Consider the following 82,920-nt stretch of genomic DNA (forward strand, 5'->3'; position numbering starts at 1 on the left):
TATCAAGGAAGAACGCCGCGGATTTTTTCGCCCCATTCGCGTAATCACAGAACCATGAGTTATCGGCTTTGCCTTCGCTACAGTATTGAGGGTTTGAAGCAATGCGCAATAAGAAATCACCCGGCTTATCCGTTGACGAAGTGTAACCCAGATTGGTGTACAGGTTATCGATGCGCTCAAGATCTTCCATCTTGTCACGGATAGCGCTCATTTCCATATAACGACGCACTAAGTAACCAGGATAATCGGACGAGAATAATCCCGTCGTCCCATATAACTCCAAGTTGCGTCGATCATAGCTATCGAGATAGTTCTGCCACTCGTAAGAAACAATTTCTTCTAGGTTTGTACCTTCGTCAAAACGGTTACAGTCGCTGTTTAGAGAAACGTTCCCATCGGTACAGAAATCGTAAGACTTACGCTCAATTTCATTCACTTTATCTAGGTAGTAAAGTGCGCCATAACGAGTTTTCGCATTCAGTTCTGGATCATCAGACAACGCGGCGGTATCGAATCGGCTGAAGTCACAGTTGTAGAGTGATTTGCCTTTCTCGTTCCCCGTTAGTGCCTTCACTTCAGAACACACCATCAGCGATGTGTTGTCTGGATTGTTGCCAAACTTGTATGCAAAGCTTTGTTGGTAGGCTTGCTGATCAGCGAGGTAACGAGCGTATGCCGCTTTGTCTTCATCGCTCGCACTGTCTGCCGGTTTCGCAATAGGCGCAGGAGCTGAACCTGAAGAACCTTGAATCGTCTCGACTTTACGACCGTAACCAAACTTAAACGCCGCAATATCGTACAGACCCCAAGTTGGCGTTTCATCCAACATGCTTGGTGCGTAGTCCATTGTCGAACTGTAAGCAGGAATGTTGTTCAAACCAAGTTGATGCGCTTGCTCGAGCGTGTAGTAGTTCGCTTTGTCATTTGAGCCTTTAAAGTTATGGCGCAGACCCATGTTATGACCAAGCTCGTGAACAAGCGTATTGCTGTAAGTCGCAACCGTAATCGCATCTGCTGCTTTCACTTGCAACTCTTTTGGCAGGTATTTCCAACGCTTAAGCTGACGCGATACTTCGTGACCGGCGTCATCGAGTTTGATCTCAAAGTAACGCTCGTCATCCAACTTCAAGTTGTCCAACATGGCCTTGTTGGTTGAAGAAACCCACGACGCTTCGATTGGATAGACGTTGTTCTCTGCCCAGAAAGACAAACGGTTCTCTTCAGCTTCAACCACCTTTTCAAACTCCATGTCATCATTGAAGTTTTTCATTAGCTGAGTTGGGCTCTTCGTCGCTGCTTTTCCAGAAACGATGTCTTCTTTTGAAACGAGCGGCGCATGAATGTTTTCATCCGATTTCAGGCTCGCCATCGCCGCCATTGTAGAAAGCGCTTCAATTCTATCCGCGACTTCTGTTTTCACAGATTCGCTGCTGGTTGGCAATGGTTCTAAGCCATCTAAGTCCAGTTGATTACGATTATAGAAACGTGCCAAGTTATCCCAATAGAAAGGCACACCCGTTCTTGCAACACCTGCGTATTGGTTCACGTGGCCTTTGATGATTTCCCCCGTCATCGGGTTAGAAACCGACGGGCCATAGCCAAGCAGACCATTCGCTAAAGGCTCGTCAATCAGGTTAATCACGTTGTAACGCAGATCACCTGGGTGAATACCAGCCGCTTTGGTTTTGTTCACAATCTCGATTTCAGGCTTGCCTGCATCCGCCCCAAATACATTCAGAGCTTGGTTCATCTTTTCGATCGATTGCAGCGTTGCATCCAAGAACAACTTGTTCTTCTCTTCAAAAAAGTTATCGCTCAAGTAGTATTTGATAGAGCCTTGATCTGGGTTGAAACGATTGAGGTAAACCACATCACGGTCGTATTTATTCGTGACTGGGTTAAGCTTTTTCGTCGACGTGGTGAAGAAACCAATGTCGTTCTCATCACCCACTGGGTACAAGATCGGTTGGTAACCTTCGGTTGCCACTTCACTTTCGTGCACTAACGAATAGTAGAACCGAGATTTAAACGCGCCATCCACAAGCGCTTCATCCAAGCTCGCTTTCGTTGCAAAGTTGATGTAGTCGGAAATATTATCTAAATCGATACGGAACGTGCGCTCTAGTTCGAAATTGAGAAGACCGTTTTTAGGGTCAAAGTCCCACGAGATCAATCGTGGTGCGCCAATTTCATCAATGCCCTCAGTAATGCCATACAGATCTTCCATATTGAATTCTGCAATTTCGAGATCTTCAGGACGAGGAGTGAAGTGGGTTTTCTTCTTGTAGTTTAGGCTTGCGTCTTCGTTGGTTTCTTCTTTGTTGGTGCAATCACCATGCGCGTCTTCTTGACAGCGATACGCCGCAAAGTCACCCGGAATCGTCAGCACTTGCGCGAAGTTAACGCCGTCGTCGTCTGCGACAAATTTCTCTTCACCGCAGTAGTTATTAGCATCTTTGCTTAGATGCGCGTCTGGGTAGTTTTTATCGTAACTGCGAACTTCCAGACCTTCTTTGGTAAAACAAAGCTCAACGTAACGAGGTGAACCTTGCAAGAATGGGAATTGGTTCAGAGCAAAGCGTGGCGCGGCACCAGTCGTCGGAACGTAAAACCAACGACCGTCTTTAAGATCTTTTACTGCGACTTCTTTTGCATCTCTTTCGACATAGTCATACGCCTGATCATCTGCGCCACAGCCTGCAAGTGCGGCCGTTATTGCTGACACCAGAGTCAATTTTTTAAACATTATTTGGATATCCTTAATTGTTGTTATTTTCCTAGAAGGAGTAAGTCACTGTCGCGATGTAAGACGCTTTCTCTTGATCCAACAAATCGATGTTGCCCAAGGTGCCTCGCTCTGCATCTTGATAGAAACCCGTTGATGACGCCGCGAGTACCAATGACCAGCTTTCATCAAACTCGTATGTGCCGTACAACGCCCCTTCATACTGCCAACTGCTTCTGCGCGTACCTTGATAACTGATGCTGTTACCACCTAACGCCGTGATCCCCACTGCGAACGATTCCCACGACTTTTCCGCAACAGCAAACAATGAGTAAGTCCACTCAGTCAGCGAGCGTCCCCCCATGGTTTTATATTCGTGGAAATTTTTTCTCAGTCTTGGCGAAACCGAAAAATCGACGCTCCAAGCTGAAAAAGAGATCGGCACATCTAAACGAACCGCGGTGTGCAGTTCATCTTTACGAGATGTTTCTGAAGTTGGAATGGTGAGCTGACCCGCAACGCCGATTTTCCCTGTATCTCCAAAGCGATATAGGTTCGTGTATTGCAAGCCCAACACCGAATCTGTCGCGTAGGTGCCGACTTCATCTTCTAGGGCACGATAGCCCCCCGTAGAAAAATAGGCTTTTGTGCCGCTCGAAAAGGAATAAACGAGATCGCCTCCCCACGAGAAATTGCGGACAGAACGGTAGTCGTCTTTATCGTAAATGTTTGTATCGTAAGATAGGTAAACGGCCCCACTAAACTTACAAACAATACAGGACGTGTCTCCTTCATTTTGTGTAGATTCAGGCGTGCTGGTGCTATCAATTACACTCGTTTCCAACGCGAATGATGGCGCTGAAAACAGCGTACCCAACAACATTGCAAGCGGCGTCATCATCCACTTTGTTGTGTGCTGCATGTTTTGAAACTTCCATGAGAATTAAGTTCATTAGAATAAACTTAAAGACAAACAGATTATTGGGATGAAATTCCATAAAAATTCAGATAATCAACCCCAATAAACCTATCAACCATAAAATTACTCTTATGGTTAAATCCTTATTTAATTTTTTAATACTATTTATCTGAGTATTGTCGCGTTCTACTTTGCTTAAAAACGCACTTTAAAATGAATTTTTATAAACAAAGCCACTCACCACAACATTAAAGAAGCAGCAAAGAAACGCCATTAAAAAAAGTTAAAAGACAATTATTATCAACAATTTAAAATCAACAAAAACAGTTAAAATGAATGAATCAAAATGTATAAGTTAAAATACAATAAAAATATAAGAACATCATTCCGTTTAATTTTAGTCGTTATTGTATTGAGAAAGTTTAATTTTCAATTTCTAAAATTGGTGGGATACACATAAGAGAAATCATCAAAACCATCCGTTGTTAATAATGAATTTCGCATTTAAAACAAAAGATAGAAACAAGATCAAATTCATGTTTTCTAATATATCGATTCAACCTTTCACAAGTTTGAATAGAAAACCAAACTTTCAGTCAATCTAAAAACAACAAAACATTCACCAAGTGAATATTCAAAAGATAAGTCAAAACTAAATAGCACATACGGTCAGCATATTTGTGAATTACTATTCATTAATTATTTTTTCATAAATTAAACATTAATGTGACCAGCTTCACACAATTGCACTGCGTACAACATAAAGTAAACGAAATTTAAGTGTTTACTGACTCAAAACGTGTCGATAGAACAGAGGTTAAACACCGAGCTGAAACACGTATTTCCCACCAAAATTTATTATACATAGCAGTGAGTTACCTGCATCCAAGCGGTTAAAATGCGTACTGATGTGACTCACTTTTGAGAGAGGAACATAAGAAGAGCAAAAGCACTAAAAGAGGATAATGCGATTTGAATAACCAGTGCTTCAAACCGCACTTATGAACTTATGCAGAGAAAGAAAGACTATCAGTTACTGTTGAATGGTTTTATGACCACAGTTTTCGCAGATCAAGTGACGTTCAAATTCATCCATAGAAGCAAGGAAGGCGCCGAACACTACACTTTTGAGAAAGCCAGCGATGAACTCTTTCTTGTTGCGATTTTTATCGCCTTCATAGCCACTTTTCTTTCTAACTAACACCACGACATGATGCGTTTCTACCCCACATGTAGGGCACATGAGGACTTCTGTCTTGTTCGACATCTTGGACTCCTTGACGAATTATCCCTTTCTGATGGCATGATTCTCTTACGCCCGTAAAGCGAGTCATCATGCCATCACTATCGATTCTTACTCTTCTTCGTTGAGACGACGAATCAACTTCGCTGGTGTGCCTCCGTATAGACAATCTGGCGGCACATCATGGTTAACGACTGAATTCGCCGCAATTACTGAGCGAGCACCTATCGTCACACCTTGGTTAATGACCGAATTTCCGCCAATCCACACATCATCTTCAATCGTGATGGGTTTACAAAACGTTTCCCAACGTCGGCGACTGCGGTAATCAACAGAATGAGAAGCGGTATAAAATTGCACGCTCGGTCCAATGAGCACGTGGTTCCCGATGGTAATTTTGGCACCATCGAGCATGACCACGTTCATGTTGATAAAGGTTTCTTCACCTATTTCGATGGTCTTACCAAATTCACAATGAAAAGGGGACTGGACAATACAACGGCCTACCTTGCCAAATAGCTGCTTTTGCAATTCGTCGCGCTGACTTTCGTCGGTGTTATTATTGAGCGCTCTAAGTGCTTGAAGAGCATGGCTTCTAATGGCGTCAATTTCTTTGTCCATGCCATCAAAGACCTGGCCAGACATCATTTTTTCTAGTTCTGTCACTGGAAGACTCCTACAACCTGCAATTACTGCTTTCAGATTCTTCACAAGGTACGTGAATTGCGAAATAAAAAAAGAGAAAAGCCCGGACTTTTCTCTTTCCTGTTTTTGTGCCGTCCTAAATAAGGTTGACACTTTCCCCCCAAAAAAATTGGAGAGTGTTATGAAATCAACAACTAAAAGAACTCAGCGCGATTACTCCCTCGCTTTTAAACTCACTGTAGTTGATGAGGTTGAAAAAGGAAGCCTCACTTACAAACAAGCCCAAGAGAAGTATGGCATCCAAGGTTGCTCTACGGTTTTGGTTTGGCTTCGTAAGCATGGTCGACTAGATTGGTCTAAAGGGACACCTAACTTTATGTCCAAAGGAGACTCTATGGCCGAGTTCAATTTACCTCCTACACCAGAGCAACGTATTAAAGAGCTTGAGAAGCAGCTCGAAGATGCTCAACTCAAAGCCGACTTCTTTGAAGCTGTCGTGAACGTTATGGAACGTGACTATGGTGTTAGAGTGACAAAAAAGCACAAAGAAGCGTTGTCCAAGAGAAAACCATAGTAGGTTTGAGCGTTACGAAGTTTTGTCAGTTAGTACAAATCTCTCGCCAAGCTTATTATAAGCAATGCCAAACTCAATCTCGTTGTGAACATCATGAGCATGCTGTCATTGGCTTTGTCCGTGAAGTCAGGCTGAAGCAGCCACGCATTGGCACGCGTAAACTGAAGTTCTTAGCAGCAACAAAGGGCATTCAAATAGGTCGCGATAAGCTCTTTGAACTTCTCAGAAAGCATCGGCTGTTAGTGAGAGCAAGACGAGCCTATCACCGAACGACTGACAGCCGTCATCGATTTTTCTGTCACCCAAACAAAGTGAAAGATGGGCTGACACCAACGAAGCCAGAACAACTGTGGGTTGCTGATATTACTTACTTGCCAACTCAAAATGGAGAGAGTTATCTCAGCTTGGTTACAGACGCTTATTCAAGGAAGATTGTTGGTTTTTATGTGGATGACAACATGAAAACTCAATCAGTTAAGCGGGCATTTATCTCAGCTCTCAGGCAACGGCAGAGTGAAGAAAAGCTAATACACCACTCAGATAGAGGCTCACAATACTGTTCGAGGGAATATCAAGATATCCATAAGAAACATAGAGTGACTTGCTCAATGACTGACGGGTATGACTGTTATCAGAATGCTTTAGCTGAGCGTGTAAATGGGATACTCAAAATGGAGCTCTTGCTGAAGAAACCGAAAGATCTGAAAGAAGCAAGGACGATGGTAGCAGAGTCCGTAGATATCTATAATCAAATGAGGCCTCATACGGCTTTAAAATACAAAACGCCCGATGAAGTACATCGAGCGTTTTAGTTAAAAAGTGTCAACCCATATCAGGACGGGTCATTTTATATTTTGTGGAGTCTGTCAACTTACACAATTTCCCAGCTGTGGGTCATCTCAACACCTTCACCTAGCATTAAGCAAACCGAGCAGTATTTTTCTAGCGAGTCAGCCGCCACTTTTGCTACGACTTCTGGGTCAAGCTCGTCACCTGACACTTCAAAGTGGATATTCACTTGCGTAAAGATACGCGGTGCGGTTTCACGACGCTCTGTGGTTAGCTTGGCATTAACTGACGAGACCTTTTGGCCTGCCGTTTTCAAACCATCAACAACATCGACAGAGCTACAGCCACCAGCAGCCATTAGTACCATTTCCATTGGGCTTGGTGCGGTTGCACCACCATTGCCATCCATCACTACGGAGTGGCCCGACTGAGATTGCCCAAGGAATTTAAAATCTTCTATCCATTTAACTTCAGCTTGCATGATTTACCTCATTTAGCATCGCTCATTCAAGGCATCGTTGCCCTTACTAGCGGTGTGTTTCTTGTCGATACTTTAGCTCTATCGCATAAAAGGGCAACGGAATTTTCAACATTACTGTAATTTTTTCGCTCGGTTACCTTTCTCTATACGTAACACTTTTTATTTAAGTAACACTTTCTACAAAAATAACGATGAGGTAGCTATGAAGAATATGTCTAAGTTATTGGCCGGTTTCTCCTTCGCACTTCCAGTCTTGTTTCTACTATTGAGTAAAACAGGTACCGCCGATACGATGGATAAGCTGAAGGCTTCAGAGAATACAAGAATCGCAACGCTAGCTGGCGGTTGTTTCTGGTGTACAGAATCGGATTTAGAGCAACTGCCCGGCGTAATCGATGTTGTATCAGGTTATTCAGGTGGTCATATTGAAAACCCGAATTACCGCCAAGTCTCTTCTGGTAAATCTGGTCATATTGAAGTGATTGAGGTGAAGTACGATCCTGCTGTCGTGAACTACGAGCAAGTGCTGGACTACTTCTTCCGTCATATCGACCCTACCGACGATAAAGGTTCATTTGTTGACCGTGGCCCTCAATACCGTCCAGCGATCTTCTACCATAATGCGGAGCAAAAACAGATTGCTAAGCAGTTTATGATGGAAATCGACAAGGCGATGATCTATCCAAAACCGTTGAAAACAGAGCTGATCGAGTTTGAAAAGTTTTACCCTGCGGAGTCGTACCATCAGGATTACTACAAGAAGAGTAGTCTGAAATACAAATACTACCGCTACGCATCAGGTCGCGATAAATACCTCGACGAAGTGTTTGGTGAAGATCGAAAAGAAAGTCCTAAAACACTTCGACAGTTGATTGAAGAAAAAAAGCTGCTTTCGAAAGTGAAAGCGTACAGTAAGCCTGCTCAGTCTGAAATCAAATCAAACTTAACAGAGCTACAGTATTACGTGACGCAAGAAGAAGGCACGGAGCGTCCATTTGATAATGAATACTGGGACAACAAAGAAGCGGGAATTTATGTTGATATTGTGACCGGTGAACCGCTATTTTCTTCTACTGATAAATACAAATCTGGCACAGGTTGGCCAAGCTTTACTCGACCAATTAACCCGGGTTACATCGTGGAGAAAACCGATTATAAACTACTCTACCCTAGAACGGAGATCCGCAGTAAGTTTGGTGATTCACACCTAGGTCATGTGTTTAAAGATGGCCCGAAGCCGACGGGATTACGCTATTGCATGAACTCTGCTGCGATGAAATTTGTACCTGTGAACAAGATGGCGAGTTTAGGCTACGGCGACTACCTGTACCTATTTGATAAGTAGTTTTAACCAAATTAGGAGTGAACATTCAGAGCGATGAAAGGTTTTAAATCCAACCTTCCCATGAAAGTCTGTCCGATCTGTCAGCGCCCATTTTCTTGGAGAAAGAAGTGGGCGCGAAATTGGGAGGAAATCGTTTATTGTTCTGAGCGTTGCCGAAGAAATAAATCAACGAAAACGTAGGTCACTCCGACCCTCTCTGGAGTATGTTATTCCCTTTGTATTAACGTTTGTACGCGTTCTCTTACCAAGGTAATAACGTCCCATCATAAGCCCAAAACGCCCCGCTATCTTGCGGAGTTGCTTTTTCTAACAAGCCTAATAAATCCTTTGCGACTCGCTCTGGTGTGAACAGCTTTCCCTCTAGCACATTGGTTTGAAAAGGTGCCGACAAAGCGGTGTCTGTAGTACCTGGGTGAAGTGACAGCACCGTGCCATGTTTGACCATTCTTTGCCATTCGATCGACATGGTTTTTAGGAACATGTTTAATGCGGCTTTCGATGCTCGATAGCTGTACCAACCACCTAACTGATTATCGCTAATGCTGCCAACTTTGGCCGAAATGGTCGCAAACTTGGGTGCAGTACTGCGCTTTAGCTTGGGCGTGAAGTATTTCGCCAACAGCAAACTTGGCAAAGTATTAACCGTGATGGTTTGCTGAAAGAAGTCTGCGTCGAGCGAGCTAAGATTCTTCTCAGGACCTTTCTCTTGGGTGTGCAACATACCAACACAGTTCACCAACCAATCGACGTGTTCAATCTGCTCACTGAACGCTTTTACCTGCTCGTCTTGCGATACATCCACTTGATGCCAAACGACATTTGGGTGTTGCCAATCTGGTTGCTGCTTACGATAAGTGGCATGCACGCGAGCTTGAGGAAACCGAGCTGCGGCTTCTCTCACCATCGCCAAACCAATTCCACCATTGCCACCGACGATGAGTATTTCCATCACAAGTTCTCCACGTTTTCTATGTAGTGCTCTGCGGTATCAAGAATCGCTTGGCGTTGTTGTTCTTCCATGTTGTCCCAAGAGCGGAAAATCATCCCGATTCGTGGATTGGCTGCGAGGCGCTTGTCGTGTTTGTTCATAAAGCGCCAATAAAGGCTGTTAAACGGACACGATCCTTCCCCACTCCTCGCCTTATTGTCGTAATGGCAACCCTTACAGTAGTCGCTCATTTTGTTGATGTAAGAACCACTCGCCGCGTAAGGTTTGGTGCCAACAATGCCGCCATCCGCAAACAATGCCATGCCACGTGTGTTCGGCATTTCGACCCATTCAATCGCATCAACATAGATACCGAGATACCACTCATCCACTTGATCTGGGTCGATCTCGGTTAGCAAGCAAAAGTTACCAGTGACCATCAATCGTTGGATGTGGTGTGCGTAGGCGTAATCGAGGGACTGCCCAATCGCATTGCGCATACAAGCCATTTTAGTTTCACCATTCCAGAAGAAATCTGGCAGCTTTCTTTCTGCGCCCAATTCGTTGTTTTTCGGGTAATGAGGCATGTTCGCCCAATAGACCCCTCGAATGTACTCTCGCCATCCTAAGATTTGGCGAATAAACCCTTCAACTTGAGAAATGTCGATGTCCGCGTTGGAATGAAATGCCTTGAGTGAAGCATCAATGACTTCTCTCGGGTGCAGTAATTTGCTGTTAAGCGAGAATGAAATTCGGCTGTGATACAAGCTCCACTTAGCGTCGTGCTGGCCTGTCATGGCATCTTGAAAACGTCCGAATAACGGCAGACAGACTTGGCAGAAATGCGCGAGTAAAGAGAGGCTTTGCGCGCGATTAATCGGCCACAACAAGTCTCCTTCAAGATTTCCGATGGTTTTGATGTCATGTTTTGCCAACCGCTCAACAATGCTGCGGACGTCGGTACTGAACATCAAAGGTTGTGGCAGTTGTTCAATGTCTTTGGCTTTGAGCTTATTACGGTTATTGGCATCGTAATTCCATTTTCCGCCGACGGGTTTTCCGTCTTGCATCAATATGTCGAAGCGCTTGCGCATCCGGCGGTAAAAGTGCTCCATCATGATGTGTTTGCCTTGAGGAAACTGCGATTCTATTTCCTCAAACGGCAACAAAAAGTGTTCCGAATCGACACAACGCGTAACGACCCCATCAAGCTTTAGTTTGGCTAACTGCTCTAGTAAACGGTATTCATCCGGGCGTTGATATTCAAACTTACTTGCACCAACTTCGCTCAAGTAATGTTGCAAGACTTGCTCAAGATCGTCGAAGGATTGTGTGTCATCCAACGTGAGGTGCAGAACTTGGTGACCTTCACTCTGACGCTCTTTCGCAAACTGTTCCATTGCAGAAAAGAACGCACACACTTTCTGAATATGATGCGTGACGTAAGTATTCTCTTGCTTGAGCTCCGCAATCAGGTAAAGCACTTGCTCATCCGGTTGCTGAAACCAAGAGTGCTCACTGTTAAGTTGATCGCCCAAGATCAATCGTACGGTTTCAAATTGCATTACGGTTTCTCCGATGACGAAGCTTTGTCACTGCTGCCCATCACAATCGGCCAATCGACCATGTCTACACTATCTAAATGCGCGCCAGCACAACGACCTTGCCACCTATCGATGAACTCCATGTGCGGATCGTACATTTCGGTTTGCTTTTCGAGGTTGAATTGTCGTGAACCACGCGGATCAGCACCAACGCCCGCTAGGTATTGCCAATTTCCCCAGTTTGATGCCACATCGTAATCAACCAGTTGTGACTCAAAGTACGCCGCACCATAACGCCAATCGAGGCCAAGCTCATGCACTAAACAACTGGCGACTAACTGCCTGCCACGATTCGACATATAACCGGTTTCATTAAGCTGATGCATACACGCATTGACGATAGGAAATGGCGTTTCACCTTTCTTCCATTGTTGAAAACGGTGCGCGTAAAAGCTGGTGAGTGGTGCTCGATTTTGGATGCCACCGAATCGGAAGAGCTGTCGCTTGTGTCGACGGGCATACCAATAAAAGTATTCACGCCAAAGCAGTTCGAAGTAAATCCAGTAGGTTGAATCATTTGCACCATTCTCCGCTTCATAACGTTTCAACATGGCATAAATAGTTTTCGGAGAAACGCACCCATGAGCTAACCAAGGAGAGAACTTGGTGGAGTAATCCATGCCATCTAAACCGTTGCGTGTTTGTTTGTATTCACTGGCTAGTGTGGAAGCAAAATACTGACGACAATGTTCAAGCCCGCGGCTTTCTCCACCATGAAACGTAGCTTTTGTGTCAAAGTAATATGCAGTAACGGAAGGCAGATTCACACCTAAAGGAATTGGAGGTAACGAACGGATACTCTCGCGGGGCCGAGAGATGTCTAAACCTTCAACTTGCTTTCTAAACTGCGTGAAAGTCGTAGGCAGTTTGCTCAAGTCAAATGGCAGTTGTTCTTCCCTTAACAGGGTCCGGATTGTTTGCTGTTTTATTTTTACATGAGAAGCGCCTTCAACTGCTCGATCTAACGCTTGTTGCTCATCCGAACCGGGAAAGGCTTCAGCATATATATGTGTGACGCCGAAGCGATTAACAGCATACTTGATTGCTTGATCGGGCGTCAGTTCAACTGCCCACAATCGCTGACCAAGGTGATTCAAAGATTGATTGAGTTCACTAAGCGATGCGTCGAGAAACTGCAATTTCGCACGCCCGAAAGAGGCTTCCTGCGCAAAGTGATGCAAGTAAGGCGTCATTGAAGGGTAGCAATACAAGCAAATTAACTCGTCCATTTCTACACTGGCGCTTTTCAACAGTGGGTTGTCGTGCAATCGCAAGTCGTTCGTGAACCAATAAAGTCCTATTTTCTTTTTCAATTCGCACCCTCAGATGTTAATTCTTCGTCTACGAGTTCTTTTCACGGAGACCCTGACGTTAAGCCTTTTGATTTACTTGCTTTTATACGAAAACGAGAGTTTGACGATCATTAGGTTACTAACGTTCACACGGAATCCATTTGCTGGATATCTCAAAACACGCAATACCACCAAATGCCTGTACATTTTTCATACTGATATTTTATAAAATTTGAATCCAACGGTATTGATCACGATCTTAATCACTCATTTTCTATATAAACCATGCAAAAGTGATAAAAATTAAAGCGACATTAGTTAATATCCGTTAATCTAAGCCCAATCCCATTTTGCTAGTACCATCGCAGAAATGACCGACGAGTTTAAGAAATCAACCGCTAATTTAAAAAAAGCGGTCCCACTGATGATCAAAAACCATGTTGCTGCCACGCCAGCCAACTACGCGCTTTGGTATACCTACGTTGACAAGACCATTCCAGAACTCAACTTTGAGTTAGACACGGTGTTAGAAAACTACGGTATTTGCCCGCCAGCAACCAATAAACAGCTTTACAACAACTATGTGGCCAGCAAAGCAGAAACCAGCCTTGAAGATCTTAGAACCAATGTAGAAGTTCTGCTACATGAAGTATCCAGTTCAATGAGCGATACGATTTTAGATACTTCCTCCTTTTCTGAGATGGTAGACAAAAGCTTTAATAAACTGGAAAAAGTTGAGGACAATAGCCTAAGCATTGAAGAAGTGATGGTGGTGATTCGTCAACTTGTCGCAGAGTCACACGAAATTCGTCACTCAACAAAGTTTTTGAATAGCCAATTGACTAACGCGAGTGAAGAAATTTCTCGCCTCAAAAATCAACTGGCTGAAGTACAGCAAGATGCGTTGTTCGATGGTTTGTCAAACCTATACAACCGCCGAGCATTTGACAAAGATCTCTCTTCACTTATCGCATCAAATCAGGCAATGACCTTGATCATGCTTGATATCGATCATTTCAAATCATTTAACGACAATTACGGGCACCTTTTTGGCGATACAGTGTTAAAAGCCATTGCCCGCCGGCTACAACAAAGCTGTCGAGATGGAATATGTGCGTACCGTTTTGGTGGTGAAGAATTCGCGCTAATTGTACCTAACAAATCTCTGCGAATTGCTCGCCAATATGCAGACACACTACGCCGGATGATAGAAAAACTGCGTATCAGAGATAAGCGCTCAGGCACACAAGTTCACAGCATTACCGCTTCTTTTGGGGTAGCAGAATTTGAGCCGGGTGATACGCCTGAAGCCTTAATCAATAAAGCCGATAAACAGCTTTATGAAGCAAAACAACTCGGTCGTAACCGCGTGATGCCAATTTAAATAAACTGACTAAGCGAAAACGACTTTTACGATGAAAAAGAAAACCCCGCGACGTAAAGTGCGGGGTTTTTATATCCAATCATGAGTATCTTAATCGACGCTGTAGCAGTAACTTAGAATGTAGTCGTCACCATTTTTTGCGGTATATTCTTTATCTTCACTGCATGCCATCGGCTTACCTTTTTTGTCGCCTTTGATTAGACTTATCCAATGGCGCATCGCGGTTGGTGCATTGCCAGTTAGTTCAGGATGAAACGTCGTGCGAGTTTCCAATTGAATATCGTCAATGTCCACTAATTCCACGCAACCAGTGCCTTTGTGACAGCCAAACAGCACTTCTACATGATTACCCGAATCATCTTTAAACAAAATCGATTTTGGATCTTCCTTTTCACCAGTGTACGCCACGAAGTGTTTTGGGCTTTTCAGGCCGCTGTGTGTACCGTCTTTGAAATAAGCCAAAACATGGCGGTAATCAATCACGTAACTTGATACATCTTGGTGCGACCCGTTCTCCAATGGGAACATGCGGTCAAGCAGTTGCTTCGCTTTTACTTGTTTCTCACTCTGCTGCTCAGCACTTACCGCTTCGACGGCAAATACGGCTTCAGCGATAAATGGGCGTTGTTGTTGTTGCATCTCTTTTTTATCGAAGTTCAGCATATTCATCGTCATATCCTCGCACTTAAAAACTCGTCCTAGAGTAAAAACTTAAATCCTTTATTTAAGTTTCAGGCAATTCTGTGAAGTGGATGGTTAATTTCCTTGCCTGCTCATTATGTAGACTAGCGAAATATTGACTACAATTTCACAACAAAAATTTTACAATGTGAATTTTACAAAATGTCTGTGTCAAAAAGCCTTATTCGTCAGTCTCATTTTCTTGGTACGAAAATTCGTAACCTAAGAAAAAACAACCATTTAACGATGGAAGATTTGTCTGCCCGTTGTGTAAGAATTAATCCAGAGTACGCTCCTTCGGTTTCTTACCTTTCGATGATTGAGCGCGGAAAACGCGTACCGAGTATCGATATGCTCGAAGTGATCGCGGAAGTTTTTCAAAAAGATCCGGCGTGGTTTTTAGATGATGAACCCGAATTAGAAGCCATCACACCCAACAAAGGAAATCGTGGCGGGATTAGTGGCATGGCGTTGGAGCCGAGCTTCCTGTTTTCCAATGATATTCTTCAAATCGCGATACCAGAAATGCTCTCCCAAACAGGTATCACGGGGCGTCAATTCGCCCACTTACTGATCCGCGCACACCAAGAAAACCATCAAAACCATTTTCCTGATTTAGAGCGCGCCGCCGAAGAGGTCGGCTTGAAGCGGCTGAATCTATCTGTAGAAGATCTCGTAGACATTGCAAAAAGTATGGGATTGGATATCCGCTGGGTAGATCGAGCGCCACAAGATGTGATTGATGAACTGGGCGTCAGCGCCAAACAGTTGATTACGTCTTTCATGGAGCCACCTGGGACTATTTATCTCAATAAACGAATGCGTGACTATCCAACCCGATTGAAGTATGACTTGGCGGTATATATCGGCCATCGAGTGCTCCATAGCAGCGATGCAATGAATAACGTTTTATCTATCGGGCATCAAAACAATTGGGAGCAAATGGACAGCCCTGTGTCGAACTCTGAACTCAATTCGCAAGATATCCTGCAAGCTTGGCGTGATTTTGAGTCCAGCTTTTTTGCTGGTGCCTTGCTTTGCCCCAAAGTACCATTTCGTCAGTTGCTTGACCGCTCCGGTTACGAAATTGATGTTCACAAAAAGGCCGGCGTTTCTCCTTCCGTTGCAATGCGTCGCATGACGGTGGTCTCGCCTTACCCTCATTGGCACTATTTTGATGCCTATGGCCCCGGCAAGTTAAAAGCAGTGTATCGAGGAAATGGTATTCCATTGCCTTGGGGCAACATGCGCAAAGTAAACGACCCTTGCCAGCACTGGGCGGTATTCCGACGCCTTTCCCAGCCTTTGGATACCAGTTCAGCGCAAATTTCGATTTTAAATGTTGGCGACGAGCCACGTATCTACTGCTGCGAATCGGTCAACGTATTTGACCCTGCGGGAAATAATCGCGTGCTATGTGCCGGTATTGATCTTAACCCTGCTATTTCTGCACAAGGTGGCGATGCCGTTTCCATAGCGGAAGAACTTAAGTCCCTTTGTGTCGCTTCCGGCGGAAGTAGTGTTATTCCTCCCCACATCAAAAAAGACTTAACGACTATCGCTAAGATATTAAACATCAACTGGATAGAGCGCGGGATTCAAACCCAAGCAAGGTTGATCTGCTCCAGAGGGGCGGTTTGTCCAAGACAACCTAGTTGTTACAGCAAGTGCGGAGAAGCTGATGAGACGGGCAGCGACGTGAATATCATCGGGCTTTAGAAAGAAAAAACGCCAATCACAATAAACGTGATTGGCGGTATATACTTGTGAACAATTTGTATTCACTAACAACGTCAGTTGGCTAGGTGACCCTCGGCTTAATAAGGGTCACTCTAAGTAAAGCACGATGCGTGCCAACTTTAAAAAAGCCGTTTTTTAGTAGATCCAGATGCATATCGTTGCTTTATTAACCATTAATTTCGCAAACTGCATTTGCAAAATGCAACATTATGCAAATATGCCACTGAATGCACTGCTAATAACGACTCTCTCAGCAAAGTGTCTGTGAACATATGAAGTCACATATTCTTGCACCTCAATGATGATGAGATTTCGGGCTCCCAACTTTACCATTCCTCTAACCCCTTATTGAAACTGGGTTCAGGCTCATCCGCCATGCTTTTGTTGATACATTCTCTCATCGGCTATTTTCATCATTTGCTCAGGAGATGACATTTGCGGGTCAAATATCGCGTACCCAATACTGGCTTTCAAATAGATAAGCGTTTCATCGTAAATGACGGGCGTAGAGCATAGCGCTAATCGAAGTTTTTGTAGAAGAGACTGAACATTTTCTTCCGTTCCTGGGTGATGAACTACAACTAAGAACTCATCACCGCCCATTCTGGCCACGATGTCTGATTTACGCAGAGAGCTTTTTACCCTTTCAGCCGTAGCGATTAAAACTTTGTCACCTGCGTCGTGACCATAGGTGTCGTTAATGTGTTTAAACCTATCTAGGTCAATATTAATTAAGGCGAAGCTATAACGCTTTTTATAACGTTTCGCTATTTCAAACTGCTGCTTGTAAAACTTCATAAAATAGCGACGGTTTGGTAAACGCGTGAGTTCATCGTGTAAAGCTCTGTCATCTGCAATGGTATACAGTCGATAAATGGCGAACAGCGCGAGGCTAAGTGCGAATATAATGGGATAGCCGATTACTCTAGCTAAATGCAACTGATGCCAAGAGATTTGGCGATCAGCTTTGCCTCCAGAGAAAACCACCATACTCCACCCACCATAAGGAAAATGAACCATCTCTTTTGCATATGCCATGCTATTTACACTTTGCGCGCCAAAGAAAGCATCACCAAATGAGCCACCGCTATCGTAACCACGGATCATTAAAGGGTAACGATACGAGAAATCAATTACGCCGGTTTCTCTCATCAGAGCATCGAAATCAATCACCGCACTGATCACTCCCCAGTAGTCCTGATTCATTGGAGGATCAAGAAAAACAGGCACACGCACGATCAAACCTCGGCCACCTTGAATCAAAGTCACTGGCCCTGCGATGAAAATTTCTTGTACATCCTTGGCTTTTTGCACCTGTACCCACTGCTGTGGCACTGCGCGGTAATCAAGGCCGATTAGGCGCTCATTACCTTGGCGTGGAAATACGTGACTAATTACATCATTTTTCGCGATACCGATGATTGTAATATGTTTACTTTTATTTAGGATTCGGTGAGCGGCGATACTCAATTCTTCTTCTTGGTTTTTAGGAAGTAACGTAATGAGTGTCGCTAAAGTACTGGCTTTGTAGATATCCGCCATAAGTACCGCTTCCAAATTGGAACGGAGAATGGAAAGTTGTTCTTTGGCCTCAACTTGAACTCGCTCTTTGTGAAGCTCTTGCTGGTTTCGATTTAACAGCTCGATAACCCCAATACACAAAGCGAAAAAGGTGAGGAAGAACAATGCAAAATAGCATCGCTTTCTGGGTAAATAACGCATTTTCTCCCCACAACTCGTATACAACTACGAGATTTTTTATTTATTGTTAAAATTCTTATTATCACAAGAATAACCAATCATAATCAGAAAGGTAACAGTGATTGACAACTTTTATGTTTTAGGTGTGAGATGATGCATCAACAAGGCGATTTATTTGGCGGCGATCTATGGCAAGAAGTAGAAAGAGGAAAACTTTATTATGATCCTCATTTTCTTAACCATCTTGAGGCGGATAATTACTTTGACCAACTTCGAAAGACACTGCCATGGCACCAAGAACACATTACTATATTCGGCAAGTCAGTACTTCAACCTCGCTTACAAGCGTGGCACGGTGATGCAGCATATACTTACTCAGGCTTAACCATGCAGCCTCACCCTTGGACTCTTGAGTTAACTCAGCTGAAAGTGCATTGTGAATCAGTTGCTGATGTCACTTTTAATTCTGTTCTCGCTAACTTATATCGACACGGTCAAGACTCAATGGGCTGGCACCAAGATAATGAACCAGAGTTAGGTAGAAACCCTGTTATCGCATCTTTGAACTTAGGTGAAACACGTCGATTTTTGCTTAGAAATTTACATTGTAAAACTGAGATTGAATACGAGCTTTCTCATGGCTCCTTACTGATTATGGCTGGCGAGCTTCAGCATCACTGGAAGCACTGCGTACCAAAAACCGCGAAAACCAAAGATGAACGTATCAACCTGACTTTTAGGCAAATTTTCAACTATTGACTCAGCTTTTACATTCTCAATTAATATTGATGGTAGGTTTAGGTTCAGGACTTCATAGGGAATGGATTTATGCGTATTAAACCTCTTAGCTTAGCAGTCTTACTCTCTTGCTCACTTACCTTTGCTGCTCAGGCATCACAGGAAGACGTACCGCTTCTCGATAATACTCAATCAGCGCAGTTGATTCGTAGTACCTACGAACAAGAACTGTTCACTTTCCCGGCGTTTAAAGAGGGCCATTTTGGCTTACGCATGTACCGCCAAACATTAGATGAGAAATATCACGCTGCCATTTGGACCGACATGGCACAAGTAGCCAGCCGGTTAAACCAATTTGCTAATGAAGTCGTTGAACCAGAAGACATCATTCTCTATTCATCTCAAAGGTTGACCACGTATCAAGAGAAAGAAACCGAACGAGGGCAGCGACGCTATACCGTGACTAAACACCATCCTGAGTACCTTTATCTTGGTGTGGATTTGCTTGGCGCAATGGCAAGAGCAAACGAATATGGCCTACAACATAAACAAGACAAAACGCTGAGAAAAATTATTAGGCGCTACGATTTCTCGCGTTACGTTACGGACAAAGAGATGATAGAGGCATGGGCAGCTCAGCTTGCAAACCAAGTCTACTGGCTTCGTCAGCTAGGAGAGCAAGATGTGGTCGAGGAATTCACTCAAACCTTCCGGAACACCTACCCCGACGATAAAGATAAGATGCTTTCTGCTCAGCAGTATTGGAACAAACTCTATGGTATGACGCACATCATCTTTGCCGATTCACAGTATTATCAGGAGCGAGTAAGCGAGAAGAAACACCAATGGATTTATGATTACTTTCGCAACAACATCGACACTATCCTACTGCGCGCCAAAGAAGACGTGATTGCGGAAGTCGGCATTTCGTTTTTGTTAGCAGGCTTGGACCATGATCCGGTCGTAAAGAAGACCCGCCAAGCCATTCGTCATGCAATCAACGCAGAAAAAGGGATGATTCCGTCGGTCGACGGTAACTTTGATCTCAAGTACGGCGAACACCGTAACGTGCTAGCCATCATGCTGCTCGATTGGAAAGGGATACATAAAGCGCCAACTTATCAAGAGCACCCAGAGGCTTTTAAATCGATACCTTACGGCTTAATGCCCAAGCCTTAGAAATAACAAAACCCGCCATTTAGGCGGGTTTTTAGTGTGGATCTTCAATCTAAATTAGAGAGAGATAAAAATACCCGCTAAGCACGCACTCATCAGGTTAGCGAGTGTACCAGCAGCAACCGCTTTTAGGCCTAGACTTGCAACATCTTTGCGGCGCTCAGGTGCCATCACGCCGATAGAGCCCAACTGAATCGCAATTGAGCCAATGTTCGCAAAACCACACAACGCAAAAGTGATAATAATTTGAGTATGCTCAGACAGTGTCGCTTTGTGCTGCACAAAATCGATAAACGCAACAAACTCATTCATCACCACTTTCTGACCAATGTATGAACCCGCAGCTAGGATTTCGTGGCTTGGCACACCAATCAACCATGCGAGAGGTGCAAACAAATAACCAAAAATCGCTTGTAGCGTTACGCCAGAGAAACCAAGTATCTCACCCAAGTTTTCTAGCCCCGTGTTCACCATCGCGATAACACTCACGAAAGCGATAAGCATGGTACCAACAGCAACAGCAACTTTCATACCGCCCATAGCACCGCTTGCTAGCGCATCAATTACGTTGCTTTCTTCTGATTTATCTAGCTCAATATTGTTGTAATCGCTTGGCGTTTGACGCTCAGGAACGATAATTTTTGCCATCATCAAACTACCTGGCGCTGCCATAAAGCTTGCCGCGATCAAGTATTTGAGGTCGACACCCAAACCAGCATAACCACCAAGCACACTGCCCGCCACTGAAGCCATACCACCAGCCATCACAGCAAACAGTTCAGAGCGAGTCATGTTAGAAAGAAATGGACGAATAAGAAGTGGTGACTCGCCTTGAGATAAGAAGATGTTCCCTGTTGCAACCAAAGACTCTGCTTTACTCGTACCCAAGAACTTCTGGATAGCGCCGCCAATAAATTGAATCACTTTTTGCATAATGCCCAAATAGTAAAGGGCGGAGATAAGAGCACTGAAGAAGATGATGATAGGAAGGACACGAATAGCGAAGATAAAGCCAGAAGAAGCGAGGTCACCAAAGAGGAATTTAATCCCTTCATCAGCAAAGCTGAGTAGCCCCGCGACACCATTACTTAAACTCGCCAGCGCCGCTTGACCCAACGGGAAATAGAGCACCAAAGCAGCAAACCCCATTTGTAGCATCAAGGCGCGAGATACAGTTTTCCAATTAATGGAAGAACGACCCTCAGAAAGTAGGAAAGCACAACCTAGCAGTGCAACAATACCAAATAGACTAAATAGAACACTCATGAGCTGGACCTACTAAACGTTGAAAAAGAAAAAAGAGCCAAAGGAATTGGCAGAAGAAAGGGACAACGCAGCGAGTGATAACTCACTTTTAGATCCAGAATGTAGACAGAACGAATAGTTCGACATCTTATTTTTACCTTATACAAGCAATTGAACGTAGCTGGTCCGGTCCGTGGGGTCATTCACTGCTGGCGAGCATGTTGCTTGGCCTGCTCCATGTGACGGCTTGTATGGGTAAGGGTCCTGAACAACTAAACCCTAATTCCCGCTTAAACGGGACGCAAGTATAGCCAACAAAAAGAGATATTCATCACATTTATTTACGCAAACGTTCAAGCGTTCAAAATTTAGGCAAAAGTACTCTTTTGTCGTCATACCATTAATAAAAGTAAGGGCATAAGGATAGGCGTTGATGGTAAAAAACATAAAAGTGACCAATAAATATGCAATCAAACTCGAAAGAGCCAAAATTCGTCATTTTGCTCTCGCCAACAGGTGGATTTTGGTTATAATTCGCGTTGCTTCTTTCGAGGCCTCTGAGTATTCAGAGCATCATGATGCCGAGATGGTGAAATTGGTAGACACGCTAGCATGAGGTGCTAGTGCCTTTGGTGTGAGGGTTCGAGTCCCTCTCTCGGCACCATTATCCTTCTTCCCTAATTTTGTTCGAGTGTAATGCAAAGTTCTAAGCAGGCAAGACAGTCTACAGATGCTAACCAACTTCTGAGTGAGCTTGCGGTTCACGCTTTATTACACCTGCACTTTAAAATTCACGCGTCCTCGCATGGCCTCTCCCTTAAAGAACGTAATGACTTACTTCAGAAATGGCTGAAACCAAAACTGAAGAGTAATCGCTATAAGCTGATTAAAAAGCCGTTAAAATCTTTGACTCAGCAGGCAAAAGGTGAGAACGGAAATCTGGAAGAATTACTCGAGCGCTGCGTCGGTGCAGACAAACCCAGAAATCCTCAACCCGATCTAGATAGCTACTTGCTGCTGATCAACGAGATTGAGAAGAAACTGGGGACTACCGTGTTATTATCGCGACCGGAAGACGTCGACTTATCTCACGACCAACACGGCTGTTTGCTGTGTGTGCTTTCTGAGAACTTAAATCAGCACTTCGATGATAATAACGCCCTAATCGCTCCTATTTCGATGCTGTTCCGCGGACCAATGAGTCAACGCTCACTTTTCCTTGGCAGCATTTACGCCAGTGGTACCTTCAATTATGAAGTGCAGTATCAAGACGACCAGTTCGTTCGCATCACATTAGAGTTAGCGTAACTGTAACGCTAAGAAATAAACGAATCGAAAAAGGCCGTGAAACTCGCGGCCTTTTGCTTATCTAGATTTAAACTTGAGTTAATCGATCTCTTTAAATCGAGCAGTAAAGTGGCGCAGCACTGGTGGCTCGTACTCGAAAGTGAGCCCTTTTAACTCATGTGCACGATTTTTCAGTTCGATAATCGCATCCGCAATGTAATCCATATGATCGTTTGTGTAGACACGACGTGGAATGGTCAAACGCATCAACTCAAGCTCTGACGCTTTTTGTTTACCCGTTTCCGGATCTCGACCAAGCAGCAACGATCCTATCTCTACTGCTCGAATACCCGCTTCCAAGTACAAAACATTACACAATACCTGCGCAGGAAACTGATCCGCTGGAATATGTGGCAAAATCTTAGCGGCATCCACAAACACCGCATGACCACCCGTTGGGTATTGAATCGGAATACCGCCTTCACGTAAGCGCTCACCTAAGTATTGAACTTGGCTAATTCTATAGTGAAGAAAATCCTCATCCGCGGCTTCATACAAACCGCGAGCGAGCGCTTCCATATCACGCCCAGCCATGCCGCCGTATGTTACAAATCCTTCCATGGGTACGCAGCGCGTCTGCACCGCCTGGAACAACTCCTTATGATCACGAATACAACACATGCCACCAATGTTTACCATCGGGTCTTTCTTAGCTGACATGGTGAGCATATCACCGTACTGGTACATCTCACGGATGATTTCCAGAATCGATTTATTCTCGTAACCCGCTTCACGCTGCTTGATAAAGTAGGCGTTCTCACAGTAACGAGCCGAGTCAATCACCACTGGAATATCGTACTTGGTTGCAATCTCGTACACACTGCGCATGTTTTCCATCGACACAGGCTGACCACCGGAGCTATTACAAGTAATCGTGGTGATAATTGCACAAATGTTATGCGAACCGTGCGCTTCAATTGTTGCCACCAGCTTATCGATATCAAAATTGCCCTTCCAATCATAAGGCGTAGTGGTGTCGAATGCTTCTTCCGTTACCACGTTAATCGCTTTACCGCCATTGAGTTCAATGTGACCCGCTGTGGTATCAAAATGGTAGTTCGAGATAAAGACTGGCGTTTCGCCACCACGCACCTGACGCATACGCTCAATCAAAGCTGGGAACAAAATTTGCTCGGCACCACGCCCTTGGTGTGCAGGCACGGTGAGCTTATAACCGAAGAAGTGCTCCACTGCATCACACAGGTTGTAGTAATTTCGACTCCCCGCATAGGATTCATCCCCCATCATGATGCCAGCCCACTGATTATCACTCATGGCACCAGTGCCAGAGTCAGTCAGCAAATCGATATAAACATCATCACTACGAAGAAGAAATGGATTATAGCCCGCTTCTTTTAACGCGACTTCACGGTCTGACAAAGTCGTCATTTTGATTGGCTCAACCATTTTGATACGGAAAGGTTCTGGAATACGTTTCATTGTTAATTTCCTTATACGCATTGTCCTACGCAGTTTCACGTAAGACTAAAAAACAAATAGATAGAATGCTTTTCAATGCGATTGCATTGAGGAAATCAACGAGAAGAGATTTTACTAAGAAGAGACAAGCAGTAGTCTAGGTTATACCAGAACGACAGCACCAAACGGCTATCGAGAATATCCTTTATTCTCATCGTCTTCGTCCTCCTGATAAAAATAAAAAGTCAGAAACCCTATGTCTCTGACCTTTTCAATATAGTGCAGTTTTCAATCAACTTTCAGTGAGGTCACCCTCATTTTAAGAAGGTCTCGCCCTTTTCATTCTGCGTTTGATATTACTTTCTTTGACTAGATAATCGAAAAGTGGCGCGAATAAGTTAGCAAATAGAATCGCTAACATGATGCCTTCTGGATAAGCCGGGTTCAGCACTCGGATAAAAATCGTCATCACACCGATTAATAGTCCGTATGCCCATTTCCCGTTATTGGTAAAAGCTGCCGAGACAGGGTCTGTCGCCATGAAGAAGGTACCAAACGCAACCCCACCAATCACGAAGTGCCAGTAGAACGGCATGGAGAACATGGGGTTAGAGTCTGAACCGATCGCATTCAATAGTAATGAAGCTCCGATTAAACCGACCAACACGCCCGCAACAATTCTCCACGATGCAATCTTCATAAAGATGAGAACCAAGCCTGTTAGTGCGATCAACAACGTGGAGACTTCACCCATCGAGCCTGGTAAATTGCCAACAAAAGCATCTCCCCATGAAATTGGCTCTCCCGTCATATTATTTATCAAAGCACTTTGCCCTCCTTCATACCATTGGCTAAGTGGAGTAGCGCCAGAGTAACCATCAGCCGCGACCCACACGGTACCACCGGACATGTTGGCAGGATAGGCAAAGTATAAGAACGCGCGCCCTGCTAAAGCTGGATTTAGGAAGTTTCGTCCAGTACCACCGAAAATCTCCTTCGCCACAACAATACCGAAAGTGATACCTAAAGCCGCTTGCCATAGTGGAATTGTCGGAGGAAGGATCAGCGCAAAGAGTATAGAGCTGACAAAAAAGCCTTCATTTACCTCATGCTTTCGCACAATAGCAAACAGAACTTCCCAGAAACCACCAACGATAAACACCGTCGCATAAACCGGGAGAAAGTAAGTAGCACCAAGCCACATTTTACTTCCCCACCCCGCTTGTGAAACCGCATCTAACGAGCCCCATACCCAACTCAGTTGCCATGAAGAAACAAGCGCTTGCTGAGCTGAGGCTTGATCCATTCCATACAACAAGGCATCACTCGCTTGCTGGCCTATGTTGTACATACCCCAGAACATGGCAGGGAAGACAGCCAACCACACCATGATCATAATACGTTTTAAATCGATGCTATCTCGAACGTGAGTCATGCCCTGGTTTACCTTACCAGGCGTGTAAAAAATGGTTTCGACAGCTTCGAAAAGTGGGTAGAACTTGTGATACTTCCCACCTGGACCAAACTTAGGTGTCGCTTTCTCAAAGTAATCTTTAAGGCTCATAACACTCCTCCTTTATCTAAAAGATGGTACGCACATGTGTAAAAAGCGATCGTTTTTTAATCTCTTCGTCTTCCTTCTTCGTATTTCACCTTGTTCGCCACTCTTCTGTCTCCTCTTTAAATCCAGCGAACAGTTTATCCAACGAAAAAGGGACCGCTCATGGACACACTCGCCATTGACCTAGCTAGATTCCAATTTGCCTTTACTGTCTCTTTCCACATTATTTTTCCAGCTTTTACGATTGGTTTGGCAAGTTATCTCGCTGTATTAGAGGGCTTGTACTTAAAAACGGGCAACAAACAGTACATGCAAATCTATAAGTACTGGCTCAAAATCTTTGCCATCAGTTTTGGTATGGGTGTGGTGAGTGGCATCGTGTTGAGCTATCAATTCGGTACTAACTGGAGCGTGTTTGCTGACAAAACAGGCCCAATCCTAGGCCCGCTAATGGGTTATGAAGTTTTTACTGCGTTTTTCCTCGAAGCGGGGTTTTTAGGCGTGATGCTTTTCGGTATGGACAAGGTGGGTAAGAAGCTTCACTTCGCCGCGACTTGTATTGTCGCATTCGGGACGTTTTTGTCTGCGTTTTGGATACTTTCGGTTAATAGTTGGATGCAAACACCAGCGGGCTACAGTATCAACGAAGCCGGACAGTTTATCCCAGAAGACTGGTGGGCGATTGTCTTCAACCCTTCCTTCCCTTACCGGCTCGTTCATATGTTGCTCGCCGCTTACCTTACTACCGCCTTTGTTGTAGCCGGCGTTGCCGCTTATCACTTGCTAAAAGCAAACCATAACCCTCTAGCCAGAATTATGTTCTCGATGGCAATGTGGATGGCTGCCATCGTGACACCAATTCAAATCGTTGCTGGAGACATGCATGGATTAAACACCCTTGAACATCAACCCGCCAAAGTCGCCGCGATGGAAGGGCACTATGAGTCTCACCAAGGCGCGCCATTGATCCTCTTCGGTATCCCTAACGATGAAGAAAAACGCATGGAATACGCACTGGAAATCCCCAAACTCGGTAGTTTGATTTTAACTCATGACCTCAACGGTGAAGTGAAGGGATTAGATGCTTTTCCAGAGGAGGAACACCCTCCTGTATCTATCGTTTTCTGGTCTTTCCGAGTAATGGTCGCGCTTGGTTTTGGCATGCTTGTTATTGGTTTGTGGAGCCTTTGGCTAAGAACACGTCGCAAACTTTTTGATTCAAGGGCACTTCAACGTATTTGTGTCCTGTTTGCCCCAGCGGGGTTCATTGCAGTTTTAGCAGGCTGGATAACTACCGAAGTCGGTCGACAGCCTTACACCGTATACGGTCTTTTAACCACAGCCAATTCGGCATCGCCTATTGATGCCGCCGCGGTGAGCGTCTCCCTGACGGCGTTCATCGTGGTTTACTTTGTGGTTTTTGGAGCTGGCTTCTTCTATCTCCTACGTTTGATGCGCAAGTCTCCAACTCGATATGAAGAAGGTCTAGATAGCCGACTTCCTGATGGCACGAAAACCGATGCCATCACACATTCTAACCATCTAACCTAGGAGCTTACTCATGGATTACGCATTAATTTGGTACGCTTTGATTGGGCTCGCTGTTCTGATTTATGTCGTGTTAGATGGCTTTGATCTCGGTATTGGTATCCTATTTCTCAGCGCTAATGACGATGAAGAGCGCGACATGATGATGAACAGCATCGCTCCTGTTTGGGATGGGAATGAAACTTGGCTAGTTCTTGGCGGAGGTGGGCTTTTTGCCGTGTTCCCCCTCGCCTACGCGGTCATTATGCCAGCACTCTATGCTCCCCTGATTTTAATGCTGCTCGGGTTAATTCTGCGCGGGGTTTCTTTTGAGTATCGCTTCCGAACACAACGCGGAAAGTTTTTATGGGATAGCGCTTTTTTCATTGGTTCACTCACCGCGGCATTGATGCAAGGCATTATGCTCGGAACCCTGCTCCAAGGTATAGAGGTTAGTGAACGAGCATACGCAGGTGGATGGTTTGATTGGCTTTCGCCATTTAGCGTATTTTGTGGCCTGGCGCTTGTTTGTGCTTATATTCTGCTCGGTTCATGCTGGTTATTAATCAAGCTTCCAGAAGAGCTGATGGGGCGCTATTACGTGGTCGCGCGACGATGGGGACTAGCGATGGTAGCCTGTATATTCATCGCCAGTTTGTGGCTGCCATTGAGCCAAAATATCGTATTTGAACGTTGGTTCTCATTACCAAACTCGCTACTGTTTTTCATTTTACCAATTATTGCAGCGGCACTTATTTGGCAGCTATTCAAAGCCTTACTCGACCACAAAGCCGTCCGAGCCTACGTTCTTGCGATCGGCCTGTTTCTTGTGTCCGCGATGGGTTTCGGTGTCAGTACATTCCCTTACTTGGTCCCATTCGCACTCACTTATCAAGACGTCGCTGCGCCAGACAAAAGTTTGGCATTTTTACTTGCCGGTGCGGTGGTATTACTTCCTCTGATCATAGCCTACACGGCTTATTCGTACTGGGTTTTCCGCGGCAAGATGAAACGTGGAGAAGGATATCACTGATGAAACTAAAACCCATTTTGTGGTTCATTGGCATTTGGCTGGCAAGCGTGGTCGCCTTGTTTGTTATCAGTTCGTTGATACGAACTGCGATATTGTAGGCCCGGAGTCAACTGCACCACATCTGAAGCTATTGAGGTCTATACTCAAGCAAGAGTAAAACAACGGAGTGTTTTTATGACCTTAAAGCAGTTTCTGGTAACTTTGATTCTTTTGACGGTTCCACTGTTTTCACCAAATGCATTGGCCGTAGACAAGCAGATGTCATCCGCCATGAAAAGTAAAATGCGGTCTATTTGCTCCGCAACAAACGAGCAGGGTCATTGGCAACTTGCTGAGGCAACTCCTGACGCCAGACGCTCACTCAACATGGTGCTTTATCAAATGAATGCCGATGATAAATTGAGAGCAATTCATGAGGTGAGAACCAAAATGGTCGGCGGCACCCATTATGCGTTTGAGTTCGAGTTGCAAGATGGTCAAGTCTGGAATGCAATTGTATTACACAGTGCCCGAGGCGATTACATGATAGAAAGACACGCAAAGAAAGGGGAACTCTGCCCTAAATAGCAATAGACACTACGACTCTACAGCCGACACAATAAAGTCGACTGATTCAGTCGCCTTTATTGTGGGTATGTTTAGGTATCGCTTCAAAAGCTTGGGAAAAGTAATAGCTTTCAACCTGAGGCCTAACTAAATCACAAGCTAACCCAAGGTCATCATTTTTTGTGAAAGGTAAATGTTCTGACACTAATTCCTGGGAATCTTTGTCCACGGTCTGGAAAGATTCAACAATTCTAAGTGGCCAGTAAGCTTTATTCTCAGTAACAAGAAAAAAGTAATATTGGAGCTGCTCTCCATGAGTCACGGCATTGTTAATTTCACTTCTAATTTTAACCACTTCGATTTTGCTACCAACACAAGTGAAGTCATATGCATCAGTAATTTCCGCTTCCTTCGCGCCCGGAGTATATACCATATAATCCGATTCAAACTTATTATCAGTCAGCAAATAACCATCGTCGACACTAGTTAACTGAAAGGAAAATGCAGGGTAATGTACTATCAAACAAGCTCCAAAAGCCCTACTTAAAAATTTCTTTGAAAATGCCTTTTTTATACAGTTCGGTAAATATCTCATGTCGTTGTCCATATGAATCTGTATTTTTATTAATAACCCTAGTAATACTATCAGTCACCGTTCTAGATGCTCCCTTATCGGCTTTTAAATATAGCTTATTCTTCAGCCAAAAAATCATAGCAGTCCTGATGGCATATTTAGGTTGAGCAACTAACTGAGGCGAAGAAGAGAAACTCGTATTTTCGTTCCAAATATTTGCGTGTATGCTTTCTGTCGCTAAATAGTTTCCTTTCCCTGTTAACTGTATCATTCCTCTACCGCGATATTTCCATCCATCTCCGGTACTTGCATCACCATTGCCTATTTTCATGGCATAGGCATTATTTGCTATCGCTTCTTGGTTTGCTTTTTGATTGATGGCATTTTTTCTCCCGTGCTTTTCAGCTAACGCCGGCCTATTCCGATAAACTCTGAAAGTGCTTTTCAATCCTTGAACTGAATAATTCAGGTTTTCCTCCATTCTCATTCCAGGACCAACCTCTTTTGCTAATTGAGCGACAAAGTGTGACAGTCTCAGTTCACTGTCTAACTTACATTCAGAGATCTTCATAGAAAGTTCTTTGCTTATAATCACTAAATAGTCTTCTGAAACTTTAGTTTCATTCTTCCATACTTTTCTAAGGTGCTGTTTTGTAATCATAGTCCCTCCATCTGATGAAGATTAAAACTGAAAGAACAAAAAATCACCTATAAAATTTGAAGTTGACATTGTATTACGACATTTTAAAACCATTTCTTACATACTAATTACATTATTGTGCGGCAAATAACATACCAGTCAATATTCTAGAAAAGCATTCTTTTCGCTCATATATTTTAACATGGCTTTTTACTGTTAAACCGTCTCGGTTTTCGCCTCTATCTTCTCATTTACTTTATCGCAAATGTACTCTCCAATAGGCATTGCAGATGTCGCTGCTGGAGAGGGGGCGTTGCAAACGTGCAGGCTTCTGGCGCTTTCGGCAAACAAGAAGTCATGAACCAAGGTTCCGTCGGATAACACCGCTTGCGCACGAATCCCCGCAGGATATGGTTTGAGATCGTCGACCTTGATGCTTGGGCAATATTTGTTGACCAACTTGAGGTAGCCCGGCTTCCACCACGAGTTCTTAAACTCATCCAGTCCGGTTTTTAGATGCTTTTGTGTCACCTTCCAAAAGCCGGAGAAGCTGAGCATTTGCATGGTATCTTGCAGGCTAAAGTTAACCTTGTCGTACCCTTCTCGCTTCCAGCCTTGCACCGCGTTTGGACCGACGGTCACACTGCCGTCAATCATGCGAGTCAGGTGGACACCCAAGAAAGGCAAGTCAGGGTCTGGAATTGGATAAATAAGATGATTCACCACCTGGTCGTGTTTGCTATCTAAGCGGTAGTATTCACCACGATAAGGAATGATTTGGAAATCGGTCGGAATAGACATCATCTTAGTCATGCGATCCGCCATCAAGCCGCTGCAAGTGACCAAGAATTTGGCATTGAGCTGCATCGTTTGACCGTCTGAAATGCAGGTCAGTTGGACTTCTTCATCCTTCTCTTCGGCAGCCACAACTTTGGTCCTAAGGCTAATTTGCCCTCCGAGCTTTTTGAACTCTTCCGCCATCTGCTCAGTGACCAAACGATAATCGACAATACTGGTGGTTTTGACATAAATCGCGCCCAAGCCCGTGATGTTTGGCTCAGCGAGTTTAAGCTGAACTTCATCGAGTAGCTTTACGTCAATGCCGTTGACATGGCAGCGCTCATAAAGCGCATTCATGCGTTCGACTTCTTGCTCGTTTGTCGCAACCAACAACTTGCCACAGTTCTCCACCGGAATATCGCGCTCAGCACAGAACGAAATGGTTCGCTCTACCCCACGCTTACAAAAATCGGCTTTTAGGCTGCCCGGTGCGTAGTACACCCCAGCATGAATCACGCCGCTATTGTGTCCGGTTTGGTGCTTCGCAAAACCGGACTCTTTCTCAACCAATAAAATGGATTTGTCTGGGTGACGTTGCTGCAGTTGCCATGCCGTCGACACACCAACGATACCGCCACCGACAATAATGTAGTCATAGACTGATTTCATACGACCTCTTATAAAACCGAGAGTTGAGATTGTTGCAATTTGAACTTGCGACCACTGTAAATGAACACCGCGACAAATACCGCGCAGCTTGCCACACGAACCAACATTGGGATGTCGTGCCAAACCAGCAATGTACCCACCACTACCAACAAGAGACGAGTCAGAATGTTTAGAGGACCTTCCAAGTAGCCTTCAATCGCACCAATCAACGCATAGGTTCCGATGATGGCGAAGAAGCCCACGGTAATTACCGACGTTACATCCCAACTTACTAAGCCTGTGTAAGCAATCAGCAGCGGTACAAGATACAAACCTTTAGCGATTTTCCATGCCATCAAACCGGTACGCATTGGCGGTGTTTTAGCGATGGTTGCCGCAGCAAAGGCGGTCAAACACACTGGAGGCGTTACGTTGCTGTCTTGCGATAACCAGAAGATGATGAGGTGAGCAGCCAGCAACGCCAAGCCTACTGCTTCTATACCCAAACTTTGCTCTAGTAGAGTTTCCATAAAGTCCGCAGGTACTAGCGCCACCATTTCTTTCGCGGTTTCCAACGCCATTGGAGCATTAAGCAGTTCCAGCTTTTCTGGCGCCGCCAACATGAAGATGGCTTTTGCTTGTTCTGGCAATTGACCCGACACCATCAATTCAAGCAATTGGTTTTCCGCAATCAACTTGTAAAGCGCAGGGGCAGACAGTGTGCCCAACACAATATACGCCGCTGTCACAGGCAAGCCCATACCCAAAACAAGAGAAGCGAGCGCAATCAGAACGATCATGACGAACAAGTCGCCATTCGCCCAACCGTCGATCATCAGTGAGAACGTGTTGCCGATACCCGTTGTGCTGATCACGTTGATCACCAAACCGATACCCACCAGCAATACGGCTGTTGTCGCCATGTTTTTCGCGCCTTGCGAAAGTGCTTCGATGATCGCTTTTGGTCCCATCTTGTGATCTTTCGAGAACCAAGAAGCCACCACTACTGAAATGATCGACAAGCCCGCAGCGTAAGTTGGCGTAAAGCCTTGAACCAACAAAGTAACCAACACCGCCAGTGGGATAAGGTTGTGCCAACCGCTGATCAGCACTTTCATTAGAGATTCATCGCTGGTCGTGATTTTTTGAACGCCGCTGCGTTTGGCTTCGATACGCACAAAGAACGCAACAGATAAGAAATAAATAAGAGCAGGAATAAAAGACACCGCGATGATATCAACATACGGAATTTGCGTGTAAGACGCCATGATGAAAGCACCCGCGCCCATTACTGGTGGCATCAACTGACCACCTGTCGACGCTGCAGCCTCAACACCCGCCGCAAAGCGCGAAGGGAAACCTGCTTTTTGCATTAAAGGAATACTGATAACACCGGTGGAAACCGTATTTGCCACACTAGAGCCCGATACTGAGCCCATCAAACCGGAGCCAATCACCGCAATAAAACCGGGACCACCGATGATTTTGCCAGCCGCAGCACGTGCCACATTGATTATATAATCACCGACACCAGAGCGAACAAGAAACGCACCAAACAGAATGAACATAAATACAAAAGTCCAACTGATGCGCGAGATAGAACCAAACATGCCCTCAGAAGAATAGAAGCTGCGGTAGAGCAAGGTTTCCATGCTCAAACCCGGGAAGTGGAAAATGCCTGTCGCCCACTGCCCCCAAAGCACAACGTAGCTTAAACACACCACAATCAGCACTGGAATAAACCAACCCATGGTGCGTCGGATAAGCTCAATCACAATCAGGATTGCCATGATGGCGAAGACCCAATCGCTGGTCACGAACTTCACACCACGTTCGTAGAGTGCATCTTCGGCATAGGGAATGTAGAGCAAACACGCGACCGCGCCCATGGCAATTAACACATCGATACCGAGTGCAATCTTACTCTGCTTGAGAGAGATATGAGCCGGATACCAAAGCGCACAAATCACCGCAAAGCCAGCAAAGTGGGTCGCGGAAATCCATAACTCTGGTAACGTCGATAAGGTATTAAACCAAATGTGCAAAGCAGACAACACCACGCCAAACACTGTGATTGTGGTGGTTACCCACGGAAAATCAGTGCGCGTGGGCAGCTCAAACTTCTGCAATTCCTTTTCTATTGAGTCGCTCATCTCATACTCCAAGCTCTGGCGGCTTTTTCCATCTTAGAAATCGGTAGGGATAAAATGCCCCGAGCCGAAACTCGGGGCCAAGTTAGCGTTATTTCGCCATTAGGTCTGATGGGATTTCGATGCCCATTTCTTTGTAGTAACGCGCCGCGCCTGGGTGAAGAGGCACTGGCAAGCCAGCGATCGCTTTCTCAATCGCCATTGCTTTTGTTGCTTTGTGGATACCTTGTAGGAAAGGCAGATTCTCGTAGATCGCTTTGGTTAGTTGGTAAACGTCTTCTTCCGAGATATCTTCACGAACTGCCAAGAAGTTAGGCTGTGCAATGGTGGTGATCGGCTTATCTAGACCCGGGTACGTGTTCGCAGGGATCTCGTACTTCGTCCATAGGTTGTAGTTACCGTTCGCCTCTTTGATTTGCTCGTCAGTAAACGAAAGAATCGAAATGTCTTGACCCAGCGCAGCAAAAGCTTGAGTGACCGCACCAACAGGTACACCCGCAGGCGTGTTCATGCCGTCAATGGTGCCGTTTTGAAGTGCGCTCGCACTGCCGCCGTAACCCATGTAAGCAAGATTGAATTTATCAGGATCTACTTTCAGACCTTTCATGATTTGGCGACCAGAGTTTTCAGTACCTGAGTTCTTCTTACCGATGGAGAACTTCTTGCCATCAAGGTTGTTCAGGTCAGTCACTGTGCCCGTTTTTGCTAGGTCAGAACGAACAATAAAGTGCTCAACGTTTTGCCACAACATAGAGACTGAACGCAGCTGCTCTTGGCGACCGCTCTTCTCATAAGGACCTTCACCAGACCAAGCCCAAGCACCATAAAGGCCTTGTAGAATCGCGAACTGTGCTTCGTTTTCGTTAAGCAGTTTGACGTTTTCACCAGAGCCCGCAGAGCTGATTGCAGAAAGGGAGAAGTGGTGCTTTGGTGCCAATTTCACTTTGCTTAACGTCGCCAACGCTACGCCCACAGGGTAGTAAGTACCACCTGTCGATGCCGTTGCAAGAATGTAGCTACGATCTTCTGCCGCAGCGTTAGCAGCAATACCAAAAGAAGTCACAGCGACAGCCAAAGCTTTTACCAGCTTATTCATTTTCATTATTACTCTCCGTGTAGTCGTTTCACGATTGGGGATTTACATCATGTTAAATCTTTATTAACAACACATTCCCTGGAGCAATTGAAATGCCAACTTTTAACCCTTTGTATTTATTGAACTAAGTGCTGAAAGACATCAAAAATGAGCAAAATTATGCTGATTTGATAGCAAAGTAATGAGCAAGATCTTGCTCATTGAAGAGAAGAAGGTTGCACGCCTAGATCGCAAAAGGTTAAAAAAATGTGATCAAGACAAAATAAATGCACGATTCACTAATAAGCAATATTTTGCCGATGCAATTTTGGATTGAACTGCAACTAATGAGCGTCTTAACAATAAGAAGAAAAAGCGCATCATTCTAAACTGCTCAATTTATCAGCTGAGGTTTATAGCCTAAACAACTACAAATAGCACAAAAATACAGCAAAACAAGCCATGTTACAGAAATGAAAAGTCATTTATTCTAATTTTGAATTTAAAAAGCAGTTCGATCCACCAGTTCAGAAACAAACATTGACCGTATCAACTTATTTTCTACTTCGGGGTTGTGCCAATAGCCCTATGTTCGTTAGGGTAACAACACGCCAAGGCAAACGTATTCCTTGGTATTTTTTCGTCATTAAGGATCACCCATGTCAGCAACTGCGCAATTACAATTCGCTTTAAAACGCCCATCTGGTGTTGCTGCTGCGATCCTCCTGCTCTCTTTGAAACTGATTCAGAGCTGACAGGCTATATCTAAACTTTCTGTCAGCTTGAGAAGAAGCTGACGGGAACACCACATACTCCTCCCATTCCTTTCAGTTTCTTCCAAGCGAAACATAAGAGGAATAACAATGTTAAGCGCACGCAATATCGCCGCTTTGGGCTTCATGACTTTCGCCATGTACTTAGGCGCAGGTAACCTGATCTTCCCTCCATTTTTGGGTTATCAAGCAGGTGAAAACTTTCTGAGCGGGATGTCTGGCTTCCTCTTAACGGGTGTAGGTCTGCCTGCAATGGCACTAGTGATGGTCGCTATCGTAAACGGTTCAGACAAATTAACCGCAGCCCTACCTAAACCTTTGGCGACCAGTTTTTGGGTGATGGTATTTATTGTGATTGGCCCTGCGTTCGTAATCCCACGTGCAATTACCGTGGCTTACCAATTCAGCTTTGCGCCAATGTTTGGTGACGCAGCTTTGGTGCCTTTCACTATTGCCTTCTGTGCCATCACCATTCTATTTGCCCTATATCCGGGTAAGTTGGTCGACAACCTAGGTAAGATCTTAACGCCAGCCTTGATGGCAATCTTGATCATCATGTCTGTAACTGCTTTGGTTTCTCCTGCAGGCGAGCTAACTGCCGCAACGGGACCATACGTATCTGGCGCATTTGCTGAAGGCTTAACCCAAGGCTACATGACCATGGATGCGCTAGGTTCTATCGGTTTTGGTTGGATTATCTTCCGCGCGATTCGCAGCATGGGTGTGGATTGCCCGAAAGCCACCGCAAAATACACGCTAATCGCAGCTTTGATGTACGCGGTTGCCATGGCGTTTGTTTACATCTCATTGGCTTACATTGGCTCGACAAGCTCATACTTGGGTTCTGAGTTCAGCAATGGTGGCGACATTTTAACGGCATTCACCTTCAGCCACTTCGGCGCATTTGGTTCACTATTACTAGGTGCCGTGATGGTATTAGCGTGTTTGACTACTGCTATCGGCGTAACCACCGCAGGCAGTGAGTTTTACGACAACACCTTCAGCAAAGTGAACTACAAAGGCTGCGTTATCACGACCATGGTATTGGCAGGTTTAATCGCCAACGTAGGTCTGGAGCAACTATTGGCTATCACATTACCAGCGGTTGTGGCGCTTCACCCAGTAGCGATTGCGTTGATGATCATGGCACCGGTGCGCAACAAGATGTCGCAAATCATGGTCGTCGCGACGGCGTTCACTGCTCTAACGTTTGGTTGTGTTGATGCGCTGCACATCCTAGGTTACATGCCAAGTTCCACTGATGAGTGGATGGGTAATTACATGCCTCTGTACAATGACTTTGCTAGCTGGATTGTGCCTAGCGTATTTATGATGATTGTTGGTCTGCTGTTTACGACGAAAACCAACCAAACCGAACAATTCGAGCTGGTGAATGAATAGCCGTTTAACATAAGACATCGCTCAATAAGTGCGTTACTATGTAGCTCGCTTATTGATATCAGGCAAAGGAGTTGCCTGAATGAAAGATTGATATGGGTCGCCTATGGATAATCAGTATCTAGACATCAGAACACTGAACTTTATCGTTATTCTGTTCTCTTGCATTTACTCTATTAGTCTGCTTTGTTATCAATACACTCAGGGTAGAGTCAAAGGCTTAAAAACCTTCTCGATATCACTACTGTTTATTGGTTTAGGCCCTTTTTTACTTGGCTTTAGAGGCTCTGCGCCAGACTGGCTGACCATCGTCATAGCCAACACTCTCATATTAGTCGGCTTCTTGCTTACGCTATATAGCGTAAGCATTTTTCGTCAATATCCTTTAAAATTGGCTCACTGTCTTACCTTGTTAACACCTGTTTTCAGTGGTTCATTTTACTATTTCACCTTCCATGACCCTTCTATCAAAAGCCGCATTATTTATCTGAGCATGTATATTTGTATCGTCACCTTCTTTAGTGGTGTCGCCATGCTTAAAGGTACCCAAAAGGACTTAAAGCTCCCTGTTAAAGCAATGGCTTACTCTTTCTTTGGATTTAGTTTTTTTATGGGATTTAGGGCGCTTTGGAGTACTTTTTCAGGTGAGTTACCAAGTTTTATGGTCGCAGGCCTTATCCATCAGCTGACTTTCTTATTTAGCATCTGCCTGATCGTTGCTTTGAGCTTTAGTATGCTGTGGTTAATTAACGGACGCTTGGTGCAATCCATAAATGATCTCTCTCATTTAGATGCACTCACAGGGCTATATAATCGTCGAGCCATGGAAGAAATCGTTCCAAACTTGGTTAGTAAAGCACATAAAAAAAGCCAAGCAATCAGCATTATTATGACTGATGTCGACAAGTTCAAAGCGATTAATGATCACTATGGTCACACGGTTGGCGACTCCGTCATGGCAACGATCTCCACTATTTTTAAAAAGCATCTTCCTGAGTCAGCCTGCATTGTGCGATTTGGTGGTGACGAGTTCATGATTGTTTTGCTCGAAAAAGCACAACAAGCCAAAATTGTCGCAGAGCAAATTCGCCTTGCGGTCGAAACTGAAACCGCTTTGCAATCATTTAAAACTGAAGTGACCATGAGCTTTGGTATCAGTCAGTTATCTGAGGGGCAATCACTTCAAGAGGCGCTTGCTGAAGCAGACGAAGCGCTATATAGCTCTAAACATACTGGAAGGAACCTCGTTACCTTGTTTGGAGAAGGTAAAGACCTAAATTATAAGTTTGTCCCAGCTCCTGCCAAAAGCGCATAACATGTTTGTTATGCCAATGATTTTACATTAGCTAGAAATCGTACTAAGTATAGTCGGAGCGATTCAAACCAAACTTCTGCATCTTTTGGTTAAGGGTTCGACGTGGTAAATCCAACTCCTGCATCACCTCATTGATGCGTCCATGATGCCTGACTAAAGAATCATGTAGCACCTTACGTTCAAAGTTATGTAGCTGAATCGCCAACGGCACGCCCGCATGCGTCTCTTCGGTTGTTGAGGATGGTCGACTAGAGAGAATTTCCATTACGGAGACGGTTTCATCCAATGCAAAACGCATCGCTACATTCCTAAGCTCACGTACGTTACCAGGCCAAGAGTAAGCAAGAATGGCCTTTCTATCGGCTTCACTCAGTGGGCGGCTCTCAGGGTTACTTTTCAGAGCAAAGTGTTCGAACAAGATCAACGCATCATCTTCTCGCTCACGTAGCGGTGGCAAATAGATCTGCGCCACATTAAGACGATAGTACAAATCCTGACGAAACTCGTCATGATCATTGAGATCTTCTTTCGCGGCGGCGATCACTCTCAAATCAACTGAGATCTGTTGGTTGCCCCCAACGCGCTCTACCGTATGTTCCTGTAATGAACGCAACACTTTCACCTGCATGGACAGCGGCATACTCTCGATTTCATCAAAGAATAAAGTGCCTTTATCCGCGTATTCCAACTTACCAATGCGCTTTTTACCCGCTCCGGTAAATGCCCCTGCTTCATGCCCAAACAGCTCACTTTCAAACAGGTTCTCAGGAATAGCGCCACAGTTGATTGGCACAAAATGATAGGATCTGCGTTGGCTTTCATTATGCAAACTGGTCGCCACCAGCTCTTTACCACAACCTGTTTCGCCGTAAATGATCACGTTAGTATCAATGCGTGCTAACTTGGCTACTTGTTCTCTAAGCTGTTGCATCACTCGGCTTCGCCCAATCAACACCTCTTCTAAGCCGCTAACGCTAGATAGGTACTCTTGGCGATCTTGAGTAGACGTTTGTGCGCGATAGCTCTCGACCGCTTCGGTTACTCGTTGGGATAAACGCTCAGGTTGGAAAGGTTTCTCAATAAAATCGAACGCACCGTTTTGTAACGCCCCTACTGCCATATCGACGTCACCATGTCCGGTGATCAAGATAACTGGCGTTGGGATGTGATTAGCAATCAGGCTTTCTAGTATCGACAAGCCGTCGGTGTCCGGCAGGCGAACATCACTGACAATCGCATCAAATTCTTGGCTAAGAATGGCCGCTTTCCCCTCTTCTCCTAAACTGAATGCGGTCACGTCGAACCCCGCCAGTTGCAGCCACTGACTGGTAGCCTGACGAACAATGTCATCGTCTTCGATAAGTGCAATTTTAGGGGTGTCGTCAAAAGCCATGAGTTACTACCGTAGGTGGAATAGAAATCGCTCTTTGCTAACGGTAGCAAAAACCACTGAGGAGAAAAGGAGCTAGATCTCACTTCTTGCTTACAAGTCTTTAACATCCAACCAGTTAGGCGCACTCTTTAATGACTCTCGGTGAGAACGCACTAGCTGAACGGAGTCAGTATGCAGCGCAAAAGGAATGGCAAAACGTGGCTTGTGGTCGTAATTGCAGCAGTGCTGATGTTGTCTTGTTATAGCGCCAGCAGAGAGGTTGCTCGTCAATGGTTGAGCGTACAAACTCAAACCGAAGCTCAACAAAAACTGCTCGACTATATCGGTGAAGTTCGCCGTGCACTCAAACGTTTCTACCACTTACCTTACCTCGTCACCAATAACCCAGAAACCATCGCTTTTGTGAAAGGGAATCTGACTTATTACGAACCGTTGCAAACCCAACTGACTCAACTAGATAAAGCCGCCAATACGGAAGGTTGGCTAATCCTGTCTAACTCTGGCGAAGTATTGGTCTCAAGTTTGATCGAAGAGCGCTTTAGCCTGTCTGACCGAAAAGCCATTGTGGAACAAATTCACAACCAAGGCGGCGGTGTTTCCTTGGTGAACAAAACCAAAGGTTCGAGCCCATTGTATTATCTTGCAGCCCCTATCTACGATGGTCTGGATATCGCTGGCATTGTGGTGGTGCAAATCAACCTTAGCCTATTGACCGAACAGACCATTACTAGCCAAGACATCATTACGTTGCAGAACCGTCAGCAACGCTTTTTCCTATCGAGCAGCTCGCTCTATAACGCAGACTGGTTTAACGAACCGAGCAACACCGTTCAGTTAGAAACGCAACGCTTATACGACAACACCAACATCAGTGTGTGGACGCTCAACCAACAGCGTTATTTTGCACACACCGTTAAATTAGATGATTTGAATTGGTACGTCAGCTACCTCACCCCTTCTAAGCCGATTCAACAAACCATCAATGTGATTGGTTGGAGCGTAGCAGCGCTGCTCTTATTGGTTGTATTGCTCGTCATCATTGGCTTACAACGACGACAAAAGCACATCAATCAACAACGAATTCAAGCTCTGTTGGAAGAGTCCCAACGCCGCTTGAAACAGATGATCAATAAAACCCACGTTGGTTTGCTATTGATTGATGAACAAGGGCAACTGTTCGACCTCAACCCAATGGCGAAACGTTTGTTCTGTTTACCAGAAAGCGTCAATCGACACGCTTTTGCTTGGGAGTTATTCGACGCTGGCAATCCCAATTCCACAACACTTAAGTTACTAAAGGACCTGCCTAAGCATAAAGAGCTCGCAGAGATCAGCACGGTCGAAACCATTGCCAGACGCAGTGACGGTAGCGTCTTCCCTGTCTTGTTCTCACTGACCAGTTTCCCTTGGCATGGCGAGCAGTATTTCCTTGCGACGATCATCGACATCAGCAAGCGGAAAAAAGCCGAGCAATCACTGCAACAGGTCAACCAAGAACTGGCGCAGCGAGTTGAAGAGCGAACTCAAGCGCTAAAAGAAGCACAAAGCCAGTTGATTGAATCGAGCAAAATGGCCGCCTTGGGTCGCATGTCGAGCGCGATTACTCATGAACTCAATCAGCCACTGACTGGTTTGCGTACCCTGCTCACAACAAACGAACTGTTAGCAGAACGTGGCGAAACCGAGATGATGAAAGCCAACAATGTATTGGTGCAGAAGCTGATTGATCGCATGGCAAGCATGACTAGCCAGTTAAAGACGTTCGCCTATAACAAACCAGAAAGCCTACAAGCGATTTCTCTTACCTCCGCACTCGAAGAAACCTTACGCGTTTATCAATCCCAATTAGACAAGGTGGATGTACGTGTTCGAGTTCCTCATGACTTACCTAACATCATGGGTGAAGAACAACGACTGCTTCAGGTGCTCGGTAATCTTGTCTCGAATGCGCTAGACGCAATGAACAATACCACCAACCCGCAGCTCAACTTGATCGTCAATCCAACCGGCAATCGGGTCGAACTGATCGTCAGTGATAATGGCTGCGGCGTGTCGGATGAGATGCTTGAATCCATGTTCGAGCCCTTCCAAACCTCAAAGAAAATTGGTGAAGGCTTAGGGCTGGGTTTAGCAATTACGGCCAACAATATGCGTGATATGAACGGACAAATTACCGTGCATAGGAATGAACAAAATGGGCTGACTTTCACTTTATTGTTCAAATCAGCCTAAGGTGATATTGATTACAAAATCATCATTAGAACTAGGCATCCCCGCTGTTTGAGAAAAACACGATCTCGATACAAGAATCCCTCCTTGACCTACACTATTCTCAAGCAAATAAAACGAATAACTTCCGAACGATAAAGAGTGAGAAACATGATTAAGTTTCCTGAACATTTTCTTTGGGGCGGTGCCATTGCTGCAAACCAAGTAGAAGGGTCGTACAACCTTGGGGGTAAAGGGTTATCGACATCAGACATGCTGCCAAACGGTATTTTGAGTCCGCATCAAACTCGTGAAGAGCGTACGCCGGGTATCAAAGACGTGGCGATCGACTTCTACAATCGCTACCCAGAAGACATTGCGCTATTCAAAGAGATGGGCTTTAACTGTCTGCGCCTGTCTTTAGCGTGGAGCCGCATCTTCCCGAACGGTGACGAGCTAGAACCTAACGAAGAAGGTTTGGCGTTCTACGATAAAATTTTTGACGAACTTGCCGAGCATAACATCCAACCTTTCGTAACTTTATCTCACTACGAAATGCCTTACGCACTGGTTGAAAACTATGGCGGTTGGGGCGATCGTCGCGTCATCGAATTCTTCGAACGTTATGCCCGCACCGTGCTGGAACGCTACAAAGACAAAGTGAAGCTGTGGTTAACGTTCAACGAAATCAACATGTCTCTACACGCACCATTTACTGGTGTTGGTTTGCAAGAAGACGCCAGTGAACAAGAGATTTACCAAGCGATTCACCACCAACTAGTCGCCAACGCAAAAGCGGTAAAACTGTGTCAGCAAATCGTACCCAACGGCAAGATTGGTAACATGCTGCTTGGCGCAATCAACTACCCATACACCTGTAACCCTGATGACGTGCTTGCTGCCATGCATGAAAACAACAAGTGGTTGTTCTTCGGTGATGTACAAACACGTGGTCAGTACCCAGGCTACATGAAGCGTTACTTCCGTGAAAACGGCATCGAAATTCAGATGGAAGCAGGCGACTTAGAAGAAATTGCGTCTGCGAGTGTCGATTTCATCTCATTCAGCTACTACGCAAGCGGCTGTGCAAGTGCGGATCCGAAACAGAAAGAAGTGGGTAACATCGTCGATAGCGTACCAAACCCATACCTTGAAAAGAGCCAATGGGGCTGGCTGATCGATCCAAAAGGCCTGCGTGTTCTGCTGAACTTCCTTCACGACCGCTACCAAAAGCCACTGTTCGTCGTAGAAAACGGCCTAGGTGCGCGTGATGAAATCGATGAAAACGGTGAGATTCAAGATGATTACCGCATCGCTTACTTGAACGACCATCTTGTACAAGCACATGAAGCAATTTTGGATGGCGTTGAGCTGATGGGCTTCACCAGTTGGGGACCAATCGATTTGGTCGCGAACTCAACCGCTGAAATGAGCAAACGTTACGGTTACATCTACGTTGATCGCCACAACGATGGTCAAGGTACGTTAGAACGTAAACGTAAGAAGAGCTTCTTCTGGTATCAAGATGTGATTCGCACTGCGGGCGGCTCGCTGAAAAACTAAGCTTATTATCTAGATACAAGCCTAGATACAAAGTGCATGTGTATTTAGATAGAAAAAACAAAGCCCTGCAAACGCAGGGCTTTTCTTATTCCCGATATTCAGTCGTATGACCTATTGGTTAAACACCAATTTCACCACCGTCTTCACGGCGAATAACCACCGTCGCGGCACGTGGACGCAGTGTCATCCCCGCAGGTGTTTCTTCTGCTGCATTGTCGCTGTAAGGCCAGTTGCCTGGGTGCTGAATGTTCACGAACAGAGACTTGTAGTCTGGGCTAATGGTAAAGCCCGTCACTTCACAGCCGTTAGGGCCAACAAAGAAACGTTTCAACTCAGCTTGGTTTTCTGCACCGATCACTTCTTGTGTGCCGTTTTCATCCGTCAGCTTAGAAGGTACAACCGCAAGCATTTGGTCATTGGTGTAAGACGTCACTTCGTCTGCACCGTTGTCTGTTTGAATCCACAGAATACCGCGAGGGTCAAACGCTAAGCCGTCTGGGCTCGCAAACTGGTTTAACTCATTCAAGCCAGAACGGTTGGTATCTGCATCACCATTTGCTGGCGAACCAAACACAAAGATATCCCAAGTAAAGTCAGTTGCTGAAGCACCTTCATCCCAACGAATAACATGACCAAACTTATTATTCAAACGTGGATTCGCAGGATTGGTTTCATCTGTACGGCGCGTATTGTTCGTCAATGTTAAATATACTGAACCCGTGAATGGATCAACCGTACACCACTCTGGTCGATCCATTGGTGTTGCTCCAACTAAATCCGCCGCACCCGCAGTATTGATGATAATTTCAGCCAGTGAATCAAAGTGATCCGCTAACGTACCACCAGCGGTTGTTACGCTATCAAGCGTTAATGGTAACCAAGTACCTGTGCTGTCTTCATTGAAGCGCGCCACATACAGTGTGCCTTCGTCCATGTACTTGTCACCCATCGCCAAGCGGTTATCAGGGTTAGCATCTGCTGGATCCCACGCTGCCGCAGATTCAAATTTGTATAGGTATTCAAAGCGAGAATCGTGACCAGAATAAAATACCACTGGTTTGCCTTCTTCAAGCTTACCGAAAGTACAGCCCTCGTGACGGAAACGACCTAGCGCAGTGCGTTTCTTCGCACGTGAGTTTTGCGTGTAAGGGTCAATCTCGACAATGTAACCGTGACCATTGGCTTCATTACGGTAATCATCCATCGCACTTGCTCCTGTTGGAGCCACATTAAAGCGAGAGAACTCATCAAGACGCTCTTCTGCATTTCCTGCTAATGTTTCCCACAAGTAGCGTGTGCTTTGGTCATCAACACCAATGCGATCTTGCTCTTCTGTACGAGTCCCGGCGTTAACAAAGTAACCAGGCCAGTTCTCTTCACACGTTAAGTACGTGCCCCACGGCGTGTAGCCGTTGCCACAGTTGTTTAACGTACCACGCGCTTGGCTGCCATCTGGCGAGAAACGAGTGACAGTTAAAGATGTGTGGGCCACCGGGCCAGACAAATCCATGACTGTCGCACCAGTATAACGACGGTTTAGTGGATCGGTATCAACCAACTTCCACATGTTGTCTTCCAGTTGAATTCGAACCACTGACACACCGTGCGCGTTAATCTCTTTGCGCACTTCATCTACAATGGTACGTACGCCATTTTCAACCGTCGGACCATTTGGATGCAGTGCTGATGTGTCGATGTACTCGTGGTTAATACATAGCAAGCCATCTGTAGTGCTATCGTTCAATGGGAAAAAATGCATGCCGTCATGGTGCATGCCTAGCGCATTTAACTGATCGGTACTGGTGTTGGTACCATCATTTTGCCATGCGCTGCCTTGCGCATTAAGTGGTGTTCCCCAAGGTACTAGTACTTGTGCGGTGTAGCCTTGTGGAATTGAAACTGCGTCAGTGAGTGAGCCTGGGATAGATTCAAAGTTAAGAACGGCTTTAGATGCGCCCGAACCACTGCTTACTGTACTCCCTGAGTCAGACGAGTTACAACCAGCCAATCCGAAAGCACCAAACGCTGTCATCGCACTGATACCTAAACCACCTTTCAGAATGCTGCGTCGAGATAGGCTCGCTTCTAATACTTCTTCAAATGGTTTGTTTTCACTTTGGTTATAACGCGTCGCGTCAAAGGTTTCCTTGCTCATTTTTACTTTCCCGATCTTATAGTTTAATTAATAAATAAGTGATTAGTTGAACGGCAAGAAGTTTGGATAAGAAAAATGACAAAAGTGCTTAAAACATATGAAACTTGTGTTTCAACAATACTGCAAACCAACCAACACAGCTAACGAAGCAATTAAATTCTGGTCACATAATCACCAACTGTATCGCTTCATTCTGATTTTACTTGGGCTAAAGTGTGATAGAAGGTATAAGGTGTACGAAATCAAATCATCTACGAGAGATAATCATGAAATTAGACAAGATCGATAACAAGAGCCGTCGTATCCGTAAAAAGCTGTTCTTAGGTGAGTTCGCAATCCTAGGTTTCGAGATCAGCTGTGAAACAGACATTAACGACTTCGACCGTTACGATGCATTCGTTGATGACTTTATCGACTACATTGACGAGCTTGGTCTTTGCTTCGGTGGCGGTGGTCTAGAACTGTTTGAAGGCTTCCTATGTTCTACTGACCGTTACGGCAGTGCGACTGAAGAACAGAAAGCGCAAGTTATTAAATGGTTAGAAGCACGTCCAGAAGTGAAAAGCGCGCAAGCGGGCGAACTAGTTGACGCCAACTACCTGTAACTAAAGGGCAACCTGTAATACGCAGAGCTCAGTAAATGGTAGAGAAAGCTGGTCTTAAGACTGGCTTTTTTATTTTTTGAAGAATGCGATAGTAAAAATAGGGGTTTGGGAAGTTGCGCGGAGTGAATGTGATTGTGGTGTTTTTGAGCTGGCAATCAACGGGAAACTGTGTTCCACAGCCAGCTCGTGCCTTTAGGTATAATTAACTATGATTTTTTAGCTGGGGCGTCTTTCGTGTCTTTCCAGTATTGAATACGCACACGATGTAGCTGAGCTCTTCTAGTCTTTTTCATAGTAAAGTCCCTCATCTTATATAAGTAACGCTCCTCATGGAGCTTATTGTCTAAGGTCGTATCCCCTTCAATCTATAAGGGAATCAATAATTTAACCGTGACCAATTTCACAACATAATGATAATTACCGATTTCTTGCAGCCTGTTTTTACTGGCAAACGGCATATTATCTATCTGACACAGTTAACTTACTCACCAGATATGACAGAAAAATGGCAATCAAGTTCCCTACTTATACTGTCATTGAATCTTAATAAGGATTAACAAGGTGGGCATTTCAGATTTACCATACTGTTTATAAAAACCGCAAGATTTTTTATTTCTTTTCAAACAAATCTCTACTCAAGATCAATTCACTTTCATCTTTATCGCCTCCCTTTTAACGCATTGTGATCCAGTTCAATCCACAGAACTCGGAACAAAAAGCGCACATTAATACATTCACCACCAAACCTGTGCGAGATCTCTTACAAGAGTTGTAAGCAAATAGATTAATCACCTCTAAGAGCAATGCCAGAAAAAACATTAAGCATATGATTTAAAAGTAATATTTAAATTCACTTAAAATAATAAGTAAAAATAATTTAGAAAAGTTAATTGAGTCAAATCAGCAAAACATCAATACTCAACTTGTCGACAGGATGTTGGCGGGAACAGGAAAAAAGCCTAAAGGATTGGGTATCTTCAGGATGAAGATTTGATAGCTTAGGATGAGTTGTCAGCAAGGATGTAGTTAAGCTCTAGGATAGAGTTCGCCCGTCAGGATGATAGGCAAGAATGGACACCGCTAGGAAGGCGATGAACAAGGAACTCGGTTAAAGGACTTAGCCACAATCAAGGATAGATGCAGGGAGCACCTATTAGTAGCTGGATTGCTGCGAAAAAGAATAAGCCCCGTCTGGGAAACCTGGCGGGGTTTTATTTTGTCTGTAATGTATTGATAGCGATTCATCTTTTATCGTTTAAGTCTTCTCTGTTTTCATAAAACACCGTGCTATCATTTTCTTTACGTCTCCCAACAAAGCTCTCAGAAAATCACACACTATGCTTAATCCTGTTTGGTTACATACATTTAAGACATTGATTGAAGTCGGTCATTTTACGCAAACGGCAGAAAAACTTTTTATGACTCAGCCTGGCGTCAGCCAACACATCAAAAAATTAGAGCAAAGCTGTCAGCATGCCTTGATCAAGCGCGAAAACAAAAGCTTCGAATTAACCGAGCAAGGCAGGATTGTCTACGCATATGCGCTCGAGTTAGAAGATAGAGAGAAGAAGCTGCTCGAAGAGCTCAGTTTTGATGATGCGTTTTCAGGCCATTGTAAACTGGCTTGTTCTGGTGCAATGGCGTTAATGTTGTATGGGCCCATTTTGGAGAAGCAAAAACAGCACCCGAGCTTATCGTTACATTTAGAAGCCGCGCCAAATCAATCTATTCTCAACGCCATAACGCAAGGGCACATCGATATTGGTATCGTGACTGATGTTCCCAACAAAGGTCTGTTTCACAGTGAGCGAATTGGTAAAGAGAGGTTGTGCTTGGTTCTGCCAAAGCATTATCAAAATAAGCAGATAACGCCACAACTCTTGCATGACTGTGGTGTCATTAGCCACCCTGATGCCGAGCATTACATGACGCTGTTTTTTGACCAATGTGAAGAACCACAGCTCCAAGAAATTAAGATGAGCGATTTACCATTATCCGGCTACGTAAATCAATTGAGCCAAATTTTGCTGCCTGTCAGCAAAGGACTTGGCTTCACCGTGCTGCCTCAAAGTGCGGTCGACAATTTTCCACTAAAAGACACGTTATACATTGCTCAACTGAAAAACACTGTATGTGAAGAGCTATTTCTGGTTCGTAAGCGCAGTCGTGCTCTACCTCTGCGCTATCAGACCATCAAAGAAGTGTTATTGGATGTGATCGGTGGTGCGCATCAATGATGTTAGCCACTCTTCGCTGGTAATGCGTTCCTCTTGGCAATCCACCCAATATGGTTTGCCAGATAACCAACTTTTCGACGCAACTTCTTTTATAAACACATCCACGGAATCAACGTCATCTTTGGCGTAATCCCATTTATTGCGCATGTGTTCTGCCGCTTCTTGATTAGTGTACGCCTTGCCGTTGCGGATAAAGGTGCAAGAGGATTGCTCAACTCGTTTTATCAACGTCGAGATATCTTGCTCTACCCCTGCTAGTGCAAAGGTGGGCAGAATGCTTAATGTAAGTAACAACGTCCACTTTGCTTTCATCGCACCTTTATCCTTATCCCTGACCACGTAACTACTAATAGTAACTACTGATAAGTGACTTAACTATTCTGGTGTTTGGCTGTTTAGCTCAGCAATTATTGCCACCATGCCTTAGCAGGCTGAGGCTCCGCAATCGCCAAGCGTTGACCAATCTCAGGGCTCACCAACGTAACACCGCGCTCTTCACTGATGTCTAACGCACGTTGCATTGGCTCATTCCAATCGTGCATTGATAAATCAAACGTGCTGTTATGGATCGGCATCATCACTTTGCCCTGCACATCGATGTGTGCTTGAACGCTTTGCTCTGGGAACATGTGAATGTCTGACCAGAGTTCATTGTACGCACCTGTTTCAATCATGGTGAAGTCAAACGGACCGTACTTTTCGCCAATCTCTTTAAAGCCATTGAAGTAACCAGAGTCACCACTGAAGAACACTTTGTGTTGTTGTGCATTGATAACCCAACTGCCCCACAGCGTCGTATCGCGGTCTGTCAAACCTCGACCAGAGAAATGCTGAGTCGGAGTTAGTGTATATTCAATGCCGTCAACAGAGTGTGACTCCCACCAGTCTAGTTCGATCACTTTCTCTTTGGGTACACCCCAATTCACCAGTAATTGGCCAACTTTTAACGGCACCAAGAAAGTGCCCACCTTATCGCCTAGCACTTTAATAGAAGCTTTATCTAGGTGATCGTAATGGTCATGACTGATCACCACCACATCGATAGTTGGCAAATCTTCTATCGTGATGGGGGGTTGGTGAAAGCGTTTTGGCCCTGCCCATTGTACAGGAGACGCGCGATCACTGAATACAGGGTCGGTCATTACCAGTTTTCCATCGAGCTTCATTAATACGCTTGAATGACCCAGACGATAGATGACGTCATCTTGCTCTTCTAACAGTTGCCGCGCTGTGATCGCATGCACTGGAATTTCAATCGTTGGTGTTGGGTTAAAGCGCTCAGTCGTAAAATACGCTTTCATGATTTCGAACATGTCGCCCAAACCGCTTTTGTATTCCAACTCTGTATTTGCAAATTTGTCCGGGTATGTTGGCGCTTTTTCAGTATCAACATTAGAACAAGAAATCATGGATGTACCCATCGCGAACGCTCCTACTGTGGCTAGCAAAGTTTTTTTCATAAAAAGTTAACCCGAACAAATGTAAACTACACGGTGCAGTTTACATTCTAATTATCAAAAGTAAACTACTTAGTGTAAAATAGATCAAGAAATGATCTTCTTAACTTAGCAAGCTTATGAATGTAAAAAGAAAAAGTCGTAGCGAAACCAAAAGAGAAGCCATCTTGTGCGCGGCAAGGCAAGCGTTCCAAGAGTTTGGGGTGCAAAACACCAGCATGGATAAGCTCTCTGCAATCGCACAAGTCTCTAAGCGCACGGTCTATAATCACTTCCCTTCTAAGGAAGCGATCGTGACGGAGTTGCTGACTGAGCTTTGGCGTTCGTCAATGATGGAAAGCGATATTAAACGCTTGGCCACTCTGCCACTCAAAGATCAATTGATTGAATTACTCTACAGCGAGATCATTGTGGTGACGGAACCAAACTATATTGAGCTGGCAAAAGTGGCATTTGGGCACTTCTTATTTAAGCCGGAAGATCTCAAAGAACAAGCAGAACAAATGTCGAAACAGGAAACCGCCCTGTACCGCTGGCTTACTGAGAAATCGAACAGTGGCGCTTTGCAAATTGATGATGTACATATAGCAAGCACTCAATTGCACAACTTACTTAAAGGCAGTGCATTCTGGCCGCAGTTAATGGGAATTCGCCCCTCTTTGTCGAATGAAGAATCTAGGCTGTTAGCTACCCAAACGGCGGAACTTTTTTTAAGTCACTATCAAAACAGCTAAAAACAGCGGTCAAATTGGCCGCTTTTTTAAGCGATAATTCGTGACAAAGCGATGAAATTTTTGCTCAATTTTATTTATCTCACCCTTGACAGTCTCATACCGCAAGGCGTGAGCGTTTGATAAAATATTTTTGTCGTGTCGACGATGCTTTTTCGTTTTCATCTCACAAAAAAACGCCCTAAGGTGCGCACCTCTGACGACGTGGTTGTTCAACCACAATTCTAAATCGTTGAAGTAAGTAGGTTATGTCATAACATGATCACCTGCCTACTGCATTCTATGCTCTATACTTATATTTTAATTTGGTACTGACTTACTAAGGAATTGCCATGCGTATTGCTATTCTCTCTCGTAATGAGAATTTATATTCAACCATGCGCCTAAAACAGGCGGGTGAAGAACGTGGGCATCAAATCGATGTGATCGACACGCTTCACTGTTATATGGACATTACGAGCAACAACCCTAAGATCCGCTACAAGGGTGAAGAATTACCGCAATACGATGCTGTTATTCCGCGTATTGGGGCATCTATTACGTTTTACGGCACTGCTGTTGTACGTCAGTTTGAAATGATGGGTACATTTTGTGTCAACGAATCTGTCGCGATCAGCCGCTCTCGTGACAAATTGCGCTCATTACAACTGCTATCACGTAAAGGCATCGGTTTGCCACGCACTGGCTTTGCTCACCATCCTGACAACATTCAGGACGTGATCAAAAACGTTGGTGGCGCACCTCTAGTGATTAAATTGCTAGAAGGCACTCAAGGCATTGGTGTTGTACTTGCTGAAACAAATAAAGCGGCAGAAAGCGTGATTGAAGCTTTCATGGGTTTGAAAGCTAACATCATGGTGCAAGAATTTATCGAAGAAGCAAAAGGCGCGGACATCCGTTGTTTTGTTGTCGGAAATAAAGTTATAGCCGCAATGAAGCGCCAAGCAAAAGAAGGTGAGTTCCGTTCTAACCTTCACCGTGGCGGCTCTGCACAACTCGTGCGTTTGAGCAAAGAAGAGCGTGCGACCGCTGTAAATGCTGCGAAAGTGATGGGCTTGAACCTTTGTGGTGTGGATATCCTTCAATCTAAAAATGGCCCAGTGGTAATGGAAGTGAACTCTTCCCCTGGTCTAGAAGGCATCGAACTAGCAACTGGTAAAAACATTGCAGGTATGATCTTCGATTTTATCGAGAAAAACGCTAAGCCAAATTCAAACCGTACTCGCGGTAAAGGTTGATTTTTGTTTAACGCACAAGAGAGCCAAAAGCCGGCTCTCTTGTTACTCGTCGCTAGGATGACACTATGAATCAGAAAATGATCATTGGGAATGCCGAAGCTATTTGCTTGCCAGAGTTAGGGATTACTCACCTTGAAGCGCGTATTGATACAGGCGCTCAAACCTCTTCATTACATGTAGACAATATTGATTGCTTTGAAAAAGATGGTCAGTCTTATGTTGCATTCGATCTGCACCCAGATGTATACCATTTAGAACAAGTGGTTCGCTGCACAGCGAAACTAAAAGCAAACCGTAAGGTTAAATCTTCTAACGGTACTTTTGAGCACCGCTGCGTGATCACAACGATGCTGCGTATGGGCGACCAACAATGGCCAATCGACATTACGTTGACTAACCGTGAAAAAATGACTTACATGATGTTGTTAGGTCGTCAGGGCATGGCAGACAAAGTGCTCGTTGATCCTAGCCAATCTCACTTATTGGCATCTTAACCCCGTAGCTTCAGATGAGTGATCGAACGTTTTTGTTGAGCATCACTCGTCTGGCTTTATCTTCGCCTACTTCCTACGAAATAACGCAAACAACAATCCCTTCGCTTTAACTTTTGTCACTCGCCAGTGCGTCATTGGCTTAGTCGGCGCTGTATTCAAAATGTGCTGATACGCTTTTTCATCCAAAGTCACCTCTCCCCCATGTGCCAAAAGCAAACATTGCGGATTCATCTCAAACACACGCTTTAATGATTGCCGATATTGATTCGGATGAAATATGGGAAACGGCGCAATCAGATGCTTTTTCACCTGCACCATTAAATCCGCCACATACAACACATCTTGTTCAGAATGATAAACCGACAGATCTCGGTCGGTATGCCCTAGCGTTTCTAGCACCTGCCAATCATCAAATCCAGGAATAAACTGTCCATCAATAAGTTCAATATCTGGCTTTAGCTTGCGGGAATACCACAGGTTTTGCTTTGGTTTACGCATCCGATTCGCCATCCAGCGTGCTAACATCAAATCGGTCAAATGCATTAGCCAACCGTCTACACCGCTATACCACTGGTTCTCTCGCTTTGCGGCCAATAGCTTGCATCCTGTTAAATCACGTAGTTTGTGCGCACCACCAGCATGGTCTGGATGCATGTGGGTCACAACAACCAACTTTAGGTCAGAAAAAGGACGATGGAGTTGATGTTCAATAAAGTCTTTAAGATGAGGGATGTCTGCTCGACTGGCACCATCAAGCAACAATAATTTATCGGAATATTCGGCGAGATACATGGTCTGAATGTACCCCTGAATTCTGTGCAGCTGCAAAATATGTCCTTATTTTAGTGAGATGCTTCATGACCGAATCCTTACTGGTCAGACCAACTATAACAGCAGAATGGACGCTTCGGTAAACAAATATTCACACGTAGCGACGACAACAAATCATAATCGAGATGATAGATTTTAATCATTAGACTCAAGGGCCCTTTTATCCGTTAATGCGCGCACACGGAGTTCGTGTCAGGGTATGAGGTAAATACCTCATGATTTGCTTTTTTGTACTTTTCCTTCTAATTAATTAAGGAGTTAAGTACATTTTTGTGAGAATCGAGTTGGAAAAAGCAACTAAATTAGACCGCATCCGCGCGGACTACAACGTTCACTACTGGAGCCAAGGTTTCTACGGCATTGATGACCAAGGCGAAGTATATGTATCACCACGTAGTGATCGTGCACATCAAATCCCTTTCAGCGCTATTGTAAATGAGCTAGAAGCGAAGCAGTTAAATCTGCCTGTATTAGTACGCTTCCCGCAAATCGTGCACCAACGTGTGCATGGTATTTGCCACGCATTCAACCAAGCAATTGAAGAATACCAATATCCAAACAAATACTTGTTGGTGTACCCAATTAAAGTAAACCAACAACGTGAAGTGGTGGATGAAATTCTAGCGAGCCAAGCTCAACTAGAAACCAAGCAGCTTGGTCTTGAAGCGGGTAGCAAGCCAGAATTGTTGGCGGTACTTGCATTGGCTCAACAAGGTAGCTCCGTGATCGTGTGTAATGGCTACAAAGACCGTGAGTATGTGCGTCTTGCACTGATCGGTGAAAAGCTGGGTCACAAGGTATTCATCGTATTAGAGAAGCTTTCTGAGCTGGATCTGGTACTAGAAGAAGCGAAAAGTTTGGGCGTAAAACCGCGCCTTGGTTTACGCATTCGCCTCGCCTCTCAAGGCGCAGGGAAATGGCAAGCAAGTGGCGGTGAAAAATCGAAGTTTGGTTTATCAGCATCGCAAGTGCTTAGCGTTATTGAACGTCTTAAACGCGAAGGCAACCTAGACGCGATGCAACTGGTTCACTTCCACCTTGGTTCACAGATGGCAAACATCCGTGATGTACGCAATGGTGTGAACGAGTCTGCACGTTTCTACTGCGAGCTACGCGCACTCGGTGCAAACATCGAGTACTTCGATGTGGGCGGCGGCTTGGCAGTGGATTATGACGGCACACGCAGCCAATCATCGAATTCGATGAACTACGGACTTGCAGAATACGCACGTAATATCGTCAACACTGTGGGCGATGTGTGTCTGCAATACGAACAACCAATGCCAGTGATCATTTCGGAATCGGGTCGCTCGCTAACAGCGCACCACGCTGTATTGATTTCTAACGTAATTGGTACCGAGTCGTACCTACCGGAAGAAGTACATGAGCTTGATGAGGACGCTCCGCTGTTGCTACAAAACATGTGGCGAAACTGGGAAAACTTACAAGATGGTACAGACGCTCGTGCGTTAATTGAGATTTACAATGATACCCAAAGTGATTTGGCAGAAGTGCACTCTCAATTTGCTACAGGCGTGCTTAACTTGGAACAACGTGCGTGGGCAGAACAATTGTCACTGCGCATTTACTTCGAATTAAGCCGCAAGATGAGCACTAAGAATCGCTTCCACCGTCCGATTCTGGACGAGTTGAGCGAACGTCTTGCGGATAAGTTCTTCGTGAACTTCTCTCTCTTCCAATCTCTACCAGATGCTTGGGGTATTGATCAGGTGTTCCCTGTTCTGCCACTTTCTGGTCTGGGCGAGGCGGAAGAGCGTCGTGCAGTGATGTTGGACATCACATGTGACTCTGATGGCGCGATCGATCACTACGTTGATGGTCAAGGCATCGAGAGCACGCTACCTGTACCAGCTTGGAGCAAAGACAAACCGTACTTAATGGGCTTTTTCCTAGTAGGCGCATACCAAGAAATCCTTGGTGACATGCACAACCTATTTGGTGATACCCACAGTGCTGTAGTCAATGTTGATGAACACGGTCAATTTGAGATCAGTTACATCAACGAAGGTGATAGTGTAGAAGACATGATGCGCTACGTTCATATCGACGTGGATGCGATTCGTGACAATTATAAACAATTGGTTTCACATCGAGTTGAAGCCAATGAACAAGCACAAATCCTAGCAGAACTAGAACAAGGTCTAGCAGGATACACCTATTTAGAGGACTTCTGATATGAATGATTTGTTTACTAAAACTGATTATTCGCTTTACTCCAACTCTATGTCGTTTTTACGTCTGCCGTACATTCGTAACCCGGTATCGGCAGACGCAGACGTTGTGGTGTTGGGAGTCCCTCTGGACATGGCAACATCTGGGCGTCCAGGTGCGCGTATGGGTCCAGATGCAATTCGCCGTGCCTCAGTCAACTTGGCATGGGAAGGTAAGAAGTTCCCGTGGAGCTTCAACGTATTGGATAAACTGAAAGTGATCGACGCAGGTGATCTCGTGTTCGATTGCGGTGATGCGGAAGATTTTACTTACCGCCTTGAAGCGGCAACCAGTGAAATTCTAAAAAGTGGTAAAACCATGTTGGGATTGGGCGGTGACCACTTCATCACGCTACCTATCCTACGTGCCTATGCGAAGCATCATGGCCAAATGGCTTTGATTCACTTTGATGCTCATACGGACACCTATGCAAATGGCAGTTCATACGATCACGGTACGATGTTCTACCATGCGCCGAAAGAAGGTTTGATCTCAGCGAAGAACTCAATACAAATCGGCATTCGTACGGAGTACAAACAGCAAGATCACGGCTTCAATGTGATTAATGCGATGCAAGCGAATGACATGTCGGTGAACGAGATCCTAGAAGAAATTCGTCGCACCGTCGCAGACAAGCCAGTATATGTCACTTTTGACATCGACTGCTTAGACCCGGCCTTCGCACCGGGAACTGGTACACCAGTTTGTGGTGGCTTGAACTCAGACAAAGCGCTGAAAATTATTCGTGGTTTAGCCGGCATGAATATCGTGGGTATGGATGTTGTCGAAGTATCGCCTCCATACGATCACAGTGATGTTACCGCACTAGCGGGAGCAACCATCGCACTAGAAATGCTTTACGCATATGCATCTGAGCGCGAATAGACATAATCATTTCTAAGGGAGCTTCGGCTCCCTTTTCTTTCTGATGCCTTCCTCTACCTTTTATTCACTCGTTTCATCTTGAACTCACCTCAACCGATCAGACGCTTTATTTTTGCACTTTAACCATTAAAAACAGTTACCTATAAGGCTCATACTATTCACGAAAAGCAAAAGATTTAACGTAAATAGACAAAGAAATGCACCTCTTTTTGAAAACAAAATCGGATTAGTTTTTCTAATTGAAATCATAGATTTTTATCTTGCTCGACTTCACACTTTTCGATTGCTAATTATACAAGCAAGCACTATTATCTCGCGCAAATATCCCCGCAACACAAGAATTCAGTTGGCACTCTGTAAAAGAGCGCTAAGGGTTTTTACGTCTTAAACTTTTTGGAGAGATACGCAAATGTCTGCTTCGTTTCCATTAGCGAAACTTACCTTTTTAATCGCTATATTGACTGCCGTGGGTCAAATGACCCAGACAATGTACGTGCCTTCAATCGGTCATATGGCGGGCGAGTTTTTGGTATCTGCGTCATCACTTCAAGCTGTGATGGCTTGTTACCTAATCCCATATGGCTTGTCGCAATTTGCGTATGGCACACTATCGGACCGCTTGGGACGCAAACCGATCATCATCGTCGGGCTGCTTATCTACATCGCGGGTACACTGGTAGCATTATTTGCACATCAATTTGAATGGTTCTTGATTGGTAGCTTTATCCAAGGCTTAGGTATTGGTTGCGGCGGTGCGATGTCACGCACTCTGACTCGCGATTGCTTTGAAGGCTCTGATCTACACAGAGCAAACAGCTTAATTAGCATGTGTGTGATTTTCTCACCATTAATGGCACCAGTATTAGGCGGCTACCTAACAGAAGCTTTCGGATGGCGGTCGAGCTACTTGTTCTTAGCGCTATTTGCTATCGCGGTTGTGATCACCATGATGACAAGCATGATGGAGACGCTACCAAAAGAGAAACGCAAATTCGAACCAGTAGCCAAAAGCTACAAACACGTTTTGTCTGACCGTCGCTTTCAAGGCTTTTTAATTTGCCTGGTTGCAACATTCGCAGGTGTGGGTGTATTCGAAGCGGCGGCTGGGGTGTTGTTAGGTGGGGTATTAGAATTACCTGCAACAACGGTAAGTTTGCTGTTTATATTGCCGATCCCAGGTTACTTGGTGGGTGCGGGCTTATCTAGCTACATCGCAAGACGTCGCTCTGAGCGTCGTGCTCTAAATGTAGGCTTGGTCTCTATTTTTGTAGGCTCTGCTATTGTGCTCATCCCAGGCTTGTTTGGTTTAACCACGGCATTAACGCTGGTTGGAGGCGCAACCGTGTACTTTTTGGGTGCGGGCATTCTCTTCCCAGCAGCAACAACTGGAGCGATTGCGCCATTCCCATACCATGCAGGAACAGCAGGCGCGACATTGGGTGGCATGCAAAACTTGGGGGCAGGTGTAGCAACTTTGCTCGCGTCACTATTTCCAGCGCATAACCAGATGCCTTTGGGCATTTTGATGATGGCAATGTCGGTAATTGCAATGCTTGGGTTAATGTGGGTGAATCGAGCACACAATCACTCAAACGAAGTACCGCAAGTTATCTGATCATTATCAGCTTACTTTCAAAATCCAAAAGGGACACACTCAACAAGTGTGTCCCTTTTTTCATATCACACTATATCGATTTCCCGATGAGAATGATTTAACTTTCGAATTGATATTTGTTAAAAATAACAGCTGCTTACACAATGTGTTTTCAGCTTCCTTCAAATTGAGTAGCCAACTCGAAAATATTGAGGATTCTCACTTTTTCGGCATACCCCATAACAAAGAATGGACAACTGAAAACCACTAACAAAATGAAAGCCCAGCCCTCAGGATGAGGCCACTTGAGTGTACAATAAGGATAAAATCAGATGCGTTTCACTTTAACTACGTTGGCCGTCTCGGTCGCGCTTGTCGCCGGATGCAGCAATCAAGGAATCCCCAGCATGACTCAATACTCCCAAACACAGATCGTTGCTCAACAAACTCAAGCTCCGGTTGCGAAAAAAGTCCCTCACTCGATGACTATTCATGGCGATACCCGCGTTGATAACTACTACTGGATGCGTGACGACGAACGTAAAGACCCTGAAATTTTACAGCACCTAGAGAAAGAAAATCAGTACGCAGAAACCGTTCTAAAGCACACTGAAACACTTCAAGATACGCTATTTGAAGAAATTAAAGGGCGTATCGCAAAAGACGACAACTCAGTACCGGTTCGTAAAGGCAACTACTTCTACTCCAGTGAAGTGACCGGAGATAACGAGTACGAAGTCCATTTGCGAGCTAAAGACTTTGCAGGCAAAGACAAACAAATCATTTTAGATGTCAATGAACTAGCAAAAGAACATGAATTTTTCAGTATCGGCGGCCTATACGTTAGTCCGAATGAAAACTTATTGGCGTATGGCGAAGACACATTAAGCCGCCGCGTGTACACCCTTAAGATCAAAGACCTGACAACAGGCAATTACCTACAAGATGAAATCGAAGGGGCCTCAAGCGCTGTCGCATGGCAGAACGATAACAACGCCTTTTACTACATCAAAAAAGATCCACAGACCTTATTGGGCTACCAAGTTTATCGTCATGTATTGGGCACACCACAAAGCAGCGATGAGCTGATTTTTGAGGAAACCGACAGCGCCTATTACACCTCACTAAGCAAAAGCAAAGATGGCGAAGATATTTATATCTGGCATTCGAGTACAGAAACCAGTGGGGTCTCTATCATTGATGCGAACAACCCTAAAGCAAAGGCGAAACCGTTCTATCCTCGTGAAGATGGCATTGAATACAGTATTTCTAAGCTAGGCGATTGGTACTACATTTATACTAACTATCAAGCCGTCAACTTCCGTTTGATGAAAGTTCATCAAAATGACATGCATGACCGCTCTAAATGGCAAGATGTGATTGCCGCAGACGACAACACTCAACTTGTCGACTTCGAGTTATTCGATGATCACATCGTCTATGAGCAGCGCTCTAACGGCCTAGCAAGCGTCACTGTACGTCAGCTTTCAACAGGAAAAGAACTCCCCCTCACATTTAATGACGATGCGTTTGCTGCCTATTTGACAGGTAACCTAGAGCTGGATAACGAGAAAGTTCGTATTTATTACAGCAGTTTAACCACTCCAGGAACCTACTACGATTTCGATCTAAAAACGGGCGGGTCAGAAATCATGAAGCAAACACCTGTACTTGGTGATTTTAATCCTGACAATTACCAATCAGAACGCATCATGGTCACAGCCCGTGACGGTAAAGAAGTACCCGTTTCTTTGGTGTATCGTAAAGACTTATTTAAGAAAGATGGTACAAATCCACTCTACCAATATGGTTATGGATCTTATGGCGCAACCATTGAGCCAACTTTCCGCTCGACACGTTTGAGTCTATTGGATCGCGGCTTTGTTTACGCCATTGCTCATATTCGTGGATCTGAAATGCTTGGCCGCCCTTGGTATGAAGACGGTAAAAAACTAACCAAGCAAAACACATTCAACGACTTTATTGATGTGACTAAAGGTTTGGTTGAACAAGGCTACGGCGCGAAAGATAAAGTCTTCGCTGTTGGTGGCTCTGCAGGAGGTCTCTTAATGGGGGCTATCATCAACCAAGCACCAGAACTGTACCGCGGTATCGGTGCACATGTTCCGTTTGTGGACGTGGTAACCACTATGCTCGATGAATCAATTCCATTGACCACCAATGAGTATGATGAATGGGGTAACCCAAATAACAAAACATACTATGACTATATGTTGAGTTACTCGCCTTACGACAACATCAAGGCGCAAAACTACCCGAACATGTTGGTAACGACTGGCTTGCACGACTCTCAAGTACAGTACTTTGAACCAATGAAGTGGGTCGCCAAACTTCGTGAAATGAAGACAGACGATAACGTCTTGTTGTTCAAAACCGATATGGAAGCCGGACACGGCGGCGCATCTGGTCGATTTAAGCGCTTAAAAGAAGATGCGCTAGAGTATGCCTTCTTCCTCGATTTACTCGATAAAAAATAAGCGTATTAATAGAACTGTATCTCTAACAACAAAAAATGCCCGCAAGTTGCGGGCATTTTTATAGACGCACTCTCTAAACAAAGAGTGGGGTTACCTAAGCACAGAATGACTAGCGTCTCTTATAGCCAAAGGATAGCAGAAAGAAAAACGCCTACTCACAACGAGTAGGCGTTAACACAATAAATGTGTTTAGGCAGTAGAAACTGGCCTATTTATTAGAAGTAGTAACGAGCACCTAGAGTCCAGTAGTCGTTCTCTTTAACGTCGATATCATTACCTAGGTCAAACTGGTAAGCTGCAAACGTTACAAACGCCGGAGTTACAGCATACTCAGCTTGTAGAGCTGATTGACTAAATAGCGTGTCGTTAGCTTTATCATCTTCAACAGCTTCGTAGTTAACGCTGAATGTCCAATCATTAACGCCGTAGGCAAGTAGAGCCTCCAACTGAGCAGTCTCTTCGTAAAGAGCACCATCATAAGTAAAGAAGTAATCATTCATGCCGTATACTACTGCTGCGTATAGACCTGAACCGTATTGACCATAGTTTACAGAGAATAGGTGTGATTCAGCTGTTTTAGTTCCTAGGTTCTGTTCCTTAATATCACCACCGCTGTATACGTACCCTAGGCCAAAGCCAGCTATAGAGCCGCTCAATGCAATTTGACCACGTTGCTCGTAAGTTACGGCGTCTGAAGTTTGCTCACCTTGCCAACCTAGACCTAGGTTGAAAGCAAAACCTTCACCAAATTCAAAACCTTTACGGTAACTAAGCATTTTATCAGCACGAGCTGAACCTAGGCTACCGTGGTTGCTGTACAAGAAATCGTTCGCAAACGCGATAGGTAGATCCGCAACGCCAGCGACATCGTAGTACGGTGACCATTGAGTACCTGCTACTAAACGGCCAAACTGCTCATGAGTAGCACCGATGTAACCTAGACGAGTTTTGAATGACTGTTCACCACCGTTTAGGTAGTTAAGCGCCCATTCACCTTTAGCGTCGATAGTAATACCGTTGCCAATGTCTTTCTTACCCGCAACGTTAATACGTGGAGACACTTGGTGAACTTTTACATCTTCTTCGAAATACTCACCCACGCCAACTGAAACGTGACCGCCGATCGATAAAGATGTACCATCGCTGTTGTAAACTTCTGCTGCGAAGGCCTGTGAACCACATGCTAGTGCCGCCACTGCAACGGCTAGAGTTTTCATTTTCATTGTTAACATCCGTATAGTTGTTTGTACCGGTTCGCTTAGACACAGATTAAATCCGAATCAATCGCAACGAACACATAACAAAGTAGTAATGAAATAGAAATGAAACAAACACTTTCTTATGCAACCAGTGGTATTAATGCTCACATTTTGAAATTGATCACAAAAAAATAGGGAACTTTTCATTCCCCATCATAAAATCTGTGGCTTTTTACGTGTCACATCTCCCAACGTGCGAGTGGCTTCTCAGTTTTGATACCCTTACTGCCCCAGCGGTCAATAACATCAATTTGCAGTATGCGGCTCGGTTTAATAAGCGATGTCAAGGTTTTCGACGGTCGTTTATCCGTCACTAACCATAGCGTTTTATCTTGTTCAAACTGAGCTTTTAAAGATAATTTGTCTTCTTCTGTCCACTCAAATTCCGGCTTAAATTCGCGCCCAACCACAAACAATTGGTTGCCAGAGGCAAAGTCCTCTAGTGACTCACTCATCAGTACCACTGAATCGATGCCTTTATCGAAGATCTCTGCCTGTTGTTGGTTGATCAGTTCACGCACATTGAGCATAAGAGCCTGTTGATTCGTTTGAATCGTCTTTTGGTGTTCAGGATATACACGTTGTAGATCCTCTCCAACAATACCCGCCATTCGGATTAAGTTTGTAGGGTTAAGCCACGCGTACTTCGATGTTGACCCGTTTTCCAATGTCAGTACTGCAACTCCTTGAGCTCTAGGAGAAATGGCCTGCGATGCATCGATTTCAATCAAGTGAATGTTGCCCTGTCGAGCATAAACATAAGTCGGGTCTTGTTTCCAAATCGCACCAAGAGTAATAGCAACCGTCGCGGCTTGACCCGCTTGCTTAACTTGCTCTGTACCTTTATTTGCGAACCAGTTCTCAAGACGCTCAACGCCGTAACGCTTTGGAGGCAGATACTGAGTCTCTATCCCTGTACCTTTCATGAGTTGCTCAGACAACATGTACGTGACGGGAGTGCTGGTTAAAATGTCTTTGGCGCTTGCCAACGATGGAAGTGTCGTCGCTATAACCAAACCAAAAGTTATCGCTAATTTTTTTATCTTCATGTTCATTACTTTATAAAAAGGGTTACGCTTTTTGGATAATTCGGTAAACCGTTGCTGTTAGGAAAAATGCCGCAGAAACAATGATGATGGATGCGCCTGATGGCACTGGTAGCTCAAGCTCCATCGGCAGTATGGTTCCTACTAAACACGCAATGGTTGCCAATAAAGAAGAAAGGAGAACAAAACTGCCCATGCGTTTAGTCAATAACCGAGCCGTTGCACCAGGAATCAGTAGCAATGCACCAACCAATACAGCGCCAATAATCTTTACCGCGGCGATGGTGACCAAGGTGATCATCATGACAAATAAGTAATCATAAAAGCTGGTATTAAAGCCGCGTACACGTGCAATATCCGGGCTAATACAAGTCAGCAAAATGCGGTTAAACGTTGGAATAAGAAGCAGTAATATGATCAAACAACTGATCGCTAAAATAAGGATATCGTTGTCCGTCACAGTCAAGATCGAGCCAAACAACACGTTCTCCAACATGTGAATGTTGATCTTGCGAGCAACGTACATTAACAGCGCAGCACCAACCGCTAACGCTAGTGCAAGAAAAACCCCAACCAGTGTGTCGTAAGGTACATTCGTACGATTACGAACAAAGTGAAGCAACAGCGCAAAAATCATACAAAAGCTAAACAATCCGATGATCGGATTCTCTGGCGGCTCACCGAGCAACACACCAATCGCGATTCCGGTAAGCGCAGCATGCCCAACCGCTTCAGAGAAAAAAGCCAGTCGCTTGGCGATGACTAATGTACCAAGACCACCAAGTAATGGTCCTAATATCAGCGCTGCAACAATTGCGTTCACCATGAAAGCATAAGAAAAGCTATCGCTTAACCATCCAGCTTCAACGCCGCTAACCGCTAACTCTCGCAACCAATCCATTATGCAGCCTCCACTTTTGCTGTGTAGTGCTTGAATAATGTTTCTATACGATCAGGACTTAGTACATCTGAATGGTGCCCTGACGCCACAATTTGACGATTTACAACATGGACCTGCGCATCTAAACGGCGCACTGCGGTCACGTCATGGTGTACTGCCAGCACCGTTTTGCCTTCTCCAACGACTTCATGAATCAAACCTTCAAGATATCGAACACCTTGCTCATCCATGCCAGTTGTAGGTTCGTCTAAAACCAATAAATTGGGCTCATCCAGTAAAGCTTGCGCAAACAAAACACGCTGTTGCTCACCGCCAGAGAGTTGCCCCATACGACGGTCGCTACGCGTTGCCATACCCACGCGATCCAGCTGGGCCAGGGCATGTTGAGTTTGTTTCGTTTTACGTCGCCAAAATAGAGGGATACGAGTTTGGTTAAGCAGTACAAAATCCATCACGGTTAACGGGAGGCTTGCTTCAAACATCGCTTTTTGTGGCACATACCCTATCTTCCCCGATGCAGCTGATGGTTCTGGCCAATTGAGCGCTATGTTTCCCGAAAATGGCGTGAGTCCAAGTACCGAACGAAGCAAAGAGGTTTTACCACCGCCGTTCGGTCCCATAATCACGTGACATTTCGCGTTCTCGAATTCGGCGCTGATGTTCTGCAAAATGATATTGTCGGCGTATTTTAGGCCCACGTTACTTAAGGAAACGGAAGGTCCAGTCATTACGCCTTTTCCCCTGCTCGCTTACTCGCCACAAATTTCATGGCTTCGATTAGTGTTTCCACATTATCTCGCATCTCAACCTCGACTTTATCGGCCTCATACTCACCGTGAGTCATGTGAGAAAAGCGATAAAGCTGCACCCCAGTCGCCTCTTCGATGGTATCAACAAAGCGATTCGGCATATTGAGCTCATAAAACAGAACATCAATGCCCGATTCACGAATTTTCTCTATCGTTTCCTGTAGCTGACTTGCACTTGGTTCTACACCATGAGCAGGCTCAATGACAGCGGCAACGTCAACACCAAACTCCTGAAGGATATATCCGTAAGCATTGTGGGTTGTCGCCACCTTCATACCAGCCGTGTCCAACTCACCAAGAGACAACATTGCATCACGCTTCATCAGGCGAAATGTTTTCGCGTATTTACGAGCATTTTGGCGATAGAACGTAGCATTGTCTGGGTCCAATTGGCTTAGCTCACTCGCGATGGTGTAAACCTTTTGAATGGTTGTTGATAGACCGACAAAGGTGTGAGGGTTCACTGCTCCTTGACCAACAGACTGCCCCATAGCGGGCAATAAAGGCACTTCTTTGTTCGCTTCGATAACCACGAGATCATCACGCTGAGAAGCCTTGATCACTTTCAGTGCAAAATCGTCATGACCAATACCATTGATCACTATTACGTCCATTTCATTTAAGCGCTTAAGATCATTAGGTTGTGGCAAATAGTTGTGAGGATTAAAACCAGCATCAACCAAAGGAACGATGTCCGCCTTCTCACCAGCAACGGCTTTAACATAGCTGTAATAAGGTTGAAGCGTAATACCAATACTGAGTTTATCGGCAGCAAAGCCAGTAGAAGACACCGTCAATAACGCGGTGGCTGTAAGAATACGACGTAAAAGAGAGCGTTTGATCATAGTACTTATCAATTATGTTGTCTTAATGGGCGTGAGAGTGGGAAGAAGAGTCTGACAGAATGATTTGTTTCCAGCCGAAATCGTGGCGTTTAGCTAGATCGCTTAGTCCCTCCACATTTAACGAACGGCTAGAATCATTAAACCAAATATCAGCTTGAGAACTGCGGCTATCCAACAGCATGGAAGCAGAGCCTTGGGCACTGGTCTTCACGCCAATGTAGACACCGTCATCAATTCGTTGCCACTGATGAGAACCTTTACGCTTCCAGTTTTGGTCTTTCACGAATGGAGCAATCCAAAGCGCCTCCATATCAGAGATCTCAGGCCAAGTTCCGGTATCTAACTGCAAATCACGAATCTCTTCATGAGCGAGCTTAAGTTCAGCGATCAACCCCAACTCGTTTTGATGTAAATCCGTGATTAACACTTGATGAGACTGCATGTCTGGCTTTTCAGTCGCGACCTGATGGTAGGGCATAAGTATGGCTGCTGAACTGAGAATCGCTGCGATTGTCAGTGCGACCCACTTTCCTTCTCGGTTACCATTATCAGGGCGAACTTTCTGAACGCTCATTTCTCTTTCAGCTCAACGATATCCACTTCCACCGGGCTTTCATGTCCGGCATCAAATACCAAATAGAAATCTGTTTCAGGGTGAGTAAATTCTGCGATGGAACGCTTATCTGTTTTTTCTTTGGCGATCAGATTGTCGTCGTAATCGTACATTTCGACATCGTAGTCGACCGCTGTCGATCCATCCGAGTAGCCCGCTTCACAAATCACTTTATCTTGCGCCAAGTGACAGCTCATCAGAGGAAAATGTGCAGCAGCGTGAAAGGACGCAAATCCAGAAAAAAACAAAACCGCTTTTAGAAGAGAAGTGTTATTCATGATAATTCCAAAATGGCCCAGCAATTGCTGAGCCTAATTCGATTAGTTAAGTTGAGTTTCAAACGTAAGATGAACATTGGCACTCGCTTTATCCGCCAATGGATTATCTTTTAATTCACCTTTGTAGTTCGCTTTCATTAAGTAGCGCCCGGCGACTTCTGGCGTGAAGATAACTTTGCCATCTTTATCGCTCACCACATCGATTTGTTCTTGATGGTTTCGGTACATGGTCCCTTCACGTGTAATCTCAGCAGTAACGCCCTCTTGTGGCTCTCCGTTAAAGAAAAACTGGAAAGTCACAGGCTCACCTTCAATGATGTCCGATGGATGCGTGATCGGTTTCATCTCCAGCATTTTGCCTTCAATCTCCAACGCTTTGTCCGTTGGCATACCAACCGTAATGTAGCTTTCTGCTCGGGTGTAACTTAGTTGAGTAACCACATCACGCGCTTGCTCAGGAAGCACGTCACCACGCTCAGCTTTGTTTGCTCGCGCCCATTTCACCGTATCACGACGGCCCGCTTTGTATTGTGTGTAGTAGCTCGGCTGATTATTAATCGCGACTTTGTGCGTGCCTTCTTCTGTAAAAAAGAAATCAAACATAGAGCGACGCTTGCCACGAACAACAAAGTTAGGACGCTCAGAGCGGCCATCCGGCATCACCACAAATGCCTGGTCACTACCCGCAGGCTTATCAAAAACAAACGTTCCGTGAGAGGCAGTAACATCAAATGTCAGCCAGTCACCGCCTTCTTTAGAAACCGTAAAGTGAGAGGGCAGAACCCAACGTGGATGTGCTTGTGCGGTGGTGGTTACAGCCAATCCCATTGCCATTACACTCGCCAATGCCACTGCTTTCATTTTGGTTTTCATTGTTGTGTCCTTTAATCACTTAACTTGATAATTGACGGTGATGACACCCGTCTCTTGTGTTGGTTTAAGCTCATAGCGTACGTCACTGTCCGCTAGCGTTATTTTTTGACGTAAGTAGTTTCGCCCACCGTGTTCACGAACGACTTCGACGTACAACGTGTAATTTCCTTGTTCCAAACGCTCCCCTGAGTCATTGGTTCCATCCCAGACAAAGCGGTATTGACCAGCAGGACGTGTTGCAGAAGTCACCGCATCAACAAGTTCACGATCATAACGACCCGTTTTTCTCCACCAGCTGCGTAGATCTTTTAACCATTCGTCTTTCCCTACCCATAACTGAATGGTTTTAACCGGTTTACGCTGATCGTTTTCAACCCAAACCGCCACATAAGGGCGTGCATACATTGAGGTATCTATCTTTGGAAGTTCGAGTTCGAAGTCGACCTTCGCGTTATCTGGTAGAGGCGCCGCGGAAAGAGAGAAAGGAGTAAAAGCCGCGATCAAAGCGGCTTTACAAAAGTGATTACGGCGGAAAAATCTTCCTGTGTTCAACATAAGTGTTCTCTAAAAAGCTGTTATGGAACAGCAACAAAATAAATTACGAGCGACAGTAACGTACCAAAGCTCATCCATTGCATTGACGTTCTGAGCGTCTTCTTCTTAGGCAGTAACAAGCACACGCCTGTAAGAACAAAAAACACCATCAAAAGCGCAGTGACGTCGATAAACCACTTCCAAATCCCACCACTGTTGCGTCCTTTATGTAGATCGTTCAGCAGCGCAACAATACCGTAGTGCGTCGTTTCGACGTCTGCTGCACCAGTAGTCATATCAATAAAGACCGTAGCGTTATAACCCGGGCCTTTAAAATCCATAGAAAGCTCTCCGAGTAACAACTCACCTTGCTCAACTTCGGTATACACATCTAGTGCGGAGGGAGTGCCGCGAAGCTCGGTTTCTTTAGTCAAGAAAGCCACCAGCCCTTCACGATTAGGTTGAAAGGTATCTGAATGTGAGAATAGAACTGAGTGCGGAACCGTCAGAGTATGTTGTTGAATGATAGGTTCACTGCGTTCAAACAATTCGGGGCGATTGAGGGTAATACCAGTTACTGCAAAAAACAGCGTAACTAAGAGAAGAGCCATCGAAATATAGATATGTAGGCGGCGAGCCCAAGTTTGAACACCTTTGCTTTTAAGCAACATAGAAACAATCATCACCAATAAATGTGGGACATAATTTAGGTGATAATCATTCGTATTGGCATTTAATTTACATTGTTTACTTTAAACAAAAAAATACCCGAGACTGAGCTCGGGTATTTAATAAAAATGTTCGCTATGAGTTCTGCGTCGATTCTACTTTGCGTAGCTGAGATAGATACTTAACCCAACTTTTTGCCTGATTCGATGGCTTAATCTCATTCGCTCTTTTGGCATTAGCGAGCGCATCGTCAAACCGCTTAAGTTTGTAGTAAGCGCGAGTTTTGATAAGTGCAACATCCGCTTTACGACCTCTGACATTATCGAGCGCGGCAATGGCATCTTTATAATGGCCTTCTTGCACCAACAGTTGAGAATAGTTCCAGTAATACTGCCTATCTAGCTGAGCAGCAATACGCCAGCTATCAATAGACTCTTCCCACTCTTTTGCCATTTGCCAATACGTTGCTTGCTGAGCTTTTAGCTTACTATTCGAGTTAACATCCTCTAGCTCGTTCATCACCAATGCAGCTCTCTCAGGAATACCTCGTTTCGCGTACAATTGTGCCAGCAGCTTTAAGTCATCTTGGCTAAGTTGTAATCCTTTCAGTTTTGCCAACGCCAAAGAGTCCAGAGCACGTTTGTTGTCATCAACACGCAGGTAAAGAGCAACAAGCTGACGCCACCATTCAATTCGCTCAGGTTCAATCGCGATCAAGCGTTTGATGGTCGAGATTGCCGGCTTCCACTTTTTCAGTTCTAGCTCAGCAGAAAGCTTTATCGACAATGCGCCAAGCTTGTCTGGCTGCCCAAACTTCTCATAACGAGCCATTGCTGAAAGCACTTTTTGCCACTGACTCAGTTGATAATGAGATTGGGAAATACGCAGCCATAGCTCATGCGCTTTTTGACCTTTAGGAATGTTTTTGCTCAAGGCATAGTAATGAGGTAACGCCTTAGAAAAACGTTGCTCGTTCAGCAGTATATCAGCCAACATTTTTCGGGTTTGCCATGCTTGCTCATCTTGTAGCAAACCACTATTGACTGCCAACTCAAGTTGCTTAATCGCCGCTTGAGTTTGCTCGTTCTGCCAGTAAAAAATACCTAACATTCGAGCGACATAAGCTTGGTCATATCCACGAGAAAGCTCCATAGCTTCAAGAGATGAAATCGCTTCTTTCAGTTTCTCTTCTTGAGCCAAATTATGTGCTCGTTGAACTCTCGCTGCGGTGTATTGGCTTAACTCACTGGCAATGGTTGAGAGTGCACTCAGGCTTAATACCGTACCGATTAAGAATTTTTTCATCATTTGGCTAACTTGAACTCCACTTTAGCGGTTTGTCCGAACTGCTCAATTGACACACCATCCTCAACTTTTGGCTGATACTTCCATTTTTTAAGCGCACGGATTGCTTCCCTTTCAAACATGCGCTCGGGCTCAGCCTCGATCACTTCAATATCTTTTGGTCGTCCAGTTGCATCGATCGTGAAACGCATAATGACATAACCTTCCACTCTACGTTTCAGCGCCTTACTTGGATAGCGAGGATCAACACGATACAACGGCAGTGCTTGCTGGTTGCCCATTGTTCCCTTCAAGTTTGGTGCACTAATCGCGATGCCTTCAAGGGCAGTGTTTAAACCTAAAGCACTGACTGGCGTCATCTGACTCATTGGTTCCATTTGAGTGTCAGCTTGAGACAGATCCATTGGCTCCGGCGCTTGAGGTGGTTCTGGTTGCTCCGGCACTGAACGTTGACGACGCTGCACGTCTGCTTCATTCTCTACCATCACCATATCAAAACGAACGGCTTCTGAAGCTTCTGGTGCACGCTGGTTGCCTTTATCAACCATCCACGCCATAAAGCTAAACAAGCTCACAGAAATTAACAGTGATGCTGGTAGTGCAAGTAACAGCCTGCCCATTAAGGTTTCTCCGCCGCCAATGCAATGTTCTTCACACCTGCTGCCTTTGCAGCGTCCATCACTTTCACGACAGTGCCATTGTAAGCATGCTCGTCAGCTTGGATAACTAACGAAGCATCAGGCTGATCAAGTAACAGGTGCTCAATAGAGGCCTCAACACGCTCAATATCAACCACTCGTTTGTCAATGTACACATCATTCGCTGCCGTTACTGCGATAAAAATGCCCGCGTCTTTTTGACTTACTACATTAGAAGCCTGAGGGCGATTCACTTCTACACCGGATTCACGTACAAACGAACTGGTCACAATGAAGAAGATCAACATGATGAAGACGATATCAAGCATCGAGGTTAAATCGACTTGAGCTTCATCTTGTTGGTTAGGTCTGCGTCCGAGTCTCACTTTTGACTCCTTAAAGATTGTTCTAACTGGATAGCTTTTCGTTCACACACTTTGCTAAGGCGAGCATGAATAAACATGCCCGCAAGCGCTGCTACCATACCTGCCATGGTTGGCAGCGTAGCAAGTGAGATACCAGAAGCCATCAATTTCGGATTGCTGCTGCCTTGCGATGCCATTACGTCAAACACCGTAATCATGCCTGTCACCGTCCCTAACAACCCTAGCATTGGGCAAACCGCCACAAGTAGCTTAATAGTCGATAGGTTTTGGCGCAGTTCGATTTGCGCTTTTGCAATCCATCCTTCACGGATTTGATGCGCGTACCAAGAGTGGTGCTCTGATCTTGCTTGCCACTGCTCACAAAGCTGTTTTTTTACCCCAGGGAAAACCGTTGTGAGATAAATAACTCGCTCCATAACCAACAGCCAGCACACCGCCACGACAGCGGCCAGCCACCATAGGATTTGACCACCTTGCTGCATAAAGCTCATCAAGGTTGTGGCCCAATCCTCACTGATCAAACCCAATGTGCTGAGTAGGATCTGCTCCATTACGCTGCGTTCTCCGCTAAGGTGTTAGAGTGACTTTTGTTACTCGGCATATCACGCTCAGCTTGTTCTGCAACTAAACCGATGCCTTGTTTTTCTAAGATACTGCGAATATTTTCTGCTTGAGAGCTCAATACGTTGTGCGCTAATAGCAAAGGCATGGCTGAAACAAGGCCAAGTACGGTAGTCACAAGTGCCATTGAAATACCACCCGCCATTACTTTCGGATCACCATTACCAAATTGAGTGATGACTTGGAAGGTTTCGATCATACCCGTTACCGTGCCTAGTAGGCCAAGCATAGGAGCTAGAGCAGCAAGAAGCTTAAGCATCGACAACCCTTTTTCTAGGTGGGTTTGCTCATCAACAACAGCTTCCAAAAGACGTAGTTCTAACGCTTCTACGCTGCGATGCTTGTCTTTCTGGTATACCGCAAGCACGCGACCCAAAGGGTTGTTTCCTGGCTGCGCTGGGGTTTTCAGTTGCTTCATGATTTTCTGACGCGAAATCATCAGTGATGCACCACGTACGAGCGCAATCAATAGGCCGATAGCCAATAAGCCAAGGATGATTTTGCCGACAACGCCACCCGCATTTAGGCGATCAGCCAAAGTCGGTGAGTTTGCAAGCTGTTCAAGAAGAATGCCACGTGACGGATCAATGACAAGTGCATCAATGTCACCAGAGGAAATAGTATTCGCTGTTGGACCGTTCTCAGGCTGACGAAGATAGTTTACCGCGTCTCCGCGTTGACCATTCCACTTAACGTAGCCAGTCTCATCCAGCAGCGCCATAGAACCAAGACGAACACCATTAACCGTTTGTTCACGACCTTCGCCATTTAGCAGTGTGAAAGAGACGTTTGCCATTTCACCGCTTGCTTTGATTTGTTCTTCCATGCTGCGCCACATCGCCTGAAGTTGGGTCAACGTTGGCAGTGATTTAGCCGCAACAATAGCATCGATATCTTTCTGATATGAGTTTGCATCTACACCGGTTACTGAGCTTTTTAGCTCAGACTCTAGCTCTTTTGCGTTCTGGCGAACGACGCCAAATAACTCACCTAGGCTCCCGGTTTCTAGACGCAACTTTTCTTCTAGCTGTGCCAGTTCTGCTTCATTTTCACCGAAGGTAACACTTAATGAGTCCGCCTCTGCTTGAAGAGCAGCACGCTCTGCCACCAATTTATTCTTTATAGCCTGTAGGTCTTGCTCTGTTTGCTTAAAACCTGATTCACGCGCGACATTGTGCGATTGCTGTTGACGATTTTCTTGCTGCGCCTTTTGTAACAACGCATCACTAGCAAAAGTTGTATAAGGCATTAATGCGGCTGTCGAGATTAATGCAACCGATAACCATTTTTTCATCATTTATTTGCCCTCCGCAGCGGTTAACGACACTGGCAGAGTTAACATACTCGGCGCGATCTGTTTATTCGCCATAGCGAACGCTTTGTCTAGCTCTGATTTTTGCTCAGAACCCACTTGTTGCCATGCTTGTTGTTGCTGTGACCAGCTCCAAAATGTGTCACCAGATAAGCTACGCGCTACCAAAGACAAACGGCCTAAATAGAGAATGTCCGCCTCCACAGTTTCATTGTCACCCAGGTTAATCTTGCCTTGGTAAACGCCAAGCTTGGTGCCGTAATCCATTTCAATTTGGTACGCTTCTAAAATACGACGAAACTTCTCTGCATCCGCAACGTCTGCACGCGTCATCATGGAATCCAGCTTTGCAATTCGCTCCTCACGTTGCGCTTTGCGTATAGGCTTGTCGTTAGCGACGAGCACTTTTAAGCCCTCAAGCATGTGATACATTAAAGGCACGACACCTTGACGAGTTTGAGCAATCTGTTCAATTTGCTCGTTCAAGCTATCAACTTCTTGATTTTGGCTCTCAACAAGGCTTGCAAGATGATCGCGATAAATCTTCAAGTTACCGACTTCTTCTTGCAGCTGCTCAATTTCAGCTTCTAGAGTAAGTGATTTTTCTGCGCTTGCATCAATACGTTTTTGGCTTACCGCCGACGACTGGTTTGTTTTACTCTGCACAGCTTGTGCATCGTTTAAGTTCGCCGCGTGAGCGGGAATCAAAACCGATGATATCAACAGAGCGATACTTGATTTCATTAGATTCATACGAGTTATATTTCTGTGTTCCAAAAACGACCAAAGGGGAAGACTACCCTTCCCCTTTAATAATCAAATTGTTATCAGTACTTGAACTGGATTGTTGCCATGTAGTTGCGGCTTTCTCCAACCACAACCCCACTCGCACCTTTTTGCTCGCCATTCGTGCTACCACCACCTGCGAAGTAGTCGGTATCGAATAAATTCTCGACATTGAATCGAGCAATGATATCCAAGTTTTCATCGTACTTATGTTTGTATGACACGCCCATATCAACGCGAGCGTAGCCATCTTTCTTGAAGGTGTTTTTTGCATCACCGTAGCGATCACCTTCATAAATCAAACCAAGGTTTAAGTTAGTGTTGTCTTGAACCTTGTAGCTAGACCATAGGCTTGCCGAGAACTCTGGCACGTCTACAGGGCGGTTGCCCTCATATCTTTCTGCCTTCTTAAGCTCTGCATCCAAATACATTGCAGAAGCGGTTAGCGACAACTCTGGGGTCACAAAACCTTGAGCCATTAACTCAGCGCCTTTGTGAACTTGCTCACCACCTTGCGTTTTCTTGTGTAGGAGATTGCCGCCCGCGTCTTTGCCGCTTTCAACATCCAGCGAGATGTTCTCTAACGTGATATCAAACACAGCACCAGATACAAATAAACGCTGATCAAACAGTTCCCACTTCGTACCGATTTCATAAGAGATACCACGCTCAGCGTCGAGTTTCTCACCTTCATTGATGTAGGTACGACTACCGTTGCTGACTTCACCTTGAGGCATGAAGCTTTCAGAATACTGAACGTAAACCGAGCCATTCGTCGATGGGTGGAATATCACACCTAACTTTGGAGAAACTTGGTTTTCGGTCAGTTCATCATCACGCTTTTCGTCATAACGAACACCTGCAAGCACTTGCCAGTAATCATTAATCGTCATCATATTTTGCGCGTAGATACCCCAAGTATCGTACTCAGCTGTTGGTGATTTCCTCGAACTACTATAGCTAGGCTTAGGCACCGTTTCTCCTGGCGCAATACTCGCCTCATTATGAAATGCCATAAAGCGATCATAACTGTAGTCTAAGTAGTTAGCGCCCACTAACAACGTGTTTTCCGTACCGAACAAAGTAAAGTCCGTCGTCACATCTATATATGCAGTATCAAATACCCAATTATCGGAGCGATCGTTGCCTCGATGCTTAATCGTATTTAACTCTTCATACTGATCAAACTTAGGGTAAGACTCTACATCAAAACGCTTAAAGTCTTGGCGGTTGTAACCTGCTTTTACGTTCACGTTATCCGTGACTTGCGCATTAATATCGACACCGTAGTTTTCTACTTCGTTATCAATTTCAGACCACTGCGCATCCCAAATGTACTTATCACCGCGAACCGCTTTGCCATCAACAATGTATGCGCCAGAGTCTACGCTACCATCGTCTTTCGTGCGATCGTAATGCGCTGACACCATAAAGTTGTCGGTGATGTCGTACTCAACCACTAGGCCCGCTACCGTACGATCTGTTCTAGGCTCAGTGCCATCACCGTACCTGCGCCAAGAGCCGTAGCTTTCTTTGGCAAAAATTGCGCGCGCTCGCAGTGTCTCTGCATCATTTAGCGCGCCACTCACATCAAGCACAGTGCGTGAGTGATCATTCGAACCTAGATCTTGACTCAAACTTGCTTGTGTTTGAGTTGTTGGTTTTTTCGAAACCATGTTTACCAAGCCACCCGGTTCAGATTTACCGTATAGCAGACCTGATGGACCTTTAAGCACTTCAACACGCTCTAAAAGCTCAATTGGCTGACGGTAGTGTGACCAGTGTTGACGACCATCACGAAGAAAACCGTCTGAACTGCTAAGTTCAAAACCACGTAGAGAGAAACGTTCGCGGTTACGGCTTGTACCACCCGCGCTAACACTTGCATCGTTACGTAGCACTTCACCAAGTGTACTTGCACGCTGCTCATCAATTACCGTTTCATCGATAACCGCTACTTGTCCCGGCGTTTCCAGCTGCGTCATTTCCATGCGCATTGCTGTACTGTTTGTATCTGCCTTGTAGCCAAACTCTCGACCTTCTACAACTACATGTTCGTCTGTTTGAACTTCCGCCACTGCAGGTGTTGCTAACACTGCACCGATCACTAACGCCAAATGGCTCTTAGTAAACATATCCTTTCACTCCGATTATTATTTTTCGGGTCACATACTTGTTGAATGCGATTCCCTCTTAATTATTTCGCGGGTGAATATAAGTGATAAGTATTACCATTTGCATTAAATTTACATTCTTTGCATTTGCAAACTTTTGTAAAGTACTCTCTGATGATGCGCCATGATAATGTGATATTAATCACAAAAATTACGACTTAATCATACTTATTGCTTGAACACTAAAGTAACCCTCAGACCACCTTGCTCACGGTTTTTCGCCGTAACTGCTCCACCCATAATACGCATGGATTCTTTGACAATCGCAAGACCTAAACCGTAGCCACCAAGCTTTTTATCTCTAGAAGCATCTAAGCGCGTAAACGGATCAAAAATATCGACCAGCTTGTTATCTGGAATACCAGGCCCATCATCAGATACTGACATGGTGGTGAACTGCTGCCCTTCTTTGACATAATTTTCCAGAGAAACTTCTATCTGAGATGCTTGTCCTGAATATTTAATGGCATTACCAATAAGATTGTTCAAACAACGAATGACGAGCGTTTCTTCACAAAAAGCTTTAGCACATACAGCTTCTGAGCGGAAAGACAACGTCTGTTCTGACTTCAAATCTATTTTGCAACGCTCTACTTGCGGGGAGACCAAAACTTCTAAATCACAGCGTTTCGTGGCTTTGTCGAAACGCGCATTTTCCAAGCGACTGAACTCCAATATATCGCTGATCAAATGGTTTAGCTCTTTTGCTTCATCTTCTAGCCTTGTCACTAGACTTTGCTCACTTTCTCCAACACGCTTTCGCAAAAGATGCAGAACCAAGTTCTGCCTCGCTAACGGCGTTCTCAATTCGTGAGAGACATCTCTTATAAGCAGTCGCTGCTTTTCAGCGAGAGAATGAATCTGTTGCGTCATGTGATCGAAATCTTGCGCTAACTCGTTAAACTCACGCGTGCTCGACTTCAGCTCTTTCACGACACTGACATTAAAATCTCCATTAGATAGCTTTTTGCTTGCTTCTCTCAATCGATCCAATGGTTGCTGTAAGTTACGTGCCATTAGCAGTGAAAAGAGCGCCAAAATAACCACTGCAATCACGACTTTGAGAATAGAGAAATACAGAATGAAGTCATTTGCAGGGTGCAGTCGATGTGGCAACTGAATCACTAAAGTATTGCCATGAACTAAAGGAATATTGATGATGGGGCGATTCACTTTCCCCTCAAGTTGATCATCAATGCTTCTCTTAAATTGAAGTTTGAACTCGAAGTGCGGATGCATCAGACGGTGCGTAACTGGTTGCTGATGTTCATTCAACACAAATAAATAAAAGTTTTGCGCATTTGCCCAGTCAGCAAGTTCGTCCATGTCTCCGTGCTCAATCAATACATTGGCTTGATGTGCAAGGTCTAGCATTTCTTCTCGCACACTATCGGGCACTTTCAACATGGCTTTCACCAGAGCTTGTTCCGCTAAGGATTGCACGACCAAAATACTAATGACAATTGCGGTCATGCAACTAAATAACTTGAACGCTAAGCTATCTTTACGTTTTGCAATAAAAGGTGGACACCGGAGCTTCATTAACGGTTTACAGCCTCTAAATAACTGTAACCTTTGCCACGGAAGGTTTTGATATGTTGCTTGGAAAGCCCCGCTTCAACTAACTTGCGACGTATGTTACTGATGTGCATATCAAGGTTGCGATCAAAAGGACTCAGCTCTTTCTTTAACACTTCAGTTTGAAGCTCTGCTTTTGAAATCACGACTCCTTGGTTTTTTACCAAGTAGCTCAATAGTTCAGCTTCCGTACTTGTGAGGGGTAAGCTATTAAGCTGGTCACTGATCGTTTGAACGGTACTACACATCGTCTGACGTTGACGTTCCAAGCCAACACGACGAAGAATCGCTTTGATGCGCATTAGAAGCTCAGCGACATTAAAGGGCTTTCCGATATACTGATCGGCCCCCGCTTGGTAACCATCAAGCATCGAGTTTTCATCGTTGAGAGCGGTAAGCATTAGGATAGGTGTCGCGAAGCGCTGACAGATCCTACGAGCAACTTGCATACCGTTAAGGTTTGGTAACATGACATCAAGCAATACAAGATCTACAGGCGTTTTTTCCATATATTGCAGCGCACTTTCACCGCAATGTACAGAAGAGACGATGTAGCCCTCCTCTTGCAAAACCGCTTCTAACAGCTCGCACAAAGGAACGTCATCATCGACTATCAAAACTCGTGACATTACCACTCACCATTCAAATAAAAATGGTTCGCATTTTATTACTCATTTACCAATTAAACAACTACACACTCTAAGGCTTTAAGTCCACAGGACTCAGTCCAAGAAGCAGCAACGTACTAATTAGAGTTTAATGTTCACTTGTACTAAAGGCTCCTAACAATATGCACCTAGATATATCTTCATAGAAAAAACGAGTACAATCTGGCAACCGCAAAGCAAAAGATAAAGCGAATGGAAACGTTATTAATTGGTCACCGTGGCGTGGCAGGTTCATACCCTGAGAATACAAAAATAAGCATTCAAGCAGCCATTGACCTGGGATTAAAGTGGGTGGAAGTGGATATACAACCTACCAAAGATAATGTTTTAGTGGTTTGCCATGATCATACCGTCAATCGATGCAGCAATGGACAAGGGCGTGTTGATGAGCTCACCCTGGAAGAGTTAAAAGCATTAGATTTCGGTAGTTGGTTTAGCACAGACTTTTCAGGCGAGAAGATCTTGACACTAGATGAACTGCTCACTTTAGCTACTGAGAATAAGCTTAACTTGAATATTGAAGTTAAAGTAGACAACCATCCAGCGGAAGAAGTGGCGCAGACTCTAGCCAATGCGTTAGCAAAAAGTCCAATGCCGCAAGAGAATGTACTCCTATCCAGCTTTAGTCATGACGTCATTAGAGCGATGCACAAATGCTGCAGTGGCTACCGATTGGGTGTGTTAAGTGAATTCTTTACGAGAAAAGATAAACGCCTTTTGGAAGAAGTTAGTGCCTATAGCTGCAACCTAAACATTAACTGGGTTCGCACTCGCCAGATAAACAAACTCCAACAAGCCGGTTACAAAGTGATGTGCTATACGGTGAACAATCCAAATAAACTGAAATACCTGCCTCAGTTAGACGGTATTTTTAGTGATCATCCACAGCGCTTTATGCCATAGCCTATAAGAGCCAGAACATTAAAGGGGACCTTTTATTACCACTCAATCTGAATTGGTGTCCCCATCTCGACGAGCTGGATAAATTCGTCCATTTCCTCGTTGGTAATCGCAATACACCCATTAGTCCAATCAAAACTTTGGATGTAAATCGGCAACTGACTCTCACCGTTTTTTAAGCCATGAATTTTGATGTTCCCTCCAGGGGAGACACCTCGGCGCCTCGCTTCCAACGTATCAATCGCATCAGGGTAACTGATATGCACAGAACGATAAAAAGCAGAGTCCTCTATAACATAATCTAGAGTGTACTCGCCCTCTGGCGTGCGATTGTCTCCCTCTTCTTGTTTATGTCCTTGCGGGTTCGCTCCTAAAGCAATTCGGTATTCTTTTAGCACTGCTCCTTGTTCCATCAAATACATTCGACGCTTAGACTTGTCGACTTTAACAAGGTCAACAGCTGCGTGAGTGCCCGAAGCAAACACACAACACAAGAACATAGAGAACCATTTTACTGACATTGTCGTAACGCCTAAGCTAATAAAGTGAACAAGAAAAGAGCGATAATGCTAGTCAGTTAAGGCTCGTAAAGCAAACAGTATCTAATGCGGAACCGTAAGATAGCACTCGCTGAAAGGCGTACTTCTTATCGTTATTTGATACAACAAAGTCAAAGAGAAGATTTCTCTATTCATTGCGGCTAAGTTGCATTACTTTATAAGCATATTTATTTATAAAGTCCGTACTTTTTGAGAGGGAACCATGATTAACATTGCTTTTTTTAGTGCAAAATCCTACGACGAAGCCTCTTTTAATAAAATTAAAAATAACCGCGATTTTGAATTTCACTATCACGACTTCCGACTAACCGAAAAAACAGCCAAGATGGCGCACGGCAGTGATGTTGTATGTGCGTTTGTTAATGATGATCTTTCAGCTCCTGTCCTTAAACAGCTTTCTCTGGGCGGGACCAAGCTTATTGCTATGCGCTGCGCGGGATATGATAAAGTTGATCAACAAGCAGCCAAAGAACTAGGCTTACAAGTGGTTCGAGTTCCTGCTTACTCACCAGAAGCAGTGGCAGAGCACACGGTTGGTTTAATGATGTGCCTAAACCGCCGCCTTCACAAGGCCTACCAACGGACACGTGACGCCAACTTCTCGCTAGAAGGTCTTGTTGGCTTTAACTTTTTCGGAAAAACCGTTGGTGTTATTGGTACGGGTAAGATTGGTATCGCGACGATGCGTATCTTCAAAGGGCTTGGCATGGAACTGCTTTGCTACGACCCCTACGAAAACCCATTAGCGCTAGAAATGGGAGCCCGTTACTGTTCGCTTGAAGAAATCTACGCTAATGCGGATATTATCTCTCTCCATTGTCCAATGAGTGAAGAAAACTATCACTTATTGAACGAAAAAGCCTTCGCGCAAATGAAAGATGGTGTAATGATCATTAACACCAGTCGAGGCGAGTTGCTAGATTCACTAGCGGCGATAGAAGCGTTGAAACAAGGTAAGATTGGTGCGCTTGGCCTAGACGTGTATGACAATGAAAAAGACTTATTCTTCCAAGATAAATCTAACGATGTCATTGTAGATGATGTTTTCCGCCGTTTATCGGCTTGTCATAACGTGCTGTTTACTGGCCACCAAGCATTCTTGACTCACGAAGCACTGAATAATATTGCCTCTGTGACGCTTGATAACGTCGAAGCCTTTTTCTCTGGTAACGTATCGGGCAATGAACTGATTAACTAAAGCCAGACAATCGAGAAGTATAGTAGAGCGTGTGATCTCAGCTATGCTATACTCCTCGACTATTTAAAATTTGAGCCAAATTACCATGAGCATAAAAACTGATATTCAAAAGCTGCACAACCGTTTAGATACATGCCAACGTAAACTTGATGCGGCACGTTCTCGTGGTGATCACGAAATGATTACAAAGTTCACGGATGAAGTAGAACAGCTGACCAAAAAGCTTAACCAGTTAAAGCACAAGCAAAACTATGAGCTGAACAAAGAACGTAAAAGCTTACTTGATATGCCTTTCTCTCGTGAAATCACCAAAGCAGAACAAGCGGACATCGGCAAACTGAAAAAACGTGTACGCGGCTTAGTAATCGTTCACCCATTAACAAAAGTTGGTAAAGAACTTCGCCTTGATGTGATGACAGGCTTTGCGCCAAAAGAGTTTTAAAACTCGCATTAACATTTATGGAGCCCAAGCATTTGCTTGGGCTTTTTATTTTGTACTGCTTCATTAGATTTCATCGAAATATCAATCCATAAGCTATTAAAAAGGCCAGCGACAAAAGCCACTGACCTATTTCGACCAATATCGTCCGCATTACACCTCAACGTTACGACAGTTGCTGCAACTTGTGCTCCACAACGGGATCATTCGGAACCAACTGCTGAGCGACTTCCAAAAGCTGTACTGCATCTTGCGGGTTGTCATACTCATGCTTAAGTGCAATATCAACAAGTGGCTGAATATCGATTTGCGCTTGATGCTCCTTCACATGTTCTTTCTTTTCTTCAATTAGTACATTATGAGCGGTACTCAGTAAGTTTAAACGATGCTGTGAACTCGCATTCGCCTTGTTAAGGCACTGATAGTAATCTTCTTTTAAGCGCAGCGTTTTGGTCTGATGACGAAACTGCGCTATATCTATCTTCTGATAACGTATAAAGTCTACGGCCACTTGCTTATAAAAACCGAATTTATTCAAATACGTCGCGTGGGTACCATGTCCCATCCCAAAGACTCTCAAGTGAGTGAGCTCTGGGTAGCGTTTGGCGTGAAGGCGGTCGATTTCATTAGTTGGATCATAAATGATATAGCCTTTTGCATCGCCAAGGTCGAGGTCGTGATACTTTCCTTCCCAATCAAATTGTTGGGCAAGTTCAGTACTTGACCTATCATCCCATGGCACCAGCACTTTGTTTTTTGTGCTGACCGGGTGAAACATCAATACTTGATCCAACTTTAATAGATTAGAAAAGGCACCAATAGCAAAACCACCGCGGCTAAGCCCATAACCTAAACGACATTCAAAAGGCTCAAGTAAAGTTGATAGCTGCTCTAGAAAGAAAATCAAATTACGGCTGCGAAACCAGTTACTTTTCCCAAGATGCTGAAATGAAATAATATTTACTTTTTGTTTCTGGGCTAAGCGATAACCCCAAGGCGCAAAGTCTGAGTGTAAGTCCTGTACTTGTAGATTCGTACCAGCAGGGGAAAAGGTGAACAACAGTGGTTTATTTCGGTCGACAAACTCATACTTAACAAACACATCATCAAGTAAGTCCTCCCCGGACATCGGTAGCCTGGTTTGCTGTTCTTCACGAGAAAGAGCCAGCCATTCATCCAACCAGTACAGTAACTTCATTAATCCTCCATCTAAATTGCGCCTAGCAATTGTGTTAAAAATCTAGTTTTTAGTGTGTGATCATCTCCCCCTGGTTACAGGGGACTCTGATATCAGTCCTCTTTTAAAACAAAGCGTGAATTTGCTTATTAAATTGGTCAATATCTATGGTTTGATGACGAACAAACTCCTTCGCCACCAGATTAAAAAATTCTAATTTATCTAATTGTGTGGATTGAGTGCCGTGCCCCATACCGACGACTTTTAAATGAGTTAGCTCTGGGTAACGTTCAGCATGAAGACAATCAATGCGATTGGATGGGTCATAAATAATATAACCTTTGGCATTGCCCAAATCTCGATCATGGTAGCCGCTTTCCCAAGCAAACTGCTGAGCAAGCTCAGTACTCGGCCGATCATCCCAAGGCACCAACGCTTTATTTTTTGTGCTAACAGGATAAAACAACAAAAGATGTTCTAGTTTCAGCAAGTTAGCAAACGCGCTAATTGCAAAGCCACCTCGACTTTGCCCATAACCCAAACGACATTTGAAGGGGTGAAGCAACTCAGATAGCTGCTCCAGAAAGAAAATCAAATTCCGACTACGGAACCAATTACTTTGTCCTAAATGTTGAAAGGCAATAATGTTTACTTGTTGTTGTATTCCGAGCTCGTAGCCCCAAGGAGAAAAATCCGGAGTTAAATCTTGTACCTGCACATCAGTACCGGAAGGAGAAAATGTGAACAACAATGGCTTGTTAAGATCGACGAGTTCATACTTCACAAACACATCATCAAGTAAATCGTAGCCAGAGATAGGTAAAGCCATCTCTTGTTCTTGTTGAGTAAGAGCTTGCCATTCATCTAACCAGTAAAGTAGCTTCATTTTTTCTCCAAGTGCATCCGCAGTATTTAGACTGGAACTCTATCAAAATGCGTTTAAGCATCCCACGTTGAGACTTAACAAAGCTCTATTTGAAGCCCAAATGAGACGTATGGAAATGTCTTCGATTGAAGGTATTACTGCGTAAACTAAACCCAAAGTAGGTACGCAAAAACTTGGAGAAAGAGCTAGAGAAAAATCAATTAGAAGTTTCGATAACAGCGGTTAAAAAACAGCAGATACAAAAAAACCGCTGTAAGAACAGCGGTTTTTTTAAAAGTGGCGGAGAGATAGGGATTTGAACCCTAGATACGCTATTAACGTATGCCGGTTTTCAAGACCGGTGCTTTC

The 82,920-nt window shown here is 44.7% G+C and carries 72 protein-coding genes and 1 tRNA gene (1 of these 73 cut by a window edge); 28 read left to right on the forward strand and 45 right to left on the reverse strand.

Going from position 1 to position 82,920, the window contains the following annotated elements:
• The 4 genes from R7R24_RS12450 to R7R24_RS12465 form a co-directional block, all read right to left on the reverse strand.
• Nucleotides 1-2,746, reverse strand: partial view of a M66 family metalloprotease gene (locus R7R24_RS12450; RefSeq protein ID WP_206946933.1) — the 5' portion only. 1,373 nt of this gene lie to the left of the window's left edge; 2,746 of the gene's 4,119 nt are visible here — the first part of the coding sequence; it begins with the start codon at nucleotides 2,744-2,746; its stop codon lies off the left edge, out of view.
• Between the two features lie 31 nt (nucleotides 2,747-2,777).
• A complete protein-coding gene (locus R7R24_RS12455; protein WP_042523383.1) occupies nucleotides 2,778-3,647 on the reverse strand; it encodes a hypothetical protein in 870 nt (289 codons plus the stop codon).
• 1,030 nt (nucleotides 3,648-4,677) lie between these two features.
• Entirely contained in the window at nucleotides 4,678-4,911 is a 234-nt protein-coding gene (locus tag R7R24_RS12460; protein ID WP_005497910.1) for a hypothetical protein, read from the reverse strand.
• An 87-nt stretch (nucleotides 4,912-4,998) separates the two neighbouring features.
• Nucleotides 4,999-5,553: a sugar O-acetyltransferase gene (locus tag R7R24_RS12465; RefSeq protein ID WP_017819734.1), complete on the reverse strand. Its 555-nt coding sequence runs from the start codon at nucleotides 5,551-5,553 to the stop codon at nucleotides 4,999-5,001.
• A 160-nt stretch (nucleotides 5,554-5,713) separates the two neighbouring features.
• Between R7R24_RS12465 and R7R24_RS12470 the strand changes: the two genes are divergently transcribed.
• Nucleotides 5,714-6,918 (forward strand): IS3 family transposase gene (locus R7R24_RS12470; RefSeq protein ID WP_102949714.1). Its coding sequence is split into 2 segments (ribosomal slippage): nucleotides 5,714-6,065 and nucleotides 6,065-6,918, totalling 1,206 coding nucleotides; the frame shifts between segments, so codons are not numbered across the junction.
• Between the two features lie 59 nt (nucleotides 6,919-6,977).
• On the opposite strand, the gene R7R24_RS12475 is transcribed toward R7R24_RS12470, so the two are convergent.
• Nucleotides 6,978-7,376 carry an OsmC family protein gene (locus R7R24_RS12475; RefSeq protein WP_005374132.1) on the reverse strand — a complete coding sequence of 133 codons (399 nt, stop codon included), beginning with the start codon at nucleotides 7,374-7,376 and terminating at the stop codon, nucleotides 6,978-6,980.
• Nucleotides 7,377-7,578: 202 nt separating this feature from the next.
• Here R7R24_RS12475 and msrB point away from each other — a divergent pair, with 202 nt between their 5' ends.
• Complete coding sequence (gene msrB, locus R7R24_RS12480; protein WP_191115955.1) at nucleotides 7,579-8,721, forward strand: peptide-methionine (R)-S-oxide reductase MsrB; 1,143 nt, start codon at nucleotides 7,579-7,581, stop codon at nucleotides 8,719-8,721.
• A 33-nt stretch (nucleotides 8,722-8,754) separates the two neighbouring features.
• Nucleotides 8,755-8,901 (forward strand): DUF2256 domain-containing protein, encoded by a 147-nt coding sequence (locus R7R24_RS12485; RefSeq protein WP_104976307.1) that lies wholly within the window; start codon nucleotides 8,755-8,757, stop codon nucleotides 8,899-8,901.
• 61 nt (nucleotides 8,902-8,962) lie between these two features.
• Here R7R24_RS12485 and R7R24_RS12490 read toward each other — a convergent pair whose 3' ends face one another.
• The 3 genes from R7R24_RS12490 to R7R24_RS12500 are packed head-to-tail and all read right to left on the reverse strand — an operon-like array spanning nucleotide 8,963 to nucleotide 12,566.
• Nucleotides 8,963-9,670 (reverse strand): SDR family oxidoreductase, encoded by a 708-nt coding sequence (locus tag R7R24_RS12490; protein ID WP_206946932.1) that lies wholly within the window; start codon nucleotides 9,668-9,670, stop codon nucleotides 8,963-8,965.
• The gene (locus R7R24_RS12495) at nucleotides 9,670-11,214 is read right to left on the reverse strand and encodes a cryptochrome/photolyase family protein (protein WP_191115957.1); all 1,545 of its coding nucleotides are present in this window, start codon (nucleotides 11,212-11,214) and stop codon (nucleotides 9,670-9,672) included. The genes R7R24_RS12490 and R7R24_RS12495 overlap by 1 nt, the downstream gene beginning before the upstream one ends.
• Nucleotides 11,214-12,566: a DASH family cryptochrome gene (locus R7R24_RS12500; RefSeq protein ID WP_191115958.1), complete on the reverse strand. Its 1,353-nt coding sequence runs from the start codon at nucleotides 12,564-12,566 to the stop codon at nucleotides 11,214-11,216. Before R7R24_RS12500 ends, R7R24_RS12495 begins: the two co-directional genes overlap by 1 nt.
• Nucleotides 12,567-12,915: 349 nt before the next feature.
• Between R7R24_RS12500 and R7R24_RS12505 the strand changes: the two genes are divergently transcribed.
• Complete coding sequence (locus R7R24_RS12505) at nucleotides 12,916-13,929, forward strand: GGDEF domain-containing protein (RefSeq protein ID WP_138939787.1); 1,014 nt, start codon at nucleotides 12,916-12,918, stop codon at nucleotides 13,927-13,929.
• Between the two features lie 90 nt (nucleotides 13,930-14,019).
• On the opposite strand, the gene R7R24_RS12510 is transcribed toward R7R24_RS12505, so the two are convergent.
• The gene (locus R7R24_RS12510) at nucleotides 14,020-14,598 is read right to left on the reverse strand and encodes a malate synthase (RefSeq protein ID WP_005374156.1); all 579 of its coding nucleotides are present in this window, start codon (nucleotides 14,596-14,598) and stop codon (nucleotides 14,020-14,022) included.
• A gap of 174 nt (nucleotides 14,599-14,772) precedes the next feature.
• Between R7R24_RS12510 and R7R24_RS12515 the strand changes: the two genes are divergently transcribed.
• Nucleotides 14,773-16,329 (forward strand): DUF3612 domain-containing protein, encoded by a 1,557-nt coding sequence (locus R7R24_RS12515; RefSeq protein WP_080773721.1) that lies wholly within the window; start codon nucleotides 14,773-14,775, stop codon nucleotides 16,327-16,329.
• Between the two features lie 387 nt (nucleotides 16,330-16,716).
• Here the strand turns inward: R7R24_RS12515 and R7R24_RS12520 are convergent, their stop codons facing one another.
• A complete protein-coding gene (locus R7R24_RS12520) occupies nucleotides 16,717-18,072 on the reverse strand; it encodes a diguanylate cyclase (RefSeq protein WP_042523392.1) in 1,356 nt (451 codons plus the stop codon).
• Nucleotides 18,073-18,204: 132 nt separating this feature from the next.
• Between R7R24_RS12520 and R7R24_RS12525 the strand changes: the two genes are divergently transcribed.
• Nucleotides 18,205-18,810: an alpha-ketoglutarate-dependent dioxygenase AlkB family protein gene (locus tag R7R24_RS12525; RefSeq protein WP_191115972.1), complete on the forward strand. Its 606-nt coding sequence runs from the start codon at nucleotides 18,205-18,207 to the stop codon at nucleotides 18,808-18,810.
• Nucleotides 18,811-18,879: 69 nt separating this feature from the next.
• Nucleotides 18,880-19,968, forward strand: coding sequence for a DUF3541 domain-containing protein (locus R7R24_RS12530; RefSeq protein ID WP_054579219.1), 1,089 nt, complete (start codon nucleotides 18,880-18,882; stop codon nucleotides 19,966-19,968).
• Between the two features lie 54 nt (nucleotides 19,969-20,022).
• On the opposite strand, the gene R7R24_RS12535 is transcribed toward R7R24_RS12530, so the two are convergent.
• Nucleotides 20,023-21,231 carry a NupC/NupG family nucleoside CNT transporter gene (locus R7R24_RS12535; RefSeq protein ID WP_017635515.1) on the reverse strand — a complete coding sequence of 403 codons (1,209 nt, stop codon included), beginning with the start codon at nucleotides 21,229-21,231 and terminating at the stop codon, nucleotides 20,023-20,025.
• 559 nt (nucleotides 21,232-21,790) lie between these two features.
• Here R7R24_RS12535 and R7R24_RS12540 point away from each other — a divergent pair.
• A tRNA-Leu gene (locus R7R24_RS12540) sits at nucleotides 21,791-21,874 on the forward strand.
• Between the two features lie 32 nt (nucleotides 21,875-21,906).
• A complete protein-coding gene (locus R7R24_RS12545) occupies nucleotides 21,907-22,518 on the forward strand; it encodes a DUF2913 family protein (RefSeq protein WP_005384170.1) in 612 nt (203 codons plus the stop codon).
• Between the two features lie 78 nt (nucleotides 22,519-22,596).
• Here the strand turns inward: R7R24_RS12545 and R7R24_RS12550 are convergent, their stop codons facing one another.
• Nucleotides 22,597-23,997 carry a tryptophanase gene (locus R7R24_RS12550; protein WP_213883857.1) on the reverse strand — a complete coding sequence of 467 codons (1,401 nt, stop codon included), beginning with the start codon at nucleotides 23,995-23,997 and terminating at the stop codon, nucleotides 22,597-22,599.
• A gap of 298 nt (nucleotides 23,998-24,295) precedes the next feature.
• Nucleotides 24,296-25,540 (reverse strand): NADH:ubiquinone reductase (Na(+)-transporting) subunit B, encoded by a 1,245-nt coding sequence (locus tag R7R24_RS12555; protein ID WP_054579217.1) that lies wholly within the window; start codon nucleotides 25,538-25,540, stop codon nucleotides 24,296-24,298.
• A 159-nt stretch (nucleotides 25,541-25,699) separates the two neighbouring features.
• On the opposite strand from R7R24_RS12555, the gene R7R24_RS12560 reads away from it, so the two are divergent.
• The 3 genes from R7R24_RS12560 (at nucleotide 25,700) to R7R24_RS12570 (ending at nucleotide 28,664) form a co-directional block, all read left to right on the forward strand.
• Entirely contained in the window at nucleotides 25,700-27,088 is a 1,389-nt protein-coding gene (locus R7R24_RS12560; protein WP_054579216.1) for a cytochrome ubiquinol oxidase subunit I, read from the forward strand.
• A 10-nt stretch (nucleotides 27,089-27,098) separates the two neighbouring features.
• Nucleotides 27,099-28,097 (forward strand): cytochrome d ubiquinol oxidase subunit II, encoded by a 999-nt coding sequence (gene cydB / locus R7R24_RS12565; RefSeq protein WP_005374173.1) that lies wholly within the window; start codon nucleotides 27,099-27,101, stop codon nucleotides 28,095-28,097.
• 174 nt (nucleotides 28,098-28,271) lie between these two features.
• Nucleotides 28,272-28,664: a hypothetical protein gene (locus R7R24_RS12570; RefSeq protein ID WP_054579215.1), complete on the forward strand. Its 393-nt coding sequence runs from the start codon at nucleotides 28,272-28,274 to the stop codon at nucleotides 28,662-28,664.
• A 46-nt stretch (nucleotides 28,665-28,710) separates the two neighbouring features.
• Here the strand turns inward: R7R24_RS12570 and R7R24_RS12575 are convergent, their stop codons facing one another.
• The 5 genes from R7R24_RS12575 to R7R24_RS12595 form a co-directional block, all read right to left on the reverse strand.
• A complete protein-coding gene (locus R7R24_RS12575) occupies nucleotides 28,711-29,238 on the reverse strand; it encodes a hypothetical protein (protein WP_224721277.1) in 528 nt (175 codons plus the stop codon).
• On the reverse strand, nucleotides 29,183-29,878 hold the full coding sequence (locus R7R24_RS12580) for a glycoside hydrolase family 19 protein (protein WP_005374179.1): 696 nt from the start codon (nucleotides 29,876-29,878) through the stop codon (nucleotides 29,183-29,185). Before R7R24_RS12580 ends, R7R24_RS12575 begins: the two co-directional genes overlap by 56 nt.
• Nucleotides 29,879-30,073: 195 nt before the next feature.
• Nucleotides 30,074-31,306, reverse strand: a complete 1,233-nt coding sequence (lhgO, locus tag R7R24_RS12585; protein WP_206946926.1) for an L-2-hydroxyglutarate oxidase — start codon at nucleotides 31,304-31,306, stop codon at nucleotides 30,074-30,076.
• An 8-nt stretch (nucleotides 31,307-31,314) separates the two neighbouring features.
• Nucleotides 31,315-33,438, reverse strand: a complete 2,124-nt coding sequence (locus R7R24_RS12590; RefSeq protein WP_017819722.1) for a TRAP transporter permease — start codon at nucleotides 33,436-33,438, stop codon at nucleotides 31,315-31,317.
• Between the two features lie 88 nt (nucleotides 33,439-33,526).
• Nucleotides 33,527-34,537 (reverse strand): TAXI family TRAP transporter solute-binding subunit, encoded by a 1,011-nt coding sequence (locus tag R7R24_RS12595; RefSeq protein WP_206946924.1) that lies wholly within the window; start codon nucleotides 34,535-34,537, stop codon nucleotides 33,527-33,529.
• An 836-nt stretch (nucleotides 34,538-35,373) separates the two neighbouring features.
• On the opposite strand from R7R24_RS12595, the gene brnQ reads away from it, so the two are divergent.
• Both brnQ and R7R24_RS12605 read left to right on the forward strand, forming a co-directional pair.
• Nucleotides 35,374-36,684 carry a branched-chain amino acid transport system II carrier protein gene (brnQ, locus tag R7R24_RS12600; RefSeq protein ID WP_025768055.1) on the forward strand — a complete coding sequence of 437 codons (1,311 nt, stop codon included), beginning with the start codon at nucleotides 35,374-35,376 and terminating at the stop codon, nucleotides 36,682-36,684.
• 103 nt (nucleotides 36,685-36,787) lie between these two features.
• Nucleotides 36,788-37,996, forward strand: coding sequence for a GGDEF domain-containing protein (locus R7R24_RS12605; protein ID WP_005374203.1), 1,209 nt, complete (start codon nucleotides 36,788-36,790; stop codon nucleotides 37,994-37,996).
• Between the two features lie 43 nt (nucleotides 37,997-38,039).
• On the opposite strand, the gene R7R24_RS12610 is transcribed toward R7R24_RS12605, so the two are convergent.
• Nucleotides 38,040-39,389 (reverse strand): sigma-54-dependent transcriptional regulator, encoded by a 1,350-nt coding sequence (locus tag R7R24_RS12610; RefSeq protein ID WP_005374204.1) that lies wholly within the window; start codon nucleotides 39,387-39,389, stop codon nucleotides 38,040-38,042.
• A gap of 171 nt (nucleotides 39,390-39,560) precedes the next feature.
• On the opposite strand from R7R24_RS12610, the gene R7R24_RS12615 reads away from it, so the two are divergent.
• On the forward strand, nucleotides 39,561-41,621 hold the full coding sequence (locus R7R24_RS12615; RefSeq protein WP_171342681.1) for a sensor histidine kinase: 2,061 nt from the start codon (nucleotides 39,561-39,563) through the stop codon (nucleotides 41,619-41,621).
• Between the two features lie 147 nt (nucleotides 41,622-41,768).
• Nucleotides 41,769-43,160, forward strand: a complete 1,392-nt coding sequence (locus tag R7R24_RS12620; RefSeq protein ID WP_039989596.1) for a glycoside hydrolase family 1 protein — start codon at nucleotides 41,769-41,771, stop codon at nucleotides 43,158-43,160.
• A gap of 118 nt (nucleotides 43,161-43,278) precedes the next feature.
• On the opposite strand, the gene R7R24_RS12625 is transcribed toward R7R24_RS12620, so the two are convergent.
• Nucleotides 43,279-45,315 carry a PhoX family protein gene (locus tag R7R24_RS12625; RefSeq protein WP_171342683.1) on the reverse strand — a complete coding sequence of 679 codons (2,037 nt, stop codon included), beginning with the start codon at nucleotides 45,313-45,315 and terminating at the stop codon, nucleotides 43,279-43,281.
• Between the two features lie 266 nt (nucleotides 45,316-45,581).
• Here R7R24_RS12625 and R7R24_RS12630 point away from each other — a divergent pair, with 266 nt between their 5' ends.
• Complete coding sequence (locus R7R24_RS12630) at nucleotides 45,582-45,920, forward strand: YggL family protein (RefSeq protein ID WP_005374208.1); 339 nt, start codon at nucleotides 45,582-45,584, stop codon at nucleotides 45,918-45,920.
• 1,337 nt (nucleotides 45,921-47,257) lie between these two features.
• On the forward strand, nucleotides 47,258-48,157 hold the full coding sequence (locus R7R24_RS12635; protein WP_017635526.1) for a LysR family transcriptional regulator: 900 nt from the start codon (nucleotides 47,258-47,260) through the stop codon (nucleotides 48,155-48,157).
• Here the strand turns inward: R7R24_RS12635 and R7R24_RS12640 are convergent.
• Nucleotides 48,125-48,469, reverse strand: a complete 345-nt coding sequence (locus R7R24_RS12640; RefSeq protein WP_017635527.1) for a DUF5329 family protein — start codon at nucleotides 48,467-48,469, stop codon at nucleotides 48,125-48,127. The two genes, R7R24_RS12635 and R7R24_RS12640, sit on opposite strands and share 33 nt — an antisense overlap.
• A 95-nt stretch (nucleotides 48,470-48,564) precedes the next feature.
• Complete coding sequence (locus tag R7R24_RS12645) at nucleotides 48,565-49,578, reverse strand: MBL fold metallo-hydrolase (RefSeq protein WP_104980340.1); 1,014 nt, start codon at nucleotides 49,576-49,578, stop codon at nucleotides 48,565-48,567.
• A gap of 155 nt (nucleotides 49,579-49,733) precedes the next feature.
• Here R7R24_RS12645 and R7R24_RS12650 point away from each other — a divergent pair, with 155 nt between their 5' ends.
• The 3 genes from R7R24_RS12650 (at nucleotide 49,734) to R7R24_RS12660 (ending at nucleotide 52,077) form a co-directional block, all read left to right on the forward strand.
• Nucleotides 49,734-50,348 (forward strand): TetR/AcrR family transcriptional regulator, encoded by a 615-nt coding sequence (locus R7R24_RS12650; RefSeq protein ID WP_025768062.1) that lies wholly within the window; start codon nucleotides 49,734-49,736, stop codon nucleotides 50,346-50,348.
• Between the two features lie 329 nt (nucleotides 50,349-50,677).
• Nucleotides 50,678-51,583 (forward strand): 30S ribosomal protein S6--L-glutamate ligase, encoded by a 906-nt coding sequence (rimK, locus tag R7R24_RS12655; protein WP_005374224.1) that lies wholly within the window; start codon nucleotides 50,678-50,680, stop codon nucleotides 51,581-51,583.
• A 65-nt stretch (nucleotides 51,584-51,648) separates the two neighbouring features.
• Complete coding sequence (locus tag R7R24_RS12660; protein ID WP_005384193.1) at nucleotides 51,649-52,077, forward strand: ATP-dependent zinc protease; 429 nt, start codon at nucleotides 51,649-51,651, stop codon at nucleotides 52,075-52,077.
• A 66-nt stretch (nucleotides 52,078-52,143) separates the two neighbouring features.
• On the opposite strand, the gene R7R24_RS12665 is transcribed toward R7R24_RS12660, so the two are convergent.
• On the reverse strand, nucleotides 52,144-52,869 hold the full coding sequence (locus R7R24_RS12665) for an MBL fold metallo-hydrolase (protein WP_021035905.1): 726 nt from the start codon (nucleotides 52,867-52,869) through the stop codon (nucleotides 52,144-52,146).
• A gap of 323 nt (nucleotides 52,870-53,192) precedes the next feature.
• On the opposite strand from R7R24_RS12665, the gene speA reads away from it, so the two are divergent.
• From speA to R7R24_RS12685, 4 genes are all read left to right on the forward strand, one after another.
• Nucleotides 53,193-55,103, forward strand: coding sequence for an arginine decarboxylase (speA, locus tag R7R24_RS12670; protein ID WP_031812864.1), 1,911 nt, complete (start codon nucleotides 53,193-53,195; stop codon nucleotides 55,101-55,103).
• 1 nt (nucleotide 55,104) lies between these two features.
• Nucleotides 55,105-56,025, forward strand: coding sequence for an agmatinase (speB, locus tag R7R24_RS12675; protein ID WP_005374233.1), 921 nt, complete (start codon nucleotides 55,105-55,107; stop codon nucleotides 56,023-56,025).
• 409 nt (nucleotides 56,026-56,434) lie between these two features.
• On the forward strand, nucleotides 56,435-57,640 hold the full coding sequence (emrD, locus tag R7R24_RS12680; protein WP_005374234.1) for a multidrug efflux MFS transporter EmrD: 1,206 nt from the start codon (nucleotides 56,435-56,437) through the stop codon (nucleotides 57,638-57,640).
• A 311-nt stretch (nucleotides 57,641-57,951) separates the two neighbouring features.
• A complete protein-coding gene (locus R7R24_RS12685) occupies nucleotides 57,952-60,117 on the forward strand; it encodes a S9 family peptidase (RefSeq protein ID WP_081886414.1) in 2,166 nt (721 codons plus the stop codon).
• 215 nt (nucleotides 60,118-60,332) lie between these two features.
• On the opposite strand, the gene R7R24_RS12690 is transcribed toward R7R24_RS12685, so the two are convergent.
• The 19 genes from R7R24_RS12690 to R7R24_RS12780 all read right to left on the reverse strand — a co-directional run bounded on the left by R7R24_RS12690 (nucleotide 60,333) and on the right by R7R24_RS12780 (nucleotide 77,373).
• A complete protein-coding gene (locus R7R24_RS12690) occupies nucleotides 60,333-61,340 on the reverse strand; it encodes a porin (protein ID WP_191115964.1) in 1,008 nt (335 codons plus the stop codon).
• Between the two features lie 215 nt (nucleotides 61,341-61,555).
• Complete coding sequence (locus R7R24_RS12695) at nucleotides 61,556-62,425, reverse strand: metal ABC transporter solute-binding protein, Zn/Mn family (protein ID WP_047102837.1); 870 nt, start codon at nucleotides 62,423-62,425, stop codon at nucleotides 61,556-61,558.
• A gap of 22 nt (nucleotides 62,426-62,447) precedes the next feature.
• Nucleotides 62,448-63,323 (reverse strand): metal ABC transporter permease, encoded by an 876-nt coding sequence (locus tag R7R24_RS12700; RefSeq protein WP_005393560.1) that lies wholly within the window; start codon nucleotides 63,321-63,323, stop codon nucleotides 62,448-62,450.
• Nucleotides 63,323-64,051: a metal ABC transporter ATP-binding protein gene (locus R7R24_RS12705; RefSeq protein ID WP_017635536.1), complete on the reverse strand. Its 729-nt coding sequence runs from the start codon at nucleotides 64,049-64,051 to the stop codon at nucleotides 63,323-63,325. The genes R7R24_RS12700 and R7R24_RS12705 overlap by 1 nt, the downstream gene beginning before the upstream one ends.
• Nucleotides 64,051-64,977: a metal ABC transporter solute-binding protein, Zn/Mn family gene (locus tag R7R24_RS12710; protein WP_191115965.1), complete on the reverse strand. Its 927-nt coding sequence runs from the start codon at nucleotides 64,975-64,977 to the stop codon at nucleotides 64,051-64,053. The genes R7R24_RS12705 and R7R24_RS12710 overlap by 1 nt, the downstream gene beginning before the upstream one ends.
• A 22-nt stretch (nucleotides 64,978-64,999) precedes the next feature.
• On the reverse strand, nucleotides 65,000-65,551 hold the full coding sequence (locus tag R7R24_RS12715; protein WP_137282880.1) for a DUF6162 family protein: 552 nt from the start codon (nucleotides 65,549-65,551) through the stop codon (nucleotides 65,000-65,002).
• Nucleotides 65,548-65,868 (reverse strand): hypothetical protein, encoded by a 321-nt coding sequence (locus R7R24_RS12720; RefSeq protein WP_191115967.1) that lies wholly within the window; start codon nucleotides 65,866-65,868, stop codon nucleotides 65,548-65,550. Before R7R24_RS12720 ends, R7R24_RS12715 begins: the two co-directional genes overlap by 4 nt.
• A 42-nt stretch (nucleotides 65,869-65,910) precedes the next feature.
• Nucleotides 65,911-66,741 (reverse strand): DUF4198 domain-containing protein, encoded by an 831-nt coding sequence (locus tag R7R24_RS12725; RefSeq protein ID WP_005374252.1) that lies wholly within the window; start codon nucleotides 66,739-66,741, stop codon nucleotides 65,911-65,913.
• A 15-nt stretch (nucleotides 66,742-66,756) separates the two neighbouring features.
• Nucleotides 66,757-67,296 carry a DUF2271 domain-containing protein gene (locus tag R7R24_RS12730; protein WP_025768071.1) on the reverse strand — a complete coding sequence of 180 codons (540 nt, stop codon included), beginning with the start codon at nucleotides 67,294-67,296 and terminating at the stop codon, nucleotides 66,757-66,759.
• Between the two features lie 20 nt (nucleotides 67,297-67,316).
• The gene (locus R7R24_RS12735; protein WP_005374254.1) at nucleotides 67,317-67,946 is read right to left on the reverse strand and encodes a PepSY-associated TM helix domain-containing protein; all 630 of its coding nucleotides are present in this window, start codon (nucleotides 67,944-67,946) and stop codon (nucleotides 67,317-67,319) included.
• A 133-nt stretch (nucleotides 67,947-68,079) separates the two neighbouring features.
• Nucleotides 68,080-69,252: a tetratricopeptide repeat protein gene (locus R7R24_RS12740; RefSeq protein WP_191115969.1), complete on the reverse strand. Its 1,173-nt coding sequence runs from the start codon at nucleotides 69,250-69,252 to the stop codon at nucleotides 68,080-68,082.
• Nucleotides 69,249-69,869 carry an energy transducer TonB gene (locus R7R24_RS12745; RefSeq protein WP_005374256.1) on the reverse strand — a complete coding sequence of 207 codons (621 nt, stop codon included), beginning with the start codon at nucleotides 69,867-69,869 and terminating at the stop codon, nucleotides 69,249-69,251. Before R7R24_RS12745 ends, R7R24_RS12740 begins: the two co-directional genes overlap by 4 nt.
• Nucleotides 69,869-70,273 (reverse strand): ExbD/TolR family protein, encoded by a 405-nt coding sequence (locus tag R7R24_RS12750; protein ID WP_005374257.1) that lies wholly within the window; start codon nucleotides 70,271-70,273, stop codon nucleotides 69,869-69,871. The genes R7R24_RS12745 and R7R24_RS12750 overlap by 1 nt, the downstream gene beginning before the upstream one ends.
• Nucleotides 70,270-70,824, reverse strand: coding sequence for a MotA/TolQ/ExbB proton channel family protein (locus tag R7R24_RS12755; protein ID WP_017635540.1), 555 nt, complete (start codon nucleotides 70,822-70,824; stop codon nucleotides 70,270-70,272). Before R7R24_RS12755 ends, R7R24_RS12750 begins: the two co-directional genes overlap by 4 nt.
• On the reverse strand, nucleotides 70,824-72,191 hold the full coding sequence (locus R7R24_RS12760; protein WP_025768072.1) for a MotA/TolQ/ExbB proton channel family protein: 1,368 nt from the start codon (nucleotides 72,189-72,191) through the stop codon (nucleotides 70,824-70,826). Before R7R24_RS12760 ends, R7R24_RS12755 begins: the two co-directional genes overlap by 1 nt.
• Nucleotides 72,192-72,959: a DUF3450 domain-containing protein gene (locus R7R24_RS12765; protein WP_169644381.1), complete on the reverse strand. Its 768-nt coding sequence runs from the start codon at nucleotides 72,957-72,959 to the stop codon at nucleotides 72,192-72,194.
• A 74-nt stretch (nucleotides 72,960-73,033) separates the two neighbouring features.
• Nucleotides 73,034-75,127: a TonB-dependent siderophore receptor gene (locus tag R7R24_RS12770; RefSeq protein ID WP_054579204.1), complete on the reverse strand. Its 2,094-nt coding sequence runs from the start codon at nucleotides 75,125-75,127 to the stop codon at nucleotides 73,034-73,036.
• A 207-nt stretch (nucleotides 75,128-75,334) separates the two neighbouring features.
• Nucleotides 75,335-76,708, reverse strand: a complete 1,374-nt coding sequence (locus R7R24_RS12775) for a sensor histidine kinase (RefSeq protein ID WP_054701940.1) — start codon at nucleotides 76,706-76,708, stop codon at nucleotides 75,335-75,337.
• On the reverse strand, nucleotides 76,708-77,373 hold the full coding sequence (locus R7R24_RS12780) for a response regulator transcription factor (RefSeq protein WP_005386018.1): 666 nt from the start codon (nucleotides 77,371-77,373) through the stop codon (nucleotides 76,708-76,710). The genes R7R24_RS12775 and R7R24_RS12780 overlap by 1 nt, the downstream gene beginning before the upstream one ends.
• 231 nt (nucleotides 77,374-77,604) lie before the next feature.
• Between R7R24_RS12780 and R7R24_RS12785 the strand changes: the two genes are divergently transcribed.
• Nucleotides 77,605-78,315, forward strand: a complete 711-nt coding sequence (locus R7R24_RS12785) for a glycerophosphodiester phosphodiesterase family protein (protein WP_104976325.1) — start codon at nucleotides 77,605-77,607, stop codon at nucleotides 78,313-78,315.
• A gap of 35 nt (nucleotides 78,316-78,350) precedes the next feature.
• Here the strand turns inward: R7R24_RS12785 and R7R24_RS12790 are convergent, their stop codons facing one another.
• A complete protein-coding gene (locus R7R24_RS12790) occupies nucleotides 78,351-78,833 on the reverse strand; it encodes a L,D-transpeptidase family protein (RefSeq protein WP_054574480.1) in 483 nt (160 codons plus the stop codon).
• A gap of 241 nt (nucleotides 78,834-79,074) precedes the next feature.
• Between R7R24_RS12790 and R7R24_RS12795 the strand changes: the two genes are divergently transcribed.
• Both R7R24_RS12795 and R7R24_RS12800 read left to right on the forward strand, forming a co-directional pair.
• The gene (locus R7R24_RS12795; RefSeq protein WP_054579202.1) at nucleotides 79,075-80,070 is read left to right on the forward strand and encodes a 2-hydroxyacid dehydrogenase; all 996 of its coding nucleotides are present in this window, start codon (nucleotides 79,075-79,077) and stop codon (nucleotides 80,068-80,070) included.
• A gap of 85 nt (nucleotides 80,071-80,155) precedes the next feature.
• A complete protein-coding gene (locus R7R24_RS12800; RefSeq protein ID WP_005374274.1) occupies nucleotides 80,156-80,512 on the forward strand; it encodes a YibL family ribosome-associated protein in 357 nt (118 codons plus the stop codon).
• 163 nt (nucleotides 80,513-80,675) lie between these two features.
• Here R7R24_RS12800 and R7R24_RS12805 read toward each other — a convergent pair whose 3' ends face one another.
• Both R7R24_RS12805 and R7R24_RS12810 read right to left on the reverse strand, forming a co-directional pair.
• Complete coding sequence (locus R7R24_RS12805; RefSeq protein WP_054579201.1) at nucleotides 80,676-81,707, reverse strand: hypothetical protein; 1,032 nt, start codon at nucleotides 81,705-81,707, stop codon at nucleotides 80,676-80,678.
• Between the two features lie 103 nt (nucleotides 81,708-81,810).
• Entirely contained in the window at nucleotides 81,811-82,572 is a 762-nt protein-coding gene (locus R7R24_RS12810) for a hypothetical protein (protein WP_054579200.1), read from the reverse strand.
• Nucleotides 82,573-82,920 lie beyond the last annotated feature (348 nt).

It is taken from the genome of Vibrio sp. 704 (assembly GCF_033339295.1).

What these genes read in the sequence shown, in the direction of transcription:
- speB (WP_005374233.1), top strand. Translation starts at nt 55,105, where the DNA reads ATGAATGATTTGTTTACTAAAACTGATTATTCGCTTTACTCCAACTCT.
- R7R24_RS12730 (WP_025768071.1), bottom strand. Translation starts at nt 67,296, where the DNA reads ATGTTGAACACAGGAAGATTTTTCCGCCGTAATCACTTTTGTAAAGCC.
- R7R24_RS12505 (WP_138939787.1), top strand. Translation starts at nt 12,916, where the DNA reads ATGACCGACGAGTTTAAGAAATCAACCGCTAATTTAAAAAAAGCGGTC.
- R7R24_RS12770 (WP_054579204.1), bottom strand. Translation starts at nt 75,127, where the DNA reads ATGTTTACTAAGAGCCATTTGGCGTTAGTGATCGGTGCAGTGTTAGCA.
- R7R24_RS12645 (WP_104980340.1), bottom strand. Translation starts at nt 49,578, where the DNA reads ATGGGTACATCCATGATTTCTTGTTCTAATGTTGATACTGAAAAAGCG.
- R7R24_RS12610 (WP_005374204.1), bottom strand. Translation starts at nt 39,389, where the DNA reads ATGGCTTTTGACGACACCCCTAAAATTGCACTTATCGAAGACGATGAC.
- R7R24_RS12605 (WP_005374203.1), top strand. Translation starts at nt 36,788, where the DNA reads ATGGATAATCAGTATCTAGACATCAGAACACTGAACTTTATCGTTATT.
- lhgO (WP_206946926.1), bottom strand. Translation starts at nt 31,306, where the DNA reads ATGAAATCAGTCTATGACTACATTATTGTCGGTGGCGGTATCGTTGGT.
- R7R24_RS12805 (WP_054579201.1), bottom strand. Translation starts at nt 81,707, where the DNA reads ATGAAGTTACTGTACTGGTTGGATGAATGGCTGGCTCTTTCTCGTGAA.
- R7R24_RS12660 (WP_005384193.1), top strand. Translation starts at nt 51,649, where the DNA reads ATGAATCAGAAAATGATCATTGGGAATGCCGAAGCTATTTGCTTGCCA.
- R7R24_RS12625 (WP_171342683.1), bottom strand. Translation starts at nt 45,315, where the DNA reads ATGAGCAAGGAAACCTTTGACGCGACGCGTTATAACCAAAGTGAAAAC.
- R7R24_RS12530 (WP_054579219.1), top strand. Translation starts at nt 18,880, where the DNA reads ATGCGTATTAAACCTCTTAGCTTAGCAGTCTTACTCTCTTGCTCACTT.
- R7R24_RS12560 (WP_054579216.1), top strand. Translation starts at nt 25,700, where the DNA reads ATGGACACACTCGCCATTGACCTAGCTAGATTCCAATTTGCCTTTACT.
- R7R24_RS12710 (WP_191115965.1), bottom strand. Translation starts at nt 64,977, where the DNA reads ATGATCAAACGCTCTCTTTTACGTCGTATTCTTACAGCCACCGCGTTA.
- R7R24_RS12615 (WP_171342681.1), top strand. Translation starts at nt 39,561, where the DNA reads ATGCAGCGCAAAAGGAATGGCAAAACGTGGCTTGTGGTCGTAATTGCA.
- R7R24_RS12550 (WP_213883857.1), bottom strand. Translation starts at nt 23,997, where the DNA reads ATGAAACGTATTCCAGAACCTTTCCGTATCAAAATGGTTGAGCCAATC.
- R7R24_RS12555 (WP_054579217.1), bottom strand. Translation starts at nt 25,540, where the DNA reads ATGAGCCTTAAAGATTACTTTGAGAAAGCGACACCTAAGTTTGGTCCA.
- brnQ (WP_025768055.1), top strand. Translation starts at nt 35,374, where the DNA reads ATGTTAAGCGCACGCAATATCGCCGCTTTGGGCTTCATGACTTTCGCC.
- R7R24_RS12695 (WP_047102837.1), bottom strand. Translation starts at nt 62,425, where the DNA reads ATGAAGATAAAAAAATTAGCGATAACTTTTGGTTTGGTTATAGCGACG.
- R7R24_RS12705 (WP_017635536.1), bottom strand. Translation starts at nt 64,051, where the DNA reads ATGACTGGACCTTCCGTTTCCTTAAGTAACGTGGGCCTAAAATACGCC.
- R7R24_RS12790 (WP_054574480.1), bottom strand. Translation starts at nt 78,833, where the DNA reads ATGTCAGTAAAATGGTTCTCTATGTTCTTGTGTTGTGTGTTTGCTTCG.
- R7R24_RS12515 (WP_080773721.1), top strand. Translation starts at nt 14,773, where the DNA reads ATGTCTGTGTCAAAAAGCCTTATTCGTCAGTCTCATTTTCTTGGTACG.
- R7R24_RS12785 (WP_104976325.1), top strand. Translation starts at nt 77,605, where the DNA reads ATGGAAACGTTATTAATTGGTCACCGTGGCGTGGCAGGTTCATACCCT.
- R7R24_RS12620 (WP_039989596.1), top strand. Translation starts at nt 41,769, where the DNA reads ATGATTAAGTTTCCTGAACATTTTCTTTGGGGCGGTGCCATTGCTGCA.
- R7R24_RS12490 (WP_206946932.1), bottom strand. Translation starts at nt 9,670, where the DNA reads ATGGAAATACTCATCGTCGGTGGCAATGGTGGAATTGGTTTGGCGATG.
- R7R24_RS12485 (WP_104976307.1), top strand. Translation starts at nt 8,755, where the DNA reads ATGAAAGGTTTTAAATCCAACCTTCCCATGAAAGTCTGTCCGATCTGT.
- R7R24_RS12570 (WP_054579215.1), top strand. Translation starts at nt 28,272, where the DNA reads ATGACCTTAAAGCAGTTTCTGGTAACTTTGATTCTTTTGACGGTTCCA.
- R7R24_RS12495 (WP_191115957.1), bottom strand. Translation starts at nt 11,214, where the DNA reads ATGCAATTTGAAACCGTACGATTGATCTTGGGCGATCAACTTAACAGT.
- R7R24_RS12690 (WP_191115964.1), bottom strand. Translation starts at nt 61,340, where the DNA reads ATGAAAATGAAAACTCTAGCCGTTGCAGTGGCGGCACTAGCATGTGGT.
- R7R24_RS12735 (WP_005374254.1), bottom strand. Translation starts at nt 67,946, where the DNA reads ATGTTGCTTAAAAGCAAAGGTGTTCAAACTTGGGCTCGCCGCCTACAT.
- R7R24_RS12665 (WP_021035905.1), bottom strand. Translation starts at nt 52,869, where the DNA reads ATGTATCTCGCCGAATATTCCGATAAATTATTGTTGCTTGATGGTGCC.
- R7R24_RS12740 (WP_191115969.1), bottom strand. Translation starts at nt 69,252, where the DNA reads ATGATGAAAAAATTCTTAATCGGTACGGTATTAAGCCTGAGTGCACTC.
- R7R24_RS12725 (WP_005374252.1), bottom strand. Translation starts at nt 66,741, where the DNA reads ATGAAAACCAAAATGAAAGCAGTGGCATTGGCGAGTGTAATGGCAATG.
- R7R24_RS12760 (WP_025768072.1), bottom strand. Translation starts at nt 72,191, where the DNA reads ATGATGAAAAAATGGTTATCGGTTGCATTAATCTCGACAGCCGCATTA.
- rimK (WP_005374224.1), top strand. Translation starts at nt 50,678, where the DNA reads ATGCGTATTGCTATTCTCTCTCGTAATGAGAATTTATATTCAACCATG.
- R7R24_RS12810 (WP_054579200.1), bottom strand. Translation starts at nt 82,572, where the DNA reads ATGAAGCTACTTTACTGGTTAGATGAATGGCAAGCTCTTACTCAACAA.
- R7R24_RS12775 (WP_054701940.1), bottom strand. Translation starts at nt 76,708, where the DNA reads ATGAAGCTCCGGTGTCCACCTTTTATTGCAAAACGTAAAGATAGCTTA.
- R7R24_RS12800 (WP_005374274.1), top strand. Translation starts at nt 80,156, where the DNA reads ATGAGCATAAAAACTGATATTCAAAAGCTGCACAACCGTTTAGATACA.
- msrB (WP_191115955.1), top strand. Translation starts at nt 7,579, where the DNA reads ATGAAGAATATGTCTAAGTTATTGGCCGGTTTCTCCTTCGCACTTCCA.
- R7R24_RS12685 (WP_081886414.1), top strand. Translation starts at nt 57,952, where the DNA reads ATGCGTTTCACTTTAACTACGTTGGCCGTCTCGGTCGCGCTTGTCGCC.
- R7R24_RS12535 (WP_017635515.1), bottom strand. Translation starts at nt 21,231, where the DNA reads ATGAGTGTTCTATTTAGTCTATTTGGTATTGTTGCACTGCTAGGTTGT.
- R7R24_RS12700 (WP_005393560.1), bottom strand. Translation starts at nt 63,323, where the DNA reads ATGGATTGGTTGCGAGAGTTAGCGGTTAGCGGCGTTGAAGCTGGATGG.
- cydB (WP_005374173.1), top strand. Translation starts at nt 27,099, where the DNA reads ATGGATTACGCATTAATTTGGTACGCTTTGATTGGGCTCGCTGTTCTG.
- R7R24_RS12765 (WP_169644381.1), bottom strand. Translation starts at nt 72,959, where the DNA reads ATGAATCTAATGAAATCAAGTATCGCTCTGTTGATATCATCGGTTTTG.
- R7R24_RS12575 (WP_224721277.1), bottom strand. Translation starts at nt 29,238, where the DNA reads ATGAGATATTTACCGAACTGTATAAAAAAGGCATTTTCAAAGAAATTT.
- R7R24_RS12630 (WP_005374208.1), top strand. Translation starts at nt 45,582, where the DNA reads ATGAAATTAGACAAGATCGATAACAAGAGCCGTCGTATCCGTAAAAAG.
- R7R24_RS12475 (WP_005374132.1), bottom strand. Translation starts at nt 7,376, where the DNA reads ATGCAAGCTGAAGTTAAATGGATAGAAGATTTTAAATTCCTTGGGCAA.
- emrD (WP_005374234.1), top strand. Translation starts at nt 56,435, where the DNA reads ATGTCTGCTTCGTTTCCATTAGCGAAACTTACCTTTTTAATCGCTATA.
- R7R24_RS12510 (WP_005374156.1), bottom strand. Translation starts at nt 14,598, where the DNA reads ATGAATATGCTGAACTTCGATAAAAAAGAGATGCAACAACAACAACGC.
- R7R24_RS12460 (WP_005497910.1), bottom strand. Translation starts at nt 4,911, where the DNA reads ATGTCGAACAAGACAGAAGTCCTCATGTGCCCTACATGTGGGGTAGAA.
- R7R24_RS12715 (WP_137282880.1), bottom strand. Translation starts at nt 65,551, where the DNA reads ATGAGCGTTCAGAAAGTTCGCCCTGATAATGGTAACCGAGAAGGAAAG.
- R7R24_RS12580 (WP_005374179.1), bottom strand. Translation starts at nt 29,878, where the DNA reads ATGATTACAAAACAGCACCTTAGAAAAGTATGGAAGAATGAAACTAAA.
- R7R24_RS12520 (WP_042523392.1), bottom strand. Translation starts at nt 18,072, where the DNA reads ATGCGTTATTTACCCAGAAAGCGATGCTATTTTGCATTGTTCTTCCTC.
- R7R24_RS12525 (WP_191115972.1), top strand. Translation starts at nt 18,205, where the DNA reads ATGCATCAACAAGGCGATTTATTTGGCGGCGATCTATGGCAAGAAGTA.
- R7R24_RS12635 (WP_017635526.1), top strand. Translation starts at nt 47,258, where the DNA reads ATGCTTAATCCTGTTTGGTTACATACATTTAAGACATTGATTGAAGTC.
- R7R24_RS12590 (WP_017819722.1), bottom strand. Translation starts at nt 33,438, where the DNA reads ATGAGCGACTCAATAGAAAAGGAATTGCAGAAGTTTGAGCTGCCCACG.
- R7R24_RS12755 (WP_017635540.1), bottom strand. Translation starts at nt 70,824, where the DNA reads ATGGAGCAGATCCTACTCAGCACATTGGGTTTGATCAGTGAGGATTGG.
- R7R24_RS12545 (WP_005384170.1), top strand. Translation starts at nt 21,907, where the DNA reads ATGCAAAGTTCTAAGCAGGCAAGACAGTCTACAGATGCTAACCAACTT.
- R7R24_RS12745 (WP_005374256.1), bottom strand. Translation starts at nt 69,869, where the DNA reads ATGGGCAGGCTGTTACTTGCACTACCAGCATCACTGTTAATTTCTGTG.
- R7R24_RS12455 (WP_042523383.1), bottom strand. Translation starts at nt 3,647, where the DNA reads ATGCAGCACACAACAAAGTGGATGATGACGCCGCTTGCAATGTTGTTG.
- R7R24_RS12780 (WP_005386018.1), bottom strand. Translation starts at nt 77,373, where the DNA reads ATGTCACGAGTTTTGATAGTCGATGATGACGTTCCTTTGTGCGAGCTG.
- R7R24_RS12720 (WP_191115967.1), bottom strand. Translation starts at nt 65,868, where the DNA reads ATGAATAACACTTCTCTTCTAAAAGCGGTTTTGTTTTTTTCTGGATTT.
- R7R24_RS12640 (WP_017635527.1), bottom strand. Translation starts at nt 48,469, where the DNA reads ATGAAAGCAAAGTGGACGTTGTTACTTACATTAAGCATTCTGCCCACC.
- R7R24_RS12650 (WP_025768062.1), top strand. Translation starts at nt 49,734, where the DNA reads ATGAATGTAAAAAGAAAAAGTCGTAGCGAAACCAAAAGAGAAGCCATC.
- R7R24_RS12795 (WP_054579202.1), top strand. Translation starts at nt 79,075, where the DNA reads ATGATTAACATTGCTTTTTTTAGTGCAAAATCCTACGACGAAGCCTCT.
- R7R24_RS12595 (WP_206946924.1), bottom strand. Translation starts at nt 34,537, where the DNA reads ATGAAAATGAATAAGCTGGTAAAAGCTTTGGCTGTCGCTGTGACTTCT.